The 115,343-nt window shown below is 40.5% G+C and carries 94 protein-coding genes, 7 tRNA genes and 1 pseudogene (1 of these 102 running past the window's edge); 28 read left to right on the top strand and 74 right to left on the bottom strand.

Translation table 11 applies throughout. The annotated features are described in order from the left end of the window. Together pdxB and AABS66_RS03845 are read right to left on the bottom strand one after the other, a co-directional pair. Positions 1-773 carry the 5' portion of a 4-phosphoerythronate dehydrogenase PdxB gene (gene pdxB / locus AABS66_RS03850; protein WP_206082381.1) on the bottom strand. 364 nt of this gene lie to the left of the window's left edge, so only the first 773 of its 1,137 coding nucleotides appear in the window; its start codon is at positions 771-773; its stop codon lies off the left edge, out of view. A gap of 78 nt (positions 774-851) precedes the next feature. Beyond that, a pseudogene (locus AABS66_RS03845) lies at positions 852-1,677 on the bottom strand (AraC family transcriptional regulator). A 101-nt stretch (positions 1,678-1,778) separates the two neighbouring features. On the opposite strand from AABS66_RS03845, the gene AABS66_RS03840 reads away from it, so the two are divergent. Together AABS66_RS03840 and AABS66_RS03835 are read left to right on the top strand one after the other, a co-directional pair. After that, entirely contained in the window at positions 1,779-2,699 is a 921-nt protein-coding gene (locus tag AABS66_RS03840) for a DMT family transporter (RefSeq protein WP_430224593.1), read from the top strand. Positions 2,700-3,063: 364 nt separating this feature from the next. Continuing rightward, positions 3,064-7,731: a tetratricopeptide repeat protein gene (locus AABS66_RS03835; protein WP_430224592.1), complete on the top strand. Its 4,668-nt coding sequence runs from the start codon at positions 3,064-3,066 to the stop codon at positions 7,729-7,731. 209 nt (positions 7,732-7,940) lie between these two features. Here AABS66_RS03835 and AABS66_RS03830 read toward each other — a convergent pair whose 3' ends face one another. Continuing rightward, complete coding sequence (locus tag AABS66_RS03830) at positions 7,941-9,371, bottom strand: sensor histidine kinase (RefSeq protein ID WP_272539896.1); 1,431 nt, start codon at positions 9,369-9,371, stop codon at positions 7,941-7,943. Then, positions 9,368-10,036 carry a transcriptional regulator TctD gene (tctD, locus tag AABS66_RS03825; protein WP_206082386.1) on the bottom strand — a complete coding sequence of 223 codons (669 nt, stop codon included), beginning with the start codon at positions 10,034-10,036 and terminating at the stop codon, positions 9,368-9,370. The genes AABS66_RS03830 and tctD overlap by 4 nt, the downstream gene beginning before the upstream one ends. A 312-nt stretch (positions 10,037-10,348) precedes the next feature. Between tctD and AABS66_RS03820 the strand changes: the two genes are divergently transcribed. The 4 genes from AABS66_RS03820 to AABS66_RS03805 all read left to right on the top strand — a co-directional run bounded on the left by AABS66_RS03820 (position 10,349) and on the right by AABS66_RS03805 (position 14,259). Continuing rightward, complete coding sequence (locus AABS66_RS03820; RefSeq protein WP_206082387.1) at positions 10,349-11,323, top strand: Bug family tripartite tricarboxylate transporter substrate binding protein; 975 nt, start codon at positions 10,349-10,351, stop codon at positions 11,321-11,323. An 11-nt stretch (positions 11,324-11,334) separates the two neighbouring features. Next, positions 11,335-11,766, top strand: coding sequence for a tripartite tricarboxylate transporter TctB family protein (locus AABS66_RS03815; protein ID WP_206082388.1), 432 nt, complete (start codon positions 11,335-11,337; stop codon positions 11,764-11,766). Positions 11,767-11,777: 11 nt separating this feature from the next. Beyond that, positions 11,778-13,286: a tripartite tricarboxylate transporter permease gene (locus AABS66_RS03810; RefSeq protein ID WP_206082389.1), complete on the top strand. Its 1,509-nt coding sequence runs from the start codon at positions 11,778-11,780 to the stop codon at positions 13,284-13,286. Between the two features lie 511 nt (positions 13,287-13,797). Then, positions 13,798-14,259 (top strand): hypothetical protein, encoded by a 462-nt coding sequence (locus tag AABS66_RS03805; RefSeq protein WP_206082391.1) that lies wholly within the window; start codon positions 13,798-13,800, stop codon positions 14,257-14,259. Positions 14,260-14,303: 44 nt separating this feature from the next. Here AABS66_RS03805 and AABS66_RS03800 read toward each other — a convergent pair whose 3' ends face one another. Both AABS66_RS03800 and fabB read right to left on the bottom strand, forming a co-directional pair. Continuing rightward, on the bottom strand, positions 14,304-14,867 hold the full coding sequence (locus tag AABS66_RS03800; RefSeq protein WP_430224591.1) for a hypothetical protein: 564 nt from the start codon (positions 14,865-14,867) through the stop codon (positions 14,304-14,306). Between the two features lie 161 nt (positions 14,868-15,028). Beyond that, positions 15,029-16,243 carry a beta-ketoacyl-ACP synthase I gene (fabB, locus tag AABS66_RS03795; RefSeq protein WP_206082393.1) on the bottom strand — a complete coding sequence of 405 codons (1,215 nt, stop codon included), beginning with the start codon at positions 16,241-16,243 and terminating at the stop codon, positions 15,029-15,031. 202 nt (positions 16,244-16,445) lie between these two features. Between fabB and mnmC the strand changes: the two genes are divergently transcribed. After that, a complete protein-coding gene (gene mnmC, locus AABS66_RS03790) occupies positions 16,446-18,485 on the top strand; it encodes a bifunctional tRNA (5-methylaminomethyl-2-thiouridine)(34)-methyltransferase MnmD/FAD-dependent 5-carboxymethylaminomethyl-2-thiouridine(34) oxidoreductase MnmC (protein WP_430224589.1) in 2,040 nt (679 codons plus the stop codon). A 36-nt stretch (positions 18,486-18,521) separates the two neighbouring features. On the opposite strand, the gene AABS66_RS03785 is transcribed toward mnmC, so the two are convergent. From AABS66_RS03785 to hutI, 11 genes are all read right to left on the bottom strand, one after another. Further along, a complete protein-coding gene (locus AABS66_RS03785) occupies positions 18,522-19,037 on the bottom strand; it encodes a GNAT family N-acetyltransferase (RefSeq protein WP_430224588.1) in 516 nt (171 codons plus the stop codon). Between the two features lie 72 nt (positions 19,038-19,109). Beyond that, positions 19,110-19,382 (bottom strand): YfcL family protein, encoded by a 273-nt coding sequence (locus AABS66_RS03780; protein WP_047756281.1) that lies wholly within the window; start codon positions 19,380-19,382, stop codon positions 19,110-19,112. A 27-nt stretch (positions 19,383-19,409) separates the two neighbouring features. After that, positions 19,410-19,958 (bottom strand): elongation factor P hydroxylase, encoded by a 549-nt coding sequence (locus tag AABS66_RS03775; RefSeq protein ID WP_430224587.1) that lies wholly within the window; start codon positions 19,956-19,958, stop codon positions 19,410-19,412. Between the two features lie 17 nt (positions 19,959-19,975). After that, positions 19,976-20,779, bottom strand: coding sequence for a TSUP family transporter (locus AABS66_RS03770; protein ID WP_206082397.1), 804 nt, complete (start codon positions 20,777-20,779; stop codon positions 19,976-19,978). Positions 20,780-20,951: 172 nt separating this feature from the next. Continuing rightward, positions 20,952-22,040, bottom strand: coding sequence for a chorismate synthase (gene aroC / locus AABS66_RS03765; protein WP_206082398.1), 1,089 nt, complete (start codon positions 22,038-22,040; stop codon positions 20,952-20,954). A 113-nt stretch (positions 22,041-22,153) separates the two neighbouring features. Next, a complete protein-coding gene (gene prmB / locus AABS66_RS03760; RefSeq protein ID WP_206082399.1) occupies positions 22,154-23,086 on the bottom strand; it encodes a 50S ribosomal protein L3 N(5)-glutamine methyltransferase in 933 nt (310 codons plus the stop codon). A gap of 212 nt (positions 23,087-23,298) precedes the next feature. After that, positions 23,299-24,690, bottom strand: a complete 1,392-nt coding sequence (locus AABS66_RS03755) for an amino acid permease (protein ID WP_206082400.1) — start codon at positions 24,688-24,690, stop codon at positions 23,299-23,301. Positions 24,691-24,780: 90 nt separating this feature from the next. Next, positions 24,781-26,313, bottom strand: a complete 1,533-nt coding sequence (gene hutH / locus AABS66_RS03750) for a histidine ammonia-lyase (RefSeq protein WP_272681023.1) — start codon at positions 26,311-26,313, stop codon at positions 24,781-24,783. 12 nt (positions 26,314-26,325) lie between these two features. Beyond that, complete coding sequence (gene hutU, locus AABS66_RS03745) at positions 26,326-28,005, bottom strand: urocanate hydratase (RefSeq protein ID WP_206082402.1); 1,680 nt, start codon at positions 28,003-28,005, stop codon at positions 26,326-26,328. A 325-nt stretch (positions 28,006-28,330) separates the two neighbouring features. Next, positions 28,331-29,062, bottom strand: a complete 732-nt coding sequence (gene hutC, locus AABS66_RS03740) for a histidine utilization repressor (protein ID WP_206082403.1) — start codon at positions 29,060-29,062, stop codon at positions 28,331-28,333. Between the two features lie 306 nt (positions 29,063-29,368). Next, the gene (gene hutI, locus AABS66_RS03735; protein WP_206082404.1) at positions 29,369-30,607 is read right to left on the bottom strand and encodes an imidazolonepropionase; all 1,239 of its coding nucleotides are present in this window, start codon (positions 30,605-30,607) and stop codon (positions 29,369-29,371) included. A gap of 219 nt (positions 30,608-30,826) precedes the next feature. Here hutI and smrB point away from each other — a divergent pair, with 219 nt between their 5' ends. Continuing rightward, on the top strand, positions 30,827-31,372 hold the full coding sequence (gene smrB / locus AABS66_RS03730) for an endonuclease SmrB (RefSeq protein WP_206082405.1): 546 nt from the start codon (positions 30,827-30,829) through the stop codon (positions 31,370-31,372). 21 nt (positions 31,373-31,393) lie between these two features. Here smrB and sixA read toward each other — a convergent pair whose 3' ends face one another. The 4 genes from sixA to AABS66_RS03710 form a co-directional block, all read right to left on the bottom strand. Next, positions 31,394-31,876 carry a phosphohistidine phosphatase SixA gene (gene sixA, locus AABS66_RS03725; RefSeq protein WP_430224586.1) on the bottom strand — a complete coding sequence of 161 codons (483 nt, stop codon included), beginning with the start codon at positions 31,874-31,876 and terminating at the stop codon, positions 31,394-31,396. 314 nt (positions 31,877-32,190) lie between these two features. After that, positions 32,191-34,380, bottom strand: a complete 2,190-nt coding sequence (gene fadJ, locus AABS66_RS03720) for a fatty acid oxidation complex subunit alpha FadJ (RefSeq protein WP_430224585.1) — start codon at positions 34,378-34,380, stop codon at positions 32,191-32,193. Next, positions 34,380-35,699 carry an acetyl-CoA C-acyltransferase FadI gene (gene fadI / locus AABS66_RS03715; RefSeq protein WP_206082408.1) on the bottom strand — a complete coding sequence of 440 codons (1,320 nt, stop codon included), beginning with the start codon at positions 35,697-35,699 and terminating at the stop codon, positions 34,380-34,382. Before fadI ends, fadJ begins: the two co-directional genes overlap by 1 nt. Before the next feature lie 274 nt (positions 35,700-35,973). After that, positions 35,974-36,270, bottom strand: coding sequence for a YfcZ/YiiS family protein (locus AABS66_RS03710; RefSeq protein ID WP_206082409.1), 297 nt, complete (start codon positions 36,268-36,270; stop codon positions 35,974-35,976). Positions 36,271-36,623: 353 nt separating this feature from the next. On the opposite strand from AABS66_RS03710, the gene fadL reads away from it, so the two are divergent. Further along, a complete protein-coding gene (gene fadL / locus AABS66_RS03705; RefSeq protein WP_206082410.1) occupies positions 36,624-37,943 on the top strand; it encodes a long-chain fatty acid transporter FadL in 1,320 nt (439 codons plus the stop codon). A 553-nt stretch (positions 37,944-38,496) separates the two neighbouring features. Here fadL and mlaA read toward each other — a convergent pair. Next, complete coding sequence (gene mlaA, locus AABS66_RS03700) at positions 38,497-39,249, bottom strand: phospholipid-binding lipoprotein MlaA (protein WP_206082411.1); 753 nt, start codon at positions 39,247-39,249, stop codon at positions 38,497-38,499. Positions 39,250-39,813: 564 nt separating this feature from the next. Between mlaA and AABS66_RS03695 the strand changes: the two genes are divergently transcribed. Continuing rightward, positions 39,814-39,888: transfer RNA gene (locus AABS66_RS03695), tRNA-Arg, on the top strand. Between the two features lie 164 nt (positions 39,889-40,052). Further along, the gene (locus tag AABS66_RS03690) at positions 40,053-41,234 is read left to right on the top strand and encodes a tyrosine-type recombinase/integrase (protein ID WP_430224584.1); all 1,182 of its coding nucleotides are present in this window, start codon (positions 40,053-40,055) and stop codon (positions 41,232-41,234) included. Here AABS66_RS03690 and AABS66_RS03685 read toward each other — a convergent pair. From AABS66_RS03685 to AABS66_RS03630, 12 genes are all read right to left on the bottom strand, one after another. Further along, positions 41,212-42,150 carry a retron St85 family RNA-directed DNA polymerase gene (locus AABS66_RS03685; protein WP_210846742.1) on the bottom strand — a complete coding sequence of 313 codons (939 nt, stop codon included), beginning with the start codon at positions 42,148-42,150 and terminating at the stop codon, positions 41,212-41,214. The genes AABS66_RS03690 and AABS66_RS03685 overlap by 23 nt on opposite strands. Before the next feature lies 1 nt (position 42,151). Then, a complete protein-coding gene (locus AABS66_RS03680) occupies positions 42,152-43,135 on the bottom strand; it encodes a retron St85 family effector protein (RefSeq protein WP_430224583.1) in 984 nt (327 codons plus the stop codon). A gap of 500 nt (positions 43,136-43,635) precedes the next feature. Then, on the bottom strand, positions 43,636-44,094 hold the full coding sequence (locus tag AABS66_RS03675; protein ID WP_371021508.1) for a hypothetical protein: 459 nt from the start codon (positions 44,092-44,094) through the stop codon (positions 43,636-43,638). A 459-nt stretch (positions 44,095-44,553) separates the two neighbouring features. After that, positions 44,554-44,712 carry a hypothetical protein gene (locus tag AABS66_RS03670; protein WP_210846744.1) on the bottom strand — a complete coding sequence of 53 codons (159 nt, stop codon included), beginning with the start codon at positions 44,710-44,712 and terminating at the stop codon, positions 44,554-44,556. A gap of 81 nt (positions 44,713-44,793) precedes the next feature. Continuing rightward, positions 44,794-45,012, bottom strand: coding sequence for an ogr/Delta-like zinc finger family protein (locus AABS66_RS03665; RefSeq protein ID WP_375084303.1), 219 nt, complete (start codon positions 45,010-45,012; stop codon positions 44,794-44,796). 300 nt (positions 45,013-45,312) lie between these two features. Continuing rightward, a complete protein-coding gene (locus AABS66_RS03660; protein WP_430224582.1) occupies positions 45,313-48,027 on the bottom strand; it encodes a DUF927 domain-containing protein in 2,715 nt (904 codons plus the stop codon). Continuing rightward, positions 48,024-48,254, bottom strand: coding sequence for a hypothetical protein (locus AABS66_RS03655; RefSeq protein WP_150375674.1), 231 nt, complete (start codon positions 48,252-48,254; stop codon positions 48,024-48,026). Before AABS66_RS03655 ends, AABS66_RS03660 begins: the two co-directional genes overlap by 4 nt. A 2-nt stretch (positions 48,255-48,256) precedes the next feature. Then, positions 48,257-48,769: a host cell division inhibitor Icd-like protein gene (locus AABS66_RS03650; protein WP_430224581.1), complete on the bottom strand. Its 513-nt coding sequence runs from the start codon at positions 48,767-48,769 to the stop codon at positions 48,257-48,259. 69 nt (positions 48,770-48,838) lie between these two features. Beyond that, complete coding sequence (locus AABS66_RS03645; RefSeq protein ID WP_150375678.1) at positions 48,839-49,360, bottom strand: GPO family capsid scaffolding protein; 522 nt, start codon at positions 49,358-49,360, stop codon at positions 48,839-48,841. Beyond that, entirely contained in the window at positions 49,357-50,376 is a 1,020-nt protein-coding gene (locus AABS66_RS03640) for a P2 family phage major capsid protein (RefSeq protein ID WP_210846748.1), read from the bottom strand. The genes AABS66_RS03645 and AABS66_RS03640 overlap by 4 nt, the downstream gene beginning before the upstream one ends. Before the next feature lie 21 nt (positions 50,377-50,397). Next, positions 50,398-51,237, bottom strand: a complete 840-nt coding sequence (locus tag AABS66_RS03635; protein WP_430224580.1) for a hypothetical protein — start codon at positions 51,235-51,237, stop codon at positions 50,398-50,400. Then, on the bottom strand, positions 51,237-51,449 hold the full coding sequence (locus AABS66_RS03630; protein WP_228677317.1) for an AlpA family phage regulatory protein: 213 nt from the start codon (positions 51,447-51,449) through the stop codon (positions 51,237-51,239). The genes AABS66_RS03635 and AABS66_RS03630 overlap by 1 nt, the downstream gene beginning before the upstream one ends. A 1,771-nt stretch (positions 51,450-53,220) precedes the next feature. Between AABS66_RS03630 and AABS66_RS03625 the strand changes: the two genes are divergently transcribed. Then, positions 53,221-53,652: a hypothetical protein gene (locus AABS66_RS03625; RefSeq protein ID WP_206082412.1), complete on the top strand. Its 432-nt coding sequence runs from the start codon at positions 53,221-53,223 to the stop codon at positions 53,650-53,652. A 5-nt stretch (positions 53,653-53,657) separates the two neighbouring features. Here the strand turns inward: AABS66_RS03625 and AABS66_RS03620 are convergent, their stop codons facing one another. From AABS66_RS03620 to AABS66_RS03605, 4 genes are all read right to left on the bottom strand, one after another. Beyond that, positions 53,658-54,080: a GNAT family N-acetyltransferase gene (locus AABS66_RS03620; RefSeq protein WP_206082413.1), complete on the bottom strand. Its 423-nt coding sequence runs from the start codon at positions 54,078-54,080 to the stop codon at positions 53,658-53,660. A 110-nt stretch (positions 54,081-54,190) separates the two neighbouring features. Beyond that, positions 54,191-54,721: an MltR family transcriptional regulator gene (locus AABS66_RS03615; protein ID WP_206082414.1), complete on the bottom strand. Its 531-nt coding sequence runs from the start codon at positions 54,719-54,721 to the stop codon at positions 54,191-54,193. Between the two features lie 111 nt (positions 54,722-54,832). Beyond that, the gene (locus AABS66_RS03610) at positions 54,833-55,981 is read right to left on the bottom strand and encodes a mannitol-1-phosphate 5-dehydrogenase (protein WP_206082415.1); all 1,149 of its coding nucleotides are present in this window, start codon (positions 55,979-55,981) and stop codon (positions 54,833-54,835) included. A gap of 11 nt (positions 55,982-55,992) precedes the next feature. Further along, complete coding sequence (locus AABS66_RS03605; RefSeq protein ID WP_272539909.1) at positions 55,993-57,942, bottom strand: PTS mannitol transporter subunit IICBA; 1,950 nt, start codon at positions 57,940-57,942, stop codon at positions 55,993-55,995. A 600-nt stretch (positions 57,943-58,542) separates the two neighbouring features. On the opposite strand from AABS66_RS03605, the gene AABS66_RS03600 reads away from it, so the two are divergent. Further along, positions 58,543-59,775, top strand: a complete 1,233-nt coding sequence (locus AABS66_RS03600; RefSeq protein ID WP_206082417.1) for an SLC13 family permease — start codon at positions 58,543-58,545, stop codon at positions 59,773-59,775. A gap of 61 nt (positions 59,776-59,836) precedes the next feature. Here the strand turns inward: AABS66_RS03600 and AABS66_RS03595 are convergent, their stop codons facing one another. After that, a complete protein-coding gene (locus tag AABS66_RS03595; protein ID WP_206082418.1) occupies positions 59,837-60,574 on the bottom strand; it encodes a cyclase family protein in 738 nt (245 codons plus the stop codon). Positions 60,575-60,783: 209 nt separating this feature from the next. Then, on the bottom strand, positions 60,784-61,626 hold the full coding sequence (locus AABS66_RS03590) for a MetQ/NlpA family ABC transporter substrate-binding protein (RefSeq protein WP_430224579.1): 843 nt from the start codon (positions 61,624-61,626) through the stop codon (positions 60,784-60,786). 213 nt (positions 61,627-61,839) lie between these two features. Here AABS66_RS03590 and AABS66_RS03585 point away from each other — a divergent pair, with 213 nt between their 5' ends. Genes AABS66_RS03585 through AABS66_RS03570 form a run of 4 tightly spaced genes read left to right on the top strand, consistent with a single transcriptional unit; the run spans position 61,840 to position 66,111 of the window. After that, complete coding sequence (locus tag AABS66_RS03585; RefSeq protein ID WP_272539912.1) at positions 61,840-62,964, top strand: CMD domain-containing protein; 1,125 nt, start codon at positions 61,840-61,842, stop codon at positions 62,962-62,964. A gap of 4 nt (positions 62,965-62,968) precedes the next feature. Then, complete coding sequence (locus AABS66_RS03580; RefSeq protein WP_430224578.1) at positions 62,969-64,429, top strand: NAD(P)-binding domain-containing protein; 1,461 nt, start codon at positions 62,969-62,971, stop codon at positions 64,427-64,429. Positions 64,430-64,432: 3 nt separating this feature from the next. Next, a complete protein-coding gene (locus tag AABS66_RS03575) occupies positions 64,433-65,446 on the top strand; it encodes a methionine ABC transporter ATP-binding protein (protein WP_206082422.1) in 1,014 nt (337 codons plus the stop codon). Next, on the top strand, positions 65,443-66,111 hold the full coding sequence (locus tag AABS66_RS03570) for a methionine ABC transporter permease (RefSeq protein ID WP_206082423.1): 669 nt from the start codon (positions 65,443-65,445) through the stop codon (positions 66,109-66,111). Before AABS66_RS03575 ends, AABS66_RS03570 begins: the two co-directional genes overlap by 4 nt. A 339-nt stretch (positions 66,112-66,450) precedes the next feature. Here the strand turns inward: AABS66_RS03570 and AABS66_RS03565 are convergent, their stop codons facing one another. The 5 genes from AABS66_RS03565 to AABS66_RS03545 form a co-directional block, all read right to left on the bottom strand. Continuing rightward, positions 66,451-66,744: a helix-turn-helix domain-containing protein gene (locus AABS66_RS03565; RefSeq protein ID WP_206082424.1), complete on the bottom strand. Its 294-nt coding sequence runs from the start codon at positions 66,742-66,744 to the stop codon at positions 66,451-66,453. Between the two features lie 1,236 nt (positions 66,745-67,980). Beyond that, positions 67,981-68,056, bottom strand: a tRNA-Lys gene (locus tag AABS66_RS03560). Positions 68,057-68,098: 42 nt separating this feature from the next. Next, a tRNA-Val gene (locus AABS66_RS03555) sits at positions 68,099-68,174 on the bottom strand. A 31-nt stretch (positions 68,175-68,205) separates the two neighbouring features. Next, positions 68,206-68,281, bottom strand: a tRNA-Val gene (locus AABS66_RS03550). Between the two features lie 26 nt (positions 68,282-68,307). After that, positions 68,308-68,383 (bottom strand) — tRNA-Val (locus tag AABS66_RS03545). Between the two features lie 437 nt (positions 68,384-68,820). Between AABS66_RS03545 and gltX the strand changes: the two genes are divergently transcribed. From gltX to AABS66_RS03530, 3 genes are all read left to right on the top strand, one after another. Beyond that, complete coding sequence (gltX, locus tag AABS66_RS03540; protein WP_206082425.1) at positions 68,821-70,242, top strand: glutamate--tRNA ligase; 1,422 nt, start codon at positions 68,821-68,823, stop codon at positions 70,240-70,242. A 172-nt stretch (positions 70,243-70,414) separates the two neighbouring features. Beyond that, a tRNA-Ala gene (locus AABS66_RS03535) sits at positions 70,415-70,490 on the top strand. A 46-nt stretch (positions 70,491-70,536) separates the two neighbouring features. Continuing rightward, positions 70,537-70,612, top strand: a tRNA-Ala gene (locus tag AABS66_RS03530). A 138-nt stretch (positions 70,613-70,750) separates the two neighbouring features. On the opposite strand, the gene AABS66_RS03525 is transcribed toward AABS66_RS03530, so the two are convergent. Then, entirely contained in the window at positions 70,751-71,503 is a 753-nt protein-coding gene (locus AABS66_RS03525) for an SDR family NAD(P)-dependent oxidoreductase (RefSeq protein ID WP_430224577.1), read from the bottom strand. Positions 71,504-71,625: 122 nt separating this feature from the next. Here AABS66_RS03525 and AABS66_RS03520 point away from each other — a divergent pair, with 122 nt between their 5' ends. Then, positions 71,626-72,042 carry a MarR family transcriptional regulator gene (locus tag AABS66_RS03520; protein WP_206082427.1) on the top strand — a complete coding sequence of 139 codons (417 nt, stop codon included), beginning with the start codon at positions 71,626-71,628 and terminating at the stop codon, positions 72,040-72,042. Positions 72,043-72,047: 5 nt separating this feature from the next. Here the strand turns inward: AABS66_RS03520 and AABS66_RS03515 are convergent, their stop codons facing one another. The 4 genes from AABS66_RS03515 to zipA form a co-directional block, all read right to left on the bottom strand. Next, entirely contained in the window at positions 72,048-72,266 is a 219-nt protein-coding gene (locus AABS66_RS03515; RefSeq protein ID WP_206082428.1) for a DUF3820 family protein, read from the bottom strand. 65 nt (positions 72,267-72,331) lie between these two features. Continuing rightward, a complete protein-coding gene (locus tag AABS66_RS03510) occupies positions 72,332-73,516 on the bottom strand; it encodes a NupC/NupG family nucleoside CNT transporter (protein ID WP_206082429.1) in 1,185 nt (394 codons plus the stop codon). A gap of 271 nt (positions 73,517-73,787) precedes the next feature. Beyond that, the gene (gene ligA, locus AABS66_RS03505) at positions 73,788-75,806 is read right to left on the bottom strand and encodes an NAD-dependent DNA ligase LigA (RefSeq protein ID WP_430224576.1); all 2,019 of its coding nucleotides are present in this window, start codon (positions 75,804-75,806) and stop codon (positions 73,788-73,790) included. Positions 75,807-75,862: 56 nt separating this feature from the next. Next, entirely contained in the window at positions 75,863-76,855 is a 993-nt protein-coding gene (zipA, locus tag AABS66_RS03500) for a cell division protein ZipA (RefSeq protein WP_206082431.1), read from the bottom strand. Positions 76,856-77,073: 218 nt separating this feature from the next. On the opposite strand from zipA, the gene cysZ reads away from it, so the two are divergent. The 5 genes from cysZ (at position 77,074) to crr (ending at position 82,062) form a co-directional block, all read left to right on the top strand. Beyond that, positions 77,074-77,838, top strand: coding sequence for a sulfate transporter CysZ (gene cysZ, locus AABS66_RS03495; protein ID WP_206082432.1), 765 nt, complete (start codon positions 77,074-77,076; stop codon positions 77,836-77,838). 229 nt (positions 77,839-78,067) lie between these two features. Beyond that, positions 78,068-79,021 carry a cysteine synthase A gene (gene cysK, locus AABS66_RS03490; RefSeq protein ID WP_430224575.1) on the top strand — a complete coding sequence of 318 codons (954 nt, stop codon included), beginning with the start codon at positions 78,068-78,070 and terminating at the stop codon, positions 79,019-79,021. A gap of 353 nt (positions 79,022-79,374) precedes the next feature. Further along, a complete protein-coding gene (ptsH, locus tag AABS66_RS03485; RefSeq protein ID WP_047756382.1) occupies positions 79,375-79,632 on the top strand; it encodes a phosphocarrier protein Hpr in 258 nt (85 codons plus the stop codon). A 144-nt stretch (positions 79,633-79,776) separates the two neighbouring features. Continuing rightward, a complete protein-coding gene (gene ptsI / locus AABS66_RS03480) occupies positions 79,777-81,504 on the top strand; it encodes a phosphoenolpyruvate-protein phosphotransferase PtsI (RefSeq protein ID WP_206082434.1) in 1,728 nt (575 codons plus the stop codon). 48 nt (positions 81,505-81,552) lie between these two features. After that, complete coding sequence (gene crr, locus AABS66_RS03475; RefSeq protein WP_206082435.1) at positions 81,553-82,062, top strand: PTS glucose transporter subunit IIA; 510 nt, start codon at positions 81,553-81,555, stop codon at positions 82,060-82,062. Between the two features lie 104 nt (positions 82,063-82,166). Here the strand turns inward: crr and cysM are convergent, their stop codons facing one another. The 8 genes from cysM to AABS66_RS03435 all read right to left on the bottom strand — a co-directional run bounded on the left by cysM (position 82,167) and on the right by AABS66_RS03435 (position 89,744). Continuing rightward, complete coding sequence (gene cysM, locus AABS66_RS03470) at positions 82,167-83,051, bottom strand: cysteine synthase CysM (RefSeq protein WP_272573564.1); 885 nt, start codon at positions 83,049-83,051, stop codon at positions 82,167-82,169. A 375-nt stretch (positions 83,052-83,426) separates the two neighbouring features. Beyond that, on the bottom strand, positions 83,427-84,515 hold the full coding sequence (gene cysA / locus AABS66_RS03465) for a sulfate/thiosulfate ABC transporter ATP-binding protein CysA (protein ID WP_272539201.1): 1,089 nt from the start codon (positions 84,513-84,515) through the stop codon (positions 83,427-83,429). Between the two features lie 2 nt (positions 84,516-84,517). Then, a complete protein-coding gene (gene cysW, locus AABS66_RS03460) occupies positions 84,518-85,378 on the bottom strand; it encodes a sulfate/thiosulfate ABC transporter permease CysW (protein WP_206082438.1) in 861 nt (286 codons plus the stop codon). After that, the gene (gene cysT / locus AABS66_RS03455) at positions 85,378-86,208 is read right to left on the bottom strand and encodes a sulfate/thiosulfate ABC transporter permease CysT (RefSeq protein WP_206082439.1); all 831 of its coding nucleotides are present in this window, start codon (positions 86,206-86,208) and stop codon (positions 85,378-85,380) included. Before cysT ends, cysW begins: the two co-directional genes overlap by 1 nt. Continuing rightward, the gene (locus tag AABS66_RS03450) at positions 86,208-87,230 is read right to left on the bottom strand and encodes a sulfate ABC transporter substrate-binding protein (protein WP_206082440.1); all 1,023 of its coding nucleotides are present in this window, start codon (positions 87,228-87,230) and stop codon (positions 86,208-86,210) included. The genes cysT and AABS66_RS03450 overlap by 1 nt, the downstream gene beginning before the upstream one ends. A 238-nt stretch (positions 87,231-87,468) precedes the next feature. Then, the gene (locus AABS66_RS03445; RefSeq protein ID WP_206082441.1) at positions 87,469-88,368 is read right to left on the bottom strand and encodes a Dyp-type peroxidase; all 900 of its coding nucleotides are present in this window, start codon (positions 88,366-88,368) and stop codon (positions 87,469-87,471) included. A gap of 248 nt (positions 88,369-88,616) precedes the next feature. After that, positions 88,617-89,222: an RpoE-regulated lipoprotein gene (locus tag AABS66_RS03440; RefSeq protein WP_272539200.1), complete on the bottom strand. Its 606-nt coding sequence runs from the start codon at positions 89,220-89,222 to the stop codon at positions 88,617-88,619. 90 nt (positions 89,223-89,312) lie between these two features. Then, entirely contained in the window at positions 89,313-89,744 is a 432-nt protein-coding gene (locus AABS66_RS03435; protein WP_206082443.1) for a GNAT family acetyltransferase, read from the bottom strand. Positions 89,745-89,880: 136 nt separating this feature from the next. Between AABS66_RS03435 and hemF the strand changes: the two genes are divergently transcribed. Together hemF and AABS66_RS03425 are read left to right on the top strand one after the other, a co-directional pair. Continuing rightward, a complete protein-coding gene (gene hemF / locus AABS66_RS03430) occupies positions 89,881-90,798 on the top strand; it encodes an oxygen-dependent coproporphyrinogen oxidase (protein WP_206082444.1) in 918 nt (305 codons plus the stop codon). A gap of 158 nt (positions 90,799-90,956) precedes the next feature. Further along, positions 90,957-92,111, top strand: coding sequence for a M4 family metallopeptidase (locus tag AABS66_RS03425; protein WP_206082445.1), 1,155 nt, complete (start codon positions 90,957-90,959; stop codon positions 92,109-92,111). Between the two features lie 126 nt (positions 92,112-92,237). On the opposite strand, the gene rluF is transcribed toward AABS66_RS03425, so the two are convergent. The 16 genes from rluF to AABS66_RS03345 all read right to left on the bottom strand — a co-directional run bounded on the left by rluF (position 92,238) and on the right by AABS66_RS03345 (position 114,750). Continuing rightward, a complete protein-coding gene (gene rluF, locus AABS66_RS03420; RefSeq protein WP_206082446.1) occupies positions 92,238-93,113 on the bottom strand; it encodes a 23S rRNA pseudouridine(2604) synthase RluF in 876 nt (291 codons plus the stop codon). A gap of 171 nt (positions 93,114-93,284) precedes the next feature. Continuing rightward, positions 93,285-94,763: a ribosome biogenesis GTPase Der gene (der, locus tag AABS66_RS03415; protein ID WP_047756428.1), complete on the bottom strand. Its 1,479-nt coding sequence runs from the start codon at positions 94,761-94,763 to the stop codon at positions 93,285-93,287. 129 nt (positions 94,764-94,892) lie between these two features. After that, positions 94,893-96,065, bottom strand: a complete 1,173-nt coding sequence (gene bamB / locus AABS66_RS03410) for an outer membrane protein assembly factor BamB (RefSeq protein WP_206082447.1) — start codon at positions 96,063-96,065, stop codon at positions 94,893-94,895. A gap of 20 nt (positions 96,066-96,085) precedes the next feature. Beyond that, the gene (locus AABS66_RS03405) at positions 96,086-96,709 is read right to left on the bottom strand and encodes a YfgM family protein (RefSeq protein ID WP_206082448.1); all 624 of its coding nucleotides are present in this window, start codon (positions 96,707-96,709) and stop codon (positions 96,086-96,088) included. Positions 96,710-96,719: 10 nt separating this feature from the next. Beyond that, positions 96,720-97,997, bottom strand: coding sequence for a histidine--tRNA ligase (gene hisS, locus AABS66_RS03400; RefSeq protein WP_430224574.1), 1,278 nt, complete (start codon positions 97,995-97,997; stop codon positions 96,720-96,722). A gap of 223 nt (positions 97,998-98,220) precedes the next feature. Continuing rightward, a complete protein-coding gene (gene ispG, locus AABS66_RS03395) occupies positions 98,221-99,339 on the bottom strand; it encodes a flavodoxin-dependent (E)-4-hydroxy-3-methylbut-2-enyl-diphosphate synthase (protein WP_206082450.1) in 1,119 nt (372 codons plus the stop codon). Between the two features lie 155 nt (positions 99,340-99,494). Continuing rightward, positions 99,495-100,442 (bottom strand): cytoskeleton protein RodZ, encoded by a 948-nt coding sequence (gene rodZ / locus AABS66_RS03390; RefSeq protein WP_206082451.1) that lies wholly within the window; start codon positions 100,440-100,442, stop codon positions 99,495-99,497. 199 nt (positions 100,443-100,641) lie between these two features. Continuing rightward, positions 100,642-101,823, bottom strand: coding sequence for a bifunctional tRNA (adenosine(37)-C2)-methyltransferase TrmG/ribosomal RNA large subunit methyltransferase RlmN (locus tag AABS66_RS03385; protein WP_206082452.1), 1,182 nt, complete (start codon positions 101,821-101,823; stop codon positions 100,642-100,644). A 148-nt stretch (positions 101,824-101,971) separates the two neighbouring features. Further along, positions 101,972-102,397 (bottom strand): nucleoside-diphosphate kinase, encoded by a 426-nt coding sequence (gene ndk / locus AABS66_RS03380; protein ID WP_206082453.1) that lies wholly within the window; start codon positions 102,395-102,397, stop codon positions 101,972-101,974. A 279-nt stretch (positions 102,398-102,676) separates the two neighbouring features. Next, on the bottom strand, positions 102,677-104,998 hold the full coding sequence (gene pbpC / locus AABS66_RS03375) for a peptidoglycan glycosyltransferase PbpC (RefSeq protein WP_206082454.1): 2,322 nt from the start codon (positions 104,996-104,998) through the stop codon (positions 102,677-102,679). A gap of 69 nt (positions 104,999-105,067) precedes the next feature. Further along, entirely contained in the window at positions 105,068-110,107 is a 5,040-nt protein-coding gene (locus tag AABS66_RS03370; protein WP_430224573.1) for an alpha-2-macroglobulin family protein, read from the bottom strand. Between the two features lie 317 nt (positions 110,108-110,424). Beyond that, positions 110,425-110,877, bottom strand: coding sequence for an enhanced serine sensitivity protein SseB C-terminal domain-containing protein (locus AABS66_RS03365; RefSeq protein ID WP_225819013.1), 453 nt, complete (start codon positions 110,875-110,877; stop codon positions 110,425-110,427). Between the two features lie 126 nt (positions 110,878-111,003). After that, positions 111,004-112,299 (bottom strand): aminopeptidase PepB, encoded by a 1,296-nt coding sequence (pepB, locus tag AABS66_RS03360; protein ID WP_349422774.1) that lies wholly within the window; start codon positions 112,297-112,299, stop codon positions 111,004-111,006. A gap of 172 nt (positions 112,300-112,471) precedes the next feature. Beyond that, complete coding sequence (gene iscX / locus AABS66_RS03355; protein ID WP_004912658.1) at positions 112,472-112,672, bottom strand: Fe-S cluster assembly protein IscX; 201 nt, start codon at positions 112,670-112,672, stop codon at positions 112,472-112,474. A 67-nt stretch (positions 112,673-112,739) separates the two neighbouring features. Beyond that, on the bottom strand, positions 112,740-113,543 hold the full coding sequence (locus tag AABS66_RS03350) for a helix-turn-helix transcriptional regulator (RefSeq protein WP_206082458.1): 804 nt from the start codon (positions 113,541-113,543) through the stop codon (positions 112,740-112,742). 40 nt (positions 113,544-113,583) lie between these two features. After that, a complete protein-coding gene (locus AABS66_RS03345; protein WP_206082459.1) occupies positions 113,584-114,750 on the bottom strand; it encodes an MFS transporter in 1,167 nt (388 codons plus the stop codon). Positions 114,751-115,343: the final 593 nt, after the last annotated feature.

The following is a 115,343-nucleotide window of genomic DNA, read 5'->3' as shown; positions in this document are numbered from 1 at the left end:
TAACCTGCAATATGTGGCGTACCGATATCGACTAAATGGAGTAAGTCGGTATTCAAATCAGGCTCTGGCTCCCAAACATCCAGTACGACACTGATTTTTTTTCCTTGTTGAAGTACTGCGAGTAACGCTTGATTATCAACGACCTCACCACGGCTAGCATTGATTAAAATAGTCCCTTCACGCAAGTTCTCTAAGCGGGTTTTGTCCATCAAATGGAAGGTTTGGTCTTCCCCTGCCATATTCAGTGGTGTATGGAAAGTCAGCACATCGGCCTGAGTAAGCAACTCATCAAAAGCCACAAATGGCCCTTCTTCGCCTTTTGCTGCGCGTGGTGGATCGCATAACACGGTTTTCACACCCCATGCGTTCAAGCGCGTGGCTAAACGACCACCCACATTACCGACGCCCACGATCCCAACGGTTTTATCCCGTAAATCAAAGTTATCGCGCTGTGCAAGCAGTAATAAAGACGAAATCACATATTCCACCACAGCAATGGCATTACACCCTGGTGCAGAAGAAAAACCAATATTGGCAGTGGACAACCATGCCGTATCCACATGGTCAAATCCTGCGGTTGCGGTACCGACAAATTTAACAGGTGTCTTATTCAAAAGTGATTCATTGACTTTGGTGATGGAGCGAACCATTAATGCATCTGCATCAATGAGTTCTTGTTCAGGGATCGGGCGTCCTGGTACGGCCTTAACGTCACCTAGCTCACTAAACAGTGCCTGAGCGTAAGGCATATTTTCATCAACTAAAATTTTCACGCGGTATGTCCCAATGATTGACAATTTATCTCTGTATCACAATATTTTGCCACGGTTTAATCTAGATGCCTACGAGAGTTAGCGCTCCAGACCAAAGTTATCATCCATCGCAAATTCTTTCACACGGAACCGGTCAGGTGTCACCCCTGAAATTTGTTGGAACATCGCAATAAATGCAGATGCCGAACTATATCCCACATCCAACGCCACTTCATGCACACTTTTTCCTCTTTCCAAGCCTGCAACCGCATGTAAATAACGTAAACGTTGCCGCCATTCACTAAACGACATACCGAGCTCTTGTTGGCAGCGCCTTGATAGCGTACGCTCTGAGGTATAAGAACGTTTTGCCCATTGGGCCAGTGTCGTGTTATCTGCGGGGTCGTTTTGCAGCTCTTGCAAAATCGGGGCTAAAAATTTGTCCTTGGTGGCAGGTAAATAAGTGTCTTGGCATGGGGAGAGGGAGAATTGGTCAATCAAAACATGGGCAAGGCGCAAATCTTGTTCTGTTTCGGGTTGAACAACACCCCGCTGGTACATATCCGTCATAATAGATTGAAATATCGTACTTAAACGAACCACGCACGGACGCTGAGCTAATACATCATTATATTCATGCGAGAAATCCACGATGCGAAATTTGACACTTTCTTTATTAAAGCTAGCATGGGGAATATTCGCGGGGATCCAAATACAAAATTCAGGCGGTGCCAAGTAGTGCTTGCTTGCCAGCCACTTCCATTTCCATAATACCGCACACGACATACAGCATCTGCCCAAATGGATGTGAGTGTGATTTGTACTCAGTGAGTGCAGCGGTTTGTTCGTGACGAAATGCAATAAGTTCAGGCTCAATTATATTGCATTCACTAATGTGCCAAATATCTAATTTTGAATTTCCCATGATACCTGTCTGAAAAGCGTTATCGATTGTCTGATTATCAGTATATCTAAAAAATCGGTCAGATGTATACTGGATCACATTCGATATGGGAGAATGTTTTAATGAAGAATTTGCTTTTTCCGCTAATTGCGGTTTTATTGTGGTCAATCAATGCCATTGTGAACAAAGCAGCGTCCACTGCCATTGACCCCGCAGCGATTTCCTTTTACCGTTGGGCACTTGCATTAGCCGTTATGACCCCCTTTGTTCTGCGCTCAGTACTGCGCCACCACAAAGTAGTGATGAAACATTGGTGGCAATTGGCCATTTTAGGGGCGCTCGGGATGATGCTATACCAAAGCTTAGCCTATTATGCCGCCCACAGTGTTAGTGCAACATTTATGGGAATAATGAACTCATTAATTCCATTACTTACAGTAATCATCAGTATTTTTGTACTGCGCGTAATCCCAACAGTCGGTATCGTTCTGGGTTCGGCTTTGTCGCTGTTTGGTTTATTGTGGCTAGTCAGTCAAGGCAATCCAAGTACGTTGCTATCCCACGGGTTAGGCCAAGGCGAGTTAATGATGATTGTTGCCTCTGCGGCTTATGCACTCTATGGCGTGCTGACAAAACGTTGGGCAATTCAGCTCTCTAGTTGGGACTCACTCTATGTGCAAATTTTCTTTGGGGTGATTTTACTGTTACCAAACTTCTTAATGGCCGATGACGTGGCACTGAATAGTCACAATATTGGGTTAGTCATGTTTGCAGGGATTGCCGCCTCCATTATTGCTCCAGCTTTATGGATCCAAGGGGTGATGCGTTTAGGCGCAAATACCACATCTATATTTATGAATCTCGCGCCTGTATTCACTGCAATTATCGCTATTTTCGCCTTAGGTGAAGAGCTAAAAAGCTATCATTTAATCGGCGGAGGCGTGGTATTACTGGGTGTCATGTTAGCGCAGCAACTACGTACTCCACTCACACACATGTTCCGCCGTGAAAAAAAGGTGGTTCAAAAGGATACTTGTCAGTAGAATAGAATTACAAAAGCAATAAAGCAATGTCGTCACTCATATGCCCCACATTGTGGGGCTATGTTTGAAAGTCCCTCACAAAAGAATCCCTATATTTCTCTCTCTTTTTTACTTTTTTCGTCTCTTTTTTATCAACATTAATGCTTTGTGACATTTTAAAATCACTCAGTTATTCATTATTTTCCTACCATTGGTAATCTCAAAACCATCTTATTGCCCATTGTAGACAAAATCCGATTGAAACTTCTTCATAAGCAATTAGACTTAAGCCAAATTAAATACCTCTTTAGTAGTATTAACTCAGAGTGCCCATTGAACACAGGAGCGTGGCAAATAACCTGATAAGCCATGACAAGGAAAAACCATGACTAAACAGTTTAAGATGGTATTGTTTGTATTGATAATAATTGCTATCGCAGGTGGCATTTATTTTATCAATGCATCAAGCCAATCCAACTCAGCTCAAGCTGGGTATGACTTATATCAACAAGGTGATACTAAAGCCGCTGTTGAGCAATTTCAAAAAAATGCCGATAAAGATCCTCAATCTGCCTATGCCTTAGCCATGATGTATAAAGATGGAATTGGTATTGAGCCTGATGATGAAGCGGCGCAGCGTTATTTGATCAAAGCCGCTGAAGCTAATAATAAAAATGCACTCTATAACCTAGGTTATTACCGTTATAACCGTGAGATGGATGATACCCCAAACGATAGAAGCGGTCTCGTTTCCCTCACAAAAGCAGCTGATTTAGGTGTAATAGAAGCACAAGAGTTAGTGGGCAGTGTGTACATGGAGGATAGATACGACGAAATTCCCCAAGACATCAAGCTAGCGCGCCACTACTTTACATTAGCCGCTGAGCAAGGCTCCAAAATATCAAAATTTGCACTGGGTTATATCGCCCATCAATTTGACAAGGACAATAAAAAGGCAGTTGAAATCTTAACACCGCTAGCTAGCAAAGATTTTCCATTCCCTGCCATGTTGCTGGCCACGATTTATGAACAAGGTGGCGATGGGATCGCACCAAACCCTGCGTTAGCCAAAAAATACGAACGCATGTCATATTCCTCTACGTTCGATTATCTTTCCCAAAGCAATGACAGGGAGCCAGCACCTTTATCATTGTATGGTTCGCAAACTGCTGAAGAAAAACAACAAATTATTGCCAACCTTGAAGAACGAGCCAGTAAAGGCGAAGAATACGCTATTTACACGTTATATCACAAATACAGTGTGGGAGAAGACGTCAAACGCAGTGAATTACGCGCTATGGCGTATTTGCGCCCTCTAATACAACAAAAGAAACCTAAGGCACTGTACCTCAGTTACCTTGCAGACAATAGCAAAATTAAAGCGCTAACTGAGGCTGCGGACCAACAATATCCAGACGCGATGTATGAAGCTTATCGTGCTTATTCAGGTACTATTTTCAATTCAGTTGAACGGAATGACGCTTTAGCCAATAAATACTTAATCTCAGCGGCGGATTTGGGGCACCAAGAAGCGCTTATAACCATCACCCAACGCGCCATTTCTGACTATAATTTTCCCACTAAAAAACTCAATGAAACCGTGGCAAAATATCTGCCAGAATTAATGAAGAAGTACCCAAACTCAGCAAAGGCACAAATTCTTGCCAGCCAAGTTTATGGTACTAAAGGCAGTGTATTATATTCCCCAGAAAAATCTTTTGAGGCGACAGAAAAAGCAAACCGCATTCAGCCAAGTTATGAAACACAAATGCAACTTGCTCGCGGTTATATTAATGGCTTTGGAACAGAAAAAAACCTCGAAAAAGCCACACAAATACTGAAAGATAACTTAGATTCACGGGGCTACCCATCCACCGCAGAACGCATGTTAGTTCATTTATACTATCGTTATGATATTAAAGCATTTGTGGATGAAAAAACGATTGTTGATATCTTAAAAAAAGACGTTATTGAACGCGATAATGACGCATTAGCCCATTATTATGCAGACTATTTACTACGCCAAGATGCAGAAAACAATAAAAAATTAGCCTTTGAACTGTATGAGAAAGCAAGCAAATACGACTATAACGGCCGTGTCTATTACGCTGCTGCCCTGCTCAAATATCAACCCACTGAAACCAATACCATCGCCAATATACTTGTCGATTTATTAGACTCGCCTCGAGCCAAATCAGAGTTAACCCCCGAAGAACTCGCCACCGCCTATGATGTTTTATTTAAAACAGGCTTAAACCGCAGAGATACGAAGGCCATACTGGTTAGATTAGCGGCCAATGAGAAAAATACTGAAGCACAAAAATTAATTGAGCCACTGATTGGTACAGACGCAGATATCACTTATCAGTATGGTATTACGCAACTTACAAACTTAAAAAATGTAAGTGCCCTAACGAATGACGAACTCAAGCCTTATTATGACACTATTTTAAAAGCCGCAGATTTAGGAAGTACCTCCGCGATTTTATATATTGCACAAAACCTTGATGGCGTGAATTACATCAATGATAAAGCCTATTATAAAGACCGCTTCCAAGCCATCTCTGGGTTAACGTCTAATGACCTCGTTCCGCAGTATAAGCGCTGTGCAGCATTAGGTAGCAACCGCTGTTTATATGAGTTGGGTGAAATTTACCAAAAAGGCAATTATGGGGAAGATGCTAACTATGATCTCGCCATGGAATATTACAACAAAATATCCGACCCTGATTTCAGCTTTTTAAAATCACGCAAAAGAGAAATTGAAAAAGCGAGAGCCTCGTTTATTACCATTCAGGCGAATGCAAAAAACAATGACCCTGATGCCATTCGCACCCTCGCCAATGCCTATAAATTCGGTAATTATGGGCAGAAGGTCGATAAGCAAAAATGGCAAGAATACCTAGAGAAAAGCGCCAAGCTGAATAATGAAACAGCACTTGAAGAGTTAATTGATTATTATAATGAAAATGAAGAACTTCAACGTGCAAACAAAAGCAAAATTATTGGTTATTACGACCAATTAGCTGCCCTTGGTAGCAAAAACTATACCCGTGAACTGGCACACCAATATTTAAATGGCAGCCAATTAGTTGATGTTGATCGTCAAAAAGCCCGAGAATACTACCTAAAAGCAGGTAGTTGGGGCAATCAATACATCAAGTATATGGATGACTTTGATATTGGCATGCAAACGCTAAATGAAAGTGCAGTTGCAAAATACAAAGTGGGCCGCGCCTATTTATATGGTAATGGAGTGAAAGAAGACCGCCAGCAAGCCATGAAATACTTGAAAATGGCCAGTGACGACAATAACGATAACGCAATAATCCTCTACAGTGAAATGCTGTATTTGGGCGAACTCTCCGCAGATAAGAAAACGCTAGTTGTTGAACCCAATTGGGATGAAGCCATTGTTTATCTGAGGAAACATTCCAACCCAAGCCGTGTTGAAGAATACACAAAACTGTATGACACCACCGTGGTACCTGCACAAAATGGTGATGCAGAGGCGGCTGAAAAATTAGGGGATTGGTATAAATCCCGCGGTCACGCCCCTGCTGCGCAGCTTTGGTACAAAAAAGCCATTGCTGGCGGTAACCTCGCCGTTTATCCATCACTGGATAAAGTGACAGAAAATAGCCAAGCCAAACGCCAAAACTACCTTGATGGCACCGCGAAAGGCGATCTGTTCTCTAAGGTGCAACTTGCAGGCGATTACTTGTACGATAGCAGCATCACCTTAGAGTCTGACGAATACAACGCTGCGATCCAATACTTGCAGGAAGGGATGAAATCGACTGATGAGGCGCTTTCAAAACAGGCGTTCAATTCCTTAGCAAATTTGTACCAAAACGGTATCCGCAGTGAAAAAAATGATCTAAATCGCAGCAAAGATGATAAAAAATACTTTTCTTTACTTGAAAGTGAAGCCCAAAACCGCCCTGATGCTCTCAAACGTTTGTATTCCTATTACGCCAGTAGTGATCCACAAAAAGCCTTAGAATATCTGGAGCAAGCCTATAAAAAAGGCGATATGGGCGCAATCAAAATGCTCTATGAAATTAACTCTCCTGGGCGCTACTGTTCCAATAGTCGTAATACTGACATGGATAAGGCAGGTGCCTATCTGAAAGAGTGGTTAGAAAAAGGCAAGTTCGAAAAAAACACCGATAGAACCTTTATTCAAGAACCTGAAGATTTGTCTCGTGCCATGGGTGACCTCTACCTTAAGGGGGAATGTGATGTTGAGCAAGATCTTGATAAAGCCATTGAATGGTTTGAAATATCCTTGAAATACCATGATAAATACGCCCTTGGTAGTCTTTATGATGCCTATACCCGTAAAAATGATGCAAAACAAGCGTATTACATCGCCTTAAGATTGGAAAAAGATACTGACAATATTGAGTTGATGAATAAACTGTCAGCAGAAGATAAACAAAATGTTGATAAACGCTTTAAAGAAGAGCAAGACTTCCAAAAATATGGCCGTTTTGCAAAGGAGATTGAAGCTAAGCGGGTTAAAGCAGAAGCAGGCGACAAAATGGCCGCGTTCTCCTTAGGGATCAACTATGCCCGAGGTGAAATGGTTCCCGAAGATACGCAAAAAATGATTTACTATTATGAGCTTGCAGGAAAAAATGGTTACCCTAGAGCCTACAATATTCTTGGCAATCTCTATCGCAAAGACAATGAGCGCGGAATAGAAAAGGACTTCGTAAAAGCCCTGTATTATTTTGATTTAGGCGCCCAGCAAAATGACAGTAATACTGCGCACCTAGCGGGAGATATGCTGTACTTTGGGCAAGGTATGCCAAAAGATTACGACCGAGCAGCCAAATACTACGATATGACCAATTTAGAGCAAGGTGCCCACCATGCCATGGCAAAATACAAACTTGCCTATATGTACTATAACGGCTGGGTTGGTAGCAAAAGTAAAGAAGATCTGCAAAAAGCCCACGACTACCTTGAATTAGGGGCTAAATACCAAGATAAAGACTCCATCAATGCCTTAAAAAAATGGGATTTTAGTGCACTGAAAAAATAGATGATAAAAATAAGGGCGCTCAATCAATAGCGCCCTTCAAACTGCGGAAAAACCGATTAGGTTTGGCTGTAGGTTGGAGATGTTTTAAAAATAAACTAGGAAAATCAATTTATTGATTTTCGGCTAATAACACAAAGCAGGAAAAACTACGTTTTTATCCTGCTTTGTCAACAACATCAAGGGCGCGCAATCAATAGCGCCCTTATTTTTTAACGAGTTGGCGCATAACTCGCTGTAAAAGCAATACGCACAAGCAACCCACCCAATAATTCACTTTTGAGTAATTGCGGTTCCGAATCGTGGTAACTGGCAATATCTTTTACTAACGCCAAACCAAGCCCAGCGCCCTCTTTACCCAATGCATTATTCAATCGTGTGAACGCCTCCATAGAACGGCTAATTTTCGCATCGGGGATACCAGGACCTGAATCCTCAATTTCTAAAACAAGCTGCTGAGTACTTTCATTATTCACTACACGCACCGTCACCACACCGCCTTCAGGGGTATATTTAATGGCATTATCAATTAAATTAGCGCACATCTCGGCTAGCAAAATAGGTTCGCCTTTAATCCAAGCGCTATCAAGACCTTCATAGCCTAAGTCAATTCGCTGACTTTCCGCTTGCCCGAGTCGGGTAAAACACGCCTGATGAACAATCTCCACTAAGTTAATCGCCCTGTATTGGCTAACCGCCGATTTTTCATGTGCTTTTAAGCGGGACAATTGCAAAAGTCTGTCTGTCAGCACAATGGTGCTATCCAATGTTTGATTAATCGCTTGTAAACTTTGCTGGCGTTGACTTTCATCACCGCTATTAATGGCAACAGACACTTGCGTTTTTAACACCGTCAGTGGGGTTTTTAATTGATGGGAAGCATCTGCACTAAAGCGTTCTTGCCGCCTAACCATGCGTTTTAACCGTGAAATATAACGGTTGAGCGCCTCAATTAATGGTGATAAATCAGACCATGGCAATAAATCAGGTAATGGCGTCAAATCATTTGCTGAACGCCCTAACATCAAATTCGATAGTTTCTTTAGGGGTGTCAAAAGCTTACTTAATAAGATATAGGCAAGTAACAGAGTTAAAAACACCACTGTTCCTTGGCTCATTAATGCCGATATTAATAATTGATTAGCTAAATCTTGCCGTGAATAGACCGTTTCTGCCACGCGAATTTCCACCATTCCCGTGATCCCACCTTCATTAATAGGCTGAAAAAATGTCGCAATCCGAATAGGTAAACCTTTATATTCAGCATCATAGAAATAAACCAATGCAGTATAATGCTGAGAACGCATCCAATAAGGGGGAATGGGAGGTAGGTCATCATAACCCGAAATAGTTTCACCATTGGGGGAAATCACTTGGTAAAAAATTCTGTCGTTATTGTTCAATTCAAAACTGTCGAGAACAACATAAGGTACACTCACCGATAGATGATTATCAATGACTTGTAACCTTTCCGCAACCGTTCTTGCAGAAGCCAAAAGCGTGCGATCGTAGGCCAAATTCGCGGCATATTTCGCACTATAATAGTGGGTATACACTGAAAAACTACCCAATAAAATGAGCGGGATACCGAAAAAGAGCAGCAACTGATGAAAGAGAGAGCGTGGATGAGAGACTAATTTCATACACTACACTGCTCTAGTCGGTATCCCAATCCGCGTAACGTATTGATATTAACATCTGAACCCGCTAATTTTTTTCTCACGCGGTGCACATATAATTCAATACTTTGTAAATTGGCTTCATCTGACAACGAAAAAACCTGCTCAAATAGTTGTGTTTTTGAAACAGGACGCCCTCGTCGATGGAATAAAGTGTTTAACACCGCATATTCCCTTGGCGTAAGCCCTAATGGCTCTTGGCGCAATAAAAAATAACCTTCCTCATGGTAACACAGAGAGCCAAAACGCTGAGGTTCATTAACCTGCCCTTGGCTGCGCCTTAAAAGTGCACGAATTCGCGCTTCTAGCTCTGCGATATCAAACGGTTTGGTGAGGTAATCATCCGCCCCTGCATTCAATCCCTGCACGCGATCTGCCACGTCAGAGTTTGCCGTTAACAGTAAAACTGGCGTTTCTTGGTGACGTTTGCGCATTTGCGCCAAAACTTCAAGCCCACTCATTCGTGGAAGTGATACATCCAGAACAACTAAAGTATAATTTTCTGTCTGTAACAGCTGATCCGCAATCGCACCATCAGGCGCAACATCCACGGCAAAACCAGAGGATGTTAAAGCCTTTTGTAACCACAACGACAATTCATCATGATCTTCAACCAATAAAATTCTCATACGCACACTCATTATTATTACTTATTGGTATACGTTGGCATTACCCATCATGAATGAAAAGCAGTTGTCATCATTTTTACTGTATTCATCACAACTATGACGTTGCAAGTACGTTAACGGTGTTAAATTAACATTAAATTAACATAATAAAGAAGTAAAAATATAAAACAATCTGATATATATCACATAAAAATAATATTATTTGTTAATGAAAGGTAAATGAAAGCTTCCTCGGCCAATCATGAGCTCGCAAACACAATAAGAAATCTACAAGTTGTTCCTCTAATTATTGGCTTAGTAAGGAAATAAAGAATGAAAAAGTTCACATTAAACACCTTAGCAACAGCAATATTTTTAGTTGGTATGAACTCAGCAGCCGCGCTCCCTGAGCGGACTGAATGTATCGCCCCTGCCAAACCGGGGGGTGGGTTTGATTTAACTTGTAAGCTCGTCCAAGTTTCCATGTTGGAAACCAAAGAAATTGAAAAACCGATGCGAGTGACCTACATGCCTGGCGGAATTGGTGCGGTTGCCTACAATGCCATCGTGGCACAGCGCCCTGCTGAACCAGGTACGATTGTCGCTTTTTCTGGCGGTTCGCTACTCAATCTCGCTCAAGGTAAATTTGGTCGCTATAACGAAAATGATGTTCGTTGGCTTGCCAGTGTGGGCAGCGATTACGGCATGATAGCCGTGCGTGCTGACTCCCCGTATAAATCCCTCAAGGATTTAATGGATACCTTTAAAAAAGACCCCAATAGCATTGTCTTTGGTGCAGGCGGCTCCATTGGAAGCCAAGACTGGATGAAGACCGCGTTACTCGCTAAAGCCATTGATATTGATCCGCGAAAAATGCGCTATGTCGCCTTTGAAGGCGGCGGGGAAACTTTAACCGCATTATTAGGTAACCATATTCAAGTGTTATCGGGGGATATCAGCGAAATGACCCCGTATATCAATGAAGGCAAAATCCGCATTCTTGCCGTGTATGCAGACAAACGTCTTGGTGACGGTTTAGCGGATATTCCAACTGCAAAAGAACAAGGGTATGACATTGTTTGGCCGATTATTCGCGGGTTTTATATGGGGCCAAAAGTTTCCGATGCAGATTACAACCAATGGGTTGAAGCATTCCAAAAACTCCAACAAACCGACGAATTCAAAAAGCAACGCGAACTGCGCGGGTTATTTGAATACAACTTAACAGGGCAAGAACTCGATAGCTATGTGAAAAAAGAAATCGAGCAATATCGTGAGCAAGCCCGTGCATTTGGTTTAGCCAAATAACGGAGCCGACGATGAGCCAACGCATATTTGCTCTAGTCTGGCTGATATTGTGTGTCATCGGAATTTATATTGGCTGGGGGATCCAAAGTGAGTTCTCTTATGAACCATTGGGCCCCCGCCCATTTCCGGTTGCCATACTCTCCTTAATGGCGATTTGTGCGCTTGCCTTACTGTTTGGTAAGCAAGAAGCCGTTGAGTGGCCAAAACCTTATGTACTGCGCCGCCTTGCTCTATTAATTTTATCCTTAGTGATTTATGCATGGGCGTTTGAGTGGCTTGGTTTTCCAATCGCCACCAGTTTATTGACCATCAGTGTCGCGCTGTTATTTGGCGCAACCCCCATCGCTGCGGTGATTTCGGGGCCTATTCTTGGCATTTTCCTCTTCTATGCCTTTGATAAGCTGTTGGATGTGACTCTGCCCATTGGCAGCCTACTGAGTTAAGGAGCGACAACATGGAAACTTGGATGTATCTATCACAAGGTTTTGAGGTTGCCCTTGTTCCTCAAAATATCTTGATTGCCTTGATAGGCTGTTTTATTGGTACCGTAGTGGGTATGTTACCTGGTTTAGGCCCCATTAATGGCGTGGCGATTTTGCTGCCACTGGCCTTTGCCTTGAAGCTCCCTGCCGAGTCTGCACTGATCTTGCTCGCCACCGTTTATTTAGGTTGTGAATATGGCGGACGAATCTCCTCTATTTTACTGAATGTACCTGGTGATGCCGCCGCGATAATGACCACGTTAGATGGTTACCCGATGGCAAAACAAGGTCGAGGTGGCGTGGCACTGTCCATTTCCGCAGTCAGTTCCTTTATTGGTTCAACCATTGCCATCGTCGGTATCATTTTGTTCGCCCCACTACTTGCCCAGTGGTCACTCGCCTTTGGGCCAGCCGAATACTTTGCATTGATGGTATTTGCCATCGCCTGCCTAGGTAGCATGATGAGCCAAAACCCAATTAAATCGCTACTCGCTGCGCTAATTGGTTTGTCTCTTGCCACTGTTGGGGTAGATGCCAACTCTGGGGAATACCGTTTTACATTTGATAGCGTGCATTTATCGGATGGCGTGCAATTTATCGTTGTCGTGATTGGTTTGTTTTCTGTCAGTGAAATTCTATTGATGTTAGAAAGCACGGCGACTGGGCAAGGCCTAATTCGTAAAACAGGCCGAATGTTGTTTAACCGTAAAGAAGCCAAAGCCTGTGCTGGCCCTGCCCTGCGCTCGTCATTTATTGGTTTCTTCGTTGGGGTATTACCTGGCGCTGGTGCCACGATTGCCAGTGCCATCACTTACATGACTGAGAAAAAAATCAGTGGTGAAAAAGGTGACTTTGGTAATGGTGATGTACGAGGTGTTGCCGCACCAGAGGCAGCCAATAACGCTTCTGCGTGTGGTTCGTTCATTCCGATGTTAACCCTTGGGGTGCCAGGTTCAGGGACAACCGCCGTCATGATGGGCGCATTAACCCTGTATAACATCACACCTGGACCTGGTATGTTCACTGAACAACCTGACATCGTCTGGGGGTTGATTGCCGCCCTACTGATTGCCAACGTGGTGTTGCTAATTATGAATATCCCGTTAATTGGCTTATTCACCCGTATGTTGACTGTACCCCTTTGGTTTTTAGTTCCTGCCATCGCTTGTGTTTCTGCGGTAGGGGTTTATGCAGTTCACAGCACCACATTTGACTTACTGTTGATGATGGGGCTTGGGGTATTTGGTTTTATTTTGCGGAAAATGAACTTCCCCCTTTCCCCGCTGATTTTAGGCTTTGTACTCGGTGAAATGTTGGAGCAAAACCTGCGCCGTTCGTTATCTATCAGCAATGGTAATTTCGATATTCTCTGGAGCAGTACCATTTCACAAAGCTTATTAATCCTTGCGGTGTTAGTACTGGTACTGCCACCAATTATTAAGCGCATTCGTAAACGTAAACAGCAACACGCTCTCTCTTAGCTCGCCCCTGCGAGTACCTTCTCTGTAAAACTTTGCCCCAAGTTGCTTTCGGGGCATTTTTTTACTTATCAATTAACAAGAAACTTTGTGTAACTCAGCAATGTCACATTTTTATTGTATGCGCTTTCGTCGTAATATACATACTTTGATTCTGGAATTGGCATGGGCAGTGGTGTTTTAGGGTGTTTAATAAACAGCGGAAACGGCTTATTATTGTTAGATACACATTTAATTTTAACTGCGAATAGGCTTTTAATGCTGTTTATTAAAGCACTACCTAAAATTTTTAAGTCATTTTTCCAAATTTTGCATCGTGTGAAATCCATATTAGCCCCTTTGGTTAACTTTATTTACGTGAGTATTATCGCATTCACTCAATAATAATAATGTCATAAAGTGAGGTTTTATTATTCGAATCGTTAGATGTAAATGTTTAATCAGATAAAGACGATTGGCGAAATAACAGGTATCAATTAGCTTATAAACCCCATTCATTAAAGTAATAAGCCTTATGTTTGATAGGTTATTTTTTGTTCTATTTAATATCAAGCCCAAACCGTTAGCGCATATTCGCACTGTTGAGGTGTACGATGAAACTTACGTGATCCACAGCCAAAACCCCGTTATCATCACTGAAAAAGACAGTGGTTATATTCAAATAAAATCATTTGGAAAAATGTTTATTTATTGCGGAAAAATGCTGCATGTCAGCGTGAGAAAAAATACCAGTTCAGTGACTATTGGCTGGGCAAAAGGGAAGAGCCAAATTTTTGAAGTACGTAAGAATATGAAAGACACACCTAAACAAACCAACTCCAGCCATTCAAACTCAAGTTATGTTCCTCCCTATTATGGCAGCTCATCCAGTGATGATAACCCTCGTTCAAATAGCCATTTTTGTTCCACTGATAGCTCAAGTTCAGACTGTTCTTCATCAGATTCAGGTGGAGGAGATGGCGGTGGCGGTGATTAATCCAATCAATGGCAGAAAATGAACTGCCATTGATTTTGTTTACTCTAAAAATCAAACCTTAATTTGATTCTATTAGCTGAGATAATATTATTGAAATGTGATTCATCTTCTTTCATTTTTCTTTTAATGATGTCTTTGATGTCATTGCTTATACTATTATCGACATGAACCACTGATGTGTGACTTTCTGGTTTAATAGAAAATATAATAGGTAATTCAATCTTTTTAGTTTCTGGGTATAACTTATTTATATAAGACGAATAGATAGCTGACAACCTTTGTTCATATTTTGCTTTACGGCTATCATTCACGTCTAAATTATGAACCTTTTTCATTTGTGAATTAAATGCCTTTAAAACATTACCTTCTGTTGGTTGCTCAATCGCTTTAATCACTTTTGCAGAGGTTGCGCACTTATTTTTTGTTTCTAATAAAGGAAAACAGTGACCACAACCTGATAATTCCGTATTAACGCCCATTAAAGCCGCAGCGATCCCAACAGTGATTAAGCCTGCATACACAGGAAGCATGACCAAACCTGACGCAATTTCAGCCCTATTATTGCGTATTCCGTTGTGTATTTGATGGCCAGTTAAAGAAAAGCTCATCTACAATCCTTGTCTTGATAATTAAAGTGAGCGGTATTTATAGCTCACCCGACAAAGAGCGTCTTTCAAAAAAAGAGGAGACAATATATTGTTTTATAAAATAAAAAAGCGAGATCCAAAGACCTCGCTTATCAATAATTCACTTATATGAATGATATAAATTACGCTTTATATTTGCTCATCACTAATGTGGCGTTAGTACCACCAAAGCCGAAGCTGTTTGACATCACAGTATTCAACGCTTGTTCCGTTGGTTTAGTGACGATGTTCAAACCCGCCGCTTTATCATCTAAGTTTTCAACGTTAATACTTGGCGCAATAAAGCCGTGCTCTAACATTAACAAGCTATAAATTGCTTCGTGTACACCTGCAGCACCCAATGAGTGACCGCTCATGGCTTTCGTTGCAGATATAGCAGGAGAGTGATCGCCAAACACTTCTTGGATAGCTTCTAATTCTTTGGTATCACCGACTGGTGTTGAAGTCCCGTGAGTATTGATATAATCAATTTTATCAATACCTTGCATTGCCATTTGCATACAACGGACTGCGCCTTCACCCGATGGAGCAACCATATCAGCACCGTCAGATGTTGCACCATAGCCCACAATTTCAGCGTAAATATGCGCACCACGCGCTAATGCGTGCTCTAACTCTTCAACAACAACAATACCACCGCCACCTGCGATAACAAAACCATCACGGTCTTTGTCATAAGTTCTTGATGCTTTATCTGGGGTTTCATTGTACTTGGTAGACAATGCACCCATTGCGTCGAACTCACAGGTCATTTCCCAACTCAGCTCTTCGCCACCACCTGCAAAAATAACATCCTGTTTGCCCAATTGAATTAATTCAACCGCATGGCCGATACAGTGCGCAGATGTAGAACAAGCAGAGCTGATTGAATAGTTTACACCCTTAATTTTAAACGGTGTTGCTAAGCAAGCAGAAATACCCGATGCCATTGCACGGGTTACCATATAGGGACCCACGCCACGTAAACCTTTAGCACGCATACCGTCGGAACCTGCAACTTGGTTACGTGGAGAACCACCACCTGAGCCGACAACAATACCTGTGCGTAAATTCGAAACTTGTTCTTCAGTTAAACCTGAATCCGCAATCGCCTGCTCCATAGACAAGTAAGCATACGCGGAGCAATCACTCATAAAACGATACATTTTACGGTCAATCAGGTCTTTAGGATCTAAATTTTTGACATTACCCCAGACATGGCTACGTAGCCCTGCCTCTTTGAATTCTTCTGAGAAAGTGATCCCGGAACGACCTTCCTTCAGAGAAGCCAGTACTTCTTCCTGGTTATTACCAAGGCTGGAAACAATACCTAGACCAGTGATGACTGCACGCTTCATTCGTTACCTCATGTCTATAATTATATGATTGCGGGATTACAGGGTGTCACTTTAGCTTACACTTGTACGCTGAACAAGTCCGATCAGGGTAAATTTTTGTATTTTTTTCTCTAATGCAGTAATAACACTTTTTTATGACGGTAGCCTTACATCGCTATCAGCGTTAAAATTTAGTCATTATTTAGTGATCATAGGCTTTATTGTGAAAAAGAGCACAGTACAAACCGCACGCCTTAGCTGGAATGATGAAGGCACTCCCATGTCTGAGCAATTTGCAGATATCTATTTCTCTAACCAAAATGGGTTAGAAGAGTCCCGTCATGTTTTTTTACAAGGAAATCATTTTCCTGGGCGTTTCAAGACACATTCTGATGAAACCTGTGTAATTGCAGAGACAGGATTTGGTACTGGTTTGAATTTTCTCGTTTTATGGCAGTCTTTTATACAGTTCAAAGCGCAAAATCCACAATCCACTCTCAAGCGACTGCATTTCATTAGCTTTGAGCAATTCCCCCTGACAAAAACAGACTTAATTGCCGCACATCGCTGTTGGCCTGAGCTTTCAGCATTATCAGCAGCATTATGTGAAAACTGGCCACCTGCATTAGCGGGTAATCAAAGAATCATTTTGGATAATGGCAATATCACATTAGATTTGTGGTTTGGTGATGTTAATGAGCAAATATCTCTTCTTAAAGACAATTTAAACAATAAGATAGACGCTTGGTTTCTTGATGGATTTGCACCATCTAAAAACCCTCAAATGTGGAGCGAACACTTGTTCGCTACAATGGCAAAACTGGCACGAAAAGACGCGACATTTGCCACATTTACCGTAGCAGGTTTTGTTAAGCGAGGGTTACAACAAGCTGGGTTTACACTGAAAAAAGTCAAAGGATTTGGGCAAAAACGAGAAATGCTAACTGGGGTATTAACCGAAAACAATCACCAACACACAGCACCTTGGAGCAAAAGATACCCCGCAGATAACCCAAATGATGTTGCTATTATTGGCGGGGGGCTTGCCAGCTTAACAGCAGCGTACTCACTCATGAGACGTGGTGCCAACGTCACATTGTATTGCCAAGATACTGACGTTGCCCAAAATGCTTCAGGTAATCGCCAAGGGGCTATTTACCCGTTACTCACAGGTGTAAATGACCCGCTCGAACGTTTTTTTGTAAGTGCTTTCCCCTTTGCCAAACGCTTTTATCATCAGCTTGAAACTATGGGAATTCCCTTTGATGGTCAGTGGTGCGGTGTTACTCAATTGGCCTATAACGAAAAAGTTGCCCGTAAAATTGCAGGTATGTTAGGCACCAATTGGCCTGAAGATTTTGCTCTGGGTAAAACCCATCAGCAGCTTAATGATATTTGTGGTGTTGATGTCAATTACGATGGTATTCATTATCCATCAGGTGGCTGGTTATGCCCTGCTGAACTTTGTGAAGGGCTATATTGCTACTTGAAAAATAGTGGCGTTCAATTTTATTTTAATCATAACGTCACGGCATTAGAGCAAGCCAATAACCTCTGGAAATTACAAATAAGCACTTCTGAAAAAAAAGAGCTAACACGTGTACACTCTACTGTCATTATTGCTAATGGCCATAAACTACGCCAATATTCACAAACTGTTAATTTACCCATTAACCCTGTCCGGGGGCAAGTCAGCCATATACCAACGACACCTACCTTACAAAAACTTAAAAATGTGTTGTGTTTTGAAGGTTATTTAACCCCCGTGGACAATACTGGAAAACAACATTGCTTAGGTGCCAGCTATCAACGGGATCACCTTGATTTAGATTATAACGAAGAAGAGCAGCAAGCTAACCGCCAAAAGCTAATTGATAACTTACCAGATGCTTCATGGCCTCATGAGATTGATATTTCACACCAACAATCGCGCCAAGGTATTCGTTGCGTTATACGTGACCATTTTCCACTCTTGGGAAATGTGCCAAATTATGAGCAACATTTAGCGGCTTATCATGATTTGCAGACAAGAATTGCCAAAAATCAGCCAATTAATGATGCCCCTGTTTACCAAAACTTGTATATCTTTGGTGCCTTAGGCTCAAGGGGACTCTCGACCGCCCCATTGTGTGCAGAAATTCTTGCCTCGCAGATTTTTGGCCAGCCTTTACCATTGGATGATGAAACCTTGGCTGAATTGAACCCTAACCGCTTTTGGGTGAGAAAATTGCGGTTAGGTCGCCCTGTAAAAATACCGTACTAACAATCAACTAGCAGCATCAGAAATACGAAGCCTGATTTAGGTCAGTTTAATAACCATTGCACAACGGTCTTTTGCAGCGAACCCTGCGTTGATTTCATATTGCAAAATATCACGCAGGACTTCGGTTAACTCGCTTTCATTCAGTATTTCAAAACCTAATCGCTGGTAATAAGGGGCATTCCAAGGTACATCACGGCAAGTGGTCAAGGTCACAGCCATGATATTACGAGCTCGAGCCGCATCCAGAACCTGTTTAATCAATTGCTTACCTAGCCCCTGGCCTTGCCATTGCTGGCTGACAGAAACCTCACAAATATGCAGGCTATCATGATGGTTTTCAGCATTAATAAAACCAATCGGTTCACCGCTATCATTCACCGCCACCCATTCTAATTGCTCGGCAATACAATCAAGATGGTCTTGCTCGGTTTGTCCATCTCCTTCAGCAAGCCACTTATATTTTTCGATACTCGTGAATGCCTGACCAGCAGAGGCTTCAACGGCAGGAAGGTGTTTGGCATCTGTCGGTATCGCTAAACGAATATGCGCCATAATTTTTACTCATCACAAAATTTAGCTAACAAAAAAGCGGGTATCCCCGCTTTCAATTCATAACACAGAAAATTAAATTGCGTTATTTAATAAGTTTTTCCACATACCTAGAACCAAAATTTGGTCAGGGGGTGTTAACTCACCTGCTTTAATGGCGGTTTGAATGCTGTCTTCTACGCGTTGATACAGCGCTTCTGAGCTGGTTTCGTTTTCTTCTTCAAGCTCAGCCACAGCAAGGGTTAAGTGACCACGCAGGTAACCGCCTGCGAATAGTTCATCATCGCTAGCATGTTCAACCATATCATCAATTTTTGTCAGTATGCGTGTTTCTAAATCCGCAAGCATGCTTAATCCTTACTTTAGGTGAGTCAATTAGGCAAAAATATCTTCCGGATACGGGAAGTCTTCTGCACAAAGTGGAGGCGTATTGTAAAACGATTGTAACGCATTAATAAAGCGTAATGGGCGCTCAGGAATGCCATTTTGCAAATAAATCATCACTTGTGCATGAACTTTGCGCATAAATGCAATGCGATCGGGTTCAAAATCCCCTTCTAAATTATCGCAACTGACATTAAAGGGGATCCCCACTGCAACACAAAATAGCCAATCGAGGGCTTGAGGTTTAATTTCAACGACTTCAAACTCACCTTGTGTTTTTTCATCACGCCCATCTGGACAATACCAATAGCCGTAATCCACTTGTTGGCGTCTTGCATCCCCTGCAATACACCAATGAGAAATCTCATGTAGCCCGCTGGTAAAAAAACCATGAGCGAACACAATTTGATGATAAGGAACGACCTCATCAGCTGGTAAATAAATAGGCTCATCGTCCCCTTTTACCAGTTTGGTGTTATAGGTTTCACCAAAGCATCCATCAAAAATATCAATCAAATCCTGATAATTATATTTACTCATGAATAATTTAAATCATCTTAAAATAATGAAAGGAACCAAGCTTTAATGACATCACCATGGCTATCGTGGAGTAACTTAATACTCATTAACAACGAAATCACCACAATCATTGGCCTGATCAGTTTTTGTCCTTTAGTTAATACCAAACGGGCACCTAACCGTGCACCGATCATTTGGCCCGCCAGCATAACAAAACCAAGCACCCAAAGAACATGACCTCCGATAATAAAGAACACTAAAGAACCAAAATTGGAGGCAAAATTAAGTAATTTGGCATGGGCAGTCGCTTTAGCCAGATTATAACCGAGCAATAACACATAGCCTAATGCCAAAAATGACCCCGTACCTGGCCCAAAAGCCCCATCATAGAAGCCTAGAGTCATACCGATTGCAACGCCAAAAAATGGCATACTGACACGTTGCTGTCTATCTTGTACACCGATTGATGGAGTTAATAAAAAATAGAGACCAACACAGATAACTAATACTGGGAGTAATTGCTTTAGGAAGGCAGTATCAATCATTTGAATAACAATCGCACCGAGCATCGCACCAATCATTGTCATAATGAAGGGGAAAATTTGCTCACGTAGGTCAATCGCTTTACGCCTGACAAAATATAAGGTAGAAGAAAAGGAACCACCAACCGCTTGGAGCTTATTGGTTGCTAACGCTTCAACAGGGGTGATCCCAACGGATAATAGCGCTGGGATTGTTAATAAACCGCCCCCACCCGCAATGGAATCGATAAATCCAGCGAAAAGTGCAACAAAGAAAAGTAAAGCATAAACTTCGGGTGCAACGGCGGTCAGCCAATCCATTTTTCAATCCAAAATGAGAAATATCATGATGTTGGTACGTAATCTATCGCAACCTTGCGTTGCAATATCACAACCCAGATGAGGTGTTTTTAAGGAGGCGTCATCCAAACCTCCATATTAAAAGAGCGACTAACCGCTTCGCTCTTTCTATAACATTAACTACTTTTTACTATTATTCAAATGGTTGCATAGCAGGAGTTACATCAGCACACTGGCCGCGGTGACGCAAGTAATGATCCATTAGCACAATCGCCAGCATCGCTTCTGCAATAGGCACGGCGCGAATGCCTACACAAGGGTCATGGCGACCTTTCGTGATCATCTCCACTTCGTCACCATCACGATTTAATGTTTTACCTGGAACTGTAATGCTCGATGTCGGTTTTAAGGCAATATGGGCTATTATGGGTTGGCTGCTGCTAATTCCCCCTAAAATCCCCCCTGCATGGTTAGATGCAAAACCTGAGCGGGTAATTTCATCTCGGTTTTCACTGCCTTTAAGCCCAATAACACCAAAGCCATCACCAATTTCCACGCCTTTAACTGCATTAATACTCATTAGTGCGTGAGCAATATCAGCATCTAAGCGGTCAAAAACAGGTTCCCCCAATCCAGCGGGGACGTGCTCTGCAACAACGGTGATTTTGGCACCGATAGAGTCACCTTCTTTTTTCAACCCACGCAGTAACTCATCAAGGGCATCTAATTTATTCGGATCAGGGCAAAAGAATGGGTTCTCTTCAACGATTGACCAATCTTTAATTTCGCACTCAACAGGCCCCATTTGGGTTAAACACCCTCGAATCTGAATACCTAATTTTTCTTGCAGGTATTTTTTCGCAATTGCCCCTGCCGCCACGCGCATTGCCGTTTCACGGGCAGATGAACGCCCGCCACCTCGATAATCACGCTGGCCATATTTTTGCTCATAGGTGTAATCCGCATGCCCTGGTCTGAAGACATCTTTAATCGCACCATAGTCTTGCGAACGTTGGTCTGTATTTTCAATCAATAGACCAATGCTTGTCCCCGTTGTGATGCCATTAAACACACCTGAAAGAATTTTGACCTGATCGGGTTCACGGCGCGCTGTTGTATAGCGTGATGTGCCTGGGCGACGACGGTCTAAATCGATTTGTAAATCAGCTTCTGTCAGTGCTAACCCCGGAGGTACGCCATCGACGATGCAACCTAATGCCACGCCATGTGACTCACCAAATGTCGTCACACGGAACAGTTGCCCAATTGAATTTCCAGCCATCGGAGTTTCCTATTTTAAGCCGTTCTTGAATACCAAGAATGTGGTTAATAATTATGATGTCGTTATGTTGTTCTTATTGATTACCCGATCCTAACCCATCGTGCAACTATTGATTAATCAATGTATAAATCAAAATGGGCATGATGCTCAACTAGCTGCTCACGCGTTAACATAAATACGCCATCACCACCGTATTCGAAATCTAACCAAATAAATGGAATTTCAGGATATTGTTCAATGAGATGCACCATACTATTACCCACTTCGCAGACTAAAATGCCTTCTTCAGTAAGGAAACGCGGCGCATTCGCCAAAATTCGACGAACCAGTTTCAAACCATCGCTTCCTGCGGCAAGAGCCAATTCGGGTTCAACACGGAATTCTTCAGGTAAGTCATCCATATCCTCTGCATCTACGTACGGAGGATTCGTGACGATGAGGTCATATTTCACCTCAGGCATATCACGGAATAAATCTGAACGAATAGGGACGACACGGTGCTCTAAACCATGATTAGCGATATTTTCCTCAGCAACCGCGAGAACATCACTCGAAATATCAACGGCGTCCACTTCTGCATCAGGAAATTCGTAAGCACACGCAATGGCAATACAGCCGCTGCCCGTACACAAATCTAAAATCGTTTGCGGTTCATCTGCTAATAACCCAACAAAGTGGTTATTAATAAGCTCACCAATTGGTGAACGAGGGATCAGCACGCGCTCATCCACATAAAATTCATGACCACAGAACCATGAACGATTTGTTAGGTACGCTACTGGGATTCGGTCATTGATTCGTCGCAAAACACGCTCAATAATACGGTGGCGCTCAGTTGGCGTTAAACGTGATGTGAGAAGTTCATCTGGCAGATCTAAAGGTAAATAAAGCGTTGGCAACACTAATTGCAGCGCCTCATCCCACGGATTATCAGTTCCGTGGCCATAATATACATTGGCGGCATTAAAGCGGCTCATTGTCCAACGTAAAATATCCTGAATGGTATGAAGTTCTGCGACGGCTTCATCAACGAAGATCTTTTCCAAGAAGGTTTTCTCCAACGTGATTTTTAAAAGGGAATATATGAATTAGTAAAGTTTGCCACGAAGTGAAAGACAAATCAGCAGATTAATGCAATAAAATAATTAACAAAGTAACCAAACCACTCCTTTAAATAGCGATTTGATGCAAAAATGCCCTTTAAGTTCTTAAAGGGCATGAATGAAGATACCAAAACAATCAGAGAAAAATGGCGAGATTAATTTTCACTTTGGAGGAGATCTTTAGTTTCTTTTGCTGGCTTTTTAACCCATAACGCATAGGCGATAGTTAATAACGCCAACCAAACAATACCGACATATAAGGCAATTCGTGTGCTTTCGAAATAACCAAGCACGCCAAAAATAAATACCATAAAAGCAATCGCGAGGATTGGTGCGACAGGCCACATTGGTACAGGGAATTTCAATTTGCTAATTTCTTCAGGAGACATTTTTTTGCGCATCGCAAATTGTGACAGTAAAATCATCAGCCACACCCAAATGGTGGCAAATGTCGCAATGGATGCAATCACGACAAACACATCATCAGGAATGACATAATTCAAGACGACGCCCACTAGCAGTACAATCACCATAACAAGTACGGTCATCCATGGCACACCATTTTTTGTTAGCTTAGTGAATGCTTTTGGGGCTTGCCCTTCATGCGCCATCCCATACATCATGCGCCCTGCACCAAAAATATCGCTATTGATCGCTGATATCGCAGCAGTGATCACCACCACATTCAAAATATTTGCTGCGGACTGGATCCCTAAACTATCAAAAATTTGGACGAATGGGCTACCTTGTTGACCAATTTGGTTCCACGGGTAAATACACATCAACACAAATAAGGTCAGGACATAAAAGAGTAAGATGCGAATTGGTACGGCATTTATAGCTCTTGGGATCGTCGTTTCAGGGTTTTTCGCTTCACTTGCTGTAATACCAATGACCTCAATCCCCCCGAATGCAAACATTACCACAGCAAATGACGCAATCACTCCCCCTATTCCATTTGGCATAAACCCATCATGAATAAATAAGTTCGACACACCCACCGCATGATCTGCTGCCTGACCAAAGCCAAACAACATGATTGCTGCACCGCCCACAATCATCGCGATAATCGCCACGACTTTGATGATGGAAAGCCAAAATTCCATTTCTCCAAACGTTTTTACGTGGCATAAGTTAATCGCCCCAATAAAAAATATAATGCTCAGAACCCAAATCCATTGTTCAACTTCTGGAAACCACAGTTTCATATACACGCCGAACGCTGTGACATCTGCGAGGCAGACAATTAGCATTTCAAATACATAGGTCCAGCCAGCAAAAAAACCCGCCCTAGCACCTAAATAGTGACTTGCATACTGGGAAAAAGACCCCGCAAGTGGGCGATGAACGGCCATTTCACCGAGTGCTCGCATGACCATAAATACTGCTGCTCCCCCGATAATATATGCCAGCAGGACCGCCGGACCTGCTGTTTCAATCGCTTTTGCTGAACCGTAAAATAGCCCTGTACCAATCGCAGAACCAAGAGCCATAAATCGGATGTGGCGCGCAGAAAGCCCTCGCGCAAGTTGTGATGTGCTTTGCATGATTTATCCTTCGTATTATTTTATTAGTCGTGCAGATAAATACTTCAGGCGGCCGATACATTGTCGGCCACCTTTTATTTGCTTGATGTGCTATTTAGGGAAGACTGTCCCTACCGTAAACAGTGTTGAGAGCTTGTGTTGATTAATAAGGTTAATTGCCGCTTCAATATCAGGGGCAAAATAGCGATCCTTATCATAGTAAGTCACTTGTTCACGCAGTATTTTGCGTGCCTTTTCAAGGGCCTCACTCGATTTTAATCCTTCTCTAAAATCCATTCCCTGACAAGCGGATAACCACTCTATCGCTAGAATACCCGTAACGTTTTTCGCCATTTCCCATAAACGACGCCCCGCCGCAGGCGCCATCGAAACATGGTCTTCCTGATTTGCCGAGGTTGGTAAGCTATCAACACTAGAAGGATGAGCTAACGCTTTATTCTCACTGGCTAACGCAGCAGCTGTAACCTGCGCAATCATAAAGCCTGAATTTACACCGCCATTATTAACAAGGAATGGTGGTAACTGGGACATATGCGTATCCATCAATAACGCAATGCGGCGTTCTGACAGCGCACCAATTTCAGCCAATGCAAGCGCAATATTATCCGAAGCCATTGCTACAGGCTCTGCATGGAAGTTCCCACCAGAAATAATGTCACCGTTATCTGTAAAGACCAGTGGATTATCTGACACTGCATTCGACTCAATGAGAATCACTTCTGCCGCTTGACGAATTTGCGTTAAACACGCCCCCATCACTTGCGGTTGACAGCGTAGTGAATATGGGTCTTGTACTTTTACGCAGTTTTCGTGTGATTTGGCTAATTCACTTGTTGGCGATAAAATTTCACGGAACAATGCTGCCACATCAATTTGCCCTTTTTGCCCTCGAACTTCTTGCACTCGAGAGTCAAATGGCTTGCGAGAGCCTAATGTAGCTTCAACACTTAATGCACCACAGACAATACCCGAAAGTAGTAATTTTTCCGCCTCAAACAACCCCTTAAGTGCAAATGCCGTTGAGGTTTGTGTTCCATTTAATAGCGCTAAACCTTCTTTTGCTTCTAATTTCAATGGGGTCAGTCCAGCTTTTTCCAGCGCTTTCTTTGCTGAAATCCATTTTCCTTCAAAGCGTGCTTTACCTTCTCCTAATAAAATCAAGCTCATATGAGCTAAAGGAGCTAAATCCCCAGAAGCGCCAACGGAACCTTTAGCAGGAATGAATGGATAAACCTGTGCGTTGACCAATGCTATCAGTGCATTAATGACTTCCAGACGAATACCCGAAAACCCTCTCGCTAAGCTATTAATCTTTAAAACCATAATTAAACGAACAAGTTCATCATCAAGTGGGTCGCCAACCCCTGCAGCATGGGACATCACAATAGAACGTTGTAACGACTGCAAATCTTTCGTGGCAATACGGGTGTTTGCCAGTAAACCAAACCCAGTATTGATACCATATGCAGTTTTATCTTCCGCGATGATTTTATTGACGGTTGCAACGCTTTTCTCAATTGCAGCTTGTGCGCGTTTATCAAGAGAAATCGTCACCGTTTGTTGGAAAACAATACGTAACTCATCGAGTGTCATTTTTCCTGGATGGATCGTTAATTTAGTCATTAATGGCACTCCTTAGCGAGCTTTAATCATAGGTAAATTAAGGTTTTTTTCTTTCGCGCAATCAATTGCAATGTCATATCCTGCATCAGCATGACGCATAACACCTGTAGCAGGGTCATTGTGAAGCACTCTAGCAATCCGCTCAGCAGCTTCATCAGTGCCATCACACACAATGACCACACCTGAATGTTGTGAAAAGCCCATCCCCACACCGCCACCGTGGTGCAGTGATACCCACGTCGCACCACTTGCAGTGTTCAATAACGCATTGAGTAGTGGCCAATCTGATACCGCATCAGAGCCATCTTTCATGGCTTCAGTTTCACGATTAGGGCTAGCAACTGAGCCTGAATCTAAATGGTCACGACCAATCACGATTGGCGCTGAAACCTCGCCACTTCTGACCATCTCATTAAATGCTAAGCCGAGTTTTGCTCTATCCCCCAACCCAACCCAACAGATACGCGCAGGTAACCCTTGGAAGCTAATACGCTCACGAGCCATATCTAACCAGCGGTGTAAGTGCTTGTCATCTGGCAGTAATTCTTTAACTTTGGCATCTGTTTTATAAATGTCTTCAGGATCTCCCGACAAAGCAACCCAGCGGAATGGGCCAATTCCACGACAAAATAACGGGCGAATATAAGCGGGAACAAAACCAGGGAAATCAAATGCATTTTCGACGCCCATTTCCAGTGCCATTTGGCGAATATTATTGCCATAATCAAACGTTGGAATACCTTGCTGTTTAAACGCTAACATTGCTTTAACATGTTCAGCCATAGATTTTTTCGCGGCAAGCGCGGTACCTTGCGGGTCTTTTACGCTTTGCTCGCGGTATTCATCCCATGTCATTCCAACGGGTAAATAACCATTTAATGGGTCATGGGCACTGGTTTGGTCGGTCACCATATCTGGTTTCACACCGCGTTTAACCAGTTCAGGCAGGACTTCCGCAGCATTTGCACACAGTGCAATGGAAATAGCTTTACCTTGGGCGGTATATTTTTTGATACGGGCAAGCGCGTCATCAAGATCAATAGCTTGCTCGTCAACATAGTGAGTTCTTAAGCGAAAATCGATGCGGCTTTGTTGGCATTCAATATTGAGTGAACAAGCTCCTGCTAATGTGGCAGCTAATGGCTGAGCTCCCCCCATACCACCTAGCCCTGCGGTTAATACCCAGCGCCCCGTTAAATCCCCCTTAAAATGCTGGCGGGCAGCTTCTACAAACGTTTCATATGTGCCTTGCACGATCCCTTGGCTACCGATGTAAATCCAACTTCCCGCAGTCATTTGCCCGTACATCGCTAACCCCTTAGCGTCGAGCTCATTGAAATGCTCCCAATTTGCCCAGTGTGGGACTAAGTTTGAATTAGCAATTAATACCCGTGGTGCATTCGAATGAGTTTTAAATACACCAACGGGTTTACCTGATTGCACAAGCAGTGTTTCATCGTTTTCAAGTTGTTTTAGTGATTCAATGATTTGGTCATAGCATTGCCAATTACGTGCAGCACGACCAATTCCGCCATACACCACCAGTTCATGAGGATTTTCAGCAACATCTGGATCAAGGTTATTCATTAACATACGCAATGGTGCTTCCGTCAGCCAACTTTTTGCCGTTAATGTATTCCCATGCGGTGCTCTAATTTCGATATTTCTGTATTTATTATTTAGTGCAGTCACTTATATACCCTCTTTTATCGAATCATTGGATACCATTTATGTTTATATAGATATAGTTGTATAGACATGTATGATCAATCCATTTTTTAACATAAAAATTAAAAAAATTTGATATAAAAAGGTTTTTTCGTTTGATAAAACATTGAGATAGGTATTCTGCTTTTTTTATAACCGCTGTTTTTTTCTTCTAAATTTGCCTGTGAGATCACATTTATTTCACAATGCGTTTACACTAAGTTAGTCGAAAACAAAAAGGGGAATGATATTTAGAGAATGGCAAAACGGAAAATCACCTTAAGCAAGATTCCGTTTATAAATAATGGCGTTAGGAAGAAAAGCTACCTTTAAGTTTATAACGATTTCCAGGAAACAATAATTTAGTACTGGTAACAATAAATGCTTGTGACCACGTGCGACGAGTAATTAGCAAACAAGATGCCCCCGCATTGATTTGTAACAACTTCGCTGAGCGCTCATCTGCCTCAACCGCTTCAACAATATGCTCACCTTGAGTCAGAGGTGCTACTTGAGATAAGTAATCATGAGGTGTGACGGCTAAAAAATTCTGCTTAAGGTAGTCTGGTGCAGCCAACGCATTGACATAACGGTCTTCAATTTGAACTGGAACATCATTTTCCATATGTATAATAATCGAATGGAATACTGGGGTTTCTGGAGGAATATTCAGTTCACTTGCTAGTGATGTTGACGCCTGTATTTCTTCTAATTTAATAATCCGACAGCTGTATTTATGGTTTCTTGCAATAATTTCCGCTTCAATACTGTGAATTTCAAATAATGCAGACTGCCCTTTCGGTTCAGCAACAAATGTTCCGACCCCCTGTAAACGAACAAGTAACCCTTCCGCTGTTAATTCTCTTAAAGCACGGTTAGCCGTCATTCGGCTACATTGAAATTGAGAAACAAGTTCAGATTCAGAGGGGATGCGATCATTCGCACGCCACTTTGCAGTGTGTATTTTTTCAATAATGGATTGCTTAACTTGCAAATAGAGTGGAACTGGCGTTCCTTGTTTATTTTTTTGTTCGGCTGTCACTGTTCATTCCAAATTAGTCATTAAAATCTTGAATATGCGTATGCTGTTTTAATCGTCATTACGTTACGCAACGCGGCCTTAGTGCTATCGGATATCGTCATCATGACAGTCGCGAATAAAATCCATCATATTTAAAACGCGTTAATTGTGTAATTAAACAATGATGCTTAATAAAAAACAGAAAACAAAATACTGCCATATATAGTGACCACTTACACTATATACGGCAATAAGAACTTTATTAATTAATTATGGCGATTATCACGCCAATTTAAATGTCTTTTTTTATGCTAACGGTTATCAATATTATTGGTTATGGTGTGTAATTTGCCCTTGATAGACACGCATATGCATCGGATTACTGCCCTGCTCATAAATCATCTCTACAGGGTCTTTGGCATTCCAAACGATAAAATCTGCGGTAAACCCAACTTTTAACTGGCCATGAGTGTGCTCTTTACCTAAAGCTTTTGCCGCATGGCGCGTCACTCCAGCCCATATTTCCTCTGGGGTTAATTTAAATAATACCGCCGCCATGTTCATGATCAAACGTAATGATGCAAATGGACTTGTTCCTGGATTAAAATCCGTTGATATTGCCATTGGTACTTGATGTTCACGTAATAAGTCAATCGGTGGTAACTTCGTTTCCCGTAAGAAATAAAATGCACCAGGTAACAACACAGCCACTGTCCCACTTTCTTTAAGCGCTTTAATTCCAGCCAAATCTAAGTATTCAATATGGTCAACCGATAAACCATGATAGCGTGCCACTAACTCACTACCACCAAGATTAGATAATTGCTCAACATGGCCTTTAACGGGGATCCCTAATTGTTGGGCAGCCGCAAACAATTTTTCACTTTGCTTAAGAGAAAAGCCTACACTTTCACAAAATACATCAACAGCATCAAATAGGCCTTTATTCCATAGTTCTGGCATGATTTTTTGACAAATAAGGTCAATATATTCATCTGGTTTTCCTTTAAATTCAGGTGGCACCGTGTGAGCGGATAGCAAAGTTGAAGAAATAGAAATAGGATATTCTGCAAGTAATCTTTTTGCGACTCGTAATTGTTTTTCTTCGTTTTGATAATCAAGGCCATAACCCGATTTCATTTCAATGCTCGTTACACCTTCACGAATTAATACATCTAACCTTGGCTGTGCTTTTTCAAATAACTCAGCTTCGCTCATTTGCCTGGTTGCACGAACTGTTGAATTAATTCCCCCACCCTGTGCACTGATGGTTTCATATGAAACACCATTCATACGCTGTTCCCACTCAGTAGCTCGGTCACCGCCAAAAACTAAATGGGTATGGCAATCAATTAATCCTGGAGTAATTAGTTTTCCTTTTACATCAATAATCTGACATTGGTTTTGTTCAATTTTCTCTGGCGGTAAAATTGCAATAATTTGATTATCACGAACGACAAGATCATGATTTTCGATAAGCCCATAAGGCTCAATTCGATCTGAATCCATTGTCGCAATACGACCATGACGCCAGATCACATCTTGTGGCAGCGTTTTAAATAGCATCAGTTTTCCTATTGTCGTAGCAGGTTGATTTATTAGTTTGAAAAATAATGGTATAGATATGTATATACAATTAGACTAGTTATACCCAGTTTGTCAATCTCTGCCGCTCAAAAGGTGACAATTTTGTTATGTCACGCTAAAAAATGCTTTTGTCTCCATCCCCCTTTAAAATAGGTTACACTAAAGACCAGCGAAAATGACTATATACACATTAGTAAAATGACGAAAAATAAATTTGGACTTAAAGATGATGAAATTCATCTATTTAAAGAAGCAATTCGTGGCGCAAAAAAAATTAATCAGGATCAAGTCCTACATGCACCTGTGCGAGTGAAAGTCACAAAACCTTCTGACAAAAAAATGAAACAGGAACAAGTTGATGCTTCTTTCTACTTTTCTGATGAATTTCAGCCACAGCTTGAAAATGAAGGCCCAACTCGTTATTTAAAACCTGATTCTAATCCTTATGAGTTAAAGAAATTACGTCGTGGGGACTATACGCCTGAATTATTTCTTGATTTACATGGATTGACTCAAATGGAAGCTAAGCAAGAAATTGGGGCGCTAATAGCTGCTTGCAAACGCGAAAATGTGTATTGTGCGTGCATTATGCATGGACATGGTAAACATATATTAAAGCAACAAACACCACTATGGCTTGCACAACATCCTGATATTATTGCATTTCATCAAGCACCTAAAGAATGGGGTGGCAATGCAGCGTTGCTACTTTTGATTGAAACCAACGAGAGCACTCGCCGTTAAGTGCTCTTATTACTGGATGGTTTATTTAGCAAATAGTAACTGTGACGGACTCAACATCCATTCAACATCACTTTTTTGAAAAGCCAAATCCAATTCAATACATGCAATCGTTGATGTTGTAAACATCGGCGGTTCTTTCTGTGGGCAGAGTTGTGAAACTAAATAGCCAACTAAAGGTAAATGGGATACAACCAATATTGTCTTTGCACCTGTCACCGCTAAATCGCGTATATGATCGGCAACAAAAGCCGCGTTTCCACCTGGCGTTAATTGCGCTAAAACCTCATTTTGTAATGGAAGTTTAAGGTGTTCACCTACTATTTTTTCCGTTTGTAATGCTCTTAGGTAAGGGCTTACTAATACAGTGTCAATTTCAATACCTCGGTTTTTCAACCATTTAGCCATTAATATTGACTCATCTATTCCCTTTTGTGTTAATGGCCTCTCGGCATCACTTACCGCATGTAACGCTGCATCGCCGTGACGCATAATATAAACTTGCATAATCCACCATCTGAGTAGCCTACTGACTTAAAGTGGCTATTCTTTTTGTTAAGATAATTATTGTAAAAGTAACCATCAGTTGGGGTAAAAAGTGATTTTGCATTAAATAATCAACAATTAAAATGATTTAAGTGACTTTTTGTTGATTTTTTAGTTTTCTTTACCAAGACTTATTAAATCAATCGATTAAAAAAGCCTGAAGACTGAATAGCCAATATTCAGCTCAGGCTTTATTTTTCAGGGTATTCAATTGCATTTATAGCTTATCGCATAACCCTCTCTAACTAACAAAAATAGTGTTTAACCCACTTTCGCTATTCTTGGTCATCAACAGCATAAAACGTCTGGTTATTCTGAGCCATTCTGCATAATAAGTCACAGGGTTGGAATTTATCACCATGACGTGCAGCAAGTGTTTTTAACGTCTCTACCGTTTTCGTGATACCAAAATTATCCATATACCTGAACGGGCCGCCAAAAAACGGTGGGAAACCGATACCAAAAACGGCACCCACATCACCATCCCTTGCGCTACGAATAATTTTCTCATCAAGGCAACGGGCCGCTTCATTTAACATCATCATCACACAACGTTGAGCAATATCCGTTTTACTCAACTTGTTTTCTGGCGTGATATCAATAAGGGAATAAACTGTTTTATCCACCTGCCGTTTTTTAGTTTTTTTCCAAAATAGTAACTTACCCGAAGAATGCCCGTATTCATAAAAACCTTTACCGTTTTTCTTACCCTTACGGTCATCTTTAACAACTTTATCCAAGACATCTGGAGCTTTAAATCTTTCCCCAAACCGTTCAACTAAAATAGGTAAAATTTTAATGCCAACGTCGATACCAACTTCATCGAGTAGATTAAATGGCCCAACAGGAAAACCAAACCCAACCAATGCACTGTCAATATGGTCAATAGATTCTCCTTCAATAAGGCATTGCGCAGCCTCACATAAAAAAGGTGCCAGTATTCGGTTAACATAAAAGCCCGCATCATCGCCAACCACAATGGCTGTTTTACCTTGTCGTTTAGCAAACTCCACAACAGTAGAAATCGTTGTCTCATCTGTTTGTTTATGTGGAATAACTTCAACCAATGGCATTTTATCGACAGGACTAAAATAATGTAAACCAATAACCCGTTCTGGATGTTGCGCATTGGCGGCTATCTGGTGAATAGGTAACGAAGATGTATTCGACGCAAAAATAACGTCCTTCCTCGTCATTTTTTCAACATCAGAAACCATTTTTCTTTTTAGCGCCAAATCTTCAAAAACAGCTTCAATAACCAGATCTGCGGTTTCTAACCCTTTGTAATTCAATGTCCCTGAAATTTTAGCCATTGTTGCATCGCGTTCACGTGCCAATAACCGACGTTTGCTGACGCGTTGGGTTAATAAATCCCAGCTATATTTCAAGGCCTGAGCAATGCCTTTTTCTGAAATATCTTTAATACGAACAGGTACCTTTCCTTGAGTTGCGCTCACATATGCGATCCCGCCGCCCATTAGCCCGCCACCTAGTACACCAACTTGCTTGATATTCAACGACTTAGCTTGTGCACCTGTTTCATTTTTTAATGCTGTGACTGCAAAAAATAAATTACGTAAAGCCGCTGATTCAGGCGTCATAACTAACTCGCCAAATGCTTTAGCTTCTTCTGCATACCCAGCCTGTACTCCTTTGTTCATCCCTATTTTTACTGTATGAATAATTTTTTCAGGAGCGGGATAATGCCCTTTGGTTTTACCCAATACTTTTTGCCTTGCACTATTAAACACTTGATTACGCAGTAATTTACAACTCAATAAACGCTGTTGCCAATGAATAGCAGGTCGTTTTACGCCACCTTTTTTCACCATTTTAACAGCGACATCTAATAAAATTGACTCTGGAACAACATCATCCACAAGCCCTAATTTAAGTGCTTGTTTGCCCTTTAGCTGACGTCCTGTCAGCATTAGATCAAGTGCATGTGGAATGCCAATCAAACGTGGTAAACGTTGAGTTCCACCAGACCCTGGCAACAAGCCTAACTGTACTTCTGGCAAACCTAAGCGGGTTTTATCATCATTTGAGCAAACCCTCACATGACAAGCTAATGCTAACTCCAACCCTCCACCTAAGCATGCGCCATGGATAGCAGCAATAATCGGCAACGGGTAATTATCTATTTTGTCGAATAATAAATGCCCTTCCTTTGATAACTCACTGGCTTGCGCTTTCGATTCACAGTGCGCAATCATGCTGATATCCGCACCCGCAATAAAGTTATCTTTTTTACCTGAGGTAATAACTAGCCCTTTTAAACCCGAGGTGGATTGCGCTTTTTGTAAGATGGTTAGAAACTGCTGCGCAAATTCAGCTTTAAGCGTATTGACCTTTTCATTTGGCACATCAATGAAAATCACCCCTACGTTCTCGTCATAAATTTCTAATGAGAAAGCCTGCGGCAGCTTATCCATTACTAATTCTGTAGTAGAATTTTGTGTCATTATTCCACCTCTAAAATCATAGCTACACCTAACCCGCCTGCAGCACAAGCTGTTGTTAAACCAAAACCACCACCACGACGACGAAGTTCATTTAATGTTTGTGTCACCATTCTGGCGCCTGTCGCCGCAAATGGGTGCCCGTAAGCGATAGAACCACCGAGAACATTAAATTTGTCCATGTCTATCTCGCCAATGGCTTGTGTTAAACCTAATTTATCTTGTGCAAATTGGCGACTACCAAACATTTTGATGTTTGCCAATGTTTGAGCGGCGAAAGCCTCGTGCATATCAATTAAAGTGAGATCTTGTAAAGATAACCCTGCGCGCTTCAGGGCTATGGGCGTTGCATAGGATGGCCCCAATAGCATGTCTTCCCACACATCAATCGCGCTAAAAGCGTAACTACGAATATAACCCAGCGGGGTATAACCCAATGCTTTTGCCCTTGACTCTGTCATCATTAATACCGCTGCTGCACCATCGGTTAAAGGTGTACTATTTGCGGCTGTTACACTGCCATATTTACGGTCAAATGCGGGTTTTAATTTAGCATAAGAGGACAATACTGAATTTCCTCGTACATTATTGTCTTGCGAAAAAGCGTGCTTAAAAGGCGGCAAATACGCAGTCATGACCTCATCGTTTAGTAGGCCTCCATCCCACGCTTTTGCAGCAAGGACGTGTGAACGATGTGCTAGCTCATCTTGTTGTTCTCTCGTAATGTGGTAACTTTTAGCCATTTGCTCCGCGGTATCCCCCATGCGAAGCCCTGTTGAGTATTCAGCAACACCAGGTGCGACTGGCATTAAGTCTTTTAAGCGTAATTTCGCGATAAGCGATAATTTTTGCCCAACCGACTTTGCCTTACTCAAAGCAAGTAATGTTGCTGCTAATTTTTTCGAAACACCAATCGGTAAAACTGAAGAGGAATCTGCCCCTCCTGCAACACCAACAGTAATATCCCCAACCATCATACTTTGAGCCACATTCACAATGGCTTGAAAACTTGTCGCGCACGCCCTTGAAACGCTGTAAGCATCTGTTGAAACGCTCATCCCCGTTCCAAGCACAATTTCCCGTGCAATATTGGGTGCTTCAGGCATTTGAACCACTTGGCCAAATACAAGTTGCTCAATCAACTGGTTATCTAAATCACTACGAACTAATAATTCAGCGACTACTGCTTTGCCTAAATCTACAGCAGCAACACCTTGATATGCTGTTGATTGCTTTGCAAACGGTAAACGTAAACCACTGACAATAGCAATACGCTCTTTTGTTGAATATGTACTGTCACCATGGTGGGAATGTTGATTCATGGTCGCTCCTGCAAAAGCATAAATAAAAAATTATTGTTAATTTTTTCATGACTGGCCGAAAGAGGTCTGACCTGTAATGATTGTTAACATAATTTTCACAATTATCAATTGCATTGACTAAAAAATGGGAGCGCGCACGCAAGTTAGCATAAAAATAGTGCGAAAAAGAAAGGAATGGGTCTACCTAATATCAAAAACCCTTCTAACGCTTAGCCACCTAATAAAAGGGCGCTATCACAGTATAAGGGTTCACCTAATAGATTCAAACGTTTGATTAACGAAGGCCTAGCTGAAAAATCAGGCTTTCTGCTTCACAGCTAAAACTAAATTCTGCGCTCAGTTCAACACCACCATTAACTTGTTTAAAAGTATGGTTAATCGCACAGGGTTCAGACTCAACAGACTTCGCTTTTTCTGTGAGCATCTTCAACATGGATTCCGCTTCACCTTGTGTGGCAAAAACATGCTGATACGACGCAGTACAGTCTTTATTGTCCAGCACTGTGCCTACATCTACACAGCAGCAAGCTGCTGTTTCATCCGCACTACAACGGTTAATCGCATCAGTCATTTTATTCTCCAAATAAACAAACTGTTAAGTGGCTATCATAACGCTGAAAAAGTGGTAAAAACCAGTGTGAATCAAAACTTATTGCTAATAATTAAACATAAGTTTGATCTTACCCCGTATCTGATTATTTATTGCTCCCATTTCGTCACTTTATGTTGCTATTTTGTTAAATGCATCGCATTTTTGAAAACGAAGTCGCAATAAACACAAAACAGACTTGCAACATATCGGGTGGTCAGACCTATACTCTAGTAACTGGTCTGATTTGTCATGGCGACAATGGACCCTACAATTCTGCGCTTCTTGCGATAGAAGTCGCTTTATTTAAAATAAAACATAAGAGGGTTTTGGTCATGAGCCAGAAAAACCTGTTTTCTAAGTCAGCTTTAGCAATAGCAGTGGCAATTGTATCATCCAACGCCGGCGCGGCTGGCTTTTTGCTCAATGAATATTCAACATCCGCACTGGGACGTGCGTTTTCTGGGGCAGGTGCGATGGGCGACAACGCAAGTGAGGGAAGCCGTAACCCTGCTGCGATGATGCTATTTGACCGACCATCTCTTTCTATCGGTGCTGTGTATATTGACCCAAGTGTTGATATTAAAGGCCGAAATGACGGTCGTTTAACAGCTAATGATATCGCACCAAGTGCTGTTGTCCCTAATGCGCACTTTATTTTCCCCGTTAATGATAAGTGGGCTGTTGGTACATCCATGACAACTAACTTCGGCTTAGCAACGGATTTTAATAAAAGTTATGCAGCAGGCCCTATCGGTGGAAAAACCGATTTAAAAACTGTTAACTTAAATTTAAGCGGCGCATACCGTTTAAATAACAACTTTAGTTTTGGTCTTGGTGCAAATGCGGTTTACGCTGATGCGGAGATCACTCGTCACGCAGGTGATTTAAGCCAGTTAGGCCCTATGCTAGGACTTAACAATATGGGTCCAAGCACTACCATGGCTAAATTAACAGGTGATGACTGGGGCTATGGTTGGAATGCTGGTATCCTTTATGAACTAAATGACGATAATCGTTTCAGTTTAACCTATCGCTCAAAAGTCAAAGTTAAATTCAAAGACGGAAAATACTCGAATGACCTACCGAGTAATAACCCAGCCCTTAATATGGTCGGAATTGTTGGAACTGACGGCAACAAAATTAAGGGTAAGCTAGATCTTAATTTACCTGATATTTGGGAATTTTCTGGTTATCATAAAGTCGCACCGAAATGGGCACTCCACTACAGCGTAGCTTATACTGGTTGGAGTGAGTTTAAAGATCTTACTGCATATCGTAGTAGCGATAACAAACAATTATTCCACAAAGCAGAAAACTTTGATGATGCATGGCGGTTTGCAATAGGTACAACCTATTTCTACAATGATAACTGGACATTCCGTACTGGTATTGCTTATGACGAAAGCCCTGTTCCATCCAAATATCGTTCCATTTCTATACCTGATCAAGATCGCTATTGGTTGAGCGTAGGAAGCACCTATGCATTTAACGAAGATGCCTCTATTGATGTAGGTATTTCTTATATGCATGGTAAGAAAGTGAACATAAATGAAAAACTTGTAGAAACAGATAAATTACCTTTAGGTACATACCAATTCAAATCTGAAGGCTCTGCTTGGTTATACGGTGTGAACTTTAACTACGCATTCTAATAAACCGAATGCTTAACTATCGGGGAGGCAACTCCCTGATAGCCCCACTCTCTCAGTGTTCAAAAAAACATCCCTATCATAAATTTTTCTTGACCCTTATCACTCCCTTATGTAAATTAATTGTTAATAAAATAATTCTTATCCAAATTTCCACTTTTATACTAAAAATTAGCCCTATAAACTTTTTTCAGATAAATCCTTATATATTTCATTAGATTACCTTTCATTCTCTGAATGTTCTTATTTGCAAGCACAAGCCATACTCGTATTTTAGAATACAGATACACAAAAAATACGTATCCATTCATTAAACTGTATTATTAATGCGATAAATTCGCAGTAAAAGTACAAAAGAGGCAACAATGACAAAAACGTAGGGGGTTTTATGGGGACATTATTTACAGTAGGTTTTATTGGGGTGTTAGGCGTAATCGCCTTGATTGACACCGTTACCCAACGAGGAAAGCGAGACAATGACTAGCTGTTAATTTATCACTCTCACGTTTTAATCTAGACAAGAGAGTGATAAACCTTCCTGAGTCAATTCACTAAATTAATCAATCGAATCCAGATCCCCTTCAATTGCAGCTGCATTTGGGTTTTCAGTTGCTTTCAATACACCGCCATTTGATAAGAAATCATTACGCTGGAAGTAAGCTTCACGCATCATTAAGTATGGGTCTGAAGAGTTTTTAAGTAACCCATCGGAATCCAGCAATCGTGCTCTTGTTTCTATCCCTTCAAGTGCCCATTTTCCTGCAGACATCCAGAATGTTAGATAGCTCAGCATTGGGTATAAACCATCAGCTAAATCCCCACCTTCCTCTCGTGGTGTTGCACTCCCATATCCTGGTAAAACGACATAAGGACCATAACCGACATCATAGTAACCGAGTGTATTACCAAAACGTTTAGGATCTTCTTTCGCTAATTGAGGATTCGCCATTGTTGCAACATCAATCAACCCACCCATACCAAATACCGTATTGAGGAAGAAACGGTTAAAGTGTTTAAAACCTTGGGTCACTTCCCCACGCAAGAAACTGTTCAGCATACTTGCAGGCTCTTCAAGGTTAACAAAGAAGTTGGATAATCCATTACGCGCAGGCATAGGAACATAATCATTCCAAGCAACAGCAACAGGCCTTAAAACATAAGGGTCTAAGACGTTGTAGTTAAAATTAAACATTGCTCGGTTAAAACCCTCTAATGGGTCTGAACGTTCTTGCGTATCTGGGTCAATATTACTTGCACAACCTGCAATTAATACACCCGCTAGAAAAACGCTAGTCATGCGAAACTTCATAACACTTTCTCCATTCCCTGCACCGCCCTGCTATGGTACTTTCCACAATATTCACGAATTTGATAATAATAAGGGGAAAAAATTATTTTTGTTAACCGTTTTGAGTGATTATACAGATCGACTTTTAATTATACCCTAGTTAATCATGCCATTATTATAAGAGTTATGGCTAATTCACACAAAACCATTTAAATATTGTTTTTATATATTCGAAAATAGTGTGCAGTGCCATCAATTTTTACTCAAGAATAAAAGCTAACTTAACGATTAGATAAAAAACATATCAATAAAAGAAAAAATCACTGTAAAATGAGCCTTTCACCATTACTTTTTGGTTTAATACGTATTTTAACCGCTAATCCTGTAAGCACAGTTCCCATCAGCCAACCTTTAAATACGTTACCATGCGAGGTGACGTGTCAGATAATTATTTAATAAAAGAAAGACTAAAAATCATACAAAATTGCCTCATTAGCAATAAATTGAATTAATTCTATGTAACAACTTGATTCCATTGGATGCGGACAGTAAAATGCAAACCCTGTTTAGCAATGACAGCCAAAAGTCCCCTTAGTTAAATGGATATAACGAGCCCCTCCTAAGGGCTAGTTGCAGGTTCGATTCCTGCAGGGGACACCATTGCCACTTCTAAAGACCTCTCAAGACTTCCAGTTTTTTAAGTAAAAACAATAGATTAATTATTTTGGCTTCCAAGAAGGTCTAGTAACTTCTAGTGGAATCTAAGTATTAATGTGTATAGTATTGTGTATAGGTCTAGGTTCGATAAAAAAACTATACGCATTATGCTACTCACTGATATCCAAATTCGTAAAGCTAAGCCTAAAGAAAAGGCTTACACCCTAAATGATGGCAATGGCTTATCCCTTCTCATTGAACCCAATGGTTCCAAGGGGTGGCGCTTTCGTTATCGCTTTGCGGGTAAGCCTAAAATGATTTCATTTGGCGTGTATGGGCAAATTTCTTTAGCCGATGCCAGAAGAAAAAGAGATGAAGCAAAAAAACAGCTTTCAGATGGCATAGACCCAAGTGATGCCCGCAAATCGGAAAAGATCACACAAAAATACGCTGCTGAAAATACGTTTAAAGCCGTTGCAATGGAATGGCATGTATCAAAATGCTCTACATGGTCAAAAGGCTATGCGAGCGAAATATTGCGTTGTTTTGAAAATGATGTTTTCCCTTTCATTGGTAGTCGACCTATTGACCAATTAGCGCCATTAGAATTACTTGCCGTATTGCAAAAGATAGAAAAACGTGGGGCATTAGAGCAAGCAAGTAAGATTCGTCGTCGTTGTGGTGAAGTGTTTAGGTATGCCGTCATTACAGGCCGAGCAAAATATAACCCTGCTCCTGATTTGTCTGGTGCAATGAATAAGCCTGAAACCAAACATTTCCCATTCTTGCAAGAAAGTGAAATTCCTGATTTTGTGAAAGCACTTAAGAACTACCAAGGCAGTAAAATCACGAAATATGCCACCCAGCTATTAATGCTAACAGGTGTTAGGACTGTTGAGTTAAGATTCGCGGAATGGTCAGAATTTGATTTTGAAAATTCACTTTGGGAAATACCTACAGAACGAATGAAAAAGCGTCGCCCTCATTTAGTTCCTCTCTCACCACAAGTATTAGAGATCCTTGATAAGCTAAAAGTCATTTCAGGTAACTATTCGCTACTTTTCCCTGGGCGTAATGATGCACGAAAACCAATCAGTGATGCGAGTATAAATAAGGTCATCGCCAAAATTGGCTATAAAGGAAGGCTGACAGGTCACGGATTTCGACACATGATGAGTACTATTTTGCATGAAAAAGGCTTTGATAGTGCGTGGATAGAGTTGCAGCTTGCACATGTTGATAAAAACACTATTAGGGGTGTCTACAATCACGCTCAATATTTAAGACAAAGAAAAGATATGATGATTTTTTATTCCCAAAAGATACTCATGAGCAATTCCCATACTTAGCAATTGAGTCTATTACATCATATCCATATTTATTAACCATCGCTTTAAAAAAGCTAGGCTCAATAAATTTAGCATAACCTAGTTCTCCTCTTAACTTCAAAATCTCAACATCAGGGAGAACACCACAAATATAGTGATGAATTTTACTTCGCAGTATTCTTTTCTTTTCCCTACCTAAAGAAAGCCCCCCATCATTAGTTATTGTTATACCTGTAACATGCCTATTAAATTTTTTCGATGAAAAAATTGTTTTTTCATGATTAATTTTGATACTTTTTAAATTTACTTCATTTAAAATTTCTCTAACAATTTTAGGAATATCAAATAGTATTCCTTTTTTAGTTGTACTAAAAGTAAGGTCATCTGCATATCTAGAATATTCTATTCCCATTTCCTTACATCTTGAAAAAATCTCACAATCAAAAGAATACATTATAACATTAGAAATTTTTGGTGAAGATGGAGCTCCGATACTTAGTTGTAAAGGACTATTTCTTCTAGGTTTCCAAAAGAAAAGGTTCTCAATTACAAAGAAATCCATTTCGTCTAATTTTATATTCATATTAGCAAAACAATTCATTAGATGAAAAGGTCTTATACTAGGAAAAAAGTTTTTGAAGTCCATTTTTAGAATATAATCATTATTATGATGCACTAACGCATTCTTTCTGATATCTTTATATGATTCATATGCAAATGCTCTTTCATGTACATGAAAATCCGAAATTACATATTTTAAAACAATACGTTGTATTGACTTAACTTGCTTTGCTGGTTGAGCAATCAAGCGAAATTCATTACTATTTCTTTTTCTTATGTTAAATTTTTTATATCTTCGAGGAATTGTTACGATATACCGTATAGCTTCATCTTCGGTAATATAAAGACCATTTGCTATAAATTGTAATAAACTCATACTACACCCCTCGAATAATATTTATTTGTTTTAATGCATTCTGCCTCTTTCTAGCGGTTTCATCAGTATTTTTTGAATCCAAACTTAGATAGGACTGTCTAATTGCTATTTTTATGCTCATAGAGTCTTTTATTTTTTTATTCTCACTCAAGCCAAATTTTATTTTACTTTCCCTATGACCAATCACATAATAATAGTCAGTGCGACTATACGAAATAGATGAAATTAACTTCATTTTATTTAACAAATAAAGCAACCTAGAAATTAACTTCTGATTTACATTTATATCCATACAGTATAATGCCCATTCGATTTCTGATATTTTTATGGGTTCTGATAACAAAATTATTTCATATATTAAAATAGCCAAATGACCAGTATTAAAGTTATTATACTTTTCTGTTTTTTTAACGTGTTTTAATCGCCCTTGAATATCAGAAAAAATTAATTCTATTTCTTCATATTTTAATCGATTTTTATCAGGCCATGGATAAACACTTACTGAGCTTGGATCTATTGTTTTTAAATACTCTAAAGGCCCTAAGTATATAAATGATGACTTTGGTGGGATATTTCTTTGTGCATCACCTTCTATCTCATTTAAGGGTGCAATAACATGTAATTTTTGAGCTAAATTTTTTCTATTAACAAATAATCCTAGCTCCACTAACGACCCTGCACTTTCTAGACAAATAATAACTAATGTTGAAATGTTGGCTATATCATCCTCAAAGCTCATTAAATCCGAATAAGCACCATCTTTAAAATAGTCTTTAAAATCCTCCGCTAGCACAAGTGAATCGCTCAGTTTCGGTTCATTACTAGCTACGTGTAGGAAAAAATGGTCTCTAACACTCATTGGCGTCGCATTCATCGGCCCCCCACAAACAAAAATAATAGGCGGCATAAACTGAACAGTAAAATTTGAATAAACAAGATCTCCAAACTGTTCCCGTAATGAATCCATGTAAGTAGAGTCACTCACACCAATGAACCTCTTCTAATTAAAAAAGATGGCAGAAACGCCATCTTTTGGTTTTGGTACCTTTACCTAAAGGATGCGCTTTAGACTTTTAGACAGCTCCTGAAGGACACGAAGCCTGCGAGTGGCATTCAGGATCTGGCTAAAAGTGCTGAAGCGCAACCCTAAATGTCCACAATAAATTAGTGTCTGGCGAAACGCCCGACAAGGATAAAATGAGTTATCCTACGCGTAAAGGTTCAGTTAGAATAACAAAAAAAATGAAACATTCAACACCTTAGTTTGCAATATGGTGTACTACTATGCATTTAGCAATACAAAAGTAATTTACACGTAAAATTCACTACGCCGCACTGTCTACTTCGCCTAAAAAGTGTCAGCCCGTTATTGGTTGAGATATCCAACTGAAAAGATTAAACTTATATTGTTAGCTTTGAAATATCGGACTTTCATGCAAGAAATTGCATATACAAAAACTCAACCTTACCAGTTGAGTTTTTGTTCTATTGTTTGAAGTACGTTTCAATCACATACCAAAATGAGAAGAATAAAAATGCATAAGATAATATAAACTTCCATGTTCTCTTTATCACTAAGCAAGACTTAAAAAGGCTTCTATTTTTTATAACACTTTTAAGCTGCCTAATAAGCTCATAAAACTCATTATCCGATACTCTGGCCGCACGTATTTTTTTAAATAATTCAGATTCTTTTTTTGTTGTAAATGTTGATGCTTTGGCAATCATGATAAAACGCTCACTAAAGAAAAGTAATGCAATTGTAAAAGCCACCAACTGAAATACATCATCTGAGACCCCCCAACAAGCTAAACTAAGCACAAATGTCCATTCACCAATATTTGACTCGTCTATCGAGTTCCACCATTCAAACATAGATTCTTTATAGTCACTGATTTCATTTTTTAATTGTGGAAATTGAGGGGAAGAATTCATCCTATGCATTCTACTATCCTTAATGTTTAAATTATTATCAATCATCAACGAGCTAATACAGCTTACCTCATATCTAGCCCTCTAAAAGTAAAATTAGGAATAAATAACATACGTAGTTCCTCCTTACGAAATAAAGTTCTCTACCGCGTAAAATGCACTACACCGCACCCGCCTGCACAATTTGGATCATAAAATTATTTCAGTTTTAAAATTCTACAAAACATATCGCCAAGCCTTGCCAATACTAGGGAGTCGCCGAAAATCTCAAACTGAAATGTGTGAAAAGATTTTCAATAAATTTCAGTTTTCAAGTGAGGCACACCTAGCGAATTAATTTATAATCACTTGAATATAAATAGCTTTTCTATTTTACGTGAGATTTTCACTTAAGAGTTGAAGCCGCATAAAAACTGAAAAACCAGCATCCATGCGGATTGAGAGGAAATAGAAAACTGAAATATGAACGAATTACTTTTTTATTTTAGTGTTTGTTTTTTGAACTAATGAATCTTTATTTAACCACGTATCAATCAAACGGTGGACTTCTTTTTCTGTATATCCCCTTAGCTCTATAACTTTTTTATTGTCACTCACTTCTATTCGAATATTACGTTTTTTATTAAACATATTTAATTACCCTTGGTAATAATCGCCACTTGGTTATATATCAAAATTACCTTTATACCATTCACCTTAATTTACTTTTTGCTATGCTCTATTTTCGATAACATCAAAACATAGTTGCTTTGGCTGATCTTCGGGCTTTTTATGATAAATAGAATGTGAAAACGTCAGCGTTAGCCTATAAGTGTGTCCACACTCAAAATCAGAGCACGAACAATAAATATAATGAGCATTATCCCTACCCTGCCTATCAATTTTCTGAATTTTGGCTTCCTGACCACACTCAGGGCAGTATATTTTCATTACTCGCATTGCTAATCCCCCTTGCCTTATATGCCTTCCAGAATAAAGCTTATTAAATACATCCATTTCAAATTTCACTGGTAACAGTGGTAACACTGGTTACATCATTGATTTTAAATAATTTAACTTGTTACCTTTTCTGCAAAATTACGTGTAACGCAAGGTAACGCCCTATTTTCGTTACCTCTTGTTACCACTCACATTAATTTACTGGTAACAGCTATAAGCCTTGATAGCCCTAGCTGTTACCTTTGTTACCACTGTTACACTTTAAATATAAGATGGTTAGTTTCATTACTATCATTCGGCAGAGCCCAGCACGTCACTATTAAACAAATAAACACGTTTAAGCCCTATTTCTGGTAGGCGTATGCTGTTTTGTGACCTACCGTCCTTACCTGCTTCTAACCAACCTTTATCAATACATAAACGCGCAACCTTCCTTGAGTCATAACCTTTACATATTTCTTTCCATGCAGAAGATAGAACATAAAACTGCACCGTCGGTTCTTGGTTGCCAGCACCTTTTTCAACACGACGAAAGCCCATCATATTGAGCGGTCGGCTATTCTCATCATACCAATCCGCAAAACGGCTAAATTGATTACGTGAGATAAAATCAGTCACTTGCTCTAAGGCGGTGATATCTTCCTGATTTGCTGTATGCCCACGCTCTTTCATCCAAGCCGCTAGGCACTTTTCAGCCGCAATATAGGCTTCACCCTCCTGCCAGCCTGTGATCCCTGCAATTGTGGCAATCTCCCCCGCCATCGCAACAAGGGCAAAACGGGTGATAGCCCGACCAACTTGGTTACCTGCATTTTCAGGCATCATTTTAGCGGTATACTCTTTTAATAATGTTTTTGCTGTACCTGAGATGAACGTGAGATCATTTGTAAGATATTTTAGCCAGTCACGGAATGGGGTACCGTGGTATTTAGTGACTGCATGCTCTAGGTATTCCGCTAAGGCTTTGCCGCTAGCAAATTGATGTAAGTCCTCAAATACACCGTGTTTACCTGAATCACTTGGGATTTGTATCATACGGACTTCAACCCCTGCATAAGTGCGTTCGCCTGCATTGGCCGCATGTTCAACCAATGACAATTCACCCGTTGAGAGAAACAGTAAATTCCATCGATTCGTTTCCCTGACGCTGCCATCCGTTTTTGCACGGGCTTTACCTTGGCCATTTGCCAACATGTAAGCAATGTTACCCGCTTCGCGTCCGTCCACTTCTCGGATTTCATCCAGCATTAGCGTAGCGTCATTACGACGGCAAGCCGTTCCCTCAAGCGCGTTACCTGTTGCCCGCCATGTGTACCAGTAATCGGTACCACCACAAACAGAAGCGGCCACTTTCATTGTGGTCGTCTTACCGTCTGTTGATTCACCTTTTAAATGGTAGCCACCGCCTCCCACACCGACTAATTTTAATAATGATGACGCAAAGGCAAGGCTTACGGAAAACGCCAGCCTAGCGTTTCCCACGCAATATTTACCAATATGCTCCCGCCATTCATCGCTAGTGCCTGCTACCCTAAAATCTTTACCTTGAACACTGGAGGTTTGCAAAATAACGGAATCTGCGCCAGTTCCAACAACTTCATCCTGCAACACATATACGTTGCCATGCCAGCCCGTTTTATTTACGCAAGTGACTTTTTTCTCTGGTCGGCACAATGAAATGTATTCCATTAAATGCGCACGAGCCTGCCCCGAAATGTTGATATATGAAAGCCCGTTCACCAAAAGTACACGACGTAATTCTTCACCGCTACCGCTTAACATTTCCATTGGCATTGCCCATTTACGGCAATTTCCGTAGGTATCATCCCATTCCAATAAACGGCCGTAATTACTGCCGTCTGCATCGCAGGTGATCGCGGTGACTTTTATCGGGCTGCTGATTTTGATGTTTCTAACCTCGGTGTCACCATCCGATTTATTGACTAGTTTGTCATACCACAAATATTCTTGGGTCAGCCTAAAGCCTTGGGGTAAATAGGCTTTATCCTTACCGCAGTATGTCATTTCCTCAAAGAATGCTTCTTTGACTTTGACAGTGTTGTTTTCTTGTCGGTAATCATCCCAATCTGCTTTGTAATGAGTTGGTGGTAAGGTGATCCAACCATCAACTGCTTTGGCGGCTTTCTCCGCCCACACCTTACCCGTATTCTCTTTACCGTCTATAAAATCATTATCACCCGCAATAATGATTTTTACCGATGGATAACGTTCCCGTAGCTGCTGGGCGACTTTCTCAAGGTTAGTAGCCGCAACAGCGGCCACAATAAAGGTATCAATTACCTTCGCTAGACTTAACCCCGTAGCAAAGCCCTCAGTAATCACAATTTGTTCAAGTGTGTCCTGTGCTTTCTCCGATACAACAATAAATGAGCCTGAAAGCCCTGAGCCAGATAACAATGCCTTATCACCTTCTGGGCTGATAAGTTGCCCACCTTTAACCTGAAATTGATTGTCAACCAATGGCAATAATATTGAGCCGATTGGGAAACTTAATTCACCTTGCTTATAGGAATTCTGGGTAATTAAACATTGATGGTTAATTAAGCCCTTATTTGTTAAGTATTGGCTTTCCCCTAGGTATGACGATGCTTTCAGCTTTTCAAATAATTCGATGCTCCGAGCCGCATTTACTTTTTTTATTTTGGTAGGTATGACCTTACTAAACTCAGGTAGAAGCAATATTTTATTGATTTCAAAACAAGCGGTTTTCGTATCTTTGCCTGTCACTAGTTTGAGCAAATCCAGTCCATCACCACTGCCACACTGATTACAAAACCATGTACCTTTTCCATTTTTATCATCAAAACGAAAACGGTCTTTACCACCACATTTCGGGCAAGCGCCATGTTTATGATTATCAGGAACGCAAACACCCAAACTCGTTAAAATATAGTGCCAACGCCCATTTGCAGAGCGCATAATATCCGTAACGGATGGCAATTGAGTGGAAGCAGTTAATGAATTAGAACTGTTTAGTAAACTCATTGTTTTATGTCCTTATTCATTAAGCTACTTTCGCTGATCACAAATTCAACCTGCTCCGCTAAACATTCCATCATTGCCGCCATTCCCTCACTTGAGACATGGCGCTGACCATTAATAGAACTAGCAATAAGTAATTCAGATAGAAAGCTCGTCATTTGCGCGGCTCTTAATAATTGTTTTTCGCCCGATGCAGAAATGACTGTATTGATATGATTTGTATTTTTCATGATTAGCACTCCCCTGTTTGACTTACAGGTAAGCGACCTGCAAAAAGCAAGATGAAATCATGAGCAAGTAGCATGCGTGCATCATATTCAGTTGACGCAATAGCAGCACGACGGCAAGGTTTTGCAGTGATATCAGCACATTTAATGCTCAAGAATAAGAATTTAAATTGAGTTTGGGTAGGGGTTGCCATCATGACGATGATCTCCAGTAACTTAGTTAAGGAGTCACCACCTGAAACGCCAATTTCGGGGGTGGTGACGTTGACAGGGTTGGCGTAACTGGAGTTACTGGAATCCAGCCAGCCCGAAGGCTGCCCCGCCAACGCCACCATAGAATCAGGGCGATACAAAACCGCATTTAATGGGTGCGCGTAGGCATAGACACAAAAAAAGACGCAAGGCGCGTCATGTGTCGCCAGTAACTGATTCAGGACGCCAATCCCGACGTTAGATTTTGCTAACGTGCGATCAATATAGCCCAACCGTTTAGACGGATGCAACCCTTTTATTTTCATAATTAACATGTCTTAAATTGGGAAGAATAGATATTTGAGGCTATGCCCAGAGCAATCTGGGCATACGGTTTACCCCGCCGAGATAGCAGAAAACCAGTTATTTTTAGATTTAGTTAAACCACCTGATAGATTAAAATGCATTGGTGAACTAAATAAATACCTATAATTTTTATTAGCGAAATATAAGTTATTAATTCTTAAACGTAATCTATCCGTACCTATGCTTGCTGGGTTATCCGTCACTGCTAATCCACCAAGGTAAAAAATACTCGTTCCTTGAAAGTCCTCTTCTACCTCAATTGAGCAAAATAATTTCTGACCTTCTTCATTGTATTTAATCAGTTTCTTGGTTGGTTTTAATCGCAAAAATAGCTGCATTTTACCATTCATCATGTCGGCTTTTGCATCGATAACCTCACCTAAATTCTCAAGATTACGGTTATGTTCTTCCCAAATTAAAGCTGTGTAATACTTAGGATCATAGGTATCAGCCATTTCCTGTAACCACTCAGGTTTAATCGTACGCTCATCGACTGTTTGCCCTTCTGTAGCAACACAAATCCAATTAGTTATTAATTGAGGATCACTCATAATGAAAATACCCCGTCTTCAATTTGGATGGCATTTTCATCAATGGCAGCATAGAGATTTCCATCACCAAGGCCATAACCTTCATTTCTAATATAACTGTGCTCATAGACTTTTCTGTCATCCACAAACTCGGCACGAAAACGACGGGTATTTTTCTGGGTATAAATATGCAAATTATCTAATGTGGTAACCACTAAGCGACGACCAGGCATAAATGGTGGAATAATAGCGAAGCGTCCTGCAACCGTACTTAAAGCCATTTGACTTGCCTGAATATCTGCGGCGTTATCTGCCCCTCTAAATAGTTTTTCACGGTATAAAGCAGCAAGTTCTGAGCCAACCAATACGACTAATCTAGGGTCTTCACGGAACTCTTCGGGTATTTTTTTGATAATAAGAAAGTTGGCCATGGCATCTAAGTTAGGGAAATCACCGTCTTTACCTAAAACAATTTTATCCGTTACAATTTGAGAGCCGTTATTAAATGATTTTGCTATGGTATGCCAACCACAGTTAACATCTTGCCCTCGTTTATATTTTTCTGGCTTTGTTGGAAACCCACAAAACTCGCCATTAAAGCCGACACGTATCATGTCTAACGATACTGTTTTAGAGAACAAATCAGATATCACCTTAGTAAAGTGCTCATCATCACCACTACGGCTATTTGCAATTATCGCAAGCTGTTCGTACGTAAGAGCCGTACAGGTATCCGTTTCCTCTAGCGTATAAGAAATAGCATCCATACTTAAACGCTTATGAAAACGCTCCTCAATTGAGCGACCAGTATGAAGGCTACTATCACCAAGGTTAACTGTATCCCCTTTGATTTCACTCACATCAGCTATTGTTAATTTATTTAAGAACCAATTTGAGTCTGATATTGCTACGCGCAATAACGTTTCAGATGCATTAGTAATTGAAAATGTTTTACTATTTTTAGAAAAGTAATTTGCGCCGCGTGTAAAATTGGCGTGAAAATCCCTTGCCACGTTTGGTACTGTAGTAGCATACATAATATATTCCTTTTATATTTATTACATTAGATCTAATTTATTTTGAATTCTTTTTTGAATAGAAACCATTTTAGAAACATATTCATCAGCAGTTAATACTGTATTCACTGACTTATTATTAATATCGTAATACTCTTTATAATAATTTAGTTGATTATCAGAGGTGTTTCTTCTCACATATTTATCAGTTGATAGATGACAATCAGCAACGATTTTATTTATGTGTTTTTTTAAGTTCTCACACTCATCTAATATTAAATTACATTCATTTGAATAAGCCCAATTAAAATTAGACCTTAATGAATGAGTTGTTATTTTCTCGTTCGGTATTGAAATTAAAAATTCCGATTTATAACCAGTTACGTTTTCTTTTAATAACTGTTCAACCACTGGCCTTAACAGTCCATATACCCCACTAATCTTACTTAACTTGTCTTGAGCATTACCTAAGCATCCTCTCGCTCTTTCGACGTTATCGTAGGAGTCTGATGCCCATGCATGCGCAGTTCTATAGTTATTTGGCTTTCTCAGTCGCCCTTCACTTAAATTTTCCAAGTAGGTTTCTGCATCTTCTAGTTTCTGAACCTGTACATCACAATCTGCTATATATTTTTCTAACAGTTGATTACCTTTATCAATGAGCAGCTTCACTTCTTTTGCAGTTGGCATTAAATTATCAAAGCTAAACCCTATGATTTCACCTAATGTATTAATTTTATTTCTTAACATAAATAGATGATTTATTTCTATAGCGCGAATAATAAATCCTGTATCTTTACCGTTAGCTTCAAATGGGATTGATTTATAATTTAAAACAAAACTTAATGACTCATCTTTATAAAAAGATATATTTTCGGTCATTATCTTCTCCTTGCATTATTGATTATCCATTCATTTATTTCAGACTCTAACCATGCAACAGAACGTGGCCCTATTTTCATTTGCTTAGGAAAATCGTTCGATTTCATCTTTAAATAAATTGTGGAAGTTGGTAGACCTGTTAATAAAGTTACTTCTGGTAGCCTTAACAACCTATTTTCGGTGTTAAGTTCCCCCAAAGTTAATAAGCTCATAGTTATTCCCTTATAATTAAATTCTATTTTTGAATTTTATTATATGTTACTAGATGTCGTTGGATGTCTTTATATTTACACAGACATTAAGAATGGTAAAGAGAGGGGCTAAGGCGTGATTTTGAGAATTATTATCTATGTCTAATTTTTAAACACCTCAAATAGCAACAAATAATTATCCGTATTACTAGTCATTATCATTCATAACTAATCGCTCCCAATATAAAATTGAGAATTTAACAAACGGTTAAATAACTCTCTTCTGTAAAGAATTTTAATTATTTGTAATTTTACGCAAACAAAATATAACACCCTGAAATTTAACATATTTAAATTTCAGGGACAAATCTAAAATAAATCATAAATGATTTGTATAATATTTACTCTAAAACAAATATATGAAATTGATGTTCTATAGCAAAGACTTTATGTATAGCAATGTGTATAGAAAATAAAATAAGAAAATAATATTTATTAAAAATCAATACATTAAATTCACCAGTCGATTCCTGCAGGGGACACCAGTACAAACGAAACCAACCTATTCCCAATCCTCACAAAAAATCATAGCAACTATTCATGTTATGCCGAACTATACAAAGCTAAACTGGCATGAACACATGGTGGAGAGAACATTAGTCTTTAATTGATGGCTATTGATATTTGACTTATGTATATTGTTAATCACTTAATCATACGGATGTATGTATCGTCATGGCTGAACTGATTACTTATGAAATCATATTAGGGATTGCAGTGTTTTTTTGCTTTTGGAATATAGACAGAACCAATACTTTCTGGTCTTTTATTCGAGTTATCGCTGGAATATGCCTGATAGCCACCATGTGCATGCTTGGAATGATCATAGCGTACGTTGCATCATAGCAATCATCTATCTAACGTAAATATTGGAATATATGTAGTGACATTCACCGTTATTTATCTTTTATTTGCTGCCTTTTTACTCCTGTGGCTTGCTTATTGGAGCTTTTCAGCACTATTTCCAAAATCACCACCAAGTAGTGTTTTATGTCTTTTCGCTAGGACAATCATCGGTGTGTCCTTGGTCTTATCTGCTATCTATGTAGCTCTTGTCGCTTTCGCAATCACCATCTAGTTGAATGTTGAATTTCCCCCTAGCCCTTTCAATCTCTCGAATGAATTTCTTGTCCAAGTTGCATTTTGCTAAGCGCTTATGGCATCAGCGAATCACTGAGGCATCTCACCCCAATTTACCTGTTCAGGAATATCAGGCTGTTTTAGCCCCCTCAGCTAGTAACATCAATTTGTTTTCTTTCAATATTAGCCTAAATCACATTAATAAATTCACCTGATAAATAATATTTACTACTCTATAGATATACACAGGCAGAAAAAATGCGTTATCTGAAAACATGATACTATTAACATTAATTATCGTTTCTGCAATTATCAGACTACTTGATTCATTCATTTTAATTACCAATTAAAAGTTTACATCAATATAGCTAACTAATCATACTTGTACCACTTGAGTACTCATATCGCAATTAACGGTAGGCAGGGCATACACAATATATTAGGAATACAAGTTAGAGGCTCTTGCTTAGTTAGCCAACAACTGAAACTTTCCTGTTACTATGAATAATCTGCTCTCTTAGGGAAAAACAGTGCTGGCAGTTCGTTTATCAGTCTAAATAGAAAAATCCTATTTTTCATCTGAACATTTTTATCAAGAATAGAACTTTCTATTATCAACTCTACTGCGCGTATTCACTGAGATAATCTATCAATGAAAAATTTTATCATTATTCTTTTTTTACCACTTTTACTTTTAGCCTGCACAAAGAAAGAGCGAAAATTAGTCGTTATTTCTGGAATGAGCAAAGCTGATGTCATTAAAATTGAAGGGATACCGATTAGCTCTGCCTCTCAAGCTCAGTATGATTTGTTATTTTATTCGGATCAAATATTAACCAATCTGCCAAGTCAGAAAGCGGATCATGTGTTTATCTTTATTGATAATAAATTGATGGAATACTCAACAATAAATATTCGTTCAATTCATGATGAAAGTACAAGGGTAGGATTAAATGCAGAACAGAGCCTAGCATGCTGGGTAAATCAATTAAACTTACCTGTTAATCCATCTGCTATTGCAAATGAAAATACAATAACAAATGGGGTCAATTGTTTTTCGAATGTACGTAATGAAGACAATTAATTTCACTATTTTAAATTCATTTTAGTCAAATAATGAGATTGCATTCCCGTTTCAGGAAAATCTGGCAGTGACATTTGCTGGATATAACCTAATTTTTGGTAGAATGGTAATGCTTGAAAACTAAATGTATCGACTAAAGAATGAAGGCAGCCTACTTTTGAAGCCTCATGCTCAGCTGCTTGCATTAATTGCCTCCCTATTCCTTCATTTCTCGCAGATTCACTTACCCATAAATAATCAATACATAACCAATTGGCTCTGATTGTTGCAATCAAGCCCCCCTGCATTACACCATCATCATCTTTAAAATATACCCCTAGTTGACCGAATCGAGAGGCATCTAAAAACTGTACATTAAAACTACGAAGCCCCGCCAGTAATTCATCACGATCTTCTGGACTTACTTCATGTGTAATAACAATATTCATATTCAATTATATTCATTCTGGTTATACGTATTGGTATTTCGAACATACTTATATGATAAAGTAAATAGGTGAGTAAGATTTATAAAGAAAAAATAAAATGCGGTGACTCATTAAAAAACATCGGTTTCTAATATTTGAGCAATTAAATCGGCAACAGATAACACTAAAGACGATTTGACCATTTGTTGATAGCGTTGTTTCTGTAAACTCATTAGCTGCTGGTCAACCATGTCCTCAGGTTGATCAAAACGCATCATTTCAGGTAATGGCCCTATACAGTGAAGTGTTTTAATACTGCCTATTATTTCATCATCGGTATAATCTAATTTTAATTCTTGGTGAGATAACGAGTCATTTAATGCTAAAAATAATTCAATATCTTCATAGGTTTCACGTGTTATAGCTCCCAAAGCAAATAACAATTTTAAACGTACAGATAAATCACCTAATGGGCCATTTCCTGTTAAAAGAGGTTCAACCGCATATTTTACGGCATAATCATCCTTTCTAAACACTTTTAACATCAACTTATCAATAGCTTGTGAAATAAGAATAATAGCCTCTTGAACAAACAAGTGTAATTCTGGCCGCTGATTTAGCCGTTCAAGAATTTGATTTTCAATGTCTTGTTTATTTTCCATAATAATTTCTTTTGTCACTTTATGGCCAGCAGCTTGATATTTATTCGCAACTAACCATAAAGTGATTAAACCTCACCAATTAACTCATTATCCGTAATATTACCTATTACTCTACTTCATTAGCTCATACTGCGCACAAATTTTATTAATAATGACAGGGTGATGTTGAAGTCCACTTAATTCAACTATAGCTTGATATAGACCTTTATCTTCAATTAGAGCTGTCATTTCAATAGATTGAGGGTCACTAGTGCATCTAAAATGAAGCGCTGCTGCAATACCCATTATCAAATTCTTATTAGGGAGTTCATACTCTAATGTCCCCAATAGTGGCTTAATCAATCTATCTTCAGGGCTGAGTTTACGAATAGGTTGGCGCCCTACTCGACTCACATCATCCTTTAAATAAGGGTTAGCAAAGCGGCTTAATATTTTTTCAATATATTGCTGGTGCTTATCTGCATTAAACCCATACCGTTGAATTAAAACTTGCCCACTTTCTTCCATTGCAGCTTTTACGATAGCGAGAATCTTAGGGTCATTAATGGCATCTCTGATTGTTTGGTAGCCATATAATTGGCCTAGATATGCAGTAATCGCATGGCCTGTATTTAACGTGAATAGTTTTCGCTCAACAAATGCCATTAAATTATCCGTCAACTCCATACCGTCGATTGTCGGAATATTGCCAATAAATTGTGTTTTGTCGACAATCCATTCACTGAATGATTCGACAGTTACAGAAAGAGGGTCATCATTCGCTGCATCCATTGGAGGAACAATCCGGTCAACGGCGGAGTCAACAAAACCAACATATTGTTCAACCCATCCGTGTGTTTCTACAGGTAATTGAGCAAGAATATGTCGTTTTAATTGGCTTGTTCCTCTAACCATATTTTCACACGCAATAATATTGAGGGGCTTTTGGTTATTTAATTTACACCTTAAAGCAATACCTTGCGCTAAAGTCCCTGCTATTTTTTCGAGAATTTGTGGGCCTACTGCGGTTGTCACCATATCTGCAGAGGCTATATATTCTATTGTCTTTGGATCATTAGAATTAATTGCGTGCACATTTTGTACTTTTTCTATGCTACTTTCTTGCCCAACAACATGAACCTGATATGACTGCTGATGCTCTAGCTGATCAATTAATGGCTGATTAACATCGGTAAATGTGAGTTGTGAATTCGCATCAGAAAGTAATTTACCAATAAAACCACGACCGATATTACCTGCACCAAAATGAATGACTTTCATTGTTATTCTCCTCACGCTGCACTTTGCGATGCTAAAATTTCGAGCACTTCTTGAATACTTTGGGTATTACACAATTTATCTATCACCCCATCTTCATCTAGTGCAGAGGTGATTCGTGTAATCACTTCAATATGCTCATTATTTTGTGCCGCGATGCCAATAACAAGACGTGCAATTTCATCGGGTTCATCTCCGAATTGAACACCTTCAGGATATTGGCAAATAACAATACCCGTTTTTAAAACACGATCTTTCGCTTCAATAGTTCCATGTGGGACTGCAATTGATTCACCAAGATAAGTTGAGGTTAATTTTTCTCTCGCTAACATCGCTTCAATATAATCAGGTTCTACATACCCACCCTCAACTAATTTTTGTCCCGCAAATTGAATTGCTTGCGTTTTATTCTTCGCTGATAAATTTAAGTAAATATGCTTGGCGCTAAGTGTAAACAACGCTTCATCTTTATCTTCAATATCAAAAGATTCATCATTTGCAGCAACAATTGTTTGCTTGATTAAGCGTCCATCATTTGCAGCAGTAGGATGTTTTTTCGCGATTAAATTAGTCACTAAATCATTATATATTTGACCATCTAAGAAATTCGCTAAAGAAATGTGCATTGCATTAGGTGCAAATGTTTTAGCTCTTTCAGTGAGGTCTTTGTGCGTTATCACAATATCAACACTCGTAGGAAGGTCATTGATAGCCATGTTCGTGACATAAATATCAAGCAACCCCGCATCACGAATCTTTTTCGCTAATACACCTGCCCCCATCGCACTGGAGCCCATTCCCGCATCACAAGCAACAATAATATTACGCACATTTGCAAGATTAACTGTTGAATTGTTATTCGTTACTTCCTTGCTCGATGATTTAGATTGCGCTTTCATATCACGCATTTTTTTCGTCGCATTATCTAATTCATCATCATCGCCCACACGGGTTCTTTTTAATAAAATTGCAGAAACTAAGAAAGAAACAAGTGTTGCACTAATCACAGACAGAATAACGCCAATTAAAGATGATTTTGGTGTCATCAGTAAAACTGCAAAAATAGAGCCTGGTGATGCAGGAGAGACTAAACCAGCATGAAATAGGTTCATCACAAACACACCTGTCATGCCACCAAGAATAACTGCAAGAATTAACCGCGGATTCATTAAAACGTATGGGAAATAAATTTCGTGGATCCCGCCGAAAAAGTGAATAATTGCAGCACCAGGCGCAGACTGTTTAGCATTCCCTTTACCAAAAAACATGTATGCCAATAACACACCCAAACCTGGACCTGGGTTAGCTTCTATTAAGAAAAAAATAGACGCGCCTGTTTCAGTTGCTTGTTGAATACCTAATGGGGAAAAGATTCCGTGGTTAATGGCATTATTCAAAAAGAGTATTTTGGCTGGCTCAACAAAAATCGAAGTTAAGGGCAGTAGATTATTTTCTACCATCACATTTACACCCGCCGCCAACACTTTTGATAAGCCAGCAACGAGAGGCCCAATAGCAAGGTAAGCAAGTATCGCCAAAAGCATACCAATAATGCCAGATGAAAAGTTATTTACTAGCATTTCAAAGCCCGTTTTGACTTTACCATCTATCCAGCTATCAAAACGTTTAATAGCATAACCACCTAATGGCCCTGCAATCATTGCGCCCATAAACATTGGCATATCGGCACCAACAATTACCCCCATTGTTGTAATAGCCCCGACAATACCGCCTCTTTCACCACCAATAAGACGACCGCCCGTATAACCAATTAGCAGTGGTAATAAATAGGTGATCATTGGACCTACAAGCTGTGCCAACGTTTCATTTGGCCACCACCCCGTAGGGATAAAGAGCGCGGTAATTAAGCCCCACGCAATGAAAGCACCAATATTAGGCATAACCATATTACTGAGGAAACGCCCAAAATTCTGTACCTTTAATTTGATATTTGATGTTACCATGATAGAACCCCGTGGTACGAGAACGATAAGATTGCAACGTTATCGCCAAATAACGTTAGTGAATATTTAGACGCTTTCACTCTAACATGGCCTTTATCAGATGCGTACCACGCGGGCCTTATGTGACGGAAGTCACCTAAACCCCCCTCATCCCCCCACCTAAATATTGATCATGCTCACAAATAAATAGTGTAGTTTTACTACAAAGACGTTTTTTCACATAAATAAAGCAAAAAAACGAGATTAATATCACATAAAAATACTTACCTTAATTTTCAGAAAAGAGATCCTGATCACAAATTATTTTCATATTCACCTTTTTTAACTCCATTAAAAACTCGATTAACCTTTTTATAGCTAGTAGATTTTATTTTGTAATTAATTTTCACTCGTTACTTATTTCAAAAAAGCACCTATGAAATGGATATAAAGTTGAAAATACAGGCTTAGCACTCATCTCATTTTGTATTTTCTATCTTTTTGCGATATCGTTAATAGGATTAACTGCAACTTATTATTATCCATAGAATATTTAGCCTTGATTCAAAAGATGTTCACCGATAAATTATTCTTAAACCTCTTCATTAAAATGTGAATATAATGACTTTAACCATTATTGTTTTTCTTTTGGTTTACGTTGCCATGGGCTTTGGTAAGTTACCTGGTTTTAAAGTAGATAGAACGGGAGCCGCTATTATTGGTGCCTTGGCCATGATGGCAGCTGATAGCATTACCCCACCACATGCATGGAATGCCATTGATTATCGGACAATTGGGATGCTGTTCGGCTTAATGGTCGTATCTGCATCATTTGTTGTATCTGGTTTTTATAGTTGGACAGCGAACCGTGTTGCGATGCTAAAAGTTTCTCCTCCAGCACTTTTAGCCGTATTAATCGGTGTTGGCGGAATTCTTTCCGCTTTATTAACCAATGATGTTGTCGTTGTAGCCATGACACCATTATTAGTTTCTATTAGCTTATCTCGCGGTTTAAACCCTATTCCATTTTTATTAGGCTTTTGTTTTGCCGCAAATAACGGTGCTGCAGGCTCATTAATTGGTAGCCCACAGAATATGATTGCAGCTCAAGGGCTCGATATTTCCTTTGTCGGTTTATTAGAAGCTTCCGCAATCCCTGCCTTACTGTCATTACCTATCACGTGGTTCGTCTTAGTTTGGCTGTACCGCAAGCGTTGGTACATAGCTAAGGACGAAACGCAAACTACAGTATCGACAATGCAAGAAAACCTCAATGTGTGGGAAACGACTAAAGCAGGAGTTATTACGCTTGCCGTTATTATTGCGTTTATTGTAAGTGATATCCCAAGGGAATTAATTGCCCTTACTGCTGCCGGATTCTTATTATTAAACCGCTCAATCGCATCAAGCGATATGCTTAAGTTAGTTGATGGGAATTTGTTACTCTTAATTATGGGACTGTTTGTCGTCAATGCCGCGTTTGCCTCAACAGGTATTCCCCAGCAACTCCTCGATGATTTACGCACCCATGGCGTTGATTTAAATAATCCATTCGCTTTATTCTTAGTGACTGGAGTTCTCAGCACAATTGTGGGAAATAACCCTTCGGTAATGCTACTCGTTCCATTTTTAACCCCTGATGGAAATGCTGACGCCCTTGGTGCAGCATTAGTGCTAGGCTCAGGGTTTTCCAGCAATTTATTAGTATTTGGCAGCCTTGCAGGTATTATTGTTGTTGAACAAGCCGCGGCTTATGGCGTAAAAATATCGTTTAGTGAGTTTGCAAAATCGGGTGGTGTTGTTGCCGCGTTATGTATGATATTAGCGGCAATATGGATAGTATTAGTCTTGTAAGAATAATTGCAATTTATTACCAGCCACGCTAAGTAAATGGCTGGTAATAAAATTTCAATATTTAGGGAAGAATAGCAAATGAACGCACAGGAAACCCACTCGCATTATTTGGTTTAGCGACAATATTAAAGATCACTGCCCCACGAGTCGGTACTTTATCCAAGTTTGCCAGCAGTTCCACTTGGTAAGTATCTTGATCTAAAACGTAATACTCCCCAAGTAACGCATTATTTTTACGGAAATCTTTTGCCGCATCTGTATCAAACGTTTCATGTCCAATTGCTTTAATACCCCGTTCTTCAAATAAGAACTTTAAGGCATCCATCCCCCAGCCAGGTATTTGGTTATTACCTTCTTCGTCTTTATTATCCATAAGCTCTTGTGATGGCCAACGTTTGCTCCAATCTGTTCTTAGTGCAACAAAACTGTCAGGTTCAATTTTTCCATGCTGTTCCTCAAAAGTCAGTACATCATTAAGAGAAAATGCAAAGTTTGGATCTTGTTTTGCTCTTTCGGATTGATCAATAACAATTAAAGGTAAAACGAGTTCTTTTAGCTCTAGCTCATGCAGAAAACGTTTACCTTCAACAAAATGACATGGCGCATCAATGTGCGTGCCATATTGCCCTGGGAAGGTAAATTGCTGAGCAAAGAAACCTTCTGCATAGCCAAATAAGGTTTTAAACTCAGCAGCATCAAACATAAAAAAATGCGGTGAATTCCCATCAAAGCTGTGTGTTAAATCAACCCATTTCTTGCTCTTTATAATATTAAATGCATCAATCAGTTCGTGACTCATATTCTTCCCCTGTCAGGTTGATTTTGTTCAGTGTTTTTATGACGTTGTATTTTTTGTTGTGTTACTTATCTATTTAATAGCAGTAAAAATATTGTGTTGTCTAGGAATTTAATAAGAATAAATTTCATATTAAGTTTTAAAAAAGCCACTTATTAATTTAATAATAAGTGGCTAGGTAAGAATAAAAAAATAAAAATTAGACTAGGATTTTATTTAGGGTATTTATTCCAGCTTTCTGGTTCGATAAAGCCATCATAAATACGCTGAGAACGAATATAATCCGCATATTCTTTAGACTCAAAAGCCTCTTTTAAATCCTTAGCCCATTGAGAATCAAGATCTTTTTGCATGACAGTGACAATAACACGGTGTTCTAATGGTGAGTTTTCAACAACTAATCCATCGGCAATACGCTGGCCTGCACTTGCGACATAATTGCCATTTACCACAACAAAATCAACATCATCAAGTAATCTTAATCCTTGAGCTGCGTCCGTTTCACGCACATCTAAATGATATTTTCCTGATGAAATATCATTAACACTAAAACTCAATGTGCTGACATTCGGTTTAATTTTAATCCAGCCTAGTTGTTCTAAGATCCGCGCCCCTCTTTCTGCATTTACAGGGTCGTTAGATAAAGCGACAATCATGCCATCTTTTACATCATTAATTGATTTGTGTTTATTTGAACGTAAACTTTGTGGCGCGCTTGGTGAGTCTGTCAATGCGACCATATTAATATTATTCTTTTTGTTATATGCATCCATATATGCGCGGCTTTGGTTCACCGATGCATCAATAGAACCTTCTTCAAATGCAGGATTAATTTGCCTATTTTGTGAAAATTGACGCAAAGTTACCTTATAGCCTTTTTTCTCTAAAATAGGGACGATTCCTTTATCTACTTGATCGATATAATTACCAACTCCAAAACCTATCGTAATCTGTTTTTTATTTGGATTATCTTTTTCATTGTTATCACCACATGCTGAAAGCACAAAAACAGCTGATGCGATTAAAGATAAATTTATTAATTTTTGTTTTAACATATGTAACAACCCTGTGAAAATATTTCAGCCAGTATAATCATATTAATTTGGTTGTTCTTAGATCAGATAATTATAACTTAGTTAATTAGTGATATAAGAATAGGTTTTAATTCCTTTAAGTTATATGGATATAACAAATAGATCGTTCGATAAATGATGTGATTGATATGTAATGAAGGAGATAAAAAACGTTTAAAAAAAGTGAGTTGCTTTATGACTATTTTCAATAATGATTTAATTAACACCCTGACACACTTGCCACCAGATTCCGATTTAGCATTAATCCGCCAAGACCGATCAGCCGCAACCTTAAATACCCAAGCCGCATACAGCGAAATTTTCTCTGTACCATCAACACAATTTCCTATTGATGTTCGTTATGGTTTTGCGCATCAGGTTGCAAAATTGACTGGCAGCCAAACATTAGCAGATTTTTATTTTCAACAAGCACCAGCACTAAAAATAGAAAATCTTTCACCTGCTCTGCAAGCTGCTGCGGAATATCTGCAAATATTAACGTTATCTCCTAAAGATACTCAGTTTTCACTCATCGAAACCTTAATTACACAAGGCTGGGAAAATAGCGACATCGTTTTGCTCGCTCAGTTAATTACCTTTGTCACCTATCAAGCTCGTTTAGTCGAAGGTATTGAGCTTTTAACGACATCTAAAAATGATCCACGGGATGTCGCGAAAATAGTCGCGGGCAAATGGAATCATCAACCTTTCACTCGCCAGGGACGCCCATCTCCTACCGCCTTTACACAAGATAATTTAGGTTGGGAAGCTTGGATAACGGCTAGAAAAGCAGAAACGCTAAGCGATGAAGAAACTCAGGTGATGAAGAAATTTGGTCAATTAACCTCTGAATACTTTCTTCTGCTCGCTCACCAAAGCAAGATTTTAGAAATTAGAACCTTAATCGATCGTGGTGTCTTTTACACCGCTGGCGGCCTACCACGCTGGGAACGTGAGTTTGCAGCTGCCGCTGTCAGTAAAGTGAATGGTTGCATTTACTGTGCTTCTGTTCATGCACGCAAAGCCAGCCAGTATGCCAAAGAACGCCGTAGTGATGTCGATAAGCTATTAGCAACGCCGACAGGTGAGATTCTTGCGGATGGCTTTGACGATAGATTGTTAGCAATCACCGATCTCGTGGCGTCTTTATCAGCAACACCGATTCAAGCAACAATATCTCAAGTCGCAACACTACGCCAACTGGGACTATCTGAACTCGAATTGCTTGATTTAATTCAGTCTACTGCGTTTTTCTCATGGGCAAACCGCTTAATGCTTTCCCTCGGTGAGCCATTTGAAATTATGGAGGATAAGGAATAATTTCATGGATAGGATCATTGGCTTAGCGGCTTTAGAAGCGCACATTGCACAAGATTTGCAATATCTTAATCTCCCAATCACATCATGGGCATTATCAGATAATAATATCAACAAACAACATATTGACGTTGCCATTATTGGTGCTGGTATGTCAGGTGTCACGGCTGCATTTGCACTCAAGTTACGTGGTATTAATGCAGTCGTATTTGATAAAGCCATTACTGGAAGTGAAGGGCCTTGGCAAAAACCTGCTCTCATGGAAACACTACGTTCGCCAAAACAGGTTGTAGGGCCCGCTTTAGCTTCCCCCTCATTGACCTTTCAAGCGTGGTTCAAAGCGCAGTTTGGCGATGAAAAATGGGAAGAGTTAGATAAAATTCCTCGCCTTCAGTGGGGAGAGTATTTGCAGTGGTTTAAAGCGATTACTGCACCAAAAGTATTTAATCAATACGAACTGATTGACCTACATTCAACCGATAATGGTAGCAAGTTAATTTTTAAAACACCTGAAGGAACAACAAATTACATCGCACAGCATGTTATTTTAGCCACAGGTATGGAATCCTTTAGTGAACCGAATATTCCCAGTTTTATGGATAATATTCCACAAAACTATTGGGAGCATTCGTATGCAGGCACTGATTACAGCCGCTTTAAAGGGTTAGACATTGGTGTTGTTGGCTATAGCGCAGGTGCAATGGATAGTTCTGCAACAGCCTTAGAGAACGGGGCTAAGAGTGTGGAAATTTTAATCCGTGCCACAGATATGCCACGGGTAAACAGAGGTAAAGTTGCAGGAAGCGCGGGTTTTACTAATGCTTATGCCTATTTTACAGATGCACAAAAATGGCATTATTCAGCGTATGTTGCTGAAGCTAAAACCCCTGCCCCTCATGGCAGTACTTTACGAGTTTCTTGTCATCCAAATGCTTTTTTTAATTTTAATACTCAAATTAAACAGATTGAATTAAAAGATAAAAAACTACATATTTCGACGACAACTGAACAATTCACGTTAGATTATTTGATCCTCGCGACAGGATATAAAATTAATTGGTTCAAACATCCTGCATTTAACCAAATTACCCCTCTAATTAAAACGTGGGCTGATGTTTATACTCCACCAATTAGTGAAGCGAATAGTGAACTCGGCGCACACCCTTATTTAGGCTCGCATTTTGAATTACAAGGCAAAAAAACGGCTGACACTGAAAAGTTAAAACAATTTTATTGTTTCAATTTAAGTGCTTCACTTAGCATGGGCCCTGTTATTGGTTTGATCCCTGGTACCAATACAGGTGCAGAACGTTTAGCTGATCATATTGCCGCTCAATTGTACCTCGCTCATAGAGAAGAACACCTCGAATTAGTGAAAACAAGCCAAGAATTTGAATTATTAGGTGATGAATGGCAACCAGCAGCCTTGCCTTCAGAACGTATGCAGCTAACTGATAATGTAGAGTAAACTATGATTACATTTCAAAATGTCCAAAAAGTATATGAAAAAGATGGGCAATCTTTAGTTGCATTGCAAGATATTAACTTGCATATCAATAAAGGAGATATCTTTGGATTTATTGGCTATAGCGGAGCAGGAAAAAGCTCACTTATTCGTTTGGTCAATCAATTAGAAAAGCCCTCCAGTGGTGCTGTGATTATTGATGGGCAAAATATTGCTCATCAAACTCCCGCTGAAATTCGGGCCCATAAGAGAAGTATAGGAATGATTTTCCAGCATTTTAATTTACTGGAAACCAAAACTGTCGCTCAAAATATTGCAATGCCCTTGGTCTTGCTAGGACTTGATAAAAACGAAATCAGTCAACGTGTTGATAGCATTCTTGAATATGTAGAGCTGAGTGATAAAAAAAATCAATACCCAGGTCAATTATCTGGTGGGCAAAAACAACGCGTGGGTATTGCCCGTGCCCTTATCAATAACCCACAAATTCTGCTGTGTGATGAAGCCACATCTGCCCTTGACCCGCAAACGACACGCTCCATCTTACAGCTATTAAAAAAAATCAGTCGCGAACAAAATATTACCATCTTACTTGTGACACACGAAATGGAAGTTATAGAGCAAGTCTGTAACCGTGTTGCGGTGATGGAAGCGGGTAAAGTCGTGGAAGAAGGCACTGTATTAGATATTTTTGCAAATCCTAAACATTCAACGACCCAAAAGTTTGTTGGGACTGTTTTAAATGAAGAAATACCAGAGCGTGTGCTGCACAATTTAGACCACCAGCAAGATGTTTATCGCCTTGAATTCCTCGGGTCATCAGCTCAAGAGCCTGTTGTTAATGAGCTAATTTTAAAAAAAATCGTCAAAATAAATATTCTCTTTGCCAATATGAAAGAAATCAGTGGGGTAGTACTCGGCAGCATGTTTGTGCAGATTGTGGGTGATAAAGCACAGATTGAAGAAGCTATACAGTTTTTACGCCTGCGTGGCGTAGCGGTTAGCCAGGGGGCATTATGACAGAGTTATTTGAAACAGCCTTAACAAGTAAACAATTTTTACTCGCTATGTCAGAAACATTCACCATGGTGAGTATTGCCTTAGTACTCGGTTCCTTGTTTGGTATTTTACTGGGTATATTACTCGTTATAACGAGACCTGAAGGGATTTGGGAAAACAAATACATATACCGAATTGTTAACCCAATTATCAATATCATTCGCTCTTTACCATTCATTATCTTATTAGTGGCGATGATCCCACTAACCCGTTTTATGGTCGGAACATCGATAGGAACAACCGCGGCAATAGTGCCATTAGTGATTTTTATTGCTCCCTACACTGCCCGCTTAGTGGAAAATTCTCTTTTAAGCGTACACTCAGGGATCATTGAAGCGGCAGATTCTATGGGTGCAACAAATTGGCAAATTGTTTGGCATTTCATTTTACCAGAAGCTAAATCTTCTCTTATTTTAAGTTTGACTGCAGCAAGTATTACTTTAGTCGGTGCGACAGCTATGGCAGGAGCAGTAGGCGGTGGTGGTGTTGGCGATCTTGCTTTGAACTATGGCTATCAACGCTTTGATAATGTGGCAATGGCCATTACTGTTGTGACATTAATCATCATTGTCCAAGGGATGCAATTTATTGGCGACTACCTTGCCAGAAAAGCGCGTTTTCATTGATGATTCTTAAAGTTGGTAGCGTTGCGTTATCAACTTTATTTTTCTATTTTCGCGGTTTCAATTTAGCTCACCTAGTAGCGAATCTAAAGCTTGACTATTTATCCTGTAATTAATCTCTGTTTAATTTAAAGTTAATTTCAGGTATATTTATATAATAAAAAAATAAAAGCCCATTACAGGCTTTTATTTTTAAAGTTACACAGTATGAGAGATAAATAATGTATTTATTCTTTTTAATGAATTTTAAATGGTGATCAAACTTAATTTAAGTCCTTAATTGAAACAATTAGAAGTTAAAATCAAGTTAAGTTTCATTATGAGACAAAATAATTATTTATATTATACTAAAGAATAAATAGAATCATCGATCCCTTTAGTATCCCTTCTTTCTTCTGGTTGGGTATCATCTTGCAGCACTTCACTAAAAAACTCACCCATATTAACGCCTAAGACTTTTAATACGCGAACTAAACAATCAATATCAATACGATTTACACCGCGCTCATAACGAAATAATTGTTGCTCACTAATATCTATCTCTTTAGCTAACTGAAACACAGTATAGCCTTGAGCTTTTCTTAGCGTTTTAATTTTTTGTCCAACTGCACAAGCGACAGGATATTTTGTATTCATAAACATTCTCGCTTCAATTTATATTAATGAAATAAAAATTAGCAGATAAGTAGCTGCCATTTTTTTATTTTTTATGTTTTATATAATAAGTAGAACTTTGATAGTATTGCTGACGATTCAGCATATATCGATGGGAATGATATACTAGCAATCTAATTAGTTTCAACTAATCTTAAAATGATGTTACATTTATGTAACGAGATATTACAAGTCATTTACCCTATAAAAAAACAATAATTATCCCATAAATATCATACTATTATGATTAGTAAGGCAACTCCCACCCTTACCCATATTACTTGTATCACAATGAACACGACGGAATATTACACTAAAATAACAGATTTTATCCGATGTATCATCTGAAAACAAAGGAAATAAATAGAATAATTTAACACTGTAACAATATTAATGATTTTAAGAATGAACAATCATTTAACGAATAAAAAACAATCAGATATCATTTATATCTGTAAACAATGGTAAAAATAATAAGTTTTACCTCTAAAAACCTTTGGCAACATTAAATATCAATAACATATAGGAATGAATATTCTGTTACAATTAATGAAACGCTAAATTTTTAAAGTAGCATGGTAAATATTTACCAAATAACAGTGCTCAACATAACAAAACCATAACGTTAAGGAAGTTTATTATTCACTTTACTTGATGAACATCACAAAAATATGACAAACTAATACTATTAGATTATCTTATTTTAATATTGATAATTTTATCTTCGAATGAAAGTGGCGATATTAAACCCTCAAAATTTACAAATTATTAAAATTTAACCCCGAAAATACTCAAACACCCTTTTTAACGTTAAACATCCATATTTATTATGAGCACATTCTAATCTAACGTTATAAAGTAATTCTCTTTACTTTATAATTCATTATTTGTAACTTATTGATAACAATACTAAAAATATACCTCTATATCCTCAATCATAGCAGCAGTCAGGAAAAGGTATCGCTTATATTGATTTTCAATGAGTAGATGACCTTTCAGAACATGAAATATATAGAAATAGTCCTTCAACCTTTAAGCACTATGTTCTGTTATACACTATTGGATGCTGAGATGATGGCTTAAGATGGTGGGTCGTGCAGGATTTAAATCCTTCGGATTTAGCCTTCGGCCTGAACCTGCAACCAGCTTGTCGAGGTATCGCTAACCGATTGAGTATTTACTGGATTATGTTTTGGAAGCTGAGGTGATGACTTAAGATGGTGGGTCGTGCAGGATTCGAACCTGCGACCAATTGATTAAAAGTCAACTGCTCTACCGACTGAGCTAACGACCCATCTAGATTTGATTTGTGTTTTAATGTGAGTAGTTAATGAAGTGGTGGGCGATAGCGGGCTCGAACCACTGACCCCCTCCTTGTAAGGGAGGTGCTCTACCAACTGAGCTAATCGCCCACTTCATAACTTGTTCCACATTATAAATGATTGGTGGGCGATAGCGGGCTCGAACCACTGACCCCCTCCTTGTAAGGGAGGTGCTCTACCAACTGAGCTAATCGCCCAATCATTTATTTTTCATCGTCAACGGTGGTGGGCGATAGCGGGCTCGAACCACTGACCCCCTCCTTGTAAGGGAGGTGCTCTACCAACTGAGCTAATCGCCCCGTCGTCGATGGAGGTGCATTATAGGGATACGGAGTTCAGAGTCAACGCTTTTTCGATAGATTTTTTTCGTTCGTTGCAAAATTAATCAAGATGTTTCAATATTCGCCAGAAAAGCTGCCTTTTTAATCAATTACCTATATAATTTAGCGTTTATATTCTTTCATAAACAGAAAATAAATTTTCACTTCAGCTTCAATTTCATTTTTTGCCTCACTTTTCCATTTTCTTTTCTTGTATCTTCATAACTTGATTGAGGAATCACCACAGGATGATAGAATAGAGGCACATTTTAGCAATGCTGACAGACTTCACGCGTTTAAAGCTTCATACGGCACTATTATCTATTGTAATGTGTTGCATACATTAGCCTTCTATTTATTCAGCCGTGAACTCTTAAGCACTTCAAAAACAATGTTTTGCAATTAAGGCAATCTCGATGAGTAAAATCAAAACCCGTTTTGCACCAAGCCCAACTGGCTATTTACACGTTGGTGGTGCGCGTACCGCTCTTTATTCCTGGTTATTTAGTCGCCACAACCAGGGCGAATTTGTCCTGCGCATTGAAGATACCGACTTAGAACGTTCAACTCAGGAAGCTATCGATGCCATTATGGACGGTATGAACTGGTTGAATTTAAATTGGGATGAAGGCCCTTATTATCAGACCAAGCGTTTTGATCGTTATAACGCAGTGATTGACCAAATGTTAGAAGCTGGCACCGCTTATCGTTGTTTCTGCTCAAAAGAACGTTTGGAAGCTCTGCGTGAAGAGCAAATGGCGAACAATGAAAAACCTCGTTATGACGGTTGCTGCCGCGACCATGCGCATAACCACACCGCTGATGAACCGCATGTTGTTCGTTTCCGTAACCCGCAAGACGGTTCTGTGATTTTTGACGATAAAATCCGCGGCCCAATTGAATTTAGTAACCAAGAGTTAGACGATTTAATTATTCGTCGCACTGATGGCTCACCAACTTATAACTTCTGTGTTGTTATTGATGACTGGGATATGGAAATTACTCACGTTATCCGCGGTGAAGACCATATCAACAATACACCTCGTCAAATCAACATTCTAAAAGCACTAGGCGCACCAGTGCCTGTGTATGCACACGTTTCCATGATTTTAGGTGATGACGGTAAAAAACTGTCTAAACGCCATGGTGCTGTAAGTGTCATGCAATACCGTGATGATGGTTATTTGCCACAAGCGCTACTGAACTATTTAGTCCGTCTAGGTTGGTCTCACGGTGACCAAGAAATTTTCACCGTTGACGAAATGAAAGAATTTTTCAGCCTTGATGCAATCAGCAAATCAGCAAGTGCATTTAACACTGAAAAACTGCAATGGCTAAATCACCATTATATCAATACATTGCCTGCTGAAGAGGTGGCTGTGTACCTTGCATGGCATATTGAGCAACAACATATTGATACCCGCAATGGCCCTCAATTAGTTGAGCTAATTAAGTTACTTGGCGAACGTTGTAAGACACTGAAAGAAATGGCTGAATCTTGTCATTATTTCTATCAAGACTTTGAAGAGTTCGATGCAGACGCAGCGAAAAAACACCTGCGCCCTGTTGCTCGCCAACCATTAGAAGTGGTTAAAGAAAAATTAACCGCAATCACCGATTGGACCGCAGAAAATGTCCACCAAGCAATTGAAGCCACTGCCGCTGAATTAGACGTGGGAATGGGTAAAGTGGGTATGCCGTTACGTGTTGCTGTGACGGGTGCTGGCCAGTCCCCAGGCCTCGATGTGACCGTCCACGCCATTGGTCAAGCACGTTCTATTGCACGCATTGAAAAAGCCTTAGCATTTATTGCTGAACGCGAATCTTCTGCACAATAATTTATGCCATTTCTGCCCTCATTTCTTGGGGGCAGTTTTTTCTCTCTTATTTCTATCCTTGCGTTGATTGCAAAATGCTCTATATTTCAGCAATTAAACGGAAAAGCCGATTATTTTATTGACACTCCTACCGAGCTTGAATATGATGCCTCCCGTCCAAAAGATTTTGATTGGGGCTATAGCTCAGCTGGGAGAGCGCTTGCATGGCATGCAAGAGGTCAGCGGTTCGATCCCGCTTAGCTCCACCATCTAATTCCCTGTTAGATGGCTCTAAATAACAAAGTCTATCGATTTGGGGCTATAGCTCAGCTGGGAGAGCGCTTGCATGGCATGCAAGAGGTCAGCGGTTCGATCCCGCTTAGCTCCACCATAATTTCCTTCTGCTTTATCTTTCTTAAATCTAATAATTTCGAGCCTCAAAATACCCCTATTGTACTCAGCAGTATTCGGCGTATCCAACCTCAAACACTTCATAAGGAAAGCCTGTAAGCTCACGTTTTATCATCTATTACTGTGCTGTATAGCCACCATCAATAGGAATAAACGCCCCCGTTATAAAACTGCTGTCTGTTGATAATAAAAAAGCCACCACATTGGCGATTTCCTCTGTTTTTGCCATCCTCCCCATCGGGTGCGTTGATGCCATCCAATTTTGAGTATCCTGCGGTAACATCGCAATATTCGGTGTTTCAACATAGCCTGGCCCTACAGCATTAATCCGTATGCCTTTTTGGGCATTCTCTAATGCCGCTGAACGAGTGAGGCCTAACACCGCGTGTTTCGCTGCGGTATAAGGGGCTATCCCTGCTATCCCTGTTACACCATTGCAAGCGGATAAGTTTACTATTGCCCCACCGCCACTGCGATGAATTGCAGGTATTGCATATTTCAAGCCATGAAATGCCCCTGTAATATCCGTTTCAATCACGTCATGCCATGCTTCTAATGGATAATCTTCGATATTCACACCATGTGGACCTGTCACCCCCGCGTTGTTGACTAAGAAATGCAGTGCACCATATTTCATTTCTACCTGCTCAATCGTTGATTGAAAATCCTTTGCGCTTGCCACATCCATTTTTATTACACTAATACGCTCCCCTGTTGGTGTAATTTCCTGGGCTGCCTGCGTTAGTGCATCTTCATGACGTCCTGTCATAACGACTGTCGCACCCAATGAGTGTAGTTTTTGTGCAATTCCAAAACCGACACCTGAAGATGCCCCTGTTACCAATGCGATTTGATTTGTGAATTGTTGCATAGCCGCCTCAATTATAATTAACTTTAGTTAACTATAATTGATTAACTTTGGTTAATCAATGCCTCGTTTTCTGCCTAGCGCCAAGGTATACTTCAACTGTTGAATAATAAGGAAGAATTTTTATGCCCAGTACCCTTGAAGACGCATTATCATTATTGCAATGCACACTTGTTGCTCGCCGTGTCAGTTTCACACCTGAGCAAATTACATGGGGACAATACGATGTACTGGAGATATTGAGGCTTAAAGGTGACTTAACACCAAGCCAGCTAAGTCAATCACTGGGAATTTCACGGCAAAATTTATCGAAGTTTTTGCGGGTATTAAAATCTTTTGAGTTTGTCGAACAATATCAGTCTGAAGAAGATAAGCGGGAATTGATCACCCACTTAACAGAAAAAGGGGCTCATTTTTTACAGCGTGCAGCAACAGGGCGAGCAGAAAATGCATTAAAAGTTAAAGCCGCATTAACGCAGCAAGAACAAGATATCTTTATTCAATTGAGCAAAAAAATTACTGCCGCTTTAGGGCATGAGTGATCTGATCACTTAGCCCGTTTTAATGGCTTTACAAGCCCTTCTAACCCTTCAATTTTTAACCCAAGGGCCATTTCCATTAATTGGCCAAGACGCCCTGGTGGGAACTCTCCTTTCTTATAAAACCAAAGAAGGTATTCCTCAGGCAAATCAATCAAGATACAGCCTTTATATTTACCAAATGGCATATAGGTATTTGCCATATCGATAAGATCTTGCTTTTCCATTCTTGCTCCCATAAAAAAACGGCGTCCTAATGAACGCCGCTCTTAATTTAACACTTTTTTGCGAATTACAATACTAATCCGACAACCGCAGCGGATAAGAAGCTGACTAAAGTTGAACCGTACAGTAATTTCAGGCCGAAACGTGCTACTGTGTTACCTTGTTTTTCATCTAACCCTTTGATAGCACCAGCGATGATACCAATTGAAGAGAAGTTAGCAAATGACACTAAGAACACAGATAAGATACCGACAGAACGCTCAGATAAACCACTTGCAATAGCTTGTAAGCCATCCATTGCAACGAATTCATTCGTTACCATTTTAACTGCCATGATCCCACCCACTTGTAGGGCTTCATCCGCTGGGATACCTAAGATCCAAGCAAATGGATAAAATACATAGCCCAACATAGTTTGGAAATCGATACCGAAAATCGCAGAGAAAATACCGTTAATCATGGCAATCAGAGCGATAAAACCAATCAGCATGGCAGAAACAATAATCGCAACTTTAAACCCTGCAAGAATATATTCACCTAACATTTCAAAGAAGCTTTGGCCTTCATGCAGGTTGCTCATTTGAATGTCTTCTTCACCTTCTGGTGGGTACGGGTTGATTAAAGACAGCACCACGAAAGTACCAAACATATTCAGAACTAATGCTGCAACCACAAAACGCGGTTCCAACATAGTCATATATGCTCCCACGATTGACATGGAAACAGTCGACATAGCTGTCGCTGCCATGGTGTACATTCTGCGATCAGACATGCGGTTAAGCTGGTCTTTATAAGCGATAAAGTTTTCAGACTGACCTAGCAGCAATGAACTTACTGCGTTGAATGATTCCAGTTTACCCATTCCGTTAACTTTAGATAACACCGTACCGATGATACGAATAACGATCGGTAGAATTTTAACGTGCTGTAAAATACCAATTAACGCAGAAATAAAGATGATTGGGCACAGAACTTGTAAGAAGAAGAACGCTAAATTCCCTTCAATCATGCCACCAAAGATAAATTTTGTCCCTTCTGCTGCGTAACCGAGTAAGTGAGTAAACACCCCCGCCACACCGAGAACAAAAGATTCACCGATATTCGATTTTAAGAACAGATATGCTAATGCAATTTGGATAACAAGTAGTTGAACAACATAACGAGGACGGATCCCCTTACGGTTACTACTTGCTAAAATAGCAAGAGCGGCGATTACTACTAAAGATAAAACGAAATGCAGGATCGAGGTCATATGCGACTCCAACAAATTTAAGAATCAGTCTATGTGCATATTCTATGTAATAGACAACATTTAAATGAGACAGGCATCACATTAATATGAAAACAGAGTGGGTGTATTTTGCAGAAAGAAGAAGAGGATCACGTTTTAAATAGCAGAAAAGAGACAGATGACCTTTTCTGCATAGAAATTAAATTCAAAATTTAATTTAGGTCTAATAACCTATCAGTGACTTAGTCACCTCACCTAAGTGAAATAACTAAGCCAAATAGAATATAGTTCACTATTTAGTATTCAGCAAACGAATCAACTCATCCTCATCAATAACTGGAATACCTAACTCATTCGCTTTTGCTAATTTCGAACCCGCAGCTTCACCCGCAATCACCATATCGGTTTTCTTCGAAACACTACCTGCGACTTTTGCCCCCAGAGCCACCAGCTTATTTTTCGCCTCATCACGGGTTAAAATACTCATCGAACCTGTTAAAACCACAGTTTTACCTGCAAATGGGCTATCGATTTCTGCACTATTAATCACTTTGACTTCTGGCCAATGAATATTCGCTTTCGTGATTAAATCGTTAATAACTGCCTGGTTATGCGCTTCGTGGAAAAAATTCACCACATGTTTCGCAACCACATGGCCGATATCTTGCACCGTTTTTAAAGACTCTTCATCCGCAGCCATGACCGCATCTAGCGTTGCATAATGTGCCGCTAAATTAGCCGCGGTCGCCTCCCCAACTTCACGGATCCCTAATGCATAAATAAAGCGCGCTAACGTAGTTTGTTTAGACTTTTCGAGCGCATCAATCAGCTTTTGCGCAGATTTTGGCCCCATTCTATCTAACCCCGTCAATTTACCTGCGCTTAATTGATAAAGATCGGCTGGCGTTTTCACATATTCTTTTTCGACAAGTTGATCGATAATTTTATCGCCCATGCCATCAACATCCATTGCACGGCGAGACACAAAGTGTTTGAGTGCTTCTTTACGCTGCGCCCCACAAATTAAGCCACCAGTACAACGGGCAACGGCTTCACCTTCAATACGTTCAATGTCTGAACCACAAACAGGGCACTGGGTTGGAAAGACAATTTCACGACTATCCGCAGGACGTTTATCCGCCACCACACTGACAATCTGCGGGATGACATCCCCAGCACGACGAATAATCACTGTATCGCCAATATGCACGCCAAGACGCTCGATTTCATCTGCATTATGCAATGTCGCATTACTGACCATAACCCCCGCCACTTGGACAGGCTCAAGACGTGCTACGGGGGTAATCGCCCCTGTTCGCCCAACTTGGAACTCAACGTCTTTCAATAGAGTAATTTGCTCTTGTGCTGGGAATTTGAAGGCTGTAGCCCAGCGCGGTGCGCGGGAAACGAAACCTAATTCCTCTTGAATCGCAATTGAATTCACCTTGATCACCACCCCATCGATATCAAACCCTAATTCTGGACGAATTTGTTCGATTTGGTGATAAAAATCCAGTACAGCTTGGTGGCCTTGGCGCAGTTGTACATAGTCACTGACAGGGAGTCCCCACGCTTTAAACAGCTGTAAACGTTCATAATGTGTATCTGGCAATGTACCGCCTTCAACTAGCCCAACGCCATAACAATAGAATGTCAGTGGCCTTTTAGCGGTAATACGCGGGTCAAGCTGTCGCAAAGAGCCCGCAGCAGCGTTACGTGGGTTAGCAAAAACTTTACCGTCGGTTCTACGCGCTTCTTCATTTAGTGCTTCAAACCCTTTTTGTGGCATAAACACTTCGCCACGAATTTCCACACGAGCAGGAATATTATCCCCCATTAAACGCAGTGGAATTGCACGAATAGTACGTACATTTGCGGTAATATTTTCCCCCACCGTTCCATCACCACGAGTAGCAGCTTGCACAAATTCACCATTCTCATACAACAAACTAACCGCCAAACCATCAAGCTTCAATTCACAGCAAAATGTGAGTTCATTATGGTTTTTTAAGCGATCTCTAACCCGTTTATCAAAAGCCAAGTAACTTTCTTCATCAAAAACGTTATCCAAAGACAGCATCGGAATTTCATGGCGCACCGTTTCAAATGCTGACAAAGGTGCAGCACCGACACGCTGAGTGGGGGAATCGCTGGTGATAAGCTCTGGGTTCATTTCTTCCAGTGCCTTCAAGCGTTGCATTAATTTGTCATATTCCGCATCAGGAATTTCTGGGGCGTCCAATACATGGTATTGATATTCGTGATGACGCAGCTGTTTTTTTAATTGGTCGATTTCGTTTTTGGTAGTCATGATCCACTCGTAAAGATAAAAAACCCCCAATCAAGGGGGCTTTGTAAAACGCTTGTTTAATTTAGTGTGTTTCTGATCCGCGCATGATACACCTCTATTTTTTGCGGTGTCAGCATCTTACGCTCATCATCTAGCACCACCCCGCCTGCATCGGATGCAATGCGCTGCGCCGCTTGTAACATCAGTTTAAAGTTTTGGCTCGCATCACCGTAGGATGGCACCATCATAAACATGGAAATACCTGGTGTAGAGAAATCAGCCATGGTTTCAGGGTCAAAAGAACCTGGTTTTACCATATTCGCTAAACTAAACAGCACAGGCCCAGTACCTGACGGGTTCACGTGACGGTGGAATATTTTCATTTCACCGAATTGGAAACCCGCTTGAAGAATACTTTGTAGCAAGAGCTCACCTTGTAATTCTTGCCCCTGATGCGCCGCTACATGAAGTACCAGGACTGTCTCCTTGCTATTTGTTGTAGCAGAATTTTTCTGTGGCTCAGTTTTCGTCTCAGTGTGCGGCGGCGTCTGTTCATGATGTATCGGTTGTGTCTCTTCTTGTAGATTGTGGGTGTCAATATGGGGCTCCGATGCATTATGGTGCACGGGTTGAGTATGTATTTCAGGCTCAGCCACAATATCATCATTCATGTTGATGGTGAGCTGCTCTGGCACATGCGGCTCTTGAATACGCTGAACAACAGGCTCATCATGAACAGGCTGCTCTGACGTAGCACTCATTTTAATTTCAGGTTCAACCGACGGTAATGGCTGTATATTAGGTTCAACTTGAGACTCATTTTTTACCGGATATACAGGCTCAGTCGCAGCGGGTTGAACAGGTACCTGCTGAGTTGATTGATTTTCAGTAAATAATGCAGAATCATCATAATTCGATGAATTCTCCTGCGTATCATTTTTTCTACGTTTTACAGGTCTATCGCGAAATAACTTTGAGCGCTCTTTACGGCTGGTCCATAAACCATGCAGTAATAAAGCGACAATCGCTATCGCACCTACGACCACTAATATTAGACGCAAATCCTGCATCGCTGCTATCTCTAGTTGATGAATGAAAGTGCCATCACGGCGGAAACTACCTTAAGATTATTTCTCAATTGCTCTAAGTGCAACCCTCAGAACGATTTTCTTACAAGAAAGAGAATATTCCGCTTTCGTTTGCTGCTTTTTTAAGCAAATAATGGCTAGTCAGCCTAAATTCATATCTATATGATACAAGGTCAACCGAAAAGGAGAGAACAAGAAGTATGACCCAATCGACATTTTCGCCACAAAAAGACCACTCTGGTTTTTATTATTTTACACAAGGGTGGCGACTCGTTACACGTCCTGGCATTAAACGTTTTGTGATTTTGCCCCTATTAGCAAACATTCTTTTCTTAGGAGGCGCATTTTGGTGGTTATACAGTAAGCTTGGTGGCTGGATTGACCAAGTGATGAGCTATGTTCCTGATTGGTTACAATGGCTTAATTATCTTATTTGGCCTGTTGCTTTGATTTCTATTTTATTGGTATTCACCTATTTTTTTAGCACCATTGCCAATATCATTGCAGCACCATTTAATGGTTGGTTATCCGAAAAACTCGAGGCAGAACTTACGGGGAAACCCGCGCCAGACACTGGTATGGCTGAGTTATTAAAAGATGTTCCGCGGATGATCAAACGTGAGTTTGTGCGTATTGGTTACTATTTACCACGGGCAATTGGCTTATTAATTTTATTTTTAATACCTGGTATTGGCCAAACTGTTGCCCCCATCTTATGGTTCCTATTTGGTGCATGGATGATGTCAATCCAGTACTGCGACTACCCTTTTGATAACCACCGTGTTGGTTTTAGTGAAATGAAGCAAGCTCTTGCTAAAGATCGCATAAAAAACATTCAATTCGGAGGTGTGGTCAGCTTGCTGATGATGGTGCCGTTTATCAACTTAGTCATCATGCCTGTTGCCGTTTGTGGTGCAACATTAATGTGGGTTGACCGCTATCGTAGCCGCTACGCACGTTATTAATCTCTCTTTGCGCAGGTTTAATCGCCTGCGCAGTTACCTATTTTCTTACGCTATTCTGCCTTGTTACCCATTCTTTAGAACTATTGGATCTAAAATAGCCTTTTGTTATAAGCTTAGACCTAAATCATATTTGCATTAATCTGTTCTTCACGTATGTTGAATCCATACCCTATTTTATAGTGAACGCCAAATACTGTTTACTGGCTAACCGATTTTAAAAGGATACCCCATGAGCAAAATTTATGAAGATAATTCGTTGACCATTGGCCACACCCCACTTGTTCGTTTAAAACATTTTGGTAATGGCAATATTTTGGCAAAAGTGGAATCTCGTAACCCAAGTTTCAGCGTTAAGTGCCGTATCGGGGCAAACATGATTTGGGATGCAGAGAAAAAAGGTATCCTGAATAAAGACAAAGAGCTAGTAGAGCCAACCAGTGGTAATACGGGGATTGCTCTCGCTTATGTTGCAGCAGCGAGAGGTTACAAATTAACCTTAACGATGCCTGAAACAATGAGTATAGAGCGCCGTAAGCTATTAAAAGCATTAGGCGCTAACCTCGTGCTAACCGAGGGCGCTAAAGGGATGAAAGGGGCGATTGCTAAAGCAGAAGAAATCGTCAATAGCAATCCCAAAAAATATCTTCTGTTACAACAATTTAATAACCCTGCCAACCCTGAGATCCATGAAAAAACCACGGGTCCAGAAATTTGGGAAGACACGGATGGCAATGTCGATGTCATCATCGCAGGCGTTGGTACAGGCGGAACTATCACAGGTATTGCACGCTATCTGAAAAAGACCAAGGGTAAAGATGTGACCATCGTTGCCGTTGAACCTGAAACTTCTCCAGTGATTACTCAAGCATTAGCAGGTGAAGAAATCAAACCAGGTCCACACAAAATTCAAGGTATCGGCGCAGGTTTTATCCCTGGTAACTTAGACCTCACACTACTAGATAAAGTGATTCAAATCAGCGATGATGAAGCAATTAAAACTGCACGTGAGTTAATGGAAAAAGAAGGTATTCTCGCAGGGATTTCTTCAGGTGCAGCGATTGCAGCAGCAACAAAAATTGCCGCAGACCCTGCTTACGCAAACAAGAATATTGTCGTGATTTTACCGTCTTCTGGTGAGCGTTATCTCTCTACTGTCTTGTTCGCGGATATCTCTGCCGAGTAGCATACTTTCGTTACACAATCGTTAAAAAAGCACCTCAAAGGTGCTTTTTTTGTGGCACGGATCAAAGTTTAGCACGGATAGGGATGATTTCTAATCTGGGGTTTAGTATTAAACATAGTAATTATTTCGCACCTCAAAATTAATCAAATTTTAGTCAAATGAACGTGCCTATTTAGATGTTTTTCGACTAACCTAATCATCGTTATTTTGAGGATGAAAAGTAAAAAGGATTGATACCGCACAAAGTAGGAAACCTTTTTACAAGTTAATAATCTAACTTATACGCAAACCTAGTCTATTTCATCTACAATTGGCTGGGTAATTAAAAAAACTAAAGTTATTGAGGAAATACTATGTTCCAGCAAGAAGTCACTATTACAGCACCAAACGGTTTACATACTCGTCCTGCCGCGCAATTTGTGAAAGAAGCAAAAGCATTCACTTCTGATATTTCTTTGATTTCTGGCGGTAAATCTGCGAGTGCAAAAAGCCTGTTCAAATTACAAACCTTAGGTTTAACGCAAGGTACTGTTGTGACCATCTCCGCAGAAGGCGAAGATGAAAAAGAAGCGGTTGAATATTTAGTTAAACTGATGGGCGAACTGGAATAATTTCGCACGCAAGAGAACGCGTTTCATCGATCTCATTCGCTGTCCCTGAATGATTTCATTCGGGGATATTTGCATAATCAATAAAACGCGCCGCAGTCTCTACAACATCAGAACTCCCAGCACTAACAGCAGTAAGGTAATATTATGATTTCAGGAATTTTAGTATCCCCAGGTTTTGCTTTTGGTCAGGCTTTGATCCTCAAAGAAGACCCTATCGTTGTTAGCACAAAAAAAATCGCAGACGATCAGGTCGAAAAAGAAATTCAACGCTTCATTGAGGGGCGTAATAAATCCGCCGAACAACTTAGTCTCATTAAAGAAAAAGCCGAAAAAAATCTAGGAGCCGAAAAAGCTGAGATTTTTGAAGGTCATATCATGCTGCTGGAAGATGAAGAACTTGAGCAAGAAATTGTCTCTTTAATCAAAGGCGATAAAAAAACAGCGGATGCCGCAGCCTATTCTGTGATTGAAGACCAAGCTCAAGCGCTTGAATCTCTTGATGACGAATACCTTAAAGAGCGCGCGGCTGACGTACGTGACATCGGCAAACGCTTATTAAAGAATATCTTAAATATTCCTATTGTTGATTTAAGCGCTATCAACCAAGAAGTTATTTTAGTTGCCGCTGACTTAACCCCGTCAGAAACCGCGCAATTAAACTTAGATAAAGTCTTAGGCTTTATTACCGATTTAGGTGGCCGTACCTCCCATACCTCCATTATGGCTCGCTCATTGGAGTTACCTGCAATTGTAGGGACTAGCGATGCCACCAGCAAAATTAAAAATGGTGATTTTATTGTCTTAGATGGCGTGAATAATACCATTCACCTGAACCCATCTGATGCAGAAATTGATAAACTCAAAGCATTCCGTGATGACTATCTGCAAGAAAAAGAAGAACTGGCTAAATTAAAAGATTTACCTGCTGTGACTCTCGATGGTCATCAAGTTGAAGTTTGTGCCAATATCGGAACTGTGCGTGATGTCGCAGGTGCTGAACGTAATGGCGCTGAAGGAGTCGGTCTCTATCGTACCGAGTTTTTATTTATGGATAGAGATGCCTTCCCTACCGAAGAAGAGCAATTCCAAGCTTACAAAGCGGTTGCCGAAGCAATGGGCAGCCAAGCCGTTATCGTCCGTACAATGGATATCGGTGGCGATAAAGACCTGCCTTATATGAATTTACCGAAAGAAGAGAACCCATTCCTCGGTTGGCGTGCTATTCGTATTTGTCTTGATCGCAAAGAAATCTTACACTCACAATTAAGGGCTATTTTAAGAGCGTCAAATTTTGGTAAACTGCGTATTATGTTCCCAATGGTTATTTCCGTTGAAGAAGTTCGTGAACTAAAAGCAGAGCTAGAAATGCTAAAAGCTCAGTTACGTGAAGAAGGTAAAGCCTTTGACGAAACAATCGAAGTCGGTGTGATGGTAGAAACTCCAGCTGCCGCTGTGATTGCGCGCCATTTGGCGAAAGAAGTTGATTTCTTTAGTATTGGGACGAACGATCTCACTCAATACACTTTAGCGGTTGACCGTGGTAATGAACTGATTTCTCACCTTTATAACCCAATGTCACCTGCTGTTCTAAACCTTATCAAACAAGTGATCGATGCATCACATGCGGAAGGGAAATGGACAGGCATGTGTGGCGAGTTAGCGGGTGATGAACGTGCAACCTTATTGCTACTAGGCATGGGGCTGGATGAATTTAGTATGAGCGCAATCTCAATTCCGCGTATCAAAAAATTAATTCGCAATGCGAACTTTGCTGATACTCAGGCCTTGGCTGAACAAGCACTTGCTCAACCAACCGCAGATGAATTGATGAAACTTGTAGATACCTTTATCCAAGAAAAAACGTTATGCTAAGAACAGCACATTAGTTCGGTCCCATATAAAACGATTAGGAGAAGGTCCATGGGTCTGTTTGACAAACTGAAATCACTAGTTTCGGAAGACAAAAGTAGCAGTGGCAGTATTGAAATTATCGCCCCATTATCAGGCGAAATCGTCAATATTGAAGATGTTCCAGACGTTGTGTTTGCAGAGAAAATTGTCGGTGACGGTATCGCCATCAAACCTGCTGGCAATAAAATTGTTGCTCCAGTAGACGGTACAATCGGTAAAATATTTGAAACTAACCATGCGTTTTCTATTGAGTCAGACGATGGTATTGAACTGTTTGTTCACTTCGGTATTGATACCGTTGAGCTCAAAGGTGAAGGTTTCAAACGTATCGCTGAAGAAGGCCAAGCTGTCAAAAAAGGCGATTTAGTCATTGAATTTGATTTAGCTTTGTTAGAAGAAAAAGCAAAATCCGTTCTGACCCCCGTTGTGATTTCGAACATGGACGAAATCAAAGAGTTAAATAAACTAACAGGGTCAGTGACAGTGGGTGAAACTGTCATTATGCGTATCAAGAAATAATTACTACGCATAATAACTGAAAAACCATCAGGTTGATAACCTGATGGTTTAATTCATTCTATTGTTTCCTTGTGATAGCCTGACTGCCACCTAAAAACAACGTGTTAAGAATCAAAAACCCCCGTTGATAAATAACGGTCGCCTCTGTCGCAAATAATGGCAACGATCACCGCTCCTGGGTTTTCTTTCGCCACGCGTAAAGCCCCCGATACCGCACCGCCTGAGCTCACTCCACAGAAAATACCTTCAAACCTTGCTAGCGCTCTCATCGTCTCTTCTGCATCTTGCTGATTAACATCCAGTACGCTATCCACTAATTCGCCATCAAAAATCCCAGGAAGATAACCAGGTGACCAGCGGCGAATACCTGGTATTTGGCTTTTTTCGGCAGGCTGTAAGCCGACAATATGTACGTCTTTTGATTGTGATTTCAAATAGCGGCTTACACCTGTAATCGTACCCGTTGTCCCCATACTTGACACAAAGTGAGTAATTTTACCGTGCGTTTGTTGCCAAATTTCAGGGCCTGTTGTTTTAAAATGAGCAAGTGGGTTATCTGGGTTATTAAATTGGTCTAATACCTTCCCATCCCCGTTTTTTTCCATCTCTTTCGCAAGATCTCGCGCCCCTTCCATTCCAATGGTGGTGCTGACCAAAATTAACTCCGCGCCGTAAGCTTGCATCGATGCTTGGCGCTCTTTACTCATATTTTCAGGCATTAACAGCTTTAATTTATATCCCTTTACCGCAGCAATCATTGCCAATGCAATACCTGTATTGCCACTTGTGGCTTCAATTAATGTATCACCTGGCTTAATTTCACCACGTTTTTCAGCTTCGCTGATCATGGAAAAAGCCGCTCTGTCTTTTACGGAGCCAGCAGGGTTGTTGCCTTCGAGTTTTACCCAAATTTCAGTATCAATCCCTTGCGTCAAACGCTGAAGTTTTACTAATGGGGTGTGGCCAATAAATTGTTCCAGAGTTGACACTTTCGCATCCTTATAATTTTTATTTATCACTTAGAATTAATAGAAATAAGATATTACCCCAATAAGCCTATGAGTGAACATGAATTCTCTTCATATTATTATTAGAAAAATAGATTATCTTTATTACCCATAATGATATAGCTAATTGATATATTATATTACAATAAGTTTATAGAATTGTCAGCTATATCTCTTATTTTAATGATAAATAAAATACTTATATATCAATCAATTAAAATTAAAATACGACAGGTGAAACCCATTGCCAATAATCAAAGAATGGGCTAGTGGAGGGCGATATACATGGCAAAAATAATAGAAAATAACACCAATAATGTTTAACTTATTGGCGTTATAAATAATGGAAAGCTATATTCACGCGCTTTGTGCTAATTGTGGAAAAACTAATTCAGTATCACCTTGATATATTTTCGCTTCTTGGCTGCCAAGAAAATAGTGTTCACCACGCTTAGGAATTGTCGAATTGGATTGCCAAATCACAGATAATGGGCCATTCCCCCACCCTATCGGTTGTACCGTCAATTGCCAAAAGTGCCCTCTTGGACCTGATTCGGTCACCCTAACTGGCAAACGATGCTGTACATCCACTTCAGGTCTCAATGAAACATCCCATGGGCGTAAAAAGACATCCACCTCACCTTGATGGGCGCTAGTATGATTTAACGAAAATTCGTAACCATCAATCGCTAAGACCGAGCCTTTTATCTGTGCAGAAATCTGATTAACTTCCCCCATAAACTCCAGTACAAAGCGGGTTTCTGGGCGCTGCCAAATATCATTTGGTGTGCCGACCTGCTCAATGTGCCCTTGACTCATGACCACAATTCTATCCGCAACTTCCATAGCTTCTTCTTGGTCATGCGTTACAAACACACTGGTAAATTTAAGCTCATCATGTAATTGACGTAACCAGCGGCGCAGTTCAATACGCACCTGTGCATCTAACGCACCAAAAGGCTCGTCTAATAGTAAAATTTGCGGGTCAACCGCTAATGCACGCGCTAACGCAACACGCTGTTTTTGCCCACCAGAAAGTTGCGCAGGATAACGCGAAGATAGATGGGCTAATTGCACCATCTCCAGTAATTGCATCACCTTTTGCTTAATCGCTTGGGATGAGGGTCTTTGCTTGCGTGGCAACACCGTTAAACCAAATGCCACATTATCGAATACGGTCATATGGCGAAATAACGCGTAGTGTTGAAAAACAAAACCAACATGCCTGTCTTTCGCATGAATTTGACTCACATCTTGCCCGTGAAAACGTAGTACGCCCCCACTTTGCTGCTCAAGCCCAGCAATAATTCGCAGTAAGGTGGTTTTTCCTGAACCTGAAGGGCCTAATAAGGCCACCATTTCACCCGATGCAATATCCAGTGAAATATCGTTGAGTACTTGGGTTTTCCCAAAGAACTTGCCGATTTTTTCAATTTCAATACTCATGTTTAATGGACTCCTGATTCAGACTGCTGACGACTTAAATGCCACTGCAATGCGCTTTTAAGAATTAGCGTAATAATGGCCATGAGCGCAAGAATAGCCGCAGCAGTAAATGCACCGACCGTGTTATAGTCCTGATGCAATAATTCAACTTGTAACGGTAACGTATAAGTTTCACCGCGAATAGCACCTGAAACGACGGATACCGCACCAAACTCACCAATCGCCCTCGCGTTGGTTAACACAACACCGTATAACAGCGCCCAGCGAATATTTGGTAATGTGACGCGCCAAAACATTTTCCAGCCTGATGCACCAAGCAATACCGCAGCTTCATCTTCTTGGCTGCCTTGGCTTAGCATCAATGGAACCAACTCTCTCACCACAAATGGACAAGTCACAAATATGGTGACTAATGCCATACCTGGCCATGAAAACATCACTTGAATATCAAAACCTTCAAGCCATCCACCAAGCCAACTGTTTGAACCATAAAACAGTAGATATAATAGCCCCGCTACCACAGGTGAAACCGCAAAAGGGATATCCACTAGTGTGAGTAATAATTGCCGCCCTGGGAATTGAAAGCGTGTCACTAACCACGCCATCATCGTGCCAAAAATCAAATTAACAGGAACCGTGATCAACGCAATTAATACAGTTAATCCAATCGCATGAAGCATATCTGGGTTAGATAAATTAAGTAGAACTTCACCAACCCCTTTTTGAAACGCCGTAATAAAAATCCAAATAATGGGGATCACCAGCAATAAGATGGCAAAGAAAACACCTGCAGCGATGAGAAACCATTTACCCCAATTAACGGGTGACCGTTGGGCGGTTTGTAGCGGAGTGATTTGCGCCATTATTTCCCCCCCAGTCGCTTACCAAAACGACTTTGTACTAAATTAACGCTGAATAACAAGAGTAGTGAAACCGCTAAAATAACCGATGCAACCGCACTTGCCGCAGGGTAATCAAATTGCTGTAATTGGCTGAAAATCATTAAAGAAACCACTTCTGTTTGCCAAGCAATATTTCCTGCGATAAAGATAATTGCACCAAATTCACCTAGGCTACGTGTGAATGACAAAACGGTTCCTGCAAGCAATGCAGGGGAAAGCTCTGGCATGATCACACGACGGAAAGTTTGCCAGCGACTGGCTCCCAGTGTTTGTGCCGCCTCTTCATATTCTGGCCCCAGTTCTTCCAATACAGGCTGAACGGTACGCACAACAAAAGGGATACTGGTAAATGCCATAGCAACAGCAATCCCCAGCCAAGTATTCACGACTTTGATATCAAACTGGTGGAGATATTGGCCATACCAACCTGATGTCGCAAACAAGGTCGCCAATGTTAACCCTGCTACTGCGGTTGGCAATGCAAAGGGTAAGTCGACTAAACCGTCTAATAATGTTCTGCCTGGAAAGCGATAGCGCGTTAAAATCCATGCCAATAACAGGCCAAATACCGCATTAAATAAGCTTGCCACTAAAGCAGACAATAATGTCACTTTATAAGCTGCAACCACTTGTGGATAGCTAATCACCGACCAATATTGTTGCCATGTCATCTCCGACAGTTGGATCACTAACGCACTCATGGGTAGCAGCAAAATCAAACAGGTATAAAATAAGCTGCTACCCAACGTCAGGCCAAAGCCTGGCAAAAATCGCTTCCCAGATTGATTCATTAACGGCGCCCTTGTGCCATTAGTTCGTCAAACTCTCCTCCCGTTGAGAAATGTATATCCATGACTTTTGGCCAGCTCTCAAATTGGGATTCAACGGTAAATAATTTTGTTTCTGGGAATTTGCTTTTGTTCGCTTCCATCACCGCTTTGTCATTCACACGATAATTAAAGTTAGTAATAATTTCCTGCGCTTGCGGGCTGTATAAATAATTCAAATAGGCTTTAGCGACATCTTCCGTACCATTTTTTTGCACATTTTTATCCACCCAAGCCACTGGGAACTCCGCCAGAATATCCACTGGTGGCACAATAACTTCATAATCGGATTCACCGTATTGTGAACGGATATTGTTAACTTCGGATTCAAAACTTATCAGCACATCCCCAAGACCACGCTCAATAAATGAGGTTGTCGCGCCACGACCACCTGTATCAAACACTTCCACATTTTTGAGGAACTGTTTCATCTGTTCGCGTGTTTTTGCTGTATCCCCTTTATTTTCTTGGTTAAATGCTCCCCAAGCGGCAAGGTAGGTATAACGGCCATTTCCAGATGTTTTAGGATTTGGAAAAATTAATTTCACATCACTGCGGACAAGGTCATCCCACGTTTTAATCCCTTTCGGATTATCTTTACGCACTAAAAAAGCCATTGTGGAATAGTAGGGTGAGCTGTTATTCGGTAAGCGAGACTGCCAATCTACAGGGATCAAATTCCCTTTATCATGCAAAATTTGTACATCAGTCACTTGGTTATAGGTCACCACATCTGCTCTTAACCCCTGCAAAATCGCCAGGGCTTGTTTTGATGAGCCAGCATGTGACTGCTTGATAGTTAATTTGTCATCGGGGTGAGCCTCATTCCATTGTTTTTCAAACGTTGGATTCAACGCTACAAACAATTCACGAGCAATATCATATGAACTGTTAAGGAGTTCAGCAGCGAATAGGTGCGGACTTCCTAACAAAGACACGGTCGCTAAGCTGGCTAAAGCTGTTTTCTTAAAAAAAGTTGTTTTCATGTCATTCCCATTCGTCACTAAACCAAAATATCTGTATGACTCCACTGTAGCGGTTTTGGTTATAACTGGATAGCTATCAATCAATTTTTTATATATCAAATTGGAATAACAAAGAAATAGAGGAAATAAGCACTAAAATATTATTAGCTATCAAAGAGTTAAACACATGAAACCTGTTCAATGATGGAAGTAAAACTAAAGAAAAGGAAATCGCCGCATCCGTGCGGCAAGGAGTCATCTATAATGCAAGCAATGTTTCAATTGAAGGTGCGTAGTAATAGCTACCAGAAACCGCTTTAGTCATACGTAGAAGATCATCGTATTTACCGTCTTTTTCACCGAACATACTTAACAGTTGCTGTTCAATATTGTGTAATTTTGCACAATAGGCGATGAAAAATAGCCCGTGCTTACCGCTTGCTGTACCATATGGCAAGCTATGGCGCATCACTTCAAGCTCTTCACCGTCTTCTTCAATCACTACACGAGAAACGTGGGAAGTGATGTTTCGTGCATCTTCATCCAGTTCGACGCTATCTTTCTTCGTGCGGCCAATCATTTTTTCTTGTTCATGTTCAGAAAAACGATCCCACTTTCTTAAATCGTGCTCATAGCGTTGAACTAAAACGTAGCTTCCGCCTTTATCATTTCCTTCATCAATAAGAGTGACTTCAGCGATCTCTTCACCTTGTGGATTTTCAGTACCATCAATAAAGCCGCTTAAATCACGATCGTCAACCCAACGGAAACCATGAATTTCTTCAACTACGTTGATGGACTTACCAAATGCTTTCAATGCCGCTTGCGCTAAAGAAAAGTTGATATCATGACGCAGGGATTGAATATGAATGAACATATCTCGTTGAGTTGCAGGTGCTAAACCTTTACCTAAAGGCCGAAATGGCTTTAATTCAGGTGCACTATCTGCACGCCCCATTTGCTTCCACGCATCAGAGCCGAATGCAATCACTGCACCAAGGCGATCATCTGGGTATTGTGCTTGTAATTTTGTTAAAGCATCGATAAAGTTTTTGCAACCCGCTTTCACTTCATCCAGCGAACCTTCTTGCATCAATGCTTCAATAAAAATACCGAAACGACTATGTTCTTTCAAAATACCACTTTGAGAATGAGACATACGGTAAACCTCGTAATATGAATATGTTATCTAACCTATCTGTTATCTAGGACGATATCGCTATCCTACCTTATCGTCATGTTCTTCACCTTGTTTTAACGCAAGGCTTTATAGGTTTCGTTCTCTATTATAAGAAAGATAATTTAACAAAGGGGAAATTTCTTTAAGAAACTTAGTAGAAAAAATACCTGAGAGATAAAAAAATACCGTAAATGATTTAGCCACTTACGGCATTTTTAGAAAAAAGATTATTTATGCCAAAGGATTTGAGAGATTTCCCACTCTTTTAGGTCGTTATCTGATGGCATTAAATCCTCAGGCCCCTGCCATTTACCTGTAAAACGATACACCACTTGGCTAGATTGTGGCGAATTACATTCCACGGTAGGGACGTTGTCTATGCGCTCACCTACCCCACAGACACCAAAGGCTTTTTCATAAATATCGCTAAATGGTGTACCAATTTTTGGCCCCCATTCCGTCACCACATTCGGATCACTCACCACAATCCGTGAAACATAACCATGCTCAGGGCCAATAATTTCAACTTTGACTTTATCGTCATCAATACCTTGAAAAACCGTGACGACCTCGCCATTTTCCATTTGCATCCCATTACGGATGGAATAACGGTCATTCAGTTGTTGTTTAATAGTATCAGCCTGCATGGGTGTAAAATTAGTCACTTGTCCAAGACCAGAACTGGACACCATTAGTGGGCTACTAAACCATGTTGATGGCGAAAAAACTTTGAACCCGGCACAGCCAGATAACATTAATACCGTACCTAAAAGGGAAACTTTTAATACTGGGGCAAGCCATGTCTGGCTATTTAGATTTGCATGTTGGGACATATCATCCTCTTTAATTCGTCGCATAATGCATATTGTGACAATCTATTTGCCGAAACATTCAAACCAATGAACCAACAAATAGCAATTAACTTAGAAATCCGTTTCGTGGGTTAATTTTTTCGAGTAAATCAGGCGTTCAGGTTGTTCTTCTTCATACTGCATTTTTTCAAACATATAGATAGCAGCATCAAATTCTTCACTCACTAATAATTCTATTCTACCGCATCCACGGGCAATCAATTTCTTTTCGAGACGACTCACTAACGCATTTGCAATGCCACGACCACGGTAATCAGGGTGTACGGCAAGATAAACGGCGGTGCCACGAATACCATCATAACCGCCCATAATAGTGCCGACCACTTCCCCAGTTACTTCAGCAACTAAAAACAAGTCTGCACCACATTGTAATTTACGTTCGATGTCGAGTTCAGGATCGCCTGAAAATTCATTAAGAGAACAGCGCTCCCATAATGTCAGCACCTCTTCATAATCACCTTGGCGGAAGATCCGTATTTCCATAACATTTGCCCGTTTAAACTAATCTTCCTGCCATTATCACTGGTTTTACAACACAATCAATATTCAATATGCCTTTTTTAGCTTAAAGGAGTATACTTTAAGCATTATTTTTTCCCTTTGGTTTTATTAAAAAACAATGAATTACCCTGATATTGATCGTGTAAAAACCTATTTGCAAAACTTACAAGAGACTATTTGCAAAAAAATCACTGAGCTAGATGGTAAGGAAACCTTTCTAGAACAAACATGGGAGCGCGCTGAAGGCGGTGGTGGTCGTAGCCGTGTTTTAACAAATGGCGCCCTTTTCGAACAAGCTGGTGTAAACTTTTCGCACATAAAAGGCGAGCAACTTCCAACCTCAGCATCAGCACACCGTCCTGAACTTGCTGGTCGTAGCTACCAAGCCATGGGAGTTTCGCTTGTTATTCACCCATTAAACCCGTATATACCAACCACTCACGCCAATGTGCGCTTTTTTATGGCGGAAAAAGAGGGAGAAGCCCCTGTTTGGTGGTTTGGTGGCGGGTTTGATTTAACGCCATATTATGGTTTTACTGAGGATGTTGTTCATTGGCATACTGTTGCACGCGACTTATGTCTCCCCTTTGGTGAAGATGTTTACCCAAAATACAAGCATTGGTGCGATGAATATTTCTTTTTAAAACATAGAAATGAGCCTAGAGGTATTGGCGGTTTATTCTATGACGATCTCAATCAGGGTGGTTTCGAGCACTGTTTCAACTTTACCCAAGCTGTTGGCGATGGTTTTTTACACGCTTATGTGCCAATTGTTGAAAAACGAAGAAACTATTCATGGGCTGAACAAGAGAGGCAGTTTCAGTTATATCGTCGTGGCCGCTATGTAGAATTTAACCTTGTTTGGGATAGAGGTACATTATTTGGTTTACAAAGTGGTGGTCGAACTGAATCAATTTTAATGTCAATGCCTCCACTTGTTCGCTGGGAGTATGACTATCATCCTGAACCAAATAGTCCTGAAGAAAAGCTCTATACTGACTTTTTAATTTCAGGTAAAGAGTGGTTATCACCATAATTAATAATATTCACTTATAGAGAAAGGTAGAAAAATTATATTTTACCTTTCTAACAAAATGCAGCAGTCATTAACTTAGTTCCTTAGATATCATATAGTTACAATTAAAACATAACCGATTATGATTCCATCTCACCCAATTGAAATGGAGTTATATCATGAGTCATATCCTTGCCCGTTCATTATTATCCCCATGTTTAGTTTCTAATCTCATCACTGAAAATGATTCGGCTGAGCTGAAATCAACACTGATACATATCAATGATATGATGACCCGTGTCTATACCGATGAAGAAGTCCAACGCCAACGTAACTTGCTATCCCATTGTAAAACGAGTGCTGATAGTCACTATAAGCGTGTTATTCGCGATGCCCAACAACTTGTTGCACACAGCAGCCACACACACTCTGATCTCCCAATTTGCCAACTAGATGAACTGTCAGATGATGAGCACATGCTCTATGACGACTATAAAGTTGTAATGAGCGAAGGGGATGCCAAAGCGCCATCAAAACCTGCAGGGCATGTTTTTGATTCCATCGGGACTATTCGTACATTTTTTAAGGAGAAATTAAATATTGGTCAAATGTTTGGCTGTGCTGCTAATATCAATGCGATTATTCATTTTGGAACAAACTACTCCAATGCATTCTGGGATTCTCAAGCTATTTTCTTTGGGGATGGAGATGGAAAAACTTTTGGCCCATTCTACAATGACATTGACATAATCGCACACGAACTGGCTCATGGTTACATTAGCTCAGAAGCTAACTTTAACTATATTTTTCAATCTGGTGCACTTAATGAATCTGTCGCTGACGTTATTGGTATCATGGTCAAACAATACGTCAACAATGAAAGTGCCACCACATCCAACTGGCTACTCGGGGAAAACCTTTTCATTAATAAAGTGAAAGCACCTGCCCTTCGTTCTATGTCTAAACCTGGCACTGCCTATTATTTTTCAAAATACAATAAAGACCCACAAGTTGCTCATATGCAAGATTACAAGGACTTACCTTATACCGTTGATAACGGAGGAGTACATATCAATTCAGGTATTCCAAATCGTGCATTCTATTTATTAGCCACTGAGTTAGGTGGGAATACTTGGGATGTTGCAGGGAAAATATGGATCGCAACCGTTTCTGATCCTGTGATTACGGCAAAGTCTAACTTCAAACAGTTTGCAACAGCCACAGTGAATAATGCACGTAAGCTATTTGGCGAAAAAGTTGCCTTACAAACACAAAAGAGCTGGGAAGATGTTGGTCTGATACTCGATAATAATGAATCGCTCACAGCACAGTAACGCATTAAAATACAGTTAGTTACCCATTAGTTTTACGTTATTTACATAAAAAGGCCGATGTTTAAGCGAATTCAATGCCCAATATTCAGCCTTATATTGCAGTCTATTTTTAACTAAGCCCACACGTTAACGTTTTTTCTTTTTACGACCTGGTTGTGTAAATTTTTTACGTGTAGGGTTTTCTGGTTTTGCCTTGGGTTTACTCCCTACGTTTTGCTTCGCCCCATTATTGCTCTTACTACTTGCTTGTGCTTTTTGTATTTTTTTTGGCTTAATATCTGATTCTGATTTCTCCATCATATCAAATAGTTCGATAAGCTCATCATCGGTTAAATCCCGCCATTCACCTACAGGTATTCCTGCTAGTCCCACATTCATAATACGAATACGTTCAAGCTTAGTCACTTCAAAACCAAAGTGCTCGCACATACGGCGAATTTGACGGTTAAGCCCTTGCACAAGGGTAATACGAAAAACAAATGGTGCTTCTTTTTTGACCTTACACTTTTTGGTCATTGTCCCTAAGATAGGAACACCTGCCCCCATGCCACGGATAAATTCATCGGTAACAGGTTTGTTGACCGTCACAAGGTACTCTTTCTCATGGGAGTTACCCGCACGCAAAATTTTATTAACCAGGTCCCCATGGTTGGTCAAAAAAATCAGCCCTTGAGAATCTTTATCTAATCGCCCAATCGGGAAAATACGCGTACTGTGATTCACATAATCAACAATATTATCTTTCTCACCACTTTCTGTGGTACTGACGATCCCCACGGGTTTATTGAGGGCAATAAGAATTAAGTCATCTTCATTACGCGGCTCAATCAATTGACCATTCACCTTGACCACATCACCTGCAAAAACTTGGTCACCAATACCTGCGCGTTTCCCATTAATAAATACATTACCTTGCTCAATATAACGGTCGGCTTCGCGCCTTGAGCAAATACCACTTTCGCTAATATATTTGTTTAGACGCGTAGAAGAACGAGTATCCATAAATTCCCTCAATCATTTATGCCCCGCCGACGCCATGATTATGCGTTATTGGCCACACGGGTTTGCGCTTTAATCGCTAAATTTGTCAAAAAGTAATATAACAAAAAGCCGTAACAGGTTGATGTGTTACGGCTTTAACGTCCATTAAGGCTAAAATGCCTTAATGACAGACTAACGTTTTTTCAAATGCTGCATCAAACGCTTACGCTTACGTAATTGTGTTGCTGTCAGCTTATTTTTCTTATCCGCATAAGGGTTTTCACCCTCTTTAAACAGAATACGGATTGGTGTTCCCATTACTTGTAATGAACGGCGGAAATAGTTCATCAAATAACGTTTATAGCTGTCTGGTAAATCAGATACTTGGTTCCCGTGGATCACTACAATTGGTGGGTTATGCCCCCCTGCGTGAGCATACTTCATTTTCACGCGACGGCCACGGATCAACGGCGGTTGATGCTCATCTTCTGCCATTTTCATGATACGGGTCAGTAGCGCGGTACCAACACGACGAGTTGCGGATTCATACGCTTCTTGAACAGATTCAAATAAATTACCCACACCACTGCCATGTAGCGCAGAAATAAAGTGAATACGCGCAAAATCAACAAAACCCAGACGCAGTTCAAGCATATCCTTTACATGTTCACGATCTTCAGGCTTCATGCCATCCCATTTGTTGACCGCAATCACCAATGAACGCCCCGCATTCAAGATAAAGCCCAGTAAAGACAAATCTTGGTCAGAAATACCTTCACGTGCATCAATGACTAATAAAACGACGTTAGCATCTTCAATGGCCTGCAAGGTTTTGATGACAGAGAATTTTTCAACCGTTTCCGTCACTTTTCCGCGCTTACGTACACCAGCCGTATCAATGAGAATATATTCGCGCTCATCGCGTTCCATTGGGATATAGATACTATCACGCGTAGTGCCAGGCATGTCGAATACAACCACTCGTTCTTCACCTAAAATACGGTTTGTTAACGTTGATTTACCGACATTTGGGCGACCAACAATTGCTAATTTAATTGGTAACGTTGTTGGGTCAAAATCATCTTCTTCGTCTTCTGCGAGCTCACCTTCGGCTTCTAACGCCGCCCAATAAGCCGCATTTTCCTCTTCTTCCGTTAACTCAACGTCTTCTTCATCTTCACCAATAAACGGTTTCAATGATTGTTCGATTAATTGAGTGACACCACGTCCATGGGATGCCGCAATGGGATGGATTTCACCTAAGCCAAGAGAATAAAAATCACCAATTGCCGTGGTAACATCAATACCATCCGTTTTATTGGCAACTAAATAGGTTTTTTTCTTACGGCTACGTAAGTGTTTAGCGATGCCTTCATCCGCAGGCATTAAGCCTGAGCGAGCATCTACCATAAAGAGTACGATGTCTGCTTCTTCAATGGCTTGCAAGGACTGCGCCGCCATGTGTGTTTCCACACCTTCTTCAGTCCCATCGATACCCCCCGTGTCGATAATAATGAATTCATGCCCTTCAACTTCAGCACGCCCATATTTACGGTCACGAGTCAGACCAGGAAAGTCCGCTACTAATGCGTCACGGGTACGGGTTAAACGGTTAAATAACGTGGATTTTCCTACGTTTGGACGCCCTACCAGCGCTACGACGGGTATCATTCTTAGATGCCTCACAACTTTAATTAACTAAGGAATTCTGAGGCTTAAACTCAGAAAACAAAAAAACGAAACGGCTCCTGTTATCAGGAACCGTTTATTTTATCGGTAAAATGGCGGTTTGTCAGGAAATTAACGCGTTAACAGATAAACTGTTCCGTTTTTCGCCTGAACCATCAGCTTATCACTCGCCACAACAGGTCGAGCATGAATACCAGAGCTATTCAATTTGTTTTGTGCAACAAAGCCGCCAGTGTTCATATCTAACCAGTGTAAATAACCTTCTTTATCACCAACAACGAGGTAGCCATTATACATTTCTGGTGCAGATAACCCACGGTTTAGCAGCTCTTCTTGCGTCCACAGAGTCACGCCATCACTTTTACGCACAGATAATACACGGTCATTTTGGTCTACCAGATATAAGTTTTCACCCGATAAAACCATGTTATTCACAGAACCTAATTCGCGTTTCCACAGAATTTGGCCAGAGCGCATATCTAACGCAGCTAATGTGCCGTTATAGGCAATTGCATACACTTTACCATCATCAATGATTGGCGACATGTCCACATCATTCAAACGACCGATTTCAGTTGAGCTGGTCACTTGTGAAATACGTTGCTGCCAAATCAGCTGGCCTTGAGATAATAACACAGCACTGACACGACCGTTATCACCACCCACAATTGCGGCGCCAAAGGCCACTGCTGGCGCTGATTCACCACGTAAAGACAGTGATGGCGTATCCATGTTCACGGTCCATTTAATTTCACCGCTGTTTACATCTAGCGCCTGCAACTGGCCATTACTGGTGTGAATCATCACTAAGTCGTTACTAACGGTTGGCTTAGATAGCGCTTCACCAGCAACTTCTACATCCCAAACAACTTGGCCATCTTCTTTGTTCAACGCAATCACAGTGCCACGTTCGGTACCAATAAAGATTTTGTCACCATCGATAGTTAAACCACCAGACAGCAGCGCAGACAAATTAGCAGAAAGGAAGCCTGTACGCTTTGAGAGATCAACAGACCAAATTTCTTTGCCACTGTCGAGCTCAAGTGCTTTTACTAAACCTTTACGATCAGCCGCGTAGACGGCTGAACCATCCCAAGCTGGCGCTAATTCAGAGTAAAATTGTTCAACACCATTACCAACAGATTTATCCCAAACAATTGATGGAGTGAATTGATTCTCAACCTGTGGAAGTGGCGCCATAATGATAGAATCAGTTTCGCTGGAACAACCGGCAAGTAAAGCTGAAGCGACTAGGCCTATCAAAAGAGTTTTGCGCAACTGCATGTTTGTCGTTTCCTTTCTTCTTATGAATTAGATACGTTGTTCAATTTCAGAGTCAAAATACCTCTAAGAGATTGAGAACCTTCACTTTCTAACCCCTGTGCGTAAGCAGCTTTCGCGCCTGCTTTATCGCCCTTATGGAGTAGAGCATCACCACGGACATCCTGTGCCGTTGCTTGCCATGACTTACCTTTAATGTTCGCGACAGAAGCAATTGCCGCATCAGCATTACCTTGTGCAAGCTGTACACGCGCTAAGCGCAAGTTGATAAGATCTTGCATTTCAACCGTTTTCGCTTTAGTCAGTGCATTGCTTAATGCCGTTTGAGCGTTCGCTAAATCACCTTTATCGACAGCGATTTGTGCGAGTTCCAGCCCCATCATGGCACTGTAAACATCATCCGTTTCAGCTGCAAATTTTTGTGCAGCAATCACACCTTGCTCTGAACCTGAGCGTAATTGGGTGTTGATGGTTTCATATTTCTGCGCGCTTTCTTGCAGGACATTGACTTTATGAGACTGCCAATAGTTCCAACCGAAGACCCCACCCACACCAATGACGAGACCAATGACTAATGGCGCGCCATAATTCGCGAAAAAGCGTTTAATCGCGTCAACTTGATCATTTTCGTTTGTATAGACTTCCACTTGTCTCTCCTTAACCTAATAGCTCAGTGATACGTGATGCCATTAGTTGCTGTGAAATAGTTTCTTGCGCGCCAGTCCGTAAATCTTTTAGGGTAACTTGGCTATGATTAATTTCATCTTCCCCCAAGATCAGGGCAATTTTTGCGCCTTGTTTGTCGGCTCTTGCTAACTGTTTCTTGAAGTTTCCACCACCGTGGTTAGTCATTAACCGCAGTGTAGGTAATTCGTCACGTACTTTTTCTGCAACCAGCAGCGCAGCTTGTTGGCTGTTATCGCCAAAAGAGGCCAAATAGACATCAGCAACTGAAGTGTCTGCCGTAAATTCAGGGTTCACTTCCTGAACTAATAACACCATGCGCTCCATGCCCATCGCAAAGCCAACCGCAGGTGTTCCACGACCACCCAGTTGTTCAACTAAGCCATCATAACGACCACCCGCACACACAGTACCTTGTGAACCTAACGCTGTCGTTACCCACTCAAAAACGGTGCGATTATAGTAGTCAAGACCACGGACTAAACGCTGGTTAACGCGATATTTAACCCCCGCATTATCCAATAATTTGCATAAGCCATCAAAGTGCTCACGTGATTCGACATCAAGGTAGTCAAACAGTTCCGGTGCATCATTCAATAAAGATTGAATATCTTGATTTTTGGAATCTAAAACGCGTAATGGATTGGTATACATACGGCGTTTACAATCTTCATCCAATTTATCTTTGTGCTGTTCTAAGAATGCAACGAGTGCTTCGCGGTAATTGGCACGCGCCTCTAAAGAACCAATAGAGTTCAGTTCTAGGGTGACATGCTCGCTAATCCCGAGTGCTTTCCACCAGCGCGCGGTCATTAAAATGACTTCAGCATCGATATCTGGCCCTGCTAAGCCAAACACTTCTGCACCTAATTGGTGAAATTGACGGTAACGGCCTTTTTGTGGGCGCTCATAGCGAAACATTGGTCCTAAATACCATAAACGCTGTTCCTGATTGTACAGCAGGCCATGCTCAATACCCGCACGGACGCAGCCAGCGGTATTTTCAGGGCGTAATGTCAGACTTTCTTCGTTACGGTCATTGAAGGTATACATTTCTTTTTCAACAACATCCGTCACTTCACCAATCGCTCTGCGAAATAGCGGGGTCTGCTCTACAATCGGGGTACGTATTTCACTAAAACCATAACCCTGTAAAATATTTTTTAATGTTGCTTCGATTTTCTGCCATACACGTGTATCAGCTGGCAAGTAATCATTCATGCCTCGAATGGCTTGGATATTTTTTCCCACTTTCTTTCTCTATTTTCAGAATGACATTAGTTTGATTATAAGAGCGAAATATCATCAGGTTCAATCAACAAACAGCAAATCCTGATACGAATCGAGATTTATCCGTGGATTTGCACAGTACTTGACCAATTTCAACTGCAAACACAGATAATAATTTGAATTGTGCACTAAAAATTTCAAGCTACAACAGATAACTGTGTAGCTTGAAATGACATGAGCAAATTTAGCTTTTTAAATTAATCTCAATTCGGTTACTTTCGTCCATCATGGCAGCTTTAGCACGAATCTTCGCTTCTAACTGGTCGATAATTTTATCATTATCAAAACGTTCTTTTTGGCGCTTGCCATCTTCATAAAAACCGCTTTTGGTTTTTGCGCCTGCTACACCTAACGTTGACACTTCAGCCTCACCTGGGCCATTAACCACACAGCCAATAATCGAGACATCCATCGGTGTAATCAGGTCTTCTAAACGCTGTTCAAGTTCATTCACCGTACCAATCACGTCAAATTCTTGGCGTGAACAGGTTGGACAAGCAATAAAGTTTATGCCACGAGAACGAATACGCAGTGATTTTAGGATATCAAACCCAACTTTAATTTCTTCGACAGGATCCGCTGCTAATGAAATACGCAAGGTGTCGCCAATTCCTTCTGACAGTAACATGCCAAGGCCAATCGCGGATTTAACTGAACCCGCACGCGCGCCCCCCGCTTCGGTGATCCCTAAATGCAGCGGCTGGTCGATTTTATTTGCCAGTAAGCGGTATGAGCCAACGGCCAAAAATACGTCAGAGGCTTTAACGCTGACTTTAAACTGATCGAAATTCAGTCTATCCAAGATATCAACATGACGCATCGCGGATTCGACTAACGCTTCAGGCGTTGGCTCACGATATTTTTCTTGAATATCTTTTTCCAATGAACCGCCATTCACACCAATACGAATAGGAATGCCATAATGACGAGCACAATCAACAACTTGGCGAATACGTTCTTCACTACCGATGTTGCCAGGGTTAATCCGTAAGCAATCCACGCCATATTCAGCAACTTTCAACGCGATGCGATAATCAAAGTGAATATCTGCCACTAATGGCAAGTTAACTTGCTGTTTAATCAGTTTAAAGGCTTCCGCAGCGTCCATCGTCGGAACAGAAACACGCACAATATCAGCACCTACACGTTCGAGGGCTTTAATTTGGCGGACAGTGGCTTCGACATCAGTAGTGCGAGTATTCGTCATTGACTGAACAGCGATGGGGGCACCGTCGCCTATTGGCACGCTACCTACATTGATACGGGTGGATTTGCGTCTTTTTATCGGTGATTCGTTATGCATTTTTCTTTAATTCTCCGAACGTCCATGTGCTCTTTGTTACCGTGGTATAGTGTTAACTATTGCTTCTATGCGTTCCACTATACACAAGAAAGCAAACTATAACCTATCAAAAAAGATGTTTTCGGATATAGTTTGCTTCTTCTTTACAATATTTTTTAAGCTTCTGGCAGCTTGAATTTCGCAGGGCGCTTCGCTTTGATAAAACGGCTTAAATCAACGGGATTACCTTGGAATTGAACGGTGACATTAGCAGGTGCACCAATATTCAAGCGGTAAGGCGCTGTGCCATCCAATTCCAGTTTATCACCATTATTTTTAGCGCCACTGAATAAAATTTTATTATTCGCATCACGAACTTCTAACCAGCACTGCCCTGTAAAATTCAGAACTAATGCACTGCTACTAACTGGTGCAGGTTCTTCCGTTTGCGTATTTTGCGTTCGGTCTTGTGAAACAGTCGATTGAGGTGCATTCGGTAATGGAATGGTTCTCACGTTTGCTTGTTCAGAAGCACTATTTGATACAGCACCTTCTGGAGCCAATGTTTCTGACGTATTTTCCAACACCGCTGTTCCCACTGTAATTGAAGGATCATCGATTGGATTCGGTAATTCAACAGGTGTTGTGTTGTTGTCTTGTTGAGACAAAACCAAATCACTTTGATTTGCCATCGAGACTAATTCATCTTTTTGCGCATTGTGGTCTTGCCACCACCAAATACCTACCATTGCTATCAAGATAATCACAATCAACCACGTCAGTTTCATTAACCAACCTTCGCGTTTTTTGCGTTTTTTACCCAACGAGTAGCTTTGCATTGGTGATACTTTCGCCAGAGGGATAGGCTCTTCCACTTTCATGAGTGCCTTAATATCACTTTCTGGTACACCAACCATCCGCGCATATAAACGAATATAACCACGTAAAAAAGTGGGTTCAACACCAGCAGGAGCAATGTCTTCTTCTATCTCTTTTACCGTACTGGTTTTAAGGCATAATCGTTCTGCAACAATATCTTGCGTTAGCCCCATGCGCTGACGTGCCTGCGCTAATAATTGTCCTACAGTGACTGTAGTTTGTTCGGTATTATTTTCGATAGTCATTTGCTGGCAACACTATTTCCAAGTTAAAAAATATAAAGCAAATATTTATAAGCTCTATTCGTCAGAATTTATCATAGTTCTGAAACAACAATTAAATTTATCTTATTGCTTCACTATTGTAGGTGAACAAAGGCGTTTTGCCTAACGTAAAAACGCCTTGAAACATTACCTAACTCACTTATTGGATAATATCTATAAATCAGACTGATTTTACTTGGATAGGTTCCCCTGCTAAGCGTTTTTTCAACGTTCGCTTGGTTCTATCGATCACATCGCCAGCTAATTGACCGCAAGCTGCGTCGATATCATCACCACGAGTCTTACGAACTATAGTCGTAAACCCGTATTCCATCAACACTTTAGAAAAACGATCGATACGACTGTTCGAACTTCGACCATATGGTGCTCCTGGGAATGGGTTCCATGGGATCAAGTTAATTTTGCTTGGTGTGTTTTTTAAACATTCGGCCAACTGGTGCGCTTGTTCTACGCTATCATTCACGTGATCGAGCATCACATACTCAACAGTGACACGGCCTGCATTCGCATTCGATTTTGTCAGGTAGCGATTCACACTATTGAGGAAGGTTTCGATATTGTATTTTTTATTAATTGGAACAATATCATCACGAATATCATCAGTTGGTGCATGCAGTGAAATCGCCAATGCCACATCAATCATATCACCGAGTTTATCCAGCGCAGGAACGACACCTGACGTTGAAATCGTGACTCGGCGTTTTGATAAACCAAAACCAAAATCGTCTAACATGATTTCCATCGCAGGAACAACATTGTTTAAGTTAAGTAATGGTTCACCCATTCCCATCATCACAACGTTTGTAATTGGGCGGCGTCCACTGGATTTTAGTGAACCAATAATTTTTGCGGCACGCCAAACTTGACCGATAATTTCGGAAACACGCAGATTACGGTTGAAACCTTGTTGCGCTGTCGAACAGAATTTACATTCCAGCGCACAACCCACTTGGGATGAGACACACAATGTTGCACGATCAGCCTCTGGAATGTATACCGTTTCAACCAGTTGATCGCCAACTTTAATCGCCCATTTGATGGTGCCATCCGATGAACGTTGTTCATCTGCCACTTCAGGAGCGCGAATTTCAGCCACTTCTTGTAACTTGGCACGAAGGACTTTGTTGATATCCGTCATTTGCTCGAAATCATCGTAGCAATAGTGGTAAATCCATTTCATAACCTGATCGGCACGGAACGGTTTCTCGCCCATTTGTGCGAAAAATTCACGCATTTGCTTGCGATTTAAATCGAGTAAGTTAACTTTTTGATTCGTTTTTTCTGGTGTGACAGAAATAGCGGAAGATGTTGCACATTGTGCATCAGTCGTCATATCGGACATGTGTATTGCCTCGTTGTTACACTTTCGGCAGTGCTGAGTTCAGCACGACGTAGATTTTGAGTAGTCTTAAAAATATAAGCGCCCTGCTAAATTATAGCAGGGCGTGGCATTGTACAAACTTTACAACAATAATGCTAATGCACGTTTATTAACGTGGGCAGATTTCATCAGCAGTGAAAAAATACGCGATTTCACGTGCGGCAGACTCTTCAGAATCTGAACCGTGAGTTGCGTTCTCTGTGAAACTGTCTGCGTAGTCAGCGCGTAAAGTACCCGCTAATGCGTTGTCTGGATTAGTTGCGCCCATCAGGTCACGGTGACGTTGAATTGCATTTTCGCCTTCTAACACTTGCAGCATGATTGGGCCAGAAGTCATGAATTCAACCAGACCATCAAAGAAAGGACGGCCTTTGTGTTCAGCGTAGAAGCCTTCAGCTTGTTCACGCGTTAAATGCATCATTTTAGCAGCAATGATTTTGAAGCCCGCGCTTTCGAAACGGTTGTAGATAGCACCAATCACGTTTTTCTTCACAGCGTTTGGTTTAATAATAGAAAATGTACGTTGAACAGTCATAAATAACCTCTTAGCGATTTATTAGGCCTTTATTCTTTGCTCTTCCCTGTAAGTTAGGATGCAAGAACGTAAAATAGGGGCATGTTGTAGTTTTTTATATTATTTCTAATTCGGATATTAGGGTTTTTGCCTCTAAAAATCAGCGCACCTAGGAAAAAGAAAAATAAGGCGTTGATTATAGGGGCTCTGATTACAATTTCCTACAGTCACAACAACATTTTGTTAAAGTTTTTATAGCAAAAAACACTATTTTTTCGGGTAAGTCACGTTTTTCCTCTGTTACTTAACTCTAAAGTTTAGCGCGGTGACTTGCCCGCTTAAATCTAAAACAGATATTTGGTAATTTCCGCTTTTTTCGAGCGTGAGCAAAATAGAGCCATTTTGCTCAGTGGAGTTCACTTGTTCACCATTTAAGAACCACCATTTCTGCCCTTGCCCACCTTGTGTGACTAAGCGTAAATCCAAGCTAGTTTTCCCTGGCAAGCGCTGTAAAACTTCCCCATCACGCACACCCGAAATCAATAACGGTGGCATTTCTAATTTCAATGGCGGGCAGCTTAAATCGGCTTTTGGTAGACGATTTTCACGTTTTTCACTTGAAGGCAACCAAGACTCAACCGTAATTGGCCACAAATGCACCTCTTTTTCTTGAGCCTTTGGACAATCTGCTGCTACTTGTAAACCTTGGTCATTGACCCAAATTTTTTGCCTTAGCCCTAATAATGACTCTTGATCACGCGCCATTAATGTTGGCGGGATGGTGTTATCCAAAACCCAACTTAAACGCCGCTGACGGCAATTGTTATCGTCTTTTAATAACGCCGTCCCCCCTGGCCAACAAATCACCGCTTGGCTAACACTTGCGGGCTTAGTATCTTTTGGTAGCGTCTCATGAGAGAGGTAAATTCGGCTCAATAACATGCCATTGACTTGGTTCATAATTGGGATGGCCGTTGCAACGCCTAATTGCCCCGCGACGGGTGTGGCATCAGGTCTTCCAACCCAAACCCCGATGGTATATCGCGGATTGACACCTATCGCCCATGCATCTCGGTAACCGTAACTTGTCCCTGTTTTCCAAGCCAAGTTCAGTTGCCCTGATAAATTAGCCTCTGGAACTGGACGTGCCTCTCCTCCCATAATACGACGGACAATCCATGCAGCTCCTGGCGACATCAATGCCCTATCGCGAATTTCATCCGTCGGTTTAAAACGCAGCGGCGATACATTACCTTTGCGTGCAAACGCACTATAAGCTGACACCAAGTCTTCCATCCGCGTTGCTGTACCGCCTAAAATCAACGACAAATTTGGCTCACTGCCCACAGGGAAACGTAATTCAGTACCCACGTTACGCAGTTGTGCGGTAAAGCGTTTGCTGCCATACACATCTAATAGTTGCACTACGGGCAAGTTTAATGAGCGCACCAACGCATCACTCACGCTCACAGGGCCGTTAAAACCGCTATCAAAGTTACCTGGTCGGTAATCATTAAAACGCCTAGGCACGTCCTGTAGCAATGATTCAGCGTGGATCAGGCCATCATCCATCGCTAGCGCATATAAAAACGGTTTTAATGTCGAGCCTGGAGAACGCCAAGCGCTGACCATATCTACATGACCAAAACGGCTATTATCTTGGAAATCTATCGAACCTATATAGGCTTTCACCGCCATATCAGTGTGATCGACCACTAAAATCCCCAAGGAAGTTTGCTTGGGAAGTTGGTTTTTCCAGTTCATTGCCATGTCTTCCAGTTGACTCTGTAAACTGGCATCAATGGTCGTTTCAATGATCGACTCTTGAGCATCTTTGGTCACTCGTCGAGCCAACAGCGGCGCAGAATGTGGGTTTTTACGTGGTGCGAGCCAAATTTGCTCTTGCTTAATATCCGCCACTTTTTCGTGGCTCCAGACTTGGTATTCTTCAAGTCTATCCAGCACTTTATCTCGCGCCGCTTGTGCCCTTTCTGGATAGCGGTCTGGTCGTAAGCGGCTTGGTGCTTGTGGTAGCACTGCAAATAATGCAGCTTCACTGGCAGTAAGCTTGGCAGGGGATTTATTCAAATACACCCAGCTTGCCGCACCAATACCTTCTATCGTGCCCCCATAAGGCGCACGGTTTAAATACATTTCGAGAATATCATCTTTCGAATAATGATATTCCAGTTGAGCCGTTCGCCACAATTGCTTTAATTTTCCCCCCAGAGTACGTTCATGGGGGTCGATAAGCCGTGCCACTTGCATGGAAATGGTACTACCACCAGATACAATTCGCCCTGAGCTAACAAACTGCCCTGCCGCACGCACTAATGAAAATGGGTTCACGCCAGGGTGACGATAAAAATGACGGTCTTCGTAAGTTAATAGCGCTTCGATAAAATCGGGGGAAACCTCATCAATTTTGACAGGAAAACGCCAAATTCCGTCTTTATCCGCAAAACGCCACAGTGGTGTGCCATCAGCGGCCACAACGGTTCGTGCCATTTCGATCTGTTTGATTGGCAAAGGCCAAATTTTATCTGCTGCTAAAAATAATAACGGCAGCAAAATGACCAAAGACACGAACGTAATGCCTGTGCGACGTAACCATTTTTTCATTGATGGGTGTACCGAAAAAGAAGTAAGAAAAGCCCTCATATTACACAATATAAGGGCCTAAGGTGATAATTAGCGAACGATTTCGACTTGCCCTTCTGAGTAGCCAGTTGCACGCCAATCAGGGACATACATTGACTCAACTTGTGGGACAGGGATGCTATACACACCTGGTGTCACGGCACGCGCTAAGTAAACCAAGGTTGTTGGGCGATACTGCTGAACCTCAACGGCAGCCACAAAGCGATCGTCACGGTATTCCATATGACGAATTTGCGATTGTTGCATGTCATCAATCAGTTCTTGCAAATTCGGTGCTGATTCACTTAAATTCGCGCTGCTATTGGCTAAGTTTTGGTTTTCCAACTCTAAGCCCGCAGGCAGCAAATCTACGACTAGTGCATCTGGCACGCTTTGCGATGCTTGAACTTCCAGTTTCACCACCACCATTTCACCGCTTCTTAATCTATCCAGTGAAATACGATTACCTTTCATATCAAAGTAACTGCGTTGAATCCCTAGTACATTCGACATTGGTTTCGGTGAACGTTGTGGATAACCCACCACATTCAGGCGCGTATACAATGTGTTTGTGCCACTGTTTTCAATGCTATAGCCGCTTTGAATTTGGCCTTTACTTAAGAACTCACTAACAGGTTTGTCCGAAATCATCGGCGGTTCTTGCCCGTTAATTAACGCTTTCCACGGCGCTTCAGACTCATTCAAGTAGAAACGCCCTGCTAAGAACAATGCATTGCTTTCTTGAGTTGAGAAATAACGTTGCGAAGTCAGGTTATTTGACAGCGTTTGCAGTTTTTGGTCACGGGATTTCGGCATCAAATTATATTCATTTAATAACGCAATGATCATCGCATCATCACGAATGGTTGAGCCGTAATCACCAATATAGTTATAACCAGTACGTTGTTTTTTCAAGCCCTCAATAATCGCACTTTCACCACGGGATTTATCCCCCATCAGATTTAATGCCACCCCTAACTGAACCAATGGTAACCCGCTGATTGCATTGTTACTTTGGCTATACAGTTGGCGCAATGCCCCTAATGGTGCTTTTTGCTGTGATGCTAACACTAAACCTGCATACGCCTGTGTCGCAAAACGTGCAGCCGGCTGGTTGTCAGTGTATGGGTAATTGATTTGATTACCATCTTGCAAGTAACTTAACAGACGCGTATTGGCGTTGCTCAGTGCATCTTGCGGAACAGTGAAGCCACGTTGATTCGCTTTGTTTAAGAAATCTGCGGCATAAGCCGTTAACCAGTATTCTTCACGGCCGTTTCTATCCCATAAAGAGAAGCCACCATCGCCGCGTTGCATGCTTAACAGGTGTGGAATACCAATTTCAATCGCTTTATGGCGATCCGCATCTGTTTGCGTTTTAATCCCTAACTTGTTCAGCTCCGCTTGTGTGGAGAACAATGACGGATACAGACCACTGATAGTTTGCTCAAGACAACCGTACGGATACGCAAATAGCTCGCGAATATAACGAGAAATATCTAACGGTGGACGGCTAGTTAACAGGACTTGCCCTTCCAGAGTTTCAGGGTTCAATGCCGCTATTTGATTCGTTGGTAATGACCACACTGTACCGGGTTCAATTGCGGTTGCAAACGCTACAGTTTCCGCAGGTTGAGCAGGACGCACGCCCACTTTCCAGCTGTTGCTGTAATCTTTGTTCGCTTCCCCGTCAATCTTCATGCCATTAATGGTCATCGACACTTCACCTTGACCAAAGCCATAGTCAGCTTTGACAGGTAAATTGATTGTCGTGCGCTTACCTTTTGGAAGCGCTAATTCACGGCTCGTCACGCCATCCAACTTCACCATGCCTGACGCTTTGAAATTCACGGTCAGGTTTTGCGTGTTGTCTGTCATGTTAGTCAGGTCGAGGGCGAAATAGGATTTATCACCACCCGCCATAAAACGTGGCATCGACATTTGCGTCACTAACGGTGCGGCAACAATCACTTTGCTATCTGCATGGCCGAAATCTTTTTCATTCCACGCTTGTGCCATCACACGCAGTTCACCATTAAAATCAGGGATTGCGAGGGAGACTTCCCCTTCCCCATTTTTATCCAATGTGACAGGCTTGGCTTGCTCAGCGATAATCTGCACTTCTGTCAGTGGCTTCATGCCACCCCGTTCCAGCGCAGCCTCTTCGCTATCACCACCAAAACGCAGGTTCGCAACTTTACCTTGCCCTTCAATCAGATGACCATAAACGTCATATTGGTCAACACTGTAACGCTTACGACCAAAGAATGCGTCGTATGGGTCTGGCGTTTTGAAATCGGTGATATTCAGTACACCCGTATCCACCGCAGATAACAGCACATTCACTTTTTCAGGAAGTGGCTTGCCATCTTGCGCTGTCGCTTTAATCTTCACCGTTAAGTCTTGGTTCGGGCGCATTTTATCTGGCGACGTTAACGCTAAAGCAATTTTACGGTTTTCATCCGCAATCGGCAGATGCAGCACACCTACAGCACGTTTAACGGTGGCTTCTTTCGAGTCATCACCTGGGCGAACGACAACAGCTGAAATATATAAATCATGACGTGCCCACTCTTTATTCACAGGCACTTCAACGTCTAAGCCTTTTTCAGGCACATCTATCTCTTCCCACCACAGAGGGCCATTGCTCGATTCAAGTAGAACGTAACCTTTACCTGCTTTTGGTGATTCAATGCGAACTTTCGCCTTTTCACCTGGTAAATAAGCGGGTTTGTTCAGGCTTAATTTCACTTGGTCAGGGCGCACAGAACCGCTTCCGCCAGTGTTATCTTGCCATGAATAGCCCGCCCAGAATTGCAGGCTAGAGACTAACTGGTTTTCTGGATTCAGCACTTCAATGCGAAACGCGCCCCAATCCACAGGGAACGAGACTTTGGCAGTACCGTCTTTTGCAATCGCGATATTTTCATTCGCCATCACTAAATCTTTTTGGTCATAATTGGATGACCAACCACCACTTTCAGACCAACTCCAGTAATAATCGCGGCGCTCATACACTAAACGCACGGTTAAGTTGTCAGCAGCTAGTTTATTACCCGCCGCATCCGCCATAACTAATTCGAACTCCGCCAGTGAATTTTCGTCCACATTATGGCGTTTCACATAACGGTCGGTGCGATAATCATAGATTTCTTTTTTCGCGAATAATGGGCGAATACCCACCAGTTTTTCCGCTGGCCAAATCGCTTGTTCCGCACGGCGCGTCACAGGGCGACCACCCGCTTCTAATAAGCTGGCCTGTAAAACCGCAGAAATTGGTGAACGAGTCGAACTCCAATTGCTATTTGGGATAGAAATAACCGTTTCACCATTGCTATCGAGTGTTAGGTCAAATTCATCCAACTTACGTGGTAAGCCTTCTTCATTGACGGCACCAAATTCAAAACCTGGCAATTTTGCGACAGCTTCACGGTTCGCTTTCAGGAGTATTTGCCCTTGCAGCTCATTGCTCGCCGCTGGTGCACCATACAAATAACGACCTTGAATATCAAAATCAACAGACTGAGTGGTTAAACGCGGCACATCACTGCCAACGATTTCTAATGCCATGCGTTCTGGCATAAAATCTTCAACATTGAACTTATAGTAACGCTGAGGTGAGCCATCCCCTAAATCAAAGCGTAATGACCAGCCACCAGTTTCGGCATTTTTTGGAATTTCAAATTGGTATTGATATAACCCATTTTGGTTTTCCTCAGGTTGCCAAACAAAGCTGCGCACCACTTGCCCATCGGTTTTCAAGATGTCAACTTTAACAGGCTGAGATTTAACAGGGTTACCATCACCATCACGCAGCAAACCATTTACTAGCAATAATTCACCAGGACGATACAAATCACGAGGGCCAAAGGTAAAGAATTGTTTTGCAAAACCTTCAGGCCCTGAAATATCGAATTCAGAAAGGTCCAACGCAGGTTGTGTTAAATCGATCATACTGGTTTGCCCATCATGGGTTGCCAGTAACAACTTGCCGCCAGCCAATTTATCTAATTGCGCATGACCGTCACCATCAGTGGTACCTTTGGTCACTAATTGGCCTTTTTCATCCAAAATACGCAATTCCACGCCTTTAATTGCGGAACCTTTAGCTAATGACTGAGTGAAAATATCCACACGGTCTTGGTAGCTGTGCAGCGATACGCCAATATCACTTAAAGTGAATACTGTCGCAGGGAATTGATAGCTGTATGAACCCGCTTTTTGCATGATTGCAAGGTACACGCCATCTTGCTGAAGTTCTTTGATGTCTTTCAGTGGCAATAAAATGGTCTGGCGGGTATTTTTATCTGGATTTAAATCAAAACGCCCTGTATAGGCCAGTTCAACCTTATCAAGAAATTCTTCGGAGTACCAATACTCGTAGTTACTGCGGTATTGCCATTGAGCTAAAAATTGCGGTAACTGTTTTTCATCCACACGGAAGAAATTCACATCCACTTTATCGACATTCAGCGCAATAACAGGCAAGCCTTGTGCCACTTTACTTGGTAATAAAGAACCTTTACTTGCAAAGCCAACGGTAGGAATGATTTGCGCCGTGGTGAACTTTTTATCGAACGTTTCAGAAATAGTGCGCTCATTAACCGCTTTAATACCTGGATTAATAGTAAGGTTTAATTCTTTTGACGGCGGTAAATGGCGAAAACGCAGTTCCATTTGATTATCAGACAGTTCCCAAGCACCATCTAATTTCCCTGACTTCACATCAATCAGGTTCACAAACTGCCCGAAATCTTGATTTGCTTGTAGCGGAACAGAGAAGGTAATGACCATCGCACTTGCACCATCAAGCTGCAATTCAGACGCATCCAGTACCGTTAAATCTTTCCCTGCGTATTTTTTAACTAACTCTTCAGTGGAAAGTTTTGGTGCTGTTTTTTTTTGCTCCGCAACGGGTGCTGTTTTGGTTTGATTTTCTGTCGACGATGCAACATTGTTTTCTTTTGTGGTTGGCTCTTTCGTGGTGTCATCACAACCAGATAATGCCACGACCGATGCTAATGCGATTGCAATATAGCGTTTTTTCGTTTTTAGACCCGCCAATGAAGCCCAACTAGATTGTTGTTTCATTACCGCCCGCCCTTTAATTAGTTAGAAATATTCTGTTTTTTTAAGGTATTAACAGGAAGTTAAAACCCATTATGCATTTAGAATGGCTTTAGATTATGCATAAATGAAAACGATAGATTTTTGTTTCATTCATCAACATAATTTAACAGAATGTGATCAAAAGACCTATCAGACAAAACGGAAAAAACTATCAGAGGCTAAAACAGTGGGAATGCGGGATATTTTATAAATAGGAAGTGAAATATACGTATAATTAATTATCAATAATCTGTTTATGAGTGAGAAAATACAGTTTCCCCACTCAATACGTGATTTTATCAGGTATTTTTTACAGGGATAGTGTCACGTAAAAAACTGCCTAAACGGCGCTGATAAAACGGCTGAACATGTTGAGTAATAAAATGACTAATACCTTTTTCATGTTCATTGACCACACAAAAATCAATCGATTCATCATCATTTAAATACTCACAAGCTAATGTACCTGCTTCATGAATAATTGTATCGATATTCTCTGCGCCAGTGGTAAATTCCAATGCAATCATTAAAATAGGGTTTTCGTCACCCTCTTCATCTTCAAGCGCTGACACCATAAAAGCCCGTCTGACGACCTTATGTTGCTTAAAGAACTCAGTCAGCGCATCGACAATCGCTTGTGGCTCTTCATCTAACACACTTAATTTCAACGAGGAACCTTTCGGCACCGTTAACTCTGTAAATTGGATCTCAGTTTCTTGGTTCGCATTATGATTGTTCGATTGCTGCGACATGCTCATCCCCTACCATGAAAAAATAATCGTTTATTATACGCGTACTTTTGTTGAGGTAAAAAATTGTTGAGATAAAAAATAGGCACGGAAAGTTTCCCCTTCGTGCCTGATATCAATAATCGCAATTTATTTTGCTTTACTGATTAATAAATTCGCTAATGTTCTCACACCTATACCTGTTGCGCCCTCAGCCCATAAGCTAACTGGCGATTTACGGTACGTTGCAGAGCAATCAATATGTACCCAATTTTGACGGTAGTTTTCAACAAAGTGGGATAAAAATGCTGCGGCGGTGCTCGCACCTGCGGTGTGTGATGGCGCTGCAATGTTATTTAAATCGGCAAAGCCTGATGGCAACTGTTGACGATGGAATTCTGCTAGTGGCAAGCGCCAAAATAGTTCAAACTCTGCATCAGAAGCACTCATTAAATCGGCAACTAATTTATCATCAAAGCTTAAAACGCTGTGGTAATCGCCACCTACGGCTGTTTTTGCTGCGCCCGTTAAGGTTGCTGCATCAATGATAAGTGTTGGTTTTTCTTTGCTTGCATCAATCAAACCATCAGCTAACACTAAACGACCTTCCGCATCCGTGTTCATGATTTCAACAGACTTACCATTACGGTAACGAATAATATCGCCTAATTTAAATGCATTGCCGCTGACCATGTTGTCTGCTAGGCACAAGAACATTTTGACACGTTTTTTCAAGCCGCGTGAAATGGCTAATGCTAGTGCGCCAGCTAGTGTTGCAGCCCCGCCCATATCCGCTTTCATAGAGTTCATAGAAGAGGATGGCTTGATGCTATAACCACCTGAATCGAATGTAATTCCTTTACCCACTAATGCCGCAAATACGGGCGCATCAGGGTTTGCTCCTGGATTATAATCTAATGCTAAGAATACAGGTGGGCGGCTAGAGCCACGACCGACGGTATGAATACCTGCATAACCTTGTTCTAATAAATCATCACCTTTTACAATACGATAGCTAATGTCTTGCGCACCAACGGTACAGAGTAAATCGATAGCACGTTGAGCCAATTGTTCAGGGCCGAGTTCTTCTGCGGGCGCATTAATCACATCGCGCACCCAATCCACGGTGCGAATGCGGTTTTCTAATTCTTTACGGTCATCCTCTGGCAATACAGGCCATTCAATGGTTCTTGCCCCTTTGGGTGCACGAAAACCTTGCCAAAATGCCCAACTTTTTTCTAAATCCCAACCCTCGCCAGTCAGTGCAACATTGCGGATACCCTGGCCGTCTAATTTGCGACCCGCACTTTGCACTGCACAAAGTTTACCAGCGTGCTTCAGGTGGATTGTCATTCCTTTATCGCCAGAGCTTAACAATGCGCCCTCACCCCAACAAGGTGCTGCTGGCTCACAAGAAATCATTACTGGCATAATTTGTTTTGTCATCGTTTTTCTCACTTTGTCTATTTTTACCGACAGCAAAAGCCCAATAATCTATCGGCAGATGCCTTTACCTTAACCGATAAATAGCGTTAGCGATATCATTATAGTGCTGATATAAAATAAAAAACCGAGCACATTTTCTAATGATTGCTCGGTCTTTAATATTAATTGCTAATTATTCGAACTCATCCAGCCAAACTAACAAGATAGCTTCTAGGATTTTTTCATTCGACTTTTGCGGGTCATCATCAAACTCTTCTAAGTCGCAAATCCATTGGTGCATATCCGTAAAACGAACTGTTTTAGGGTCGACATCTGGAAACGCGTCATACAGTGCTTCGCCGATTTCACGGCTATTTGACCATTTTAAACTCATGTTTTTCTCCCATTATACGAATAATTGTTTTTCAAATTATACTCCATTGAGTCATATCAATGGCCCTTCATTTATTCTTCATTATACTATTTGTAAGAGGTAAATCGATAAGTGTCTCCAGACATGCCAACGTAATACCTTGTTCTTTTAATGCAGTAAACAAGCCGCTTGATGATACATAAGGGCAGCCCAACTTTTCTTTGATGTTTTGTATTCGCTTATTTTCACTGGCTTCAGAGCAGCCTTGAATATAACTGATTTCTTTTACCCTACAGTGCGAAAGCAGTAACCTTATGGTTATCATTTCTTTTCGCGTAAAACGAATATTACCAAAGCGCATGTGCTTATGTGTATTGATAAATTCATCAGCAAGATTTTTAGTTTTACCTAACAACCCATTATCATCATTGATATTCGCTCTCATCGGTAATGCAATTTCTGGATTTTTTTTCCATGTATAGTGGGAGTAGTCCGCAATAATAGGACGATATTTATAAATTGCTAATATTTCAGATAAACTAAATTGCTTTTTAGCATTAATAGTCGTAATTTCAAAAATGTCGTCATATCTACTGCAAATATCTATTTTAAATTGATTTTTTTCTGTTTTTTTTAGTGTTTCTGCGTAAGCATCTGAGTAATTACTCCAATATTGAATACTCGATTTTAATCGTTCAGAAATTAAAAGGTCCAGATCATCTGCCCAACAAAGTAATTGCCATTCATAGTTACTTGATGATATATAGTATTCCTTTTTTTTAATATCAACAGAGAAAAAAGTTAAATCAATGTCATTCCAATCGAAGTATTTTGAAAATTCATTACTAAAATCTGAAAAGGTTTTTTCTAACACTATGCTTTCTATATTCATTTATTTACCTATGCAAAGTTTAAAATTGACTTACCATTATTTATCTACGAAAAGCAATAAACCTAACACCACCACAGAATGTTAAAAACACACCTATATAAATTAAATTAATATCGGCTAGATAGGATGTTATCAATGGTGTAATGCCCCCAAGCATAGTTACCGCCAGATTAAATCCTATTGCAAAATTTATCACATTACCTTCAGATGCATAAAACAACATATACGTACTATTAGATAACACCATAGCTGCATATAATGTTATTATAATCTGAGCTAATATTATTAGCTCTATAACTCGACTATTTATTAAGAAGAAAAGTGGAATAGATAAAACCAACATACAAGCCACACCCAAATTATATATTTTTTTGGGATTACTATATTTATCAGCAAACCATCCAAAAAATAGCATGCTCACCAATAACAAAGTTGAAAACATTAACCCATACGTTGTTCTATTTTCTATAATATTCACTTTTTCAAGAAAAATAGGCGTTGATACATTTTGCACAAAGAAAATAATACTACCTGGAATAGTTAATAAAAAAACATAACCAATATTAGCATAACTAATAGATAGCTTATTTGTATCTTGAGCTATAGACTCTGGTAGTTTAACACGAAACCAAAAACTAATAATGATATTTAAAACACCTAAAAATAGAGGGATTCTCCATCCTATTGTCTGCATTACCTGTGCTTCCAGCACATTCTCAAGAATGAAGACGATACCTAGTGAAAGGATAATCCCTAGCGTTGAACTACAATTAATAATTGCTGATATCCGGCCTATTTCTTCTTTTTTTGCATCATTAAGTAAATAAGTAGATAACGAGGGATATTCACCACCAAAACTAAATGAGAGAGCCATCTGTAAAATTAAAATAATAATGGGAGTATAATTAGCTAATAACTCAATTGGAAGTAGTGCCATACATAATGTTGCTGTACCCGTTATTATCCCTGTCAATATCAACGCTGATTTTTTTCCTGATTTTTGTGCATAGCGACCTATTATATACCCACCAACAGGCCGAGCAATAAAGCGTAATGCAAATATTCCCCATACCATTTCTGTGGCTTGGTTATAGCCTAGTCGTTCTAATTCAGCGCTGAGATAACCCGATATTGCGGCAAATACTGCAATATCATAATATTCAAGTGTATTACCCGCTACTGCACCAAACCGATACTTCCATTTCATGTTAAAATTCCTTTTTATATTTAACATTATTGCATTGGTATTTATATGGAAATTAAATTATTATATTTTAACTTAAAAGACACCTCCCAATATCGATATTACCTATAACACAACAAATAAAATATAAAAAGTAAAAATTTAACCAACCCTATTAACCCATTAAACTAAAAAAAGAAATAAAATTAAAAACCGTAGTTGCATATAAAATAATTTCATTATTATATTTAATGCAAATAGTAAAAATGGCTCGTCATCTAAAAATAAAATTACCATAAGAAAACATAATTTATTTTTTAAATATTTTAAAATAACCATTAGTATATATATGAATATTTATTAATGGCTATTTAATGTTAATTATTTAAATGGCTAGTGTTGTCGCTAGGCGGCAAATTGAGCTAATCCCTAGGAGCATACAAAAGTATGTGACTAGGGTTAGTGAAAGAAGCCAACAACGCTACAGCATGAAGTATGATGAGCGTTTGGATTTTTTAAATAATTCACGTTGTAGCTAGGCCGTGATTAAGAGTATCTCGAGGTGCATACAAAAGTATGTGACTAGGATTAGTGAAAGAAGCCAACAACGCTACAGC

Origin of the sequence: Providencia sp. SP181 (assembly GCF_050446505.1) — a bacterium.
GTDB lineage: Bacteria > Pseudomonadota > Gammaproteobacteria > Enterobacterales > Enterobacteriaceae > Providencia > Providencia vermicola.
The sequence above is the reverse complement of the archived record's forward strand: the minus strand, read 5'-3'. Positions and strand labels throughout refer to the sequence as shown.

Bases quoted from the DNA above. Each gene is read 5' to 3' on its own strand.
- AABS66_RS03770 (WP_206082397.1), bottom strand. From the start codon at position 20,779: ATGGATTGGCTGACCGCCGTTGCACCCGAAGTTTATGCTTTACTTTTC.
- pepB (WP_349422774.1), bottom strand. From the start codon at position 112,299: ATGACAAAACAAATTATGCCAGTAATGATTTCTTGTGAGCCAGCAGCA.
- bamB (WP_206082447.1), bottom strand. From the start codon at position 96,065: ATGCAGTTGCGCAAAACTCTTTTGATAGGCCTAGTCGCTTCAGCTTTA.
- AABS66_RS03675 (WP_371021508.1), bottom strand. From the start codon at position 44,094: ATGCATAGGATGAATTCTTCCCCTCAATTTCCACAATTAAAAAATGAA.
- ptsI (WP_206082434.1), top strand. From the start codon at position 79,777: ATGATTTCAGGAATTTTAGTATCCCCAGGTTTTGCTTTTGGTCAGGCT.
- mlaA (WP_206082411.1), bottom strand. From the start codon at position 39,249: ATGAAGTTTCGCATGACTAGCGTTTTTCTAGCGGGTGTATTAATTGCA.
- AABS66_RS03785 (WP_430224588.1), bottom strand. From the start codon at position 19,037: ATGGCGCATATTCGTTTAGCGATACCGACAGATGCCAAACACCTTCCT.
- AABS66_RS03820 (WP_206082387.1), top strand. From the start codon at position 10,349: ATGAAAAAGTTCACATTAAACACCTTAGCAACAGCAATATTTTTAGTT.
- ndk (WP_206082453.1), bottom strand. From the start codon at position 102,397: ATGACTGTTCAACGTACATTTTCTATTATTAAACCAAACGCTGTGAAG.
- AABS66_RS03755 (WP_206082400.1), bottom strand. From the start codon at position 24,690: ATGCAAAGCACATCACAACTTGCGCGAGGGCTTTCTGCGCGCCACATC.
- fadJ (WP_430224585.1), bottom strand. From the start codon at position 34,380: ATGACACAAAATTCTACTACAGAATTAGTAATGGATAAGCTGCCGCAG.
- AABS66_RS03710 (WP_206082409.1), bottom strand. From the start codon at position 36,270: ATGACTGATGCGATTAACCGTTGTAGTGCGGATGAAACAGCAGCTTGC.
- AABS66_RS03570 (WP_206082423.1), top strand. From the start codon at position 65,443: ATGACAGAGTTATTTGAAACAGCCTTAACAAGTAAACAATTTTTACTC.
- AABS66_RS03440 (WP_272539200.1), bottom strand. From the start codon at position 89,222: ATGTCCCAACATGCAAATCTAAATAGCCAGACATGGCTTGCCCCAGTA.
- cysT (WP_206082439.1), bottom strand. From the start codon at position 86,208: ATGAATCAATCTGGGAAGCGATTTTTGCCAGGCTTTGGCCTGACGTTG.
- hutH (WP_272681023.1), bottom strand. From the start codon at position 26,313: ATGACTAAATTAACGATCCATCCAGGAAAAATGACACTCGATGAGTTA.
- ligA (WP_430224576.1), bottom strand. From the start codon at position 75,806: ATGACTACCAAAAACGAAATCGACCAATTAAAAAAACAGCTGCGTCAT.
- AABS66_RS03435 (WP_206082443.1), bottom strand. From the start codon at position 89,744: ATGGAAATACGGATCTTCCGCCAAGGTGATTATGAAGAGGTGCTGACA.
- AABS66_RS03690 (WP_430224584.1), top strand. From the start codon at position 40,053: ATGCTACTCACTGATATCCAAATTCGTAAAGCTAAGCCTAAAGAAAAG.
- fadL (WP_206082410.1), top strand. From the start codon at position 36,624: ATGAGCCAGAAAAACCTGTTTTCTAAGTCAGCTTTAGCAATAGCAGTG.
- AABS66_RS03515 (WP_206082428.1), bottom strand. From the start codon at position 72,266: ATGGAAAAGCAAGATCTTATCGATATGGCAAATACCTATATGCCATTT.
- aroC (WP_206082398.1), bottom strand. From the start codon at position 22,040: ATGGCTGGAAATTCAATTGGGCAACTGTTCCGTGTGACGACATTTGGT.
- AABS66_RS03615 (WP_206082414.1), bottom strand. From the start codon at position 54,721: ATGGAAAATAAACAAGACATTGAAAATCAAATTCTTGAACGGCTAAAT.
- gltX (WP_206082425.1), top strand. From the start codon at position 68,821: ATGAGTAAAATCAAAACCCGTTTTGCACCAAGCCCAACTGGCTATTTA.
- AABS66_RS03525 (WP_430224577.1), bottom strand. From the start codon at position 71,503: ATGCAACAATTCACAAATCAAATCGCATTGGTAACAGGGGCATCTTCA.
- AABS66_RS03830 (WP_272539896.1), bottom strand. From the start codon at position 9,371: ATGAAATTAGTCTCTCATCCACGCTCTCTCTTTCATCAGTTGCTGCTC.
- tctD (WP_206082386.1), bottom strand. From the start codon at position 10,036: ATGAGAATTTTATTGGTTGAAGATCATGATGAATTGTCGTTGTGGTTA.
- AABS66_RS03835 (WP_430224592.1), top strand. From the start codon at position 3,064: ATGACTAAACAGTTTAAGATGGTATTGTTTGTATTGATAATAATTGCT.
- fabB (WP_206082393.1), bottom strand. From the start codon at position 16,243: ATGAAGCGTGCAGTCATCACTGGTCTAGGTATTGTTTCCAGCCTTGGT.
- der (WP_047756428.1), bottom strand. From the start codon at position 94,763: ATGATACCCGTCGTAGCGCTGGTAGGGCGTCCAAACGTAGGAAAATCC.
- rluF (WP_206082446.1), bottom strand. From the start codon at position 93,113: ATGGATACTCGTTCTTCTACGCGTCTAAACAAATATATTAGCGAAAGT.
- AABS66_RS03350 (WP_206082458.1), bottom strand. From the start codon at position 113,543: ATGAATATAGAAAGCATAGTGTTAGAAAAAACCTTTTCAGATTTTAGT.
- AABS66_RS03565 (WP_206082424.1), bottom strand. From the start codon at position 66,744: ATGAATACAAAATATCCTGTCGCTTGTGCAGTTGGACAAAAAATTAAA.
- AABS66_RS03425 (WP_206082445.1), top strand. From the start codon at position 90,957: ATGAGTCATATCCTTGCCCGTTCATTATTATCCCCATGTTTAGTTTCT.
- hemF (WP_206082444.1), top strand. From the start codon at position 89,881: ATGAATTACCCTGATATTGATCGTGTAAAAACCTATTTGCAAAACTTA.
- AABS66_RS03655 (WP_150375674.1), bottom strand. From the start codon at position 48,254: ATGAAAAATACAAATCATATCAATACAGTCATTTCTGCATCGGGCGAA.
- AABS66_RS03815 (WP_206082388.1), top strand. From the start codon at position 11,335: ATGAGCCAACGCATATTTGCTCTAGTCTGGCTGATATTGTGTGTCATC.
- crr (WP_206082435.1), top strand. From the start codon at position 81,553: ATGGGTCTGTTTGACAAACTGAAATCACTAGTTTCGGAAGACAAAAGT.
- AABS66_RS03605 (WP_272539909.1), bottom strand. From the start codon at position 57,942: ATGGTAACATCAAATATCAAATTAAAGGTACAGAATTTTGGGCGTTTC.
- AABS66_RS03595 (WP_206082418.1), bottom strand. From the start codon at position 60,574: ATGAGTCACGAACTGATTGATGCATTTAATATTATAAAGAGCAAGAAA.
- ispG (WP_206082450.1), bottom strand. From the start codon at position 99,339: ATGCATAACGAATCACCGATAAAAAGACGCAAATCCACCCGTATCAAT.
- AABS66_RS03520 (WP_206082427.1), top strand. From the start codon at position 71,626: ATGCCCAGTACCCTTGAAGACGCATTATCATTATTGCAATGCACACTT.
- smrB (WP_206082405.1), top strand. From the start codon at position 30,827: ATGACGAAAAATAAATTTGGACTTAAAGATGATGAAATTCATCTATTT.
- AABS66_RS03650 (WP_430224581.1), bottom strand. From the start codon at position 48,769: ATGAAAATAAAAGGGTTGCATCCGTCTAAACGGTTGGGCTATATTGAT.
- fadI (WP_206082408.1), bottom strand. From the start codon at position 35,699: ATGAATCAACATTCCCACCATGGTGACAGTACATATTCAACAAAAGAG.
- AABS66_RS03385 (WP_206082452.1), bottom strand. From the start codon at position 101,823: ATGTCCGATATGACGACTGATGCACAATGTGCAACATCTTCCGCTATT.
- zipA (WP_206082431.1), bottom strand. From the start codon at position 76,855: ATGCAGGATTTGCGTCTAATATTAGTGGTCGTAGGTGCGATAGCGATT.
- AABS66_RS03630 (WP_228677317.1), bottom strand. From the start codon at position 51,449: ATGAGCTTATTAACTTTGGGGGAACTTAACACCGAAAATAGGTTGTTA.
- AABS66_RS03775 (WP_430224587.1), bottom strand. From the start codon at position 19,958: ATGAGTAAATATAATTATCAGGATTTGATTGATATTTTTGATGGATGC.
- AABS66_RS03660 (WP_430224582.1), bottom strand. From the start codon at position 48,027: ATGAGTTTACTAAACAGTTCTAATTCATTAACTGCTTCCACTCAATTG.
- AABS66_RS03600 (WP_206082417.1), top strand. From the start codon at position 58,543: ATGACTTTAACCATTATTGTTTTTCTTTTGGTTTACGTTGCCATGGGC.
- AABS66_RS03810 (WP_206082389.1), top strand. From the start codon at position 11,778: ATGGAAACTTGGATGTATCTATCACAAGGTTTTGAGGTTGCCCTTGTT.
- AABS66_RS03800 (WP_430224591.1), bottom strand. From the start codon at position 14,867: ATGAGCTTTTCTTTAACTGGCCATCAAATACACAACGGAATACGCAAT.
- AABS66_RS03625 (WP_206082412.1), top strand. From the start codon at position 53,221: ATGAAAAATTTTATCATTATTCTTTTTTTACCACTTTTACTTTTAGCC.
- AABS66_RS03640 (WP_210846748.1), bottom strand. From the start codon at position 50,376: ATGTATGCTACTACAGTACCAAACGTGGCAAGGGATTTTCACGCCAAT.
- hutI (WP_206082404.1), bottom strand. From the start codon at position 30,607: ATGCTATTTAAAACGCTGCCACAAGATGTGATCTGGCGTCATGGTCGT.
- AABS66_RS03580 (WP_430224578.1), top strand. From the start codon at position 62,969: ATGGATAGGATCATTGGCTTAGCGGCTTTAGAAGCGCACATTGCACAA.
- cysW (WP_206082438.1), bottom strand. From the start codon at position 85,378: ATGGCGCAAATCACTCCGCTACAAACCGCCCAACGGTCACCCGTTAAT.
- rodZ (WP_206082451.1), bottom strand. From the start codon at position 100,442: ATGACTATCGAAAATAATACCGAACAAACTACAGTCACTGTAGGACAA.
- AABS66_RS03645 (WP_150375678.1), bottom strand. From the start codon at position 49,360: ATGAGTGATCCTCAATTAATAACTAATTGGATTTGTGTTGCTACAGAA.
- cysK (WP_430224575.1), top strand. From the start codon at position 78,068: ATGAGCAAAATTTATGAAGATAATTCGTTGACCATTGGCCACACCCCA.
- AABS66_RS03590 (WP_430224579.1), bottom strand. From the start codon at position 61,626: ATGTTAAAACAAAAATTAATAAATTTATCTTTAATCGCATCAGCTGTT.
- pbpC (WP_206082454.1), bottom strand. From the start codon at position 104,998: ATGAAAAAATGGTTACGTCGCACAGGCATTACGTTCGTGTCTTTGGTC.
- cysZ (WP_206082432.1), top strand. From the start codon at position 77,074: ATGACCCAATCGACATTTTCGCCACAAAAAGACCACTCTGGTTTTTAT.
- AABS66_RS03685 (WP_210846742.1), bottom strand. From the start codon at position 42,150: ATGAGTTTATTACAATTTATAGCAAATGGTCTTTATATTACCGAAGAT.
- AABS66_RS03780 (WP_047756281.1), bottom strand. From the start codon at position 19,382: ATGCTTGCGGATTTAGAAACACGCATACTGACAAAAATTGATGATATG.
- AABS66_RS03510 (WP_206082429.1), bottom strand. From the start codon at position 73,516: ATGACCTCGATCCTGCATTTCGTTTTATCTTTAGTAGTAATCGCCGCT.
- AABS66_RS03365 (WP_225819013.1), bottom strand. From the start codon at position 110,877: ATGTCGCAGCAATCGAACAATCATAATGCGAACCAAGAAACTGAGATC.
- ptsH (WP_047756382.1), top strand. From the start codon at position 79,375: ATGTTCCAGCAAGAAGTCACTATTACAGCACCAAACGGTTTACATACT.
- AABS66_RS03370 (WP_430224573.1), bottom strand. From the start codon at position 110,107: ATGAAACAACAATCTAGTTGGGCTTCATTGGCGGGTCTAAAAACGAAA.
- AABS66_RS03620 (WP_206082413.1), bottom strand. From the start codon at position 54,080: ATGAATATTGTTATTACACATGAAGTAAGTCCAGAAGATCGTGATGAA.
- AABS66_RS03840 (WP_430224593.1), top strand. From the start codon at position 1,779: ATGAAGAATTTGCTTTTTCCGCTAATTGCGGTTTTATTGTGGTCAATC.
- AABS66_RS03670 (WP_210846744.1), bottom strand. From the start codon at position 44,712: ATGTTTAATAAAAAACGTAATATTCGAATAGAAGTGAGTGACAATAAA.
- AABS66_RS03345 (WP_206082459.1), bottom strand. From the start codon at position 114,750: ATGAAATGGAAGTATCGGTTTGGTGCAGTAGCGGGTAATACACTTGAA.
- AABS66_RS03610 (WP_206082415.1), bottom strand. From the start codon at position 55,981: ATGAAAGTCATTCATTTTGGTGCAGGTAATATCGGTCGTGGTTTTATT.
- AABS66_RS03635 (WP_430224580.1), bottom strand. From the start codon at position 51,237: ATGACCGAAAATATATCTTTTTATAAAGATGAGTCATTAAGTTTTGTT.
- AABS66_RS03665 (WP_375084303.1), bottom strand. From the start codon at position 45,012: ATGAAAATATACTGCCCTGAGTGTGGTCAGGAAGCCAAAATTCAGAAA.
- iscX (WP_004912658.1), bottom strand. From the start codon at position 112,672: ATGAGTTTAAAATGGTCAAATAGCCGTGAAATCGGCGAAGCACTGTAT.
- AABS66_RS03450 (WP_206082440.1), bottom strand. From the start codon at position 87,230: ATGAAAACAACTTTTTTTAAGAAAACAGCTTTAGCCAGCTTAGCGACC.
- AABS66_RS03445 (WP_206082441.1), bottom strand. From the start codon at position 88,368: ATGTCTCATTCTCAAAGTGGTATTTTGAAAGAACATAGTCGTTTCGGT.
- cysA (WP_272539201.1), bottom strand. From the start codon at position 84,515: ATGAGTATTGAAATTGAAAAAATCGGCAAGTTCTTTGGGAAAACCCAA.
- sixA (WP_430224586.1), bottom strand. From the start codon at position 31,876: ATGCAAGTTTATATTATGCGTCACGGCGATGCAGCGTTACATGCGGTA.
- AABS66_RS03585 (WP_272539912.1), top strand. From the start codon at position 61,840: ATGACTATTTTCAATAATGATTTAATTAACACCCTGACACACTTGCCA.
- AABS66_RS03805 (WP_206082391.1), top strand. From the start codon at position 13,798: ATGTTTGATAGGTTATTTTTTGTTCTATTTAATATCAAGCCCAAACCG.
- AABS66_RS03575 (WP_206082422.1), top strand. From the start codon at position 64,433: ATGATTACATTTCAAAATGTCCAAAAAGTATATGAAAAAGATGGGCAA.